General features: G+C 61.3%; 100 protein-coding genes and 1 riboswitch (1 of these 101 only partly in view). Of the genes, 49 read left to right on the top strand and 51 right to left on the bottom strand.

The genetic code is table 11. The features are described 5' to 3' along the window. On the bottom strand, positions 1 to 315 hold the start of the coding sequence (locus FCL40_RS02875) for a peptidoglycan DD-metalloendopeptidase family protein (protein ID WP_136851146.1). It extends 1,011 nt beyond the left edge of the window; the window shows 315 of its 1,326 coding nt (coding positions 1-315); its start codon is at positions 313 to 315; the stop codon falls past the left edge of the window. Positions 316 to 451: 136 nt separating this feature from the next. Here FCL40_RS02875 and tyrS point away from each other — a divergent pair, with 136 nt between their 5' ends. After that, on the top strand, positions 452 to 1,639 hold the full coding sequence (gene tyrS / locus FCL40_RS02880; RefSeq protein ID WP_136851148.1) for a tyrosine--tRNA ligase: 1,188 nt from the start codon (positions 452 to 454) through the stop codon (positions 1,637 to 1,639). A gap of 116 nt (positions 1,640 to 1,755) precedes the next feature. Beyond that, positions 1,756 to 2,139, top strand: a complete 384-nt coding sequence (locus tag FCL40_RS02885; RefSeq protein WP_136851150.1) for a hypothetical protein — start codon at positions 1,756 to 1,758, stop codon at positions 2,137 to 2,139. On the opposite strand, the gene FCL40_RS02890 is transcribed toward FCL40_RS02885, so the two are convergent. From FCL40_RS02890 to gltB, 6 genes are all read right to left on the bottom strand, one after another. Next, positions 2,140 to 2,667 (bottom strand): nuclear transport factor 2 family protein, encoded by a 528-nt coding sequence (locus tag FCL40_RS02890; RefSeq protein WP_229360256.1) that lies wholly within the window; start codon positions 2,665 to 2,667, stop codon positions 2,140 to 2,142. It lies immediately after the preceding gene. Further along, the gene (locus FCL40_RS02895; RefSeq protein ID WP_136851152.1) at positions 2,667 to 3,299 is read right to left on the bottom strand and encodes a trimeric intracellular cation channel family protein; all 633 of its coding nucleotides are present in this window, start codon (positions 3,297 to 3,299) and stop codon (positions 2,667 to 2,669) included. Before FCL40_RS02895 ends, FCL40_RS02890 begins: the two co-directional genes overlap by 1 nt. A 22-nt stretch (positions 3,300 to 3,321) precedes the next feature. Next, entirely contained in the window at positions 3,322 to 4,284 is a 963-nt protein-coding gene (locus tag FCL40_RS02900; RefSeq protein ID WP_136851154.1) for a cobalamin biosynthesis protein CobD/CbiB, read from the bottom strand. Continuing rightward, a complete protein-coding gene (mtnN, locus tag FCL40_RS02905; RefSeq protein WP_136851156.1) occupies positions 4,284 to 4,982 on the bottom strand; it encodes a 5'-methylthioadenosine/S-adenosylhomocysteine nucleosidase in 699 nt (232 codons plus the stop codon). The genes FCL40_RS02900 and mtnN overlap by 1 nt, the downstream gene beginning before the upstream one ends. Before the next feature lie 138 nt (positions 4,983 to 5,120). Next, a complete protein-coding gene (locus tag FCL40_RS02910) occupies positions 5,121 to 6,536 on the bottom strand; it encodes an FAD-dependent oxidoreductase (protein ID WP_136851158.1) in 1,416 nt (471 codons plus the stop codon). Between the two features lie 9 nt (positions 6,537 to 6,545). Then, positions 6,546 to 10,997: a glutamate synthase large subunit gene (gene gltB / locus FCL40_RS02915; RefSeq protein ID WP_136851160.1), complete on the bottom strand. Its 4,452-nt coding sequence runs from the start codon at positions 10,995 to 10,997 to the stop codon at positions 6,546 to 6,548. A 414-nt stretch (positions 10,998 to 11,411) separates the two neighbouring features. Here gltB and FCL40_RS02920 point away from each other — a divergent pair, with 414 nt between their 5' ends. Continuing rightward, positions 11,412 to 12,314 carry a TIGR01212 family radical SAM protein gene (locus tag FCL40_RS02920; protein WP_136851162.1) on the top strand — a complete coding sequence of 301 codons (903 nt, stop codon included), beginning with the start codon at positions 11,412 to 11,414 and terminating at the stop codon, positions 12,312 to 12,314. Between the two features lie 73 nt (positions 12,315 to 12,387). On the opposite strand, the gene folE2 is transcribed toward FCL40_RS02920, so the two are convergent. Next, complete coding sequence (folE2, locus tag FCL40_RS02925; protein ID WP_136851164.1) at positions 12,388 to 13,314, bottom strand: GTP cyclohydrolase FolE2; 927 nt, start codon at positions 13,312 to 13,314, stop codon at positions 12,388 to 12,390. Positions 13,315 to 13,682: 368 nt separating this feature from the next. Then, positions 13,683 to 13,931, bottom strand: coding sequence for a hypothetical protein (locus tag FCL40_RS02930; protein ID WP_169306981.1), 249 nt, complete (start codon positions 13,929 to 13,931; stop codon positions 13,683 to 13,685). A 236-nt stretch (positions 13,932 to 14,167) separates the two neighbouring features. Between FCL40_RS02930 and FCL40_RS02935 the strand changes: the two genes are divergently transcribed. Beyond that, positions 14,168 to 14,530, top strand: a complete 363-nt coding sequence (locus FCL40_RS02935; RefSeq protein WP_136851168.1) for an Hpt domain-containing protein — start codon at positions 14,168 to 14,170, stop codon at positions 14,528 to 14,530. A gap of 51 nt (positions 14,531 to 14,581) precedes the next feature. Here FCL40_RS02935 and arcA read toward each other — a convergent pair whose 3' ends face one another. Beyond that, a complete protein-coding gene (gene arcA / locus FCL40_RS02940) occupies positions 14,582 to 15,301 on the bottom strand; it encodes a two-component system response regulator ArcA (RefSeq protein ID WP_136851170.1) in 720 nt (239 codons plus the stop codon). A 517-nt stretch (positions 15,302 to 15,818) separates the two neighbouring features. Then, positions 15,819 to 15,995: riboswitch (Lysine riboswitch) on the top strand. Between the two features lie 62 nt (positions 15,996 to 16,057). Here arcA and lysC point away from each other — a divergent pair. Beyond that, positions 16,058 to 17,428 carry a lysine-sensitive aspartokinase 3 gene (lysC, locus tag FCL40_RS02945; protein ID WP_136851172.1) on the top strand — a complete coding sequence of 457 codons (1,371 nt, stop codon included), beginning with the start codon at positions 16,058 to 16,060 and terminating at the stop codon, positions 17,426 to 17,428. A gap of 73 nt (positions 17,429 to 17,501) precedes the next feature. On the opposite strand, the gene asnC is transcribed toward lysC, so the two are convergent. Next, entirely contained in the window at positions 17,502 to 17,963 is a 462-nt protein-coding gene (asnC, locus tag FCL40_RS02950) for a transcriptional regulator AsnC (protein WP_136851174.1), read from the bottom strand. A 153-nt stretch (positions 17,964 to 18,116) separates the two neighbouring features. On the opposite strand from asnC, the gene asnA reads away from it, so the two are divergent. Next, on the top strand, positions 18,117 to 19,094 hold the full coding sequence (asnA, locus tag FCL40_RS02955) for an aspartate--ammonia ligase (protein ID WP_136851176.1): 978 nt from the start codon (positions 18,117 to 18,119) through the stop codon (positions 19,092 to 19,094). A 52-nt stretch (positions 19,095 to 19,146) separates the two neighbouring features. On the opposite strand, the gene rluA is transcribed toward asnA, so the two are convergent. The 5 genes from rluA to FCL40_RS02980 form a co-directional block, all read right to left on the bottom strand. Further along, a complete protein-coding gene (rluA, locus tag FCL40_RS02960; RefSeq protein ID WP_136851178.1) occupies positions 19,147 to 19,806 on the bottom strand; it encodes a bifunctional tRNA pseudouridine(32) synthase/23S rRNA pseudouridine(746) synthase RluA in 660 nt (219 codons plus the stop codon). A 109-nt stretch (positions 19,807 to 19,915) separates the two neighbouring features. Continuing rightward, positions 19,916 to 21,364: a carbon starvation CstA family protein gene (locus FCL40_RS02965; RefSeq protein ID WP_136851180.1), complete on the bottom strand. Its 1,449-nt coding sequence runs from the start codon at positions 21,362 to 21,364 to the stop codon at positions 19,916 to 19,918. A 175-nt stretch (positions 21,365 to 21,539) separates the two neighbouring features. Next, the gene (locus FCL40_RS02970) at positions 21,540 to 21,833 is read right to left on the bottom strand and encodes an integration host factor subunit alpha (RefSeq protein ID WP_136851182.1); all 294 of its coding nucleotides are present in this window, start codon (positions 21,831 to 21,833) and stop codon (positions 21,540 to 21,542) included. Between the two features lie 92 nt (positions 21,834 to 21,925). Continuing rightward, the gene (btsR, locus tag FCL40_RS02975; RefSeq protein ID WP_136851184.1) at positions 21,926 to 22,639 is read right to left on the bottom strand and encodes a two-component system response regulator BtsR; all 714 of its coding nucleotides are present in this window, start codon (positions 22,637 to 22,639) and stop codon (positions 21,926 to 21,928) included. Continuing rightward, positions 22,617 to 24,311, bottom strand: coding sequence for a LytS/YhcK type 5TM receptor domain-containing protein (locus tag FCL40_RS02980; protein ID WP_169306985.1), 1,695 nt, complete (start codon positions 24,309 to 24,311; stop codon positions 22,617 to 22,619). The genes btsR and FCL40_RS02980 overlap by 23 nt, the downstream gene beginning before the upstream one ends. 111 nt (positions 24,312 to 24,422) lie before the next feature. Between FCL40_RS02980 and FCL40_RS02985 the strand changes: the two genes are divergently transcribed. Then, positions 24,423 to 24,665, top strand: a complete 243-nt coding sequence (locus tag FCL40_RS02985) for a YecH family metal-binding protein (RefSeq protein ID WP_136851188.1) — start codon at positions 24,423 to 24,425, stop codon at positions 24,663 to 24,665. A 49-nt stretch (positions 24,666 to 24,714) separates the two neighbouring features. On the opposite strand, the gene FCL40_RS02990 is transcribed toward FCL40_RS02985, so the two are convergent. Next, entirely contained in the window at positions 24,715 to 25,131 is a 417-nt protein-coding gene (locus FCL40_RS02990; RefSeq protein WP_407644132.1) for a phosphate-starvation-inducible protein PsiE, read from the bottom strand. Between the two features lie 161 nt (positions 25,132 to 25,292). Between FCL40_RS02990 and FCL40_RS02995 the strand changes: the two genes are divergently transcribed. Further along, positions 25,293 to 26,060: a hypothetical protein gene (locus FCL40_RS02995; protein WP_136851192.1), complete on the top strand. Its 768-nt coding sequence runs from the start codon at positions 25,293 to 25,295 to the stop codon at positions 26,058 to 26,060. A gap of 1 nt (position 26,061) precedes the next feature. Here FCL40_RS02995 and FCL40_RS03000 read toward each other — a convergent pair whose 3' ends face one another. Together FCL40_RS03000 and suhB are read right to left on the bottom strand one after the other, a co-directional pair. Continuing rightward, on the bottom strand, positions 26,062 to 26,406 hold the full coding sequence (locus FCL40_RS03000) for a metalloregulator ArsR/SmtB family transcription factor (RefSeq protein ID WP_229360257.1): 345 nt from the start codon (positions 26,404 to 26,406) through the stop codon (positions 26,062 to 26,064). A gap of 260 nt (positions 26,407 to 26,666) precedes the next feature. Further along, positions 26,667 to 27,470: an inositol-1-monophosphatase gene (gene suhB, locus FCL40_RS03005; protein ID WP_136851196.1), complete on the bottom strand. Its 804-nt coding sequence runs from the start codon at positions 27,468 to 27,470 to the stop codon at positions 26,667 to 26,669. A gap of 158 nt (positions 27,471 to 27,628) precedes the next feature. On the opposite strand from suhB, the gene trmJ reads away from it, so the two are divergent. From trmJ to ndk, 14 genes are all read left to right on the top strand, one after another. Beyond that, complete coding sequence (gene trmJ / locus FCL40_RS03010; RefSeq protein ID WP_136851198.1) at positions 27,629 to 28,354, top strand: tRNA (cytosine(32)/uridine(32)-2'-O)-methyltransferase TrmJ; 726 nt, start codon at positions 27,629 to 27,631, stop codon at positions 28,352 to 28,354. A gap of 8 nt (positions 28,355 to 28,362) precedes the next feature. After that, positions 28,363 to 29,178 (top strand): serine O-acetyltransferase, encoded by an 816-nt coding sequence (cysE, locus tag FCL40_RS03015; protein WP_136851199.1) that lies wholly within the window; start codon positions 28,363 to 28,365, stop codon positions 29,176 to 29,178. Positions 29,179 to 29,331: 153 nt separating this feature from the next. Continuing rightward, entirely contained in the window at positions 29,332 to 29,790 is a 459-nt protein-coding gene (iscR, locus tag FCL40_RS03020; RefSeq protein ID WP_136851201.1) for a Fe-S cluster assembly transcriptional regulator IscR, read from the top strand. A 75-nt stretch (positions 29,791 to 29,865) separates the two neighbouring features. Further along, positions 29,866 to 31,080: an IscS subfamily cysteine desulfurase gene (locus FCL40_RS03025; protein WP_136851203.1), complete on the top strand. Its 1,215-nt coding sequence runs from the start codon at positions 29,866 to 29,868 to the stop codon at positions 31,078 to 31,080. 66 nt (positions 31,081 to 31,146) lie between these two features. Further along, on the top strand, positions 31,147 to 31,533 hold the full coding sequence (gene iscU / locus FCL40_RS03030) for a Fe-S cluster assembly scaffold IscU (RefSeq protein ID WP_136851205.1): 387 nt from the start codon (positions 31,147 to 31,149) through the stop codon (positions 31,531 to 31,533). An 11-nt stretch (positions 31,534 to 31,544) separates the two neighbouring features. Then, on the top strand, positions 31,545 to 31,868 hold the full coding sequence (gene iscA / locus FCL40_RS03035; protein ID WP_136851208.1) for an iron-sulfur cluster assembly protein IscA: 324 nt from the start codon (positions 31,545 to 31,547) through the stop codon (positions 31,866 to 31,868). A 46-nt stretch (positions 31,869 to 31,914) separates the two neighbouring features. Further along, on the top strand, positions 31,915 to 32,430 hold the full coding sequence (gene hscB / locus FCL40_RS03040) for a co-chaperone HscB (RefSeq protein ID WP_136851210.1): 516 nt from the start codon (positions 31,915 to 31,917) through the stop codon (positions 32,428 to 32,430). 18 nt (positions 32,431 to 32,448) lie between these two features. Continuing rightward, positions 32,449 to 34,299 (top strand): Fe-S protein assembly chaperone HscA, encoded by a 1,851-nt coding sequence (gene hscA / locus FCL40_RS03045; RefSeq protein WP_136851212.1) that lies wholly within the window; start codon positions 32,449 to 32,451, stop codon positions 34,297 to 34,299. Positions 34,300 to 34,307: 8 nt separating this feature from the next. Beyond that, the gene (gene fdx, locus FCL40_RS03050) at positions 34,308 to 34,646 is read left to right on the top strand and encodes an ISC system 2Fe-2S type ferredoxin (RefSeq protein WP_136851214.1); all 339 of its coding nucleotides are present in this window, start codon (positions 34,308 to 34,310) and stop codon (positions 34,644 to 34,646) included. A gap of 20 nt (positions 34,647 to 34,666) precedes the next feature. Next, positions 34,667 to 34,867 carry a Fe-S cluster assembly protein IscX gene (gene iscX, locus FCL40_RS03055; protein WP_136851216.1) on the top strand — a complete coding sequence of 67 codons (201 nt, stop codon included), beginning with the start codon at positions 34,667 to 34,669 and terminating at the stop codon, positions 34,865 to 34,867. Between the two features lie 215 nt (positions 34,868 to 35,082). Further along, positions 35,083 to 35,424 (top strand): hydrogenase maturation nickel metallochaperone HypA, encoded by a 342-nt coding sequence (hypA, locus tag FCL40_RS03060; protein ID WP_136851218.1) that lies wholly within the window; start codon positions 35,083 to 35,085, stop codon positions 35,422 to 35,424. A gap of 2 nt (positions 35,425 to 35,426) precedes the next feature. Then, a complete protein-coding gene (hypB, locus tag FCL40_RS03065) occupies positions 35,427 to 36,503 on the top strand; it encodes a hydrogenase nickel incorporation protein HypB (protein WP_136851220.1) in 1,077 nt (358 codons plus the stop codon). A 237-nt stretch (positions 36,504 to 36,740) separates the two neighbouring features. Continuing rightward, positions 36,741 to 37,295, top strand: a complete 555-nt coding sequence (locus FCL40_RS03070) for a hypothetical protein (RefSeq protein WP_136851222.1) — start codon at positions 36,741 to 36,743, stop codon at positions 37,293 to 37,295. 117 nt (positions 37,296 to 37,412) lie between these two features. Continuing rightward, positions 37,413 to 37,844, top strand: coding sequence for a nucleoside-diphosphate kinase (gene ndk / locus FCL40_RS03075; protein ID WP_136851224.1), 432 nt, complete (start codon positions 37,413 to 37,415; stop codon positions 37,842 to 37,844). Positions 37,845 to 37,896: 52 nt separating this feature from the next. Here the strand turns inward: ndk and FCL40_RS03080 are convergent, their stop codons facing one another. Continuing rightward, positions 37,897 to 38,952: a CNNM domain-containing protein gene (locus tag FCL40_RS03080; RefSeq protein WP_136851226.1), complete on the bottom strand. Its 1,056-nt coding sequence runs from the start codon at positions 38,950 to 38,952 to the stop codon at positions 37,897 to 37,899. 153 nt (positions 38,953 to 39,105) lie between these two features. On the opposite strand from FCL40_RS03080, the gene FCL40_RS03085 reads away from it, so the two are divergent. The 8 genes from FCL40_RS03085 (at position 39,106) to der (ending at position 47,846) form a co-directional block, all read left to right on the top strand. Beyond that, the gene (locus tag FCL40_RS03085) at positions 39,106 to 40,224 is read left to right on the top strand and encodes a bifunctional tRNA (adenosine(37)-C2)-methyltransferase TrmG/ribosomal RNA large subunit methyltransferase RlmN (protein WP_136851228.1); all 1,119 of its coding nucleotides are present in this window, start codon (positions 39,106 to 39,108) and stop codon (positions 40,222 to 40,224) included. A gap of 29 nt (positions 40,225 to 40,253) precedes the next feature. Beyond that, entirely contained in the window at positions 40,254 to 41,027 is a 774-nt protein-coding gene (gene pilW / locus FCL40_RS03090) for a type IV pilus biogenesis/stability protein PilW (protein ID WP_136851229.1), read from the top strand. Further along, positions 41,024 to 41,977: a RodZ domain-containing protein gene (locus FCL40_RS03095; RefSeq protein WP_136851231.1), complete on the top strand. Its 954-nt coding sequence runs from the start codon at positions 41,024 to 41,026 to the stop codon at positions 41,975 to 41,977. The genes pilW and FCL40_RS03095 overlap by 4 nt, the downstream gene beginning before the upstream one ends. A gap of 8 nt (positions 41,978 to 41,985) precedes the next feature. Beyond that, entirely contained in the window at positions 41,986 to 43,101 is a 1,116-nt protein-coding gene (gene ispG, locus FCL40_RS03100) for a flavodoxin-dependent (E)-4-hydroxy-3-methylbut-2-enyl-diphosphate synthase (protein ID WP_136851233.1), read from the top strand. Positions 43,102 to 43,187: 86 nt separating this feature from the next. After that, entirely contained in the window at positions 43,188 to 44,465 is a 1,278-nt protein-coding gene (hisS, locus tag FCL40_RS03105) for a histidine--tRNA ligase (RefSeq protein WP_136851235.1), read from the top strand. 13 nt (positions 44,466 to 44,478) lie between these two features. Further along, positions 44,479 to 45,087: a YfgM family protein gene (locus FCL40_RS03110; RefSeq protein ID WP_136851237.1), complete on the top strand. Its 609-nt coding sequence runs from the start codon at positions 44,479 to 44,481 to the stop codon at positions 45,085 to 45,087. An 11-nt stretch (positions 45,088 to 45,098) separates the two neighbouring features. Further along, positions 45,099 to 46,286 (top strand): outer membrane protein assembly factor BamB, encoded by a 1,188-nt coding sequence (bamB, locus tag FCL40_RS03115; RefSeq protein WP_136851239.1) that lies wholly within the window; start codon positions 45,099 to 45,101, stop codon positions 46,284 to 46,286. A 63-nt stretch (positions 46,287 to 46,349) separates the two neighbouring features. Beyond that, a complete protein-coding gene (der, locus tag FCL40_RS03120; RefSeq protein ID WP_136851241.1) occupies positions 46,350 to 47,846 on the top strand; it encodes a ribosome biogenesis GTPase Der in 1,497 nt (498 codons plus the stop codon). Positions 47,847 to 47,916: 70 nt separating this feature from the next. On the opposite strand, the gene xseA is transcribed toward der, so the two are convergent. Continuing rightward, entirely contained in the window at positions 47,917 to 49,257 is a 1,341-nt protein-coding gene (gene xseA, locus FCL40_RS03125) for an exodeoxyribonuclease VII large subunit (protein ID WP_136851243.1), read from the bottom strand. A gap of 130 nt (positions 49,258 to 49,387) precedes the next feature. On the opposite strand from xseA, the gene guaB reads away from it, so the two are divergent. Beyond that, positions 49,388 to 50,851, top strand: coding sequence for an IMP dehydrogenase (gene guaB, locus FCL40_RS03130; protein ID WP_136851245.1), 1,464 nt, complete (start codon positions 49,388 to 49,390; stop codon positions 50,849 to 50,851). Positions 50,852 to 50,928: 77 nt separating this feature from the next. Next, positions 50,929 to 52,503 (top strand): glutamine-hydrolyzing GMP synthase, encoded by a 1,575-nt coding sequence (guaA, locus tag FCL40_RS03135; RefSeq protein ID WP_136851246.1) that lies wholly within the window; start codon positions 50,929 to 50,931, stop codon positions 52,501 to 52,503. Between the two features lie 153 nt (positions 52,504 to 52,656). On the opposite strand, the gene FCL40_RS03140 is transcribed toward guaA, so the two are convergent. The 15 genes from FCL40_RS03140 to FCL40_RS03210 all read right to left on the bottom strand — a co-directional run bounded on the left by FCL40_RS03140 (position 52,657) and on the right by FCL40_RS03210 (position 69,078). Beyond that, complete coding sequence (locus tag FCL40_RS03140) at positions 52,657 to 53,334, bottom strand: hypothetical protein (protein ID WP_136851248.1); 678 nt, start codon at positions 53,332 to 53,334, stop codon at positions 52,657 to 52,659. Between the two features lie 48 nt (positions 53,335 to 53,382). Further along, positions 53,383 to 53,841 carry a hypothetical protein gene (locus FCL40_RS03145; RefSeq protein WP_136851250.1) on the bottom strand — a complete coding sequence of 153 codons (459 nt, stop codon included), beginning with the start codon at positions 53,839 to 53,841 and terminating at the stop codon, positions 53,383 to 53,385. A gap of 180 nt (positions 53,842 to 54,021) precedes the next feature. After that, entirely contained in the window at positions 54,022 to 54,708 is a 687-nt protein-coding gene (locus FCL40_RS03150; protein ID WP_136851252.1) for a hypothetical protein, read from the bottom strand. 133 nt (positions 54,709 to 54,841) lie between these two features. Next, entirely contained in the window at positions 54,842 to 55,294 is a 453-nt protein-coding gene (locus FCL40_RS03155; RefSeq protein ID WP_136851254.1) for a hypothetical protein, read from the bottom strand. A gap of 295 nt (positions 55,295 to 55,589) precedes the next feature. Then, positions 55,590 to 56,183 carry a PhnA domain-containing protein gene (locus FCL40_RS03160; protein WP_136851255.1) on the bottom strand — a complete coding sequence of 198 codons (594 nt, stop codon included), beginning with the start codon at positions 56,181 to 56,183 and terminating at the stop codon, positions 55,590 to 55,592. A gap of 114 nt (positions 56,184 to 56,297) precedes the next feature. Next, entirely contained in the window at positions 56,298 to 57,305 is a 1,008-nt protein-coding gene (hypE, locus tag FCL40_RS03165) for a hydrogenase expression/formation protein HypE (RefSeq protein WP_136851257.1), read from the bottom strand. Further along, on the bottom strand, positions 57,302 to 58,429 hold the full coding sequence (hypD, locus tag FCL40_RS03170; protein WP_136851259.1) for a hydrogenase formation protein HypD: 1,128 nt from the start codon (positions 58,427 to 58,429) through the stop codon (positions 57,302 to 57,304). Before hypD ends, hypE begins: the two co-directional genes overlap by 4 nt. Next, positions 58,422 to 58,664 carry a HypC/HybG/HupF family hydrogenase formation chaperone gene (locus tag FCL40_RS03175; protein ID WP_136851261.1) on the bottom strand — a complete coding sequence of 81 codons (243 nt, stop codon included), beginning with the start codon at positions 58,662 to 58,664 and terminating at the stop codon, positions 58,422 to 58,424. The genes hypD and FCL40_RS03175 overlap by 8 nt, the downstream gene beginning before the upstream one ends. A gap of 149 nt (positions 58,665 to 58,813) precedes the next feature. Beyond that, positions 58,814 to 61,090, bottom strand: coding sequence for a carbamoyltransferase HypF (gene hypF / locus FCL40_RS03180; RefSeq protein ID WP_136851263.1), 2,277 nt, complete (start codon positions 61,088 to 61,090; stop codon positions 58,814 to 58,816). Then, positions 61,087 to 62,763, bottom strand: coding sequence for an LSm family protein (locus FCL40_RS03185; protein WP_136851265.1), 1,677 nt, complete (start codon positions 62,761 to 62,763; stop codon positions 61,087 to 61,089). The genes hypF and FCL40_RS03185 overlap by 4 nt, the downstream gene beginning before the upstream one ends. Before the next feature lie 10 nt (positions 62,764 to 62,773). Continuing rightward, positions 62,774 to 63,310 carry a HyaD/HybD family hydrogenase maturation endopeptidase gene (locus tag FCL40_RS03190; protein WP_136851267.1) on the bottom strand — a complete coding sequence of 179 codons (537 nt, stop codon included), beginning with the start codon at positions 63,308 to 63,310 and terminating at the stop codon, positions 62,774 to 62,776. A gap of 5 nt (positions 63,311 to 63,315) precedes the next feature. Continuing rightward, the gene (gene cybH / locus FCL40_RS03195) at positions 63,316 to 63,987 is read right to left on the bottom strand and encodes a Ni/Fe-hydrogenase, b-type cytochrome subunit (RefSeq protein ID WP_136851269.1); all 672 of its coding nucleotides are present in this window, start codon (positions 63,985 to 63,987) and stop codon (positions 63,316 to 63,318) included. A gap of 9 nt (positions 63,988 to 63,996) precedes the next feature. Next, entirely contained in the window at positions 63,997 to 65,700 is a 1,704-nt protein-coding gene (locus tag FCL40_RS03200) for a nickel-dependent hydrogenase large subunit (RefSeq protein WP_136851271.1), read from the bottom strand. Beyond that, complete coding sequence (locus FCL40_RS03205; protein ID WP_136851272.1) at positions 65,700 to 66,839, bottom strand: hydrogenase small subunit; 1,140 nt, start codon at positions 66,837 to 66,839, stop codon at positions 65,700 to 65,702. Before FCL40_RS03205 ends, FCL40_RS03200 begins: the two co-directional genes overlap by 1 nt. Positions 66,840 to 67,290: 451 nt before the next feature. Next, a complete protein-coding gene (locus tag FCL40_RS03210; RefSeq protein WP_136851275.1) occupies positions 67,291 to 69,078 on the bottom strand; it encodes a M14 family metallopeptidase in 1,788 nt (595 codons plus the stop codon). A 246-nt stretch (positions 69,079 to 69,324) separates the two neighbouring features. On the opposite strand from FCL40_RS03210, the gene hcp reads away from it, so the two are divergent. The 8 genes from hcp (at position 69,325) to FCL40_RS03250 (ending at position 78,020) form a co-directional block, all read left to right on the top strand. Next, positions 69,325 to 70,986 (top strand): hydroxylamine reductase, encoded by a 1,662-nt coding sequence (gene hcp / locus FCL40_RS03215; protein WP_136851277.1) that lies wholly within the window; start codon positions 69,325 to 69,327, stop codon positions 70,984 to 70,986. A gap of 61 nt (positions 70,987 to 71,047) precedes the next feature. Then, a complete protein-coding gene (locus FCL40_RS03220) occupies positions 71,048 to 72,037 on the top strand; it encodes a hybrid-cluster NAD(P)-dependent oxidoreductase (RefSeq protein WP_136851278.1) in 990 nt (329 codons plus the stop codon). A gap of 569 nt (positions 72,038 to 72,606) precedes the next feature. Beyond that, the gene (locus FCL40_RS03225; RefSeq protein ID WP_136851280.1) at positions 72,607 to 73,353 is read left to right on the top strand and encodes a (Fe-S)-binding protein; all 747 of its coding nucleotides are present in this window, start codon (positions 72,607 to 72,609) and stop codon (positions 73,351 to 73,353) included. A gap of 12 nt (positions 73,354 to 73,365) precedes the next feature. Then, positions 73,366 to 74,751: a lactate utilization protein B gene (locus tag FCL40_RS03230; RefSeq protein ID WP_136851282.1), complete on the top strand. Its 1,386-nt coding sequence runs from the start codon at positions 73,366 to 73,368 to the stop codon at positions 74,749 to 74,751. After that, positions 74,751 to 75,323 carry a LutC/YkgG family protein gene (locus FCL40_RS03235; protein ID WP_136851284.1) on the top strand — a complete coding sequence of 191 codons (573 nt, stop codon included), beginning with the start codon at positions 74,751 to 74,753 and terminating at the stop codon, positions 75,321 to 75,323. Before FCL40_RS03230 ends, FCL40_RS03235 begins: the two co-directional genes overlap by 1 nt. 355 nt (positions 75,324 to 75,678) lie before the next feature. Next, positions 75,679 to 76,584, top strand: a complete 906-nt coding sequence (locus FCL40_RS03240) for an ABC transporter ATP-binding protein (protein ID WP_136851286.1) — start codon at positions 75,679 to 75,681, stop codon at positions 76,582 to 76,584. A gap of 2 nt (positions 76,585 to 76,586) precedes the next feature. After that, positions 76,587 to 77,570 (top strand): ABC transporter permease, encoded by a 984-nt coding sequence (locus tag FCL40_RS03245; RefSeq protein ID WP_136851288.1) that lies wholly within the window; start codon positions 76,587 to 76,589, stop codon positions 77,568 to 77,570. Positions 77,571 to 77,654: 84 nt separating this feature from the next. Beyond that, entirely contained in the window at positions 77,655 to 78,020 is a 366-nt protein-coding gene (locus FCL40_RS03250; RefSeq protein WP_136851290.1) for a VOC family protein, read from the top strand. Between the two features lie 16 nt (positions 78,021 to 78,036). Here FCL40_RS03250 and FCL40_RS03255 read toward each other — a convergent pair whose 3' ends face one another. From FCL40_RS03255 to FCL40_RS03275, 5 genes are read right to left on the bottom strand one after another with little or no spacing between them, the layout of a single operon-like run. Further along, the gene (locus tag FCL40_RS03255) at positions 78,037 to 79,335 is read right to left on the bottom strand and encodes a transglycosylase SLT domain-containing protein (RefSeq protein ID WP_136851292.1); all 1,299 of its coding nucleotides are present in this window, start codon (positions 79,333 to 79,335) and stop codon (positions 78,037 to 78,039) included. Between the two features lie 17 nt (positions 79,336 to 79,352). Continuing rightward, positions 79,353 to 79,925 (bottom strand): LPP20 family lipoprotein, encoded by a 573-nt coding sequence (locus FCL40_RS03260; protein ID WP_136851294.1) that lies wholly within the window; start codon positions 79,923 to 79,925, stop codon positions 79,353 to 79,355. A 12-nt stretch (positions 79,926 to 79,937) separates the two neighbouring features. Further along, positions 79,938 to 80,963, bottom strand: coding sequence for a hypothetical protein (locus tag FCL40_RS03265; protein ID WP_136851296.1), 1,026 nt, complete (start codon positions 80,961 to 80,963; stop codon positions 79,938 to 79,940). Between the two features lie 26 nt (positions 80,964 to 80,989). Next, complete coding sequence (locus FCL40_RS03270) at positions 80,990 to 81,898, bottom strand: LPP20 family lipoprotein (RefSeq protein WP_169306982.1); 909 nt, start codon at positions 81,896 to 81,898, stop codon at positions 80,990 to 80,992. 37 nt (positions 81,899 to 81,935) lie between these two features. Next, complete coding sequence (locus FCL40_RS03275; protein ID WP_136851300.1) at positions 81,936 to 82,742, bottom strand: ETEC_3214 domain-containing protein; 807 nt, start codon at positions 82,740 to 82,742, stop codon at positions 81,936 to 81,938. A gap of 222 nt (positions 82,743 to 82,964) precedes the next feature. On the opposite strand from FCL40_RS03275, the gene tadA reads away from it, so the two are divergent. Beyond that, positions 82,965 to 83,498: a tRNA adenosine(34) deaminase TadA gene (gene tadA, locus FCL40_RS03280; protein WP_136851302.1), complete on the top strand. Its 534-nt coding sequence runs from the start codon at positions 82,965 to 82,967 to the stop codon at positions 83,496 to 83,498. Positions 83,499 to 83,899: 401 nt separating this feature from the next. On the opposite strand, the gene mltF is transcribed toward tadA, so the two are convergent. Then, positions 83,900 to 85,288, bottom strand: a complete 1,389-nt coding sequence (gene mltF, locus FCL40_RS03285) for a membrane-bound lytic murein transglycosylase MltF (protein WP_136851304.1) — start codon at positions 85,286 to 85,288, stop codon at positions 83,900 to 83,902. 172 nt (positions 85,289 to 85,460) lie between these two features. On the opposite strand from mltF, the gene purL reads away from it, so the two are divergent. The 4 genes from purL (at position 85,461) to cydX (ending at position 93,437) form a co-directional block, all read left to right on the top strand. Next, positions 85,461 to 89,351 (top strand): phosphoribosylformylglycinamidine synthase, encoded by a 3,891-nt coding sequence (gene purL / locus FCL40_RS03290; RefSeq protein WP_136851384.1) that lies wholly within the window; start codon positions 85,461 to 85,463, stop codon positions 89,349 to 89,351. Positions 89,352 to 90,532: 1,181 nt separating this feature from the next. Beyond that, entirely contained in the window at positions 90,533 to 92,173 is a 1,641-nt protein-coding gene (locus FCL40_RS03295) for a cytochrome ubiquinol oxidase subunit I (RefSeq protein WP_136851305.1), read from the top strand. Continuing rightward, positions 92,166 to 93,305: a cytochrome d ubiquinol oxidase subunit II gene (gene cydB, locus FCL40_RS03300; protein ID WP_136851307.1), complete on the top strand. Its 1,140-nt coding sequence runs from the start codon at positions 92,166 to 92,168 to the stop codon at positions 93,303 to 93,305. The genes FCL40_RS03295 and cydB overlap by 8 nt, the downstream gene beginning before the upstream one ends. 12 nt (positions 93,306 to 93,317) lie before the next feature. Then, complete coding sequence (cydX, locus tag FCL40_RS03305) at positions 93,318 to 93,437, top strand: cytochrome bd-I oxidase subunit CydX (protein WP_028110896.1); 120 nt, start codon at positions 93,318 to 93,320, stop codon at positions 93,435 to 93,437. Positions 93,438 to 93,809: 372 nt separating this feature from the next. Here the strand turns inward: cydX and FCL40_RS03310 are convergent, their stop codons facing one another. Further along, a complete protein-coding gene (locus FCL40_RS03310) occupies positions 93,810 to 95,819 on the bottom strand; it encodes a methyl-accepting chemotaxis protein (protein WP_136851309.1) in 2,010 nt (669 codons plus the stop codon). Between the two features lie 144 nt (positions 95,820 to 95,963). Between FCL40_RS03310 and FCL40_RS03315 the strand changes: the two genes are divergently transcribed. Then, positions 95,964 to 96,260, top strand: a complete 297-nt coding sequence (locus FCL40_RS03315; protein ID WP_229360258.1) for a DUF3862 domain-containing protein — start codon at positions 95,964 to 95,966, stop codon at positions 96,258 to 96,260. A 21-nt stretch (positions 96,261 to 96,281) separates the two neighbouring features. Here the strand turns inward: FCL40_RS03315 and FCL40_RS03320 are convergent, their stop codons facing one another. Both FCL40_RS03320 and FCL40_RS03325 read right to left on the bottom strand, forming a co-directional pair. Beyond that, positions 96,282 to 97,604, bottom strand: a complete 1,323-nt coding sequence (locus tag FCL40_RS03320; RefSeq protein WP_136851311.1) for a sigma-54-dependent transcriptional regulator — start codon at positions 97,602 to 97,604, stop codon at positions 96,282 to 96,284. Further along, the gene (locus FCL40_RS03325; RefSeq protein ID WP_136851313.1) at positions 97,601 to 99,253 is read right to left on the bottom strand and encodes a sensor histidine kinase; all 1,653 of its coding nucleotides are present in this window, start codon (positions 99,251 to 99,253) and stop codon (positions 97,601 to 97,603) included. The genes FCL40_RS03320 and FCL40_RS03325 overlap by 4 nt, the downstream gene beginning before the upstream one ends. A gap of 251 nt (positions 99,254 to 99,504) precedes the next feature. Between FCL40_RS03325 and FCL40_RS03330 the strand changes: the two genes are divergently transcribed. Beyond that, positions 99,505 to 100,038, top strand: coding sequence for a hypothetical protein (locus FCL40_RS03330; RefSeq protein WP_136851315.1), 534 nt, complete (start codon positions 99,505 to 99,507; stop codon positions 100,036 to 100,038). Between the two features lie 141 nt (positions 100,039 to 100,179). Continuing rightward, positions 100,180 to 100,425, top strand: coding sequence for a YdcH family protein (locus tag FCL40_RS03335; protein ID WP_136851317.1), 246 nt, complete (start codon positions 100,180 to 100,182; stop codon positions 100,423 to 100,425). Here the strand turns inward: FCL40_RS03335 and FCL40_RS03340 are convergent. Beyond that, complete coding sequence (locus FCL40_RS03340) at positions 100,422 to 103,502, bottom strand: efflux RND transporter permease subunit (RefSeq protein WP_136851319.1); 3,081 nt, start codon at positions 103,500 to 103,502, stop codon at positions 100,422 to 100,424. The two genes, FCL40_RS03335 and FCL40_RS03340, sit on opposite strands and share 4 nt — an antisense overlap. Further along, complete coding sequence (locus tag FCL40_RS03345) at positions 103,499 to 104,614, bottom strand: efflux RND transporter periplasmic adaptor subunit (protein ID WP_136851321.1); 1,116 nt, start codon at positions 104,612 to 104,614, stop codon at positions 103,499 to 103,501. Before FCL40_RS03345 ends, FCL40_RS03340 begins: the two co-directional genes overlap by 4 nt. Before the next feature lie 102 nt (positions 104,615 to 104,716). On the opposite strand from FCL40_RS03345, the gene FCL40_RS03350 reads away from it, so the two are divergent. After that, positions 104,717 to 105,328: a TetR/AcrR family transcriptional regulator gene (locus FCL40_RS03350; RefSeq protein WP_136851323.1), complete on the top strand. Its 612-nt coding sequence runs from the start codon at positions 104,717 to 104,719 to the stop codon at positions 105,326 to 105,328. 58 nt (positions 105,329 to 105,386) lie between these two features. On the opposite strand, the gene FCL40_RS03355 is transcribed toward FCL40_RS03350, so the two are convergent. The 4 genes from FCL40_RS03355 to FCL40_RS03370 all read right to left on the bottom strand — a co-directional run. Further along, positions 105,387 to 105,641, bottom strand: a complete 255-nt coding sequence (locus tag FCL40_RS03355; protein ID WP_136851325.1) for a VF530 family protein — start codon at positions 105,639 to 105,641, stop codon at positions 105,387 to 105,389. A 119-nt stretch (positions 105,642 to 105,760) separates the two neighbouring features. Beyond that, the gene (locus FCL40_RS03360) at positions 105,761 to 106,324 is read right to left on the bottom strand and encodes a chalcone isomerase family protein (protein WP_169306983.1); all 564 of its coding nucleotides are present in this window, start codon (positions 106,322 to 106,324) and stop codon (positions 105,761 to 105,763) included. 51 nt (positions 106,325 to 106,375) lie between these two features. Further along, positions 106,376 to 106,780 (bottom strand): EamA family transporter, encoded by a 405-nt coding sequence (locus FCL40_RS03365; protein ID WP_136851329.1) that lies wholly within the window; start codon positions 106,778 to 106,780, stop codon positions 106,376 to 106,378. Positions 106,781 to 106,797: 17 nt separating this feature from the next. After that, positions 106,798 to 106,906, bottom strand: a 109-nt coding sequence (locus FCL40_RS03370) for an IS3 family transposase (RefSeq protein WP_136850104.1), incomplete at its 5' end; no start/stop codon positions are given.

Consider the following 106,906-nt stretch of genomic DNA (forward strand, 5'->3'; position numbering starts at 1 on the left):
GAGGCCGGCGCGGTCGAACAGCTTTGCCAGGCTGTCCCCCGGCTGAACGGTGAAACTGCGCCACTCCAGGGAGGCGCCCCCTTCGCTGCCGTTCTGGGAGGGGGGCAGTTCCAGGGGAAGCGGCAGGCGCTGGTGGATGGGAAGCGGAGTGTGGAAGTCGGCGGCCAGGTCGCTGCCGGAGGGGAGCAGCAAGCTCACCAGCATCAGCAGCAGGGCAGATGTCAAACCGATCCTGTGGGGGCGCGGCAGCACCTTCAGGGTGCCGACAACGCCGGTAAGTAGCCTGGAATTACGGCGCTTTTTCTCTCTGATCATCTCTTTGTGAAGGTCATTCCCCAAAAACAATGGGGATTTGGCCGGAACCGCCTAGTCTACACCCTTTCCTTTATTCTGCCTAACCAGTAACATTGACCTCTTTGTTGAAAGTTGAAACACCGTCGGAGTGGCCTTGATGAGTGAGTTGGAACGGGCACTGGCAGAGATTCGCCGTGGTACCGAAGAGATCCTTGTAGAAGAGGAACTGGTTGAGAAGCTGAAGCAGGGTAAGCCCCTGAAGGTGAAACTGGGCGCGGATCCCACGGCTCCGGATATCCACCTGGGTCACACGGTGATCCTCAACAAGCTGCGTCAGTTCCAGGAGCTGGGTCACGAGGTGATCTTCCTGATTGGGGACTTCACCGGCATGGTCGGCGATCCCTCCGGCAAGAACAGCACCCGCCCGCCGCTCACCGAGGACCAGGTGCTGGCCAACGCCGAGACCTACAAGGAGCAGGTGTTCAAGATCCTGGATCCGGCCAAGACCCGCATCGAGTTTAACTCAAGATGGTTGGGGGATATGGGCGCCGCCGGCATGCTGAAACTGGCCTCCAAGCAGACCGTGGCCCGGATGCTGGAGCGTGACGATTTCAAGAAGCGCTATGCCAGCGGCCAGTCCATCGCCATCCATGAGTTCATGTATCCGCTGCTGCAGGGCTGGGATTCCGTGGCCCTGGAGGCCGACGTGGAGCTGGGCGGTACCGATCAGAAGTTCAACCTGCTGATGGGCCGTGAGCTGCAGAAGGAGGAGGGGCAGCGCCCGCAGACGGTGATCACCATGCCTCTGCTGGTGGGACTGGATGGGGTCAAGAAGATGTCCAAGTCCGCCAATAACTACATCGGCGTCTCCGAACCCGCCAACGAGATGTTCGGCAAGATCATGTCCATCTCCGATGATCTGATGTGGAACTACTACGAACTGCTCTCCTTCCGTCCCCTGGAGGAGATCGCGGGGCTCAAGAGCGAAATGGCGGCCGGCGCCAACCCCCGTGACATCAAGATTGCCCTGGCCAAGGAGATCATCGCCCGCTTCCACGATGAGGCGGCGGCGGAAGCGGCCCACCAGGATTTCATCCAGCGTTTCCAGAAAAACGCCATCCCCGATGAGATGCCTGAGGTGAGTCTGCAGGCCGGTGTGGGCATCGCCAACCTGCTTAAAGACGCCAACCTGGTGGGATCCACCAGTGACGCCATGCGGATGATTCGCCAGGGTGCGGTGAAGATCGACGGTGAAAAGGTCGAGGACACCAAGCTGGTGCCCGAAACCGGCACCGCCGTCTACCAGGTGGGCAAGCGCAAGTTTGCCCGGGTTACCCTGGCGTAAGGCTTCGCCGACACTGAGCCGCCCGCCCGGGCGGCTTTTTTGTGTCCGTTCGGCGGATGAGCCACTTTCACCCGACTCGGGTATGATCGGGCTAGGGCGGCAACTGGGGAGGCAGTGTGTGGCAGAGTAACTGGCAAACGGCGATGATGGGGGCCCTGGTCGGTCTGAGCGCGGTGGCGCTCTCCCTGCCGATGTTGGCGCTGACCCAGGAGCTCGGGGCGCTGTTGCCCGTGCCCCACTGCTATGCCGTGTCGGTGATCGCTGATGCCCTGCTGGCCTACGCGCCCATGTGGCTGCTGCTGGCCTGGTTCAGCTATCGCCTGGTCACCCTGGAGGCGGGCGCGTGGATGCTGGTGGGGTCTGCGGCGGCCGCCTATCTGGCACTGCCGCTGCTGGTGGGCAGTCATTGGTATCTGGCCAGCTGGATCTGGTCCCAGCCCTCCGCCCTGATGGCCCAGCTGCTGGGGGTCTCTCTGGGGCAGTGGCTGGCCCGGCGCTGATCACTGGCTGGCCAGCTGGTCCCTCATGGCGTCGTAATCCAGCAAATCCAGGTGCTTCTTGATCCGCTTCTCCTCCATATCCAGCTCCAGGGTGGTGACCCCGGGGATGGTCAGCTCGATGGTCTGTCCCGGTTTGCCAAACAGGTCGCCCCGACTGCGGTAACGGTAGGTGCCGATCAGCACCACCAGGGAGCCGGAGTGGAAGATGTGGTCCGGCTCGAAACTGTAGGCAAGGGTGTAGACATGGATGCGCCTGAGGAAGGTGAGGATGTCGGTGGCGCCGTTGACCTTCTTACCTGCGGTCTTGTCCTCGAACTCGGTCTCCCTGCTGTAGAAGCGATTGAGGGTGTTGTAGTTGCGTTCGGTCAGGGCCTGGATGTACTCCCGGGCCAGTCGGATCGCTTCCGGCACCTGGGGCTCGGCGGCCTCATCACTCTGCGGTTCATCGGGAACGATGTCGGCGCCGGCGGCCTGGGCCGTCAGCGGCAACAGCAGGACTAGAACAATTCCGAAGACCAACGCTGGCACTACTCCTCCTTGGACGGTTCGTTAAGTTCGAAGGCGGGCAGAGACAGGTGCCAGTAGATGGCGGAGACCCGGATCACCAGGGCGCCGGCCATGGCGATCACCATCGCCGGGATCTGCGCCATACCCATTTGAATGGAGAGTGTATACAAAATTCCGCCTGCGATGGAAGCGGTGGCGTAGATCTCCTTGCGCAGCACCAGTGGTACCTCTCGGCAGAGCAGATCGCGGATCATTCCACCCACCACGCCAGTCATCACCCCCATCATCACCGCGATCAGCGGAGAGGCGCCAAAACTCAGCGCCTTCTGGGCACCGATGACGGTGAACAAGGCCAGCCCGAAGGCGTCGGCCAGCTGAAACCACATGCCGGACAGGCGCCTGGGACAGCGCACCAGGGTCATCACCAGCAGGGCGGTGACCAGCACCACCCAGATGTAGTTGGTGTCATGGATCCAGAATACCGGGGTGGCGCCGAGGATGGTGTCGCGGACGGTGCCACCCCCGATGGCGGTGACCGCCGCCAGCACGGAGACCCCGAAGGGATCCATCCTCAGCCGACCGGCGGCCAGGGCTCCGGAGACGGCGAACACGGCGGTGCCAAACAGGTCGGCATAGTAGACGAAATGGGTCACGGTTCAGTTCCCTAGATGGAGATTAGAGAGGACCACTGAGGGCCATGGCCAGCGCGCCGCCGCCCAGGAGCAACAGGGTGAGCCACAGCCATCGAGCCAACTGCAGCAGCTTGTCGGCCCGCAGCAGATGGTGCGCCCCCGGAGGGCGATCCGGCCCCAGTCTCGGACGCGGCAGGCGCCGCTCCTCCAACATCCAGGGGCCCCCCAGTTGGGCACCGAGATGATGGGCCATGGCGATCTGGGGCCAGTGGACACCGCCAGGCTGGGGCTCCTTGAGTTCCTGGAGCTCCCGCCAGCCCGCCAGGGGACGGCCATAGAGGCTCAGGGTCAGGGCCAACAGGGCATTGACCGGCAACTGCAGCCAGTGACTGATCCTGGCGATCCCCTGGCCGAAGAAGCGGGTGCGCCCTTTCAGCGGTGTCCACTGCCGGGCCAGCTGCAGTATCAGCCAGACGGCCAAGGCCGGAACCAGTCCCAGCAGGGGGTAGAACAGCAGCCAGCTGAAGGTGGTGCCGGCTTCATGAACCAGGCGGCTCTCGATGCCCGCCTTGACCAGGCCCACTTCGCTGAGGTTGTCGGTACGCCTCAGGGTAAAGGGGGCCAGGGTCTGCCTGGCCCGACCCTTGTGGCCGGCCTGAAGCTGGTGGACCAGGGCGCGATGCTCCAGCTGCTGGGTGCGCCCGGGCAGGCACAGGGCGATTAGCAGGATATGGAACGGCTCGGGATAGGCCGCCAGGCTCACCAGGGCCCACGACAGGCCGACGGCGGGCACCAGGATGATCATCAGGGAGAGGATACCCGCCAGCCGCTGCTGGGCACCATCCCGGTAGGGGTGGATCACCTTGTCGGCGATGGCATCCGCCAGCGTGGCCAACCGGTGGCTCAGCAGCCAGCGATCCGGCAGCTGCTGGTTGACCAGCACGGCGATCCCCAGTATCAGCGGGGGGGCCAGCCAGGGGTAGAGGGGGCCCAGCAGCGTCTGCATCAGCGGTTGAGCTTATCCAGCATGGCGATCACCACCTTGGCGGAGTGCTCACCGGCCTTGACGATAAAACTGTCGAAATCCACCGCGGAATCGTCGTTGGCGTTATCGGAGATGGCCCGAATTACCACGAAGGGCAGGTCGAACTGCTGACAGGTCTGGGCGATGGAGGCGGCCTCCATCTCACAGGCGGCCATGGCCGGGAAGTGGGAGAGCATCACCTTGGTGCGCTCGGGATCGGCGATGAAGCTGTCGCCGGTGCAGATCAGGCCCTGGATCGCCTTCACCTCACCCACCTCGGCGATGGCGGCCTTGGCGGCGTCCACCAGATCCTGAGCGGGGAGGAAGGCGGCGGGCTGGCTGGGCAGTTGACCCATCTCGTAGCCAAAGGCGGTGACGTCCACATCGTGGTAGCGCACCTCGCTGGAGATCACCACGTCACCGATGGCCAGATTGTGGGCGAAGCCGCCGGCGGAGCCGGTGTTGATCACCGCATCGGGGGCGAAACGCTCCACCAGCAGGGTGGTGGCGATGGCGGCGGTGACCTTGCCGATGCCGGAGCGGGTCACTACCACCTCGGTCCCATTGAGGGTACCGGAGTAGAACTCGATATTGGCGATGGTGGTGACGGTCAGGTCGTCGATGTGGCTGCGCAGCAGGGCAACTTCCTGCTCCATGGCGCCGATAATTCCGATCTTCATCTTGGGCTTATCTGTATCCGGGGAAAAGTGTGGCGGGCAGTGTAGCATAAGCGCACCGGAAATTAGCCCCTTTTGGAGGGCCGGACGGCCAAACAAAAGGGGCGGCCATGGCCGCCCCTCGCAGTAGGGATCCCAGGATTATCCCAGGTCGTCCAGCATATCCAGGATTCCGGTGGCGCCGTGGCGGCCCTCGTCGATGGCGGTCACCACCAGGTCGGAGCCGCGCACCATGTCGCCGCCGGCGAACACCTTGGGGTGACTGGTCTGGAAGGCATACTTGCCCTGGCTGGGGGCGCTGACCCGGCCCCAGTCGTCGGTGAGGATGCCGAACTCGCCGAACCAGGGCGCCGGACTGGGCTGGAAGCCGAAGGCGATCAGCACCGCGTCCGCCTCCAGAACATGCTCCGAGCCCTCCACCGGCTGGGGGCGGCGGCGGCCCTGCTCATCGGGATCACCCAGCTCGGTGCGGCAGCAGCGCACGCCGGTCACCCTGCCTTCGGCATCGGTGTCGATGGCCAGGGGCATGCGGTTGAACAGGAAGGTCACCCCCTCCTCGCGGGCGTTGGTTACCTCCCGGCGGGAACCGGGCATGTTGGCTTCGTCCCGGCGATAGGCGCAACTGACCTGGGCGGCCCCCTGGCGCACGGCGGTGCGCACACAGTCCATGGCGGTGTCACCGCCACCGAGCACCACCACCCGCTTGCCGGCCAGGTCCACAAAGGGGTGCTCACAGGGGTAGTTCTCCACCGCACTGGTGTTGGCGATCAGGTAGGGCAGCGCCTGGTAGACGCCGTCGGCATCCTCACCGGCCAAGCCGGCCTCCATCGCCGTGTAGGTCCCCATCCCCAGATAGACGGCGTCGTATTGGTCCAGCAGATCCTGGAAGGCCAGATCCCGGCCGATCTCGACACCGAGACGGAACTCGATCCCCATCCCCTCCAGCAGGGTGCGGCGGCGGCGAACCACCTCCTTCTCCAGCTTGAAACTGGGGATGCCGAAGGTGAGCAGGCCGCCGATTTCCGGCTGGCGGTCGTAGACCACCGCCTTGACACCGTTGCGGGTCAGCACGTCGGCACAGGCGAGGCCGGCGGGACCGGCGCCCACCACCGCCACCCTTTCCGGGCGGGCCTCCACCTCGGACAGGTCCGGTTTCCAGCCCATGGCGATGGCGGTGTCGGTGATGTACTTCTCCACGTTACCGATGGTGACGGCGCCGAACTCGTCGTTGAGGGTACAGGCGCCCTCGCACAGGCGATCCTGCGGGCAGACCCGGCCGCACATCTCCGGCAGGGTGTTGGTCTGGTGGGACAGCTCTGCCGCTTCCAGGATGCGCCCCTGCCTGGCCAGTTTCAGCCAGTCGGGGATGTAGTTGTGTACCGGGCACTTCCACTCACAGTAGGGGTTGCCGCAATCCAGGCAGCGATCCGACTGCTCGGTGACCCGCTCCTGTTCGAAGGGGTGGTAGATCTCGACAAACTCCTGCTTGCGGGTCGTGAGCGGAGCCTTCTCGGGGTCGTGGCGATCCACCTCAAGAAACTGAAATACGTTGCTCATCTTCACTCCTTAACTTGCCTTGACCTGCAACTGCTGGCTCTGCTCCAGCGCCATCAACTCGCCCAACTGACTCGCCCTGGGTTTGACGATACGGAACCTGGGCAGCCAGTTGGTGAAGTCTTCGAGTATCTCGGCGGCACGCTCGGAACCGGTGGTCTCCAGGTGCTCCTCCAGTAGGCGTTTGAGGTGCAGCTGCACCATCGGCTCCACCACAGGCAGCGCCTCGACCAGCTCCTTGTTGAGACGGCGATCCAGATAGTTTTTCTGGTCGAAGACGTAGGCAAAACCACCGGTCATGCCGGCACCGAAGTTCACCCCGGTGCGGCCCAGCACCATCACTACGCCGCCGGTCATATATTCACAGCCGTTGTCGCCACAGCCCTCGATAACCGCCACCGCGCCGGAGTTGCGCACCCCGAAGCGCTCTCCGGCGGTGCCGGCGGCAAACAGCTTGCCTCCGGTGGCGCCGTAGAGACAGGTGTTGCCGATGATGGCGGACTGGTGGCTGCGGTAGGCCACCCCGGGCGGCGGGGTGATCACCAGCCGCCCGCCGGTCATCCCCTTGCCCACGTAATCGTTGGCGTCACCGGCCAGGGTCAGGTGCATCCCCTCGACGTTCCACACGCCGAAACTCTGGCCGGCGGAGCCGTTGAAGCGGATGTCCAGCGGCGACTCCCGCAGCCCCTGGTTGCCCCACTTGGCGGCAATGTAGCCGGAGAGGGAGGCGCCGACACTGCGATCGGTGTTCTGCAGGGTCAGCTGCCAGCCGGCGCTCTGACGGGCGTCTACCGCCTGCTTGGCCAGCTCCAGCAACTGCTGGTTCTTCAGGCCCTTGTCATCCGGGTGGTTGCGCTCGGTGCAGAACAGTTCGGTATCGCTGCCTGCGGGCTGACTGGCCAGCACCGGGGAGAGATCCAGCTTCGACTGGCGAGGGGTGTCGCCGGGCAGCTGGGTCATCAGATCGGTGCGACCGATGAGCTGGTTGAACTCGGTCACCCCCAGTTGGGCCATGTAACGGCGCAGATCCTCGGCGACGAAGCGGAAGAAGTTCTCTACCTTCTCCGGGGTACCGTTGTAGTGGTTGCCGCGCAGATCCTCCCGCTGGGTGGCCACGCCGGTGGCGCAGTTGTTCAGGTGGCAGATACGCAGGTATTTGCACCCCAAGGCAATCATCGGCGCGGTACCGAAGCCGAAGCTTTCGGCCCCCAGCAGGGCGGCCTTGACCACATCCAGGCCGGTCTTGAGGCCGCCGTCCACCTGCAGGCGCACCTTGTGGCGCAGGCCGTTGGCCACCAGCGCCTGCTGCACCTCGGCCAGGCCCAGCTCCCAGGGGGAGCCGGCGTAGTGGATGGAGGTGATCGGGCTGGCGCCGGTGCCGCCGTCGTAGCCGGAGACGGTGATCATGTCGGCGTTGGCCTTGGCCACGCCACAGGCGATGGTGCCGATGCCGGGTTCGGACACCAGCTTCACCGAGACGCGCGCCTTGGGATTCACCTGCTTGAGATCGAAGATAAGCTGAGCCAGATCCTCGATGGAGTAGATGTCGTGGTGCGGCGGCGGGGAGATCAGGGTCACGCCGGGGCGCGAGTAGCGCAGGGTGGCGATCTCGGTGCTCACCTTGTTGCCGGGCAGCTGGCCACCCTCGCCGGGCTTTGCTCCCTGGGCGACCTTGATCTGGATGACGTCGGCGCTCATCAGGTAGGCGGCGGTGACACCGAAACGGCCTGAGGCCACCTGCTTGATGCGGCTGTTGCCCGGGCCGTTGAAGCGGCGGGGATCCTCGCCGCCCTCTCCGGAGTTGGAGTGGCCGCCGAGGCGGTTCATAGCGATGGCCAGGGCTTCGTGCGCCTCTGGCGACAGGGCGCCGATACTCATGGCGGCCGTGTCGAAACGCCAGAACAGCTTGTCGGCACCCTCCACCTGCTCCAGCGCCAGCCCCTGCTCGGGCGGGCTCAGCGTCAGCAGATCCCTCAGGGTGGCGACGGGACGGTTGTCCACCAGCTGACAGTAGTGGTCGTAATCCTTCTGGTTGCCGCTGGCCACCGCTTTCTGCAGCGCCTGGACTACGTCGGGGTTGAAGCAGTGGTATTCACCGCCGTGGACAAACTTGAGCAAGCCGCCGTGGCCCAGGGGCTGGCGTGCCTTGAAGGCGGCCTGGTGCAGCCGCTTCTGATCCTGCTCCAGATCGTCGAAGTCGGCACCCTGGATTCGGGCGGTGACGCCGTGGAAGCAGAGGTCGATCACCTCGCTGCCGAGGCCGACGGCCTCGAACAGGCGACTGCAGCGGTAGCTGGCGATGGTGCTGATCCCCATCTTGGAGAGGATCTTCTGCAACCCCTTGTCGATGCCGGCTCGGTAGCCCAGCAGAAGGTCGCGCAGCTCCGCTTCCTCACCCTGCTGGCGGGCCAGGGCGTCGATGGACTCATAGGCCAGGTAGGGGTAGATGGCGGTGGCACCGAAACCCAGAAGCACGGCGAAATGGTGGGGATCGCGGGCGGAGCCGGTCTCCACCAGGATGTTGGTATCGCAGCGCAGGTTGGTATCCACCAGGCGCTTTTGGACCGCGCCGACGGCCATGGCGGCAGGCACCACCAGCTTGTCCTTGGCCAGTTTGCGATCGGACAGCACCACCATGGTGGCGCCTTCGCGGGCGGCGGTCTCCGCCTCGGTACACAGGCGGCAGAGCGCCTGCTTCAGCCCCTCGCTCTCATCGTAGTTGAGATCCAGGGAGACCGAGCGGTAGTGGTCATTGTCCAGGGCCATCAACTGAGCAAAGTCGGAGTAGAGCAGCACCGGCGAGTCGAAGATCACCCGGTTGGCATGGCCGGTGGTCTCGTTGAACAGGTTCTGCTCCTTGCCGATGCAGGTGGCCAGGCTCATCACATGCTTCTCCCGCAGTGGGTCGATGGCCGGGTTGGTCACCTGGGCAAACTGCTGACGGAAGTAGTCGCAGATGTGGCGCACCTGCTCGGAGAGCACGGCGATGGGGGTGTCGTCGCCCATGGATCCGATCGCCTCCTGGGCACCGGAAGCCAGCGGCCAGAGGATCTCCAGCAGTTCCTCTCGCGACAGGTTGAACGCCTTCTGGTACTGGGCCAACTGGGCGCTGGAGAGGTCGCCGCAGCCCAGGGCGCTGGCATCCAGCTGCTGGGGCGGGATCAGCCGCTTGGAGTTGACCCGCATCCACTCGGCGTAGGGGTGGCGCTGCTTCAGATCCTCGTCGATCTCGAACGAGCGCATCAGGCTGCCGGTGAAGGTGTCCAGCACCAGCAGTTCACCGGGACCGACTCGGCCCTTCTCCACCACCTCATCGGGCTGGTAATCCCAGATCCCCACCTCGGAGGCCAGGGTGAGGATGCGATCCTTGGTGATCACATAGCGGGAGGGGCGCAGGCCGTTGCGATCCACGGCGCAGGCGGCGTGGCGGCCATTGGTCAGAACCACGCCGGCCGGGCCATCCCAGGGCTCCATGTGCATGGAGTTGAAGTCGTAGAACGCCTTGAGCTCTTCGTCCATTTCCGGATTGGATTGCCAGGCGGGCGGAATCAGCAGACGCATCGCCCGCTTGATGTCCATGCCGCCGGCCAGCAGCAGTTCCAGCATGTTGTCCAGGCTGGAGGAGTCGGAGCCAGTTTCGTTGACGAAGGGGGCGGCGTCGTGCAGATCCGGCAACAGTGGCGAGTTGAACTTGTAGGCTCGGGCCCGGGCCCACTGACGGTTGCCGGCGATGGTGTTGATCTCGCCGTTGTGGGCCAGGTAGCGGAACGGCTGGGCCAGGGGCCACCTGGGCTGGGTGTTGGTAGAGAAGCGCTGGTGAAACAGGCAGATGGCACTTTCCATCCGCAGATCCGCCAGGTCGGGGAAGACGTTGGGCAGATCCGCCGGCAACATCAGCCCCTTGTAGACCACCACCTGGCCGGAGAGGCTGGCGATATAGAAGTCGGCGTCATCCTGCAACTGCTTCTCGATGCGGCGCCGGGCCATATAGAGGCGCCGCTCCAGATCCCGGGCACGCCAGCCGGCCGGGGCGTTGATGAAGATCTGGGCAAAGGCGGGGACGCAGGAGGCGGCAATGCTGCCCAGCACCGATTCATTGACCGGCACTTCACGCCAGCCGAGGACCGACAGGGTCTCACGGCCCAACTCCTGTTCGATCAGGCTACGGGCGTGCTGGGCCCGGACCGGGTCCTTGCTCATCATCAGCATGCCCACGGCATACTTGTTGGACAGGCGCCACCCCTGCTCCTGGGCCAGGTGGCGGAAGAAGCCGTCCGGCTTCTTCATCAGCAGCCCGCAGCCGTCGCCGGTCTTGCCGTCGGCGCCGACGGCGCCGCGGTGTTTCAGGCGATCCAGAGCCTGGATTGCGGTACGGACAATACGGTGACTGGGCTCGCCATCCATGTGGGCTATGAGCCCGAAACCACAATTTTCACGCTCAAAATCAGGCTGGTACAACGACATTCCCTCTCCTCCGCGTCGTGCAAAACTGACTACTTTTAACAACATATTTATGCAGGTGAACGATTCAAAGTACCTAGGCTGGGTACAAAGGTCAATCGATGCACCATTCTGGTAAGTTGGACGAGAATGGAAACATTGACAACCTATATCATCGCCATATTCGGAGTTTGCCGGGCAAAGATTCTGTTTGGGCTGTCAGAAAACTGTGAACCGGCGCAGAAACCCCTTTCTCTATCCGATCCCGATCCTGTTAACCGGCGCAGGGGTGGAGTTGGATCACACCCCTCTCCTGGCGGGGGGCTTGGGTTGTCGATGAATAATCATTCGGGATATTGTGCAAAGCTGTGATCCGGATCCTGCGGTTGGCCTCTGCGCTTTAGGTACAATGGCGCGTTTTCGACTTCTGGAGCTGTCATGGGGCTGGATCAGTACGTTCATACCCTGGGTAACCATATGAAGGCGCGCTACGGTCAGAAGATCCACAAGCTGACCATCGACGCCAGTTTCACCTGCCCTAACCGGGACGGCAGCCTGGGGCGAGGGGGCTGCACTTTCTGCAACGTCACCTCCTTCAGCGCCGAAGCGGGCCAGGGCAAGAGCGTGGCGCTGCAGCTGGCGGAGGGGAAGGCCCGTCGCGGCGACAGCAAGCGCTACATGGCCTATTTTCAGGCCTACACCTCTACCTATGATGAGTACCGGGTGCTGAAGCGGCGCTACGAGGAGGCGCTGGCGGTGTCCGACATCGTTGGGCTGTGTGTGGGAACCCGGCCCGACTGTGTGCCGGACTCGGTACTGGATCTGATGGCCGGCTACCGGGCACAGGGGATGGAGTTGTGGCTGGAGCTGGGGCTGCAGTCTGCCCACGATGACACCCTGAAACGGATCAACCGCGGCCACGGTTTCGGGGCCTACCGGGATGCGCTGACCCGTGCCCGTGCCCTGGGGATCCAGGTGTGCACCCACCTGATCATGGGATTGCCCGGTGAAGGGCCAGACCACGCCTTCGAAACCCTGGATCGGGTACTGGAACTGGGCGTGGACGGACTGAAGCTGCATCCGTTGCACGTGGTGCAAAATAGCACCATGGCCAAACAGTATCAGGCGGGACGCCTGCCGCTGATGGACGCGGACATCTACATGGATACCGCCGCCGAGATGATCCGTCGTACCCCGCCATCGGTGGTGTTTCACCGGATCAGTGCCTATGCCCGGCCGCCGGAGCTGATTGCACCGGATTGGTGCTCAGACAAGTGGCTGGCCCTCAATGGCATCCTCGACCGCCTGAAGCGGGATGGGGGGCAGGGTAGCGCCCTTTAGGGGCCGCTGGCCTGGGACACGACGATCAAGAAAGGCCGCAGTTGCGGCCTTTTCTTTCGGGGATCGGGCAGCTTTACGGCTGGTAGCCGTTCTCCACACCCTTGCAGGTGACCGACACCGCGTCATGGGCATGCAGACTTTCCAGGTGGTTCACCCGCAGCCAGAAGTCGTGGAAGCGGCTCTCCTCGTTGAGCGCGGTCTTCAGCCGACGGGCGGCGTCCTCGACGAACATCAGGTTCTGCCCGTTGAGGCGGGCAAACTCTTGCTCATCTTCCCGCTTCACCGCCGCCTGCACCGGGGTGGCCAGGGCCCCCTCGATGCGGTCCACCAGGTTCACCAGAGGCAGCTGCTCCAGGGTGTCATCCATCTTGACCCACACCTGGGCCAGGCTGCGCTGGCTGTGGGGAGTGGCGACCACCCCCTGGGTGGTACCCAGCCACTGGTGCACCTCTTCGGCGGTCATCGTCTGGCGGTCGGCAAACTGGTTGTTGAACGCTTCCTGGATCAGCTGCCGGGCCAGGGCGGCGGAGCAGGGGCAGGTGGAGGAGTAGGCCACCTCCACGCTCATCTCCAGGGTCAGTTTGCCCTGGTTGAGGCTGCCCACCAGGGTCACCGGATAGGCGCGCCAGCCGCTGTTGTCGGACAGCAGCGAGCCGCGGCGCAGGTGGTAGTCGAAGCTGATCTTAACCTTGGCCTGGTCGGACAGTGCCTCATGGCTGGAGATAAAGCCATCCAGCAGGGACTTGAGGCTGGCCAGGGTCAGTTCGCCGTTGAGGGACAGCTGGTCCAGAGCCAGGTAGAGGCGCGACATATGGATCCCCTTGGCCTGGGGATTCGGCAGGTTTACAAAGGCCTCCACCTTTGCGGACACCGGGCGGGTCTGGCCGTCGTCGGCCTTCACCGTCAGTGGAAGTTCGATGTTGCTCATGCCCACCCAGTCCAGGGTGCCACCCACCTGGGCTTTGGCACTGCTCGCTACATCGGGCATTGTTGTCGCCATGGACACAGACTCCGTCAATTCTCTAACCCTCAAACTGCTTAAGGGCGGGATTGTAACATGTGGAGCGATGTTCTCAGCGAAAAACTTTGGCGCACCACTCGATTGTCCCAAGCGGCTTTTTCGGCCAGCGGCACCTGGCGAAGGCGGGCGCCGGCAGGGGGAGCCGCGGGAGCTGGGCAGGCAATTTACCTCAGTGAGCCGATGCTCCTCAACCATGGGTTTTGTGAGGGTTTTGGCAGTTCAGCCGGTGTCCTGGCGGCCCCGCTGCGGTCGGCGAAGCTGCCCCACAGTACCTGGTACCAGCCGTTGCTGAAGTGGAGATGGTCATCCTCTCCCAGCCCCAGCCGACGGCGCTGCCGTCGTCGAGTTCACGGACCGCTTCGGCAAATCTGGTGCTTGAACTCGTAGGAGTGCAGGGCCAGATCCTCCTGGCTGAACAGGTAGTCCTGGGTCAGAAAATCCTCACCGGCGAGGTCCGCCTCCCCCTGGAGATGGAGCAGCCTCGGGTTGTAGTACCGGTAGTCGTGGGGATGTTGAGGGTCGAAGCTGGTCTGGGTCAGGTCGGTCTGCCGGTTGGGATCCGAGGTCACCTGGTTCAGGGTGAGCCTTTGATCCACCGCCGGCAGGGGAATCTCTTCGGAATGGGCACCAGGGCTGCAACAACACAGCAACCCTGACAGGGCAAGGGTAACAACTCGCATCAAAGCGACTAGGATCGGGATAAAACTGCCAAGGGTGGTATCACTGTTCATGCAGTTTCATGGGTGAAAAACCAATAATTTACAATGGTGAAATTGTCCCTCTGTGATAATCTGTCTCTCTTGGGATGTGACGAGTAAGATGGAGTGTAAGCATGACGGAGGCAAACAGCGCTTCGCTGGATCTGCAGACCCTGGATGCCTATTGCGCCGCCATTGGGGCCGCCACCCTGCTTAAGAGTGTGGTGGTGTTTGAACAGATGGCGCCCGAGTATCTGCAAACCATGGCTGCGGCCATGCAGAGCAAGGATAAGCCTCTGTTATGCAGTGAGGCCCACAAGTTGAAGGGCGCCGCCGGTTCCGTGGGACTGAAACGCATCCAGGAGCTGTCTCAGCAACTGCAGTGTGGTGATCTGCCCCAGTGGCAGGAGGGGCACCAGCAGTGGTATCAGCAGATTGAACGACACCTGGAAGAGGATGTCGCCAGCCTGAAGCAGTATCTCAGCCAACGCAGCTGAGACAGACACAAAAAAAGCCGCTGTTCAGCGGCTTTTTTTATGACCCGGGTTTTACTGGTTTTCCAGCTGGCCGCAGAAGCGGTACCCTTCGCCGTGGATGGTGGCGATGATCTCCGGGGTTTCCGGATGGCTTTCGAAATGTTTGCGGATGCGACGGATGGTCACGTCCACGGTACGGTCATGGGGCTTGAGCTCACGGCCGGTCATCTTCATCAGCAGATCCGCCCGGGAGAGGATCTTACCCGGGTTCTCCACGAAGTGCAGCATGGCACGGAACTCGCTGCGAGGCAGCTTGAAGGGCTCGCCGCTGGGGCTGACCAGGGAGCGACTGTTGATCTCCAGGGACCAGCCGTTGAACAGGTAGTGTTCGACCTGGGGCTTCTCTTCCGGCTGCTTGCTGGAGCTGACGATGCGGTTCAGCAGGTTGCGGGCACGGATGGTCAGCTCACGGGGGTTGAACGGCTTGGTGATGTAATCATCGGCACCGATCTCCAGGCCGAGGATCTTGTCGACCTCGTTATCACGACCGGTGAGGAACATCAGGGCGATGTTGTTGTTCTCACGCAGTTCGCGAGCCAGCAGCAGGCCATTCTTGCCTGGCAGGTTGATGTCCATGATCACCAGGTTGACCTTGTGCGTCTTGAGCACGTCGTGCATCTCGTCGCCATCGACGGCCTCGGATACCAGGTATCCCTCGGCTTCAAAAATACTCTTCAGTGTGTTTCGAGTGACGGCTTCGTCCTCGACAATCAGGATATGTGGATTTTGCATGATTCAGCTACCTAAAGCTCTCGCCATATTAAACTAACCGCCCCGGACCGTTCGGACTTCATCCGGAGCAAGAATGCCTATGCAAATTCCTTTTCGGCGTGTAAAAGCCCGATGCGCTAGCATTGGGGGGAGCAGGACGAGTTTGGAGTCGTTCTGTTCATTTGAAGCGTTCAAAATACCGTATTTGGGCTCAATTGTTATCCACAAATGTTAACAGAATCCAATTTCTGCCGTTTGTGTCACACTTTGTGAAACTCACGGGTGGTTATTTGTGTCGGTCTGTTAGCTCTAACGCCTTAAGGTGTTTGTAATGATAGACGAATTACAGTGCGGTGCCCCGAGTCGGGCTCCTCAGCCGCAGGGAGAGCCGATTGAAACCGTGACCCCGCCCTCGTGAGAGGGGCGTGCGCGGTACATTACTTACTCAATCGTTTGACATTAAATCTGCATTAAGGTTTAGTGTCTGCAACCCTACGGGCTCAGTTTTAACCAGATACCCTGTCTGGAAGCTGAACCCAGGGCCAGAAGAGGTGCACTGCCCAGGCAGTTTCGGCGAGAGGATCGGTCCTCATCGACCCGGAATCAGGGGGAGCAGTGCCGAGAGGGGGCCGGCGGCCGATCGCCCTTCCCTCGGTCGATGGGGCTGAATCCCCATGACTGTCACCGAGAGATGTGGTGGAGAGCTTCTGGTCGCTTGCGCTGTCCCCTGCGTGTTGTCGAGCCAGACTCTTCGAACAGTGATACAGGTTCGAAGTCATGAATGAACGTTTGTCTACCCTTAGCGTCGCCAAGTTCGGCGGCACCTCAGTGGCCGATCTGCCGGCGCTGAACCATTGTGCCGACATCATAGTGTCGGATCCCTCCGTGCGCCTGGTGGTGGTCAGCGCCGCCGCCGGTGTCACCAACCGCCTCGTTGAGCTGGCGTCCGGCACCCTGGATGAGACCCGTCGGCAGCTGCTGCTGCGAGAAGTGGCGGCCATCGAGTACGCCATGCTGGACCGGCTGGACAACCCCTCCGCCATCGCCGCCGAACTGGACGGCTACCTGGCGGAGATGGACAGGCTCTCCCAGTTCCTGTCGCAGCACCCGGGCGAGGTGGAGTCCATGGACCGGTTGCTCTCCATGGGGGAGCGCTGCTCTTCGCTGCTGATGACCCAGGTGCTGCTTCAGCGAAAGATGGCGGCGGTCAACTTCGATGCCTGCCTGGTGGTGCGCACCGATGATCATTTTGGCCGGGCCACCCCGGAGATCGGCGCCATAGGCCGTCTGGCCAGGGAGCAACTGGCCCCCCTGGTCGCCCACCAGGTGGTGGTGACCCAGGGGTTCATCGGCAGCGACAACCGGGGCCGGGTGACCACCCTGGGCCGGGGCGGCTCCGATTTCAGTGCGGCACTGTTGGCCGAGGGCCTGGGGGCCGACAACCTGGCGATCTGGACCGATGTGGATGGCATCTACAGCTGTGATCCCCGGGTGGTATCCCGCGCCAGGCCGATCCAGGAGCTCAGTTTCAACGAGGCGGCGGAGATGGCCACCTTTGGTTCCAAGGTGCTGCACCCGGCCACCATACTGCCGGCGGTGCGCAGCGGCACCTCGGTGTTCGTTGGTTCCACCCGGGAACCGGAGAAGGGGGGAACCTGGATCCGTAACCGCTGTGACAGCAAGCCGGTGTTTCGGGCCCTGAGCCTGAGACGCCACCAGACCCTGCTGACCTGTCACAGCCTGAACATGCTCCATGCCCAGGGGTTCCTGGCAGAGCTGTTTGCCATCCTGGCACGCCACCGCATCTCGGTGGACTTGATCACCACCTCGGAGGTGTCCGTGGCGCTGACTTTGGACCAGACAGGGTCCGACTCCAGCGGCCGGGCGCTGATCTCCGAGGCGCTGCTGGAGGAGCTGTCGCCCCTGTGCCGGGTCGAGGTGGAGCAGGATCTGGCGCTTGTGGCAGTGATCGGTAATCACATCGCCCACACCGCCGGCATCGGCCTCAAGGTGCTGGAGGCGATGGCCGGCAGCAATGTCCGGATGATCTGTCAGGGGGCCAGCGCCCACAACCTCTGTTTCCTGGTCGGTGAGGAGGAGGGGGAGAGCGTGGTGCGGCGCCTGCACGACAGCCTGTTACCCGAGTAACCCCCCATTGGGAGCCTGAGGGCTCCCTTTTTTATGGCGGTTCGCCCGGGGAGGGAGCGTGTCGGCGTCGGAGCTAGGGGGCGATCTGCCGATGGATGGGCTGCTGCAGCGACAGCAGGGTCTCCGTCGACTGAATCTGCTCAATACTCTGGATCTCATGAACCAGCAGCGCATGGAGGGCATCGATATTGTGGGTCAGGATCTTGGTGAAGATGCTGTAGTGACCGGTCGTATAGTAGGCCTCCACCACCTGGGGCAGGGCCTGCAACTTCTCCAGCACCGCCGGGTAGTCGCCCGCCGCCTTCAGGTTGATGCCGATAAAGCAGCACACCTGATATCCCAGCTTCTTGGGGTCGACCACCACCTGGGCCGAGGTGATGATACCGGCCTGCTTCATCTTCTCCACCCGAACATGGATGGTGCCGGGACTGACCCCGTTGCGCTTGGCCAACTCGGCATAGGGGGTGCGGGCATCTGCCTGCAGAGCGGTGAGGATCGATCTGTCCAGATTATCGATTCGATAGTCGTCGTGCACTTTTTTGCCTCCTGATTAGCGAATTCTCAATATATTTCCTTTTTATTGAGCAATCAAAGTTGTTGTCGGTTTATTTGTTGATGAATATTGAATCTTGGTGGCGATGTATTGAAAAATCCTCTTCCAGACAAGCCAATGATTGAGGATTGAACCATGAAACACAGCTACATCGAGACCCAGCAGCAGATCGCTTTCGTTAAAGAGACCTTTGGCCAACAGCTGTGTCGTCGCCTCAATCTGCTGGAAATTCAGGCCCCGCTGTTGTCTGAAGTGGGCAGTGGTCTTCAGGATGGGTTGTCCGGTCAGGAGAAGGCGGTACAGGTCAAGGTGAAGGCGCTGCCGGAGCGCGGTTTCGAGGTGGTGCACTCCCTGGCCAAGTGGAAGCGGGCCACCCTGGGGCGCTATGGTTTCGATGCCGGCGAGGGGGTCGTCGCCCAGATGAAGGCACTGCGTCCGGATGAGGATGCCCTGGGCCCCAAGCATTCGGTCTTTGTGGATCAGTGGGACTGGGAGCAGGTGCTGGGAGGGGGGGAACGAACCCTGGAGGGGCTTACCGCCCGGGTCGAGGCGATCTATCAGGCGCTGCGGGATACCGAAGCCGCGGTGGCCGTCCGGTTTGGTTTGCCCGCCATCCTGCCGGAGTCCATCAGCTTCGTTCATGCGGAGTCGCTGCGCCAGGCCTATCCCGAGTTGAGTGCCAAGGAGCGGGAGAGCAGAATCTGCCGGGAGAAGGGGGCGGTGTTCCTGATCGGCATCGGTGCCGAGCTGGGTGACGGTCAGGCCCATGACTGCCGAGCTCCCGACTATGATGACTGGAGCAGTGAGTCCGAGCTGGGTAAGGGGCTCAACGGCGATATCCTGGTGTGGAACCCGGTGCTGGAGGACGCCTTTGAGCTCTCCTCCATGGGGATCCGGGTGGATGCCGAGACGCTGGCCCGGCAGATGCAGCTGGCGGGCAAGGCCCAGGAGCTGGAGCAACCCTGGCACAAGGCGTTGCTGGCCGGCGAGTTGCCACAGACCATCGGCGGCGGCATTGGCCAGTCTCGCCTGGCGATGTTCATGCTGGGAATGAGCCACATCGGCCAGGTGCAGTGCGGGGTGTGGCAGGAGTCCTGCCCAAGCCGGCTGTAACGCGCAACCGCTCAGAGTCAGGGGTCCCTCGGGGCCCTTTTTCGTGGCTAGCTCAACGGAAGGGCAGCGGTGCCTCGAAGGTCATCGGCGCCTTGCTGTAGGGGTGGCTGAAGGCCAGGCGGCTGGCATGCAGCTGCAGGCGGCTGGCGGCGGCCAGGGCTTCCCCCTCGGCGTAGAAGCGGTCACCACAGATGGGATGGCCCAGGGCCAGCATATGCACCCTTAGCTGGTGGGAGCGGCCGGTGATGGGCGTCAGTTCCACTAGGGCACTCTCCGGCCCCTGCTCCACCACCCGGTAGAGGGTGCGGGAGGGCTTGCCCTGCTGGTGACACACCATCTGTTTGGGACGGTTGGGCCAGTCGCAGATCAGCGGCAGGTCCACCTCGCCCTCGGCGGGAAGGACTTGGCCCCACACCCTGGCGTGGTAGGTCTTGGCGGTCTCCCGCTCCCGGAACTGGCGCTTGAGCTCCCGTTCGGCCTCCTTGTTCAGGGCAAACACCATCACTCCGGAGGTGTCCATATCCAGCCGGTGGACCACCTGGGCTTCGGGATGCAGGCTCAGCACCCGGGCATAGCTGGAGTCATGGTGGGCTGGATCCCGCCCCGGAACCGACAGCAGGCCACTGGGCTTGTCCACCACCAGGATATCCCGGTCCTGGTGCAGGGTGACCAGGAAGGGATCGGTTGGGGGATGATAGGCCATGGGTTTCATTGTGCTGCTCCTCGTGTCCGGGGCGCTCACCATACTGTCAGATGGGCGGTGATGCAAGCCCACAAAAAAGGGCCCCTCGGGGCCCTTGAACTTAGAATCGGCGTGTGTCTCAGGCAGATTCCAGAGACTCGATGTCGGCAGGCAGCGGCTTCTTGCCAATGATGCCTACCACCAGGCCAGCAATCACCAGGGCCAGTACCACACCTGCGGCGGTGGAGACGGTCATTGAGAGACCGAAGCCCAGGGTGGGGTTGTTCAGGATGAAGGTGATTACCACGGTAGTCATAAAGGTGGCCGGTACGGTGCAGATCCAGTGCAGGCGGTTGGCTCGGGCCAGGTAGGCCGCCGCGGTCCACAGCATGATGACGGCGGTAGACTGGTTGGCGAAGCCGAAGTAGCGCCAGATGACCCCGAAGTCTACCTGAGTCAGGATGGCACCGATGGCGAACAGGGGCACGGCAATCATCAGACGCTTAGGCAGCTGTTTTTGAGGCAGCTTGATGAACTCAGCCAGAATCAGACGGGCAGAGCGGAACGCGGTGTCACCAGAGGTGATGGGCAGAACCACCACACCCAGGATAGCCAGCACGCCACCCAACGCACCCAGCAGACCGGTAGAGGCTTCGAATACCACGTTGGAGGGACCACCGTTAGCCAGGGCAGCCTGCAGGCCTTCAACACCGTGGAAGAAGGAGAGGGCCAGGGCACACCAGATCAGGGCGATGATACCTTCACCAATCATGGCGCCGTAGAAGACAAAGCGACCGTTCTTCTCGTTCTCCATGCAGCGGGCCATCAGGGGAGACTGAGTGGCGTGGAAGCCGGAGATGGCGCCACAGGCGATGGTGATGAACAGGGCGGGCCACAGGGGCTTGTCCGCAGGGTTCAGGTTGGTCAGCAGGTCGCCGGCGGTAACACCAGGCAGCATGGAGTAGTCGGCGGACACCATGATGGCGATGGTCAGGCCCACGGACATGAACAGCAGCAGGGCGCCGAAGAAGGGGTAGAGGCGGCCGATGATCTTGTCAACGGGTACCAGGGTGGCGATCAGGTAGTAACCGAAGATGATGGTCAACAGCAGGGTCTTGTCCCAGCCGCTCAGCTTCACCAGCAGGCCCGCAGGAGCAGAAACGAACACCACCCCGACCAGTACCAGCAGCACCAGGGCGAAGATGTTCATAAAGTGTTTGGCGTTGTTGCCCAGGTAGCGACCGGCCAGGTTGGGTACGGAGGCACCGCCGTTCCGCACGGAGAGCATGCCGGAGAAATAGTCGTGTACCGCACCGGCGAAGATACAGCCGATCACGATCCACACCATGGCCGCAGGGCCGTACATGGCGCCGAGAATCGGGCCGAAGATGGGGCCGACACCGGCGATGTTCAGCAGTTGAACCAGATAGACCTTACGCTTGGACATGGGAACATAGTCCACGCCATCGGTCAGGGTGTGGGCAGGAGTGGTGCGTTCGGGCTTGATGCCGAACACCTTTTCGACGAATGTGCCGTAGATAAAGTAGCCGCCTATGAGCAGGCCAACAGCTAGCAGGAACCAAGTCATGTTTTCATCCCCTCTTTTTGAGTGGTTCCATTCTACTGAACTGAATTTCTACTCGGTGGGGGGATTGAGTAAGCGGTCGTCTGCGCCGTTAAGCGGTCACTATGGCCGGTCAGCGGAGCCGGGAGGTAATGGAGATGTAATTAAACTGTGACCGACATCATGGGTCGGGGGGAGATTACTCCGCCTTCAGGGTGGCCACCCGTCCCTTGAGCTTGCCGCCGGCGGCGAAGGTGACCACCCGCCGGCCGGAGATCTCATGCTCCTCACCGGTCTTGGGGTTGCGTCCCGGGCGAGGACTCTTGTCTCTCAGGTGGAAGACGCCGAAGCCGCTCAGTTTCACCTCTTCACCGTTTTCCAGGCAGGCGCGAATCTCCTCGAAGAAGGCGTCCACCAGGTTCTTGGCGTCGTTGGTGGACAGGTTCAGGTTGGTGATCAGGTTCTGCGTCAGCTCGGCTTTGGTCAGGGACATGGGAGACACCTCGTTTTGCCAGTCAGTCGTGCCGTGTCGGCGGCTAAACTAAGTGTAGTGACTGATTTGCAAAGGTGCCTAATAAATCACAATTATTGAAAGCCTAGGGTCTGCTTCAGCGCCTTGAGATAGCGCCTGCTCACCGGCAGCGTCGCCCCCCCCTGGGTGTGGATTTCGCCGTTGCCCCCCTCCTGGAGTTCGATCTCGGCGATGGCCGCCGGGTGGATCAGGTACTGGCGATGGCATCGCAGCAGCGGGGTGCGGCTCTCCAGCACCTTGAGGGTCAGCTGGGTGTGGATCACCTCGTCGGCACTGGCCACATGGACCCCGCCCAGATCGGAGTAGGCGTACTCCACATTCTCCACCTTGAGTACCTTGAGCAGGGTACCGCTGTAGCAGGGGATCAGCGACAGCTGTTCCGGCACCATGGGGCTGAGATCCTGGGGGCCCTGGGCACGGCGTACCCGCTCCAGGCACTTCTCCAGCCGTTCGGTCTCTATGGGCTTGAGCAGATAGTCGAAGGCGTTGTTCTCAAAGGCCTTGACCGCATACTCGTCGTAGGCGGTGACAAACACCACCTTGGGCAGATTATCCGGGTCCAGCATCGCCAGCATCTCCATGCCGCTGATCTTGGGCATGGAGATGTCCAGGAACACCAGGTCCGGCTTGTGCTGGTGGATGGCGGCGATCCCCTCTACCGCGTTGGCGCATTGTGCCAACACCCGGATGTCCGGGTAGTGGGTCAGCAGGCTGGCCAGCTCTTGCCGGGCCAGGGGTTCATCATCAATCAGCAGGGTGGTAATCATCACTGTGTTCCACGGCAGGCAGGGTCACGGTCACTTTAGTATAGTGCTGGGGGTGACAGTGGACGCTGATGCCAAATTGTTGTCCATATTGTGCTTTTATTCGTTTATCCACCAGGTTCATCCCCAGGCCGCTGCTGTTGGGGTTCTCCTTGTAGGCGCCGGCATTGTCCTCCACCGTCAGGATCAACTGGTCGCCGTCCCGGTGGGCGCCGATGTCGATTTTACCCGGTTCGAACAGATTGGCGATACCGTGTTTGACGGCGTTTTCCACCAGGGGCTGCAGGGTAAAGGTGGGCATCCTCAGGTGAAGGACGTTGTGCTCTATCTGACGGCTGATGGAGAGGCGGTCACCGAACCGAGCCTTCTCCACTTCCAGATAGGCATCGATGTGCTCCAGTTCGTCCTTGAGGGTGACCACCCCGGCGCCCCGCTTCAGGTTGCCGCGCAGGAAGGTGGCCAGGTGTTGAATCAGCTCCCGGGCACGGTTGGAGTCGCTGCGAGTCACCGCCGCCACCGTATTGAGGGCATTGAACAGGAAGTGGGGATTCACCTGGGCCTGCAGCAACTTCAGTTCCGCCTGGGTCAGCAGGTTGCTCTGGTGCTGGTAGCGGCCGTGCAGTATCTGGTTGGAGAGCAGCTTGGCAATTCCCTCGCCCAGGGTGCGGTTGATGTTAAGAAACAGCTTGTTCTTGGCCTCATACAGCTTGATGGTGCCGATAACCTCATTCTCCCCGCGCAGGGGAATCACCAGGCTGGATCCCAGGGGACAGTTCTTGGACACCGAGCAGTGGTACTTTAGCTGCAGGCCGTCGGCGTACATCACCCGATCATTGCGGATCGCCTCCATGGTGATCTCCGAGGAGATGGGGGTGTTGGGCAGGTGGTGATCCGACCCCATGCCGATGAAGGCCAGCAGTTTCTCGCGGTCGGTAATGGCCACCGCGCCAACCTGGGTCTCCTCGTAGACGATGCGAGCCACCTGCTTGGTGGTGGTGGCGTTGAACCCCTGGCTGAGGATCCCCACGGTACGTTCGGCGATCTTCAGAGCCTTGGCGGAGAACACCGACGACATCTTCTCCACCATCACCCGCTGATCCCTCAGCATGCTCATAAACATGGCGGCGCCGATGCTGTTGACCAGCAGCATCGGCGGGGCGATCACCTGCACCAGTTGCCAGGCGTCTGCGAAGGGGCGGGCCACCAGCAGGATGATGATCATCTGCAACACCTCAGCCCACAGGGCGACCAGGGCCACCAGGGCGGGACGGAAAAGCTGCTCCAGTTTGCCTTTGCGGATCAGGTAGGCGTGCACCAGTCCGGCGGACAGGCCCTCGAGGGTGGTGGAGATGGCGCAGGCGAGATCGGTGAAGCCGCCGAGGCTGTAGCGGTGCAGCCCTCCGGTGAGTCCCACGGCAAACCCGGTGATCGGCCCCCCCAGCAGGCCGGAGAGCACGGCGCCCATGGCGCGGGTATTGGCGATGGCGCCGTTGGTCTGCTCGCCGAAGTAGGTGCCCAGGATGCAGAAGCAGCTGAACACCCCGTACAGCATCAGCCGGTGGGGCACCCGGTGGGAGAGGGTGACCAGGGGTTTGAACACCGGCGTCTTGGTGAAGATGTAGGCGATCACCAGATAGAGGGACATCTGCTGAGTCAGGTTCAGGATCAGTTGCAGGGCCTCGATGGAGATCATCGGCCGCTCCAATTGCCGGAAACCGGATTCAGATCAAAGATAGCATTTAAAAGGTGCATATAATTTGAATCTTCTGAAATCTGGAGAACCATTATGACCGAGTCTATCCATGCCCACGAACTTCTCAACCTTATCGGCCAGCAGAGCGAGCCGCTGACCCTGGATCAGATCAAGGCCCTGGCCGCGGAACGGTTCGGTAGCGACGCCCGGTTCTTCACCTGCCGCCTGGACGATCAGAGCATCGAGCAGATCGTCACCTTCTTCGTCAAGATGGAGAAAGTGGCACCCATGGGCGAGGGCTATGTGCTCAACCGCGGTAACCTGTGCAGCCACTGATTCTACGATGACGGTTCGCAAAAAAAGGAGGCCATCGCCTCCTTTTTTTCTATCTGGCTGAGCGGCCGTTGTCCGACTCGGTGCTGAAGTAACTCTGTCCCACCTTGATCACCACCACGGTGGCGGCCAGCAGCAGGGCTGAGGCGGAGACCGCCAGTACCCGCCAGTCGTCCATCGCCTTCATATCCAGAATCAGGTAACGGGCCAGGGCGACGATGCCAATGTAGATGGGCATCCGTACCGGCAGCTGCCCCTCGGCGGCATACACCGCCACCATCGCCAGTACCTCCAGGTAGATGAACAGCAGCAGCAGGTCCGCCAGGGCCACGTGGCGGTTGGAGATCATCAGCCACACCTCCTGGCCGATGGCCACCAGGGTGGCCAGGGTGATGATGATCAGGATCAGGTGCTCGAACAGGCCGATCACCGGCAGTCCGAACTTGGTATACAGTCTGTGCATGGGCACTCTCCGAAGGGCGTTCTAATACCAAGGGCATTATCCCTACAGTCTATAGTTCCAAAAATAAAACTGCATTGTTATCAATGTGATCTGTTTCACAACTGCTTCTTGGCATTTCTATCTGGTCTGCTATTCTGACGCCCTCTTTTACCGATTTCCCGATTCCTATGTTGTTATTAGTTGCCAAGATAATGGCGGCAGTGGTTGCCGTGGTGGGCCTGGCGTGGATCGCCGAGCGCAGTGGCCCCAGGCTGGCGGGGGTCCTCTCCGGTTACCCCTTGGGGACCGCCATCGTGCTGTTTTTCTATGGTATTGAGCACGGGCCCGAGTTTGCCGCCCAGGCTGCCCTCTATGGTCAACTGGGGCTGGCGGCGACCACCGGCTATTGCCTGGTTTACACTCTGAGTGCCCAGGGGGCCGAGCCCAAGGCCTGGCGTCCGATGGCGGTGGCGGTGATGGCGCTGGTGCTGTTTGCCTTGGTGGCTCAGTCGCTGCCGCCCATGGGCGCGGCCGGGGCCCTGCTGGCGGCGGCGGTGGCGCTGCTTTCGATCCGCATCACCCGGCGCGTCCCCGAACCGGAGTTTGTAGCGGTCAAGGCAGGGCCGATGATGGTGTGGGGCAGGGCGCTGCTGGCGGCGGCGATCGTGGTGGTGATCACCGCCCTGGCCCACTGGCTGCCGGAGAGCCTGGCGGGAGTGATGGCGGCGTTTCCGGTGACACTGTTTCCGCTGATGCTGTTGCTGCAACTGGAGTATGGCAACCGGCCGGTGGCGGTGCTGGCCAAGCACTACCCATTCGGGGTCGGCAGCCTCATCGTCTATGGCCTGTCGGTGTGGGCGAGCTACCCGGCACTGGGGGTCGGGATGGGGACCCTGGCCTCCTTCGGTGCGGCCACCCTCTACCTGATGCTGTTCCTTAAGATTCGGGGGCGCTGAGTCAGTTGCCGCAGCGGCCGGGTCGGTAGTTCATCGCCTGCAGCCGATCGATGTCCGCCTGGTAGAGCGTTGCCAGTTGCTCGGCGTTGCCCAGCTCGGTCAGGATGGGGACGAGCCACTGGGGCTGCGCCTCGGCCAGGGAGTAGTACACCCACTGCCCCTGGCGGCGATCCTTCAGCAGCCCCTGGCTGCGCAGGCTGGCCAGATGGCGGGAGATCTTCGGCTGACTCTCGTTCAGCGCTTCCACCAGTTCACACACGCACAGCTCTCCCCGGCGCACCAGCAGCAGTACACAGCGCAGCCGGGTTTCGTCGCTGAGCAGCTTGAAAAACAGATGTGGATTCACGGGTACCTCAACAGTAGGGTGGGGCCAATGGGGAGTTCGCCCATATTGGACCAGATTAGGGTGGTAAATATCGCTGAGTCTCATCAGCTTTTCCTAAGGATTTCCATAGGTAAATCAACAGAAACGGCGTATTTAGCGCCATTTGAACTCATTTGTGAAACAAAAGGCGTTCAGATCGGAAGAAAATGTCGATCGGATCTCAAAAAGGATAACAAAAAGGGGAAGCCGGCGGCTTCCCCTTTCCCATTTCGGCCAATGGATTAGCGCTTCAGGGCTTCATTCAGATGGGGGCGCATGGCGGACAGCAGACCGGCGGTCACCTTGGGGGCGCCGGCGACGATGTTGCCGCTCTTCAGCTGGTTGTGGCCACCGACAAAGTCGGTGACGATGCCGCCAGCCTCTTTCACCAACAGTTCACCGGCGGCGATGTCCCAGGGCTTGAGGCCGATCTCGAAGAAGCCGTCGACGCGGCCGGAGGCCACGTAGGCCAGGTCCAGGGCCGCGGAGCCGGTCCGGCGGAAGTCGGCGGCCTCCTCCCAGATGCCGGCCAGCATCTTCAGGTAGCTTTCGCTGTGCTGGCGGCTCTTGAAGGGGAAGCCGGTGGCGATAACGGTGCCGGTCAGGCTGCGGGCGCCGTTGTTTCTGATGCGGTAGCCGTTCAACTGGGCGCCGGCACCACGGGTTGCGGTGAACAGCTCATTGCGGATGGGATCGAACACCACGGCGTGCTCGACCTTGCCTTTGATCTGCAGGGCAATGGAGACGGCAAAGTGGGGCAGCCCCTTGACGAAGTTGGTGGTGCCATCCAGGGGGTCGATGATCCATTGGAACTCGGCGTGTTCACCTTCTATGGTGCCACACTCTTCGCCGATGATGGTGTGTTTCGGATAGGACTTCTGAATGGTGGCCACCACGGCCGCCTCGGCGTCACGGTCAACCTTGGTGACGTAGTCGTTTACGCCCTTCAGTTCGGCCTCTACCTTGTCCTGCTCAGAAAACGCGCGTGCAATAACCTGTCCGCCGGCGCGCGCGGCGCGGACGGCGATATTCAGCATCGGATGCATATCGATACCCCTGGATGTAAAAGAACGGAAACCCTATGGTTTGGGGCGCGGATCTTAGCAGAGTTGATCTATATATAAAAGCAGCAAATGTTTCTGAAGGCGAACATTAGGCTGTGTTAGCATAATGACCCTCTTTGTTTAGCTAAGTTATCAACCGGATGCTAGAGAATATCCGCATAATCCTGGTGGGCACCTCCCACCCGGGCAACATAGGCTCCGCTGCCAGGGCGATGAAGACCATGGGGCTCTCCCAACTGATGCTGGTGGCGCCGCGGGTGGAGCCGGACGGAAAATCGGTGGCGCTGGCGGCCGGTGCCGTGGATGTCCTGAAAAACATCAAAACGGTGCCGACCCTGGAGGCGGCGATCGCCGACTGTGCCCTGGTCATCGGTACCTCGGCGCGGCGGCGTGGGCTGGACTGGCCCCAGTTGGATGCCCGCGAGGCAGGGGAGAAGCTGGCCCTGGAGGGGAGGGGAGGGCCTGTGGCGCTGGTGTTTGGCCGTGAGAACCATGGTCTGACCAACGAGGAGCTGCAGTTGTGCCACTTCCACGTCAACATTCCGGCCAACCCGGAATACTCCAGTCTCAACCTGGCCCAGGCGGTGCAGCTGCTCTGTTATGAGGTGCGGATGAAGCACCTGAGCCTGCTGGCCAGGCCCGAGCCGGAGGAGGCCTATCCTAACGGCGAGCAGTTGGAGGGGTTCTACCGCCACCTGGAGTCGGCGCTGAGCCACACCGGGTTTATCCGCAAGAACCATCCGGGCCAGGTGATGGCCAAGCTGCGTCGGCTGTTCAACCGGGCACGACCCGAGGCCCAGGAGTTGAATATCCTGCGAGGCATCCTCACCTCTATTGAGAAAACTGACACTTCCAACAAAGAGTAATGGCAACCATGGGTATACGTGCGCGTCTAAAGGAAGACATCGCTTCCATCTACCACCGGGATCCGGCGGCCAACAGCGCCTTTGAGATCCTGACCAACTACCCAGGCATGCATGCGATCTGGCTTCACCGTATCTCCCACAAACTCTGGTGCCGCAAATGGAAGCTGACCGCCCGCCTGCTTTCCACCTTCTCCCGCTGGGCCACCGGTGTGGAGATCCATCCCGGCGCCCGCATCGGCCGTCGTTTCTTTATCGACCACGGCATGGGAGTGGTGATCGGTGAGACCGCCGAGATTGGCGATGATGTGACCCTGTACCACGGGGTCACCCTGGGGGGCACCAGCTGGAACGCCGGCAAACGTCACCCCACCCTGCACGACAACGTGGTGGTGGGGGCGGGGGCCAAGATCCTCGGCCCACTGGATATCGGAGAGGGAGCCAGGGTGGGCTCCAACTCGGTGGTGATTAAGGATGTGGAGCCCGGCACCACCATGATCGGCATTCCGGCCAGAGCCGTGCTCAGTAAGGCGGAGCGGGAGAAGGAGCACCGCCGCAGCCACCTGGCGCGCAAGTATGGTTTCGATGCCTACGCGGTCTCCCCGGACAACCCGGATCCAGTCGCCAGCGCCATCGGCTCCATGCTTGACCACATGCACCTGATGGACGCCAGGATGATGGAGGTCTGCCAGGTGCTCAAGGAGCAGGGCTGTACCATCGAAACCAAGGAGCTCCCGCAGCTTAACGTGAGCGCTTTTGTAGAAGCGGAGCAGGAAGCGGCCGATACCCGCCGAAAAGAGCACGAAAGATTTGATCCAGGTATTTGAATCCGACTTGCGAATAGGGTTAAATGCCCCAGCTGGGTGCTGGGGTATTCCTCTCAGTTAATCGAAAATCCCGGTTAGAATCGCCAGAATAATACTTGAGTATTTTGCTCGGGTATATGGTATAGTGGTGGTGTTGCAAGAAAGGGACAGGTTATGAGATTGACATCCAAAGGCCGTTACGCGGTCACCGCCATACTCGATGTGGCCCTGCACTCCGCCGATGGGCCGGTGCCGCTTGCCGACATCTCCGAGCGACAAGGGATCTCTCTGTCGTATCTGGAGCAGTTGTTCGCCAAGCTGCGTAAAAACGGCCTGGTCAGCAGTGTCCGTGGCCCAGGTGGCGGTTACCTGCTGGGGCAGGATCCCGCCGACATCGCCGTGGGTATGGTGGTTCATGCGGTCGATGAGTCCGTAGACGCCACCCGTTGCCACGGCAAGAGCAACTGCCAGAGCGGTGCCCGCTGCCTGACCCACTCCCTGTGGGGGGACCTGAGCGATCGCATTGCAGGATTTCTTAACGGCATCAGCCTGGCTGATCTGATGTCGAACCATGACGTCAAGGTGGTGTCCGTGCGTCAGGAAACACAACAAGCCAAAGTTCACGCACAGTAAAGGTTTTGGCGCGTGCGCCATGATGTAACTAACCGCCGGCACCATGTTTTTGGCCGGCTCAAGTCGGAGAAGGTAATGAAGCTTCCGATCTATTTTGATTACTCTGCCACTACCCCGGTCGATCCCCGTGTCGCCGAGAAGATGGTGCAATGCTTGACCCTGGACGGTATGTTCGGTAACCCCGCCTCCCGCTCTCACAAGTTCGGCTGGCAGGCCGAAGAAGCGGTGGACATTGCCCGTAACCAGGTGGCGGAATTGATCAACGCCGACCCCCGCGAGATCGTCTTTACCTCAGGCGCCACCGAGTCCGACAACCTGGCCATCAAGGGTGTGGCGCACTTCTACAGCAAGAAGGGTAAGCACATCATCACCAGTAAGACCGAACACAAGGCGGTGCTGGACACCTGTCGTCAGCTGGAACGCGAGGGGTTCGAGGTTACCTACCTGGAGCCGGACAGCAACGGCATCATCCCCCTGAGCCGCTTCGAAGAGGCGATGCGCGACGACACCATCCTGGTGTCCATCATGCACGTCAACAATGAGATCGGCGTGATTCACGACGTCGCCGCCATCGGCGAGCTGTGCCGCAGCAAGGGTATCCTGCTGCACGTGGACGCCGCCCAGAGTGCTGGCAAGCTGCCCATCGATGTCAAGGCGATGAAGGTGGACCTGATCTCCATCTCCGCTCACAAGATGTACGGCCCCAAGGGTGTTGGTGCCCTGTACGTGCGTCGCAAGCCCCGCGTACGCCTGGAAGCCCAGATGCACGGTGGCGGACACGAGCGTGGCATGCGCTCCGGTACCTTGGCGACCCACCAGCTGGTGGGCTTTGGTGAAGCCTGTCGCCTCGCTAGGGAGGAGATGGGAGCCGAGACCGAACGCCTGCGCGCCCTGCGCGATCGCCTGCTCAATGGCATCAGGGATATTGATGAAGTGTACATCAACGGCGATCTGGATCAGCGTCTGGTGTCCAACCTGAACATCAGCTTCAATTTCGTTGAGGGCGAATCCCTGATGATGGCCCTGAGCGATCTGGCGGTCTCCTCCGGTTCCGCCTGTACCTCCGCCAGCCTGGAGCCCAGCTACGTGTTGCGGGCCCTGGGGATGAGTGACGAGCTGGCCCACAGCTCCATCCGTTTCTCCATCGGTCGCTTCACCACCGAGGAGGAGATCGATTACGCAATCGAGAAGATCCGTGGCGCCATCGGTAAGCTGCGCGAGATGTCTCCCCTGTGGGAGATGCACAAAGAGGGTATCGACCTGTCCACCGTAGAGTGGGCGGCTCACTGATAGAGACACAACGAGGGACCGGCGCCGACCGGTCCCCGACGAGAGTTAGGAATTTGGAGCGTAACCATGGCATACAGTGAAAAGGTCATTGACCACTACGAAAACCCCCGCAACGTGGGTTCCTTCGACAAGAACGACCCCAATGTGGCCACCGGTATGGTGGGCGCGCCGGCGTGCGGTGATGTAATGAAACTGCAACTTAAGGTGGATGAAGAGGGCGTCATCGAGGATGCCAAGTTCAAGACCTATGGCTGCGGCAGCGCCATCGCCTCCTCCTCCCTGGTGACCGAGTGGGTCAAGGGCAAGACTCTGGAGGAAGCGGCATCCATCAAGAACACCGAGATTGCCGAAGAGCTGGCGTTGCCTCCCGTGAAGATCCACTGTTCCATTCTGGCTGAGGACGCCATCAAGGCGGCCATTGCCGACTACAACAGCAAGCACGGCAAAGAGTAACGGGAGTTTCTATGGCCATCTCCATGACCGACGCCGCCGCCGACCGGGTGAAGCAGTTTCTGGCCAACCGCGGGCGGGGCATCGGCCTGCGCCTGGGCCTGAAAACCTCCGGCTGCTCCGGACTGGCCTACGTTATCGAGTTCGTTGATGAGCTCAATCCAGACGATGAAGTGTTCGAAGACAAGGGAGTCAACGTCATCATCGATGCCAAGAGCCTGATCCACTTGGATGGGGTGGAGCTGGATTTCGTCAAGGAGGGCCTGAACGAAGGCTTTAAGTTCAATAACCCCAACGCCCAGGGAGAGTGCGGCTGCGGAGAGAGCTTTACTGTTTGATGCCTGGGGCCCCTTCGGGCCCGTCTGCCAGGTACAGGGGATATTGATGAACTACTTCGAGTTGTTCGACCTGCCGGTGGCGTTCCAGGTGGATGCCGCCCTGCTAAGCGGCCGCTACCGCGAACTTCAGCGTGCCGTTCACCCGGATAACTTTGCCGACGCCTCCGAGCGGGATCGCCTGATGGCGGTGCAGAAAGCGGCAGAGATCAACGACGCCGTCCAGACCCTGAAAGATCCGGTCAGCCGGGCCCAGTACATGCTGAAGCTGGCCGGCATCGAACTGCAGGGGGAAACCCAGACCATTCGCGATACCGGCTTCCTGATGGAGCAGATGATGCTGCGCGAAACCCTGGAAGAGGTGGAGGAGGCCGCCGACGCAGGGGCCGCCGCCATGGATTTCGCCGAGGATCTGTCCCGCCGCACCCGAGCCCTGATGCAGCAGCTGGAGTCCCAACTGGGCGAACAGCAGTGGCCGGAGGCCGCCGATTCGGTCCGCAAACTAAAATTTATGAAGAAGCTGGAGGAGGAGCTGGCGCAGCTGGAAGACCGGTTGCTCGCCTGATGCTTCACATCACTGACTATGGCGCTACTGCAAATTGCTGAACCCGGCCAGATGGCCGCCCCTCACCAGCACAAGCTGGCGGTGGGAATCGATCTTGGAACCACGAACTCCCTGGTGGCTGCGGTACGCAGCGGCCAGGCCGAAACCCTGCCTGACCATCAGGGACGTCACCGCATGCCATCGGTGGTCCGTTACCTGGATGAGGGGGTGGAAACCGGAGAGGTGGCCAAGTCCAGGGCCAGTGAGGATCCGCAAAACACCATCATCTCGGTCAAGCGCTTTATGGGTCGTTCCCTGGAGGACATCCAGGGACGCTATCCCAAACTGCCCTACCAGCTGGAAGCCTCGGACAACGGCCTGCCGCTGTTCGTCACCCGCTGCGGTCGGGTCAACCCGGTGCAGGTCTCCTCTGAAGTGCTTAAGCCCTTGATTAAAAGGGCAGAAGAGACCCTGGGCGGCGAGATGTCCGGCGCGGTGATCACCGTGCCCGCCTATTTCGACGATGCCCAGCGCCAGGGCACCAAGGATGCCGCCGAACTGGTGGGGATCAAGGTGTTGCGGCTGCTGAACGAGCCCACCGCCGCCGCCATCGCCTACGGCCTGGACTCCGGCCAGGAGGGGGTGATTGCGGTGTACGACCTGGGAGGCGGGACCTTCGATATCTCCATCCTGCGCCTCAATCAGGGGGTGTTCGAGGTGCTGGCCACCGGCGGCGATTCCGCCCTGGGGGGGGATGACTTTGATCACCTGCTGGCGGACCACCTGGCTGAGTTGGCGGGACTCACCGATGCCGACGCCAGCCTGCGCCGTCAACTGCAGAGTGAGGCCTGCCGGATCAAGGAAGCCCTTACCGACGCGGACAGCGTCACCGCCGCCATCGGCGACTGGCAGGGCGAGATCAGCCGTGGCCAGTTTGATCAGCTGATCGCCCCTCTGGTGAAGCGCACCCTGATGGCCTGTCGCCGCGGTCTGCGCGATGCCGGCCTGGAGCGGGACGAGGTACTGGAAGTGGTGATGGTCGGAGGCTCCACCCGGGTTCCCCTGGTGCGGGAGCAGGTGGGCGAGTTCTTTGGCCGTCGCCCGCTGACCAGCATCGACCCCGACCGGGTGGTGGCCATCGGCGCCGCTATTCAGGCGGACATCCTGGTGGGTAACAAGCCCGACTCCGATATGTTGCTGCTGGATGTGGCGCCCCTGTCACTGGGGCTGGAGACCATGGGAGGCCTGACCGAGAAGGTGATCCCCCGCAACACCACCATCCCGGTCGCCAGGGCCCAGGAGTTCACCACCTTCAAGGATGGGCAGACCGCCATGGCGATCCATGTGGTCCAGGGGGAGCGGGAGATGGTGGCGGATTGCCGCTCCCTGGCCCGCTTCGTCCTCAAGGGGATCCCTCCCATGGCCGCCGGCACCGCGGTGATTCGGGTGACCTTCCAGGTGGACGCCGATGGTCTGCTGTCGGTCACCGCCCAGGAGAAAACCTCCGGGGTGCAGACCTCCATCCAGGTGAAACCCTCGTTTGGCCTGAGCGAGGGTGAGATCACCCGCATGCTCACCGAGTCGATGACCCACGCCAAGGAGGATATCGCCAAGCGGATGCTCACCGAGCAGCGCATCGAGGCCCAGCGGGTGATCGAGAGCCTGAGCTCCGCCTTGGATGCCGACGGTGACGAGCTGTTGCGCCCAGAGCAGCAGCAGGCTCTGCGTGACCAGATGGTGGCGCTGAAACAGTTGTGTGAAGGCAGCGATGGTCAGGTCATCAAGGACGCCATCGAGGCCCTGGATAAGGCCAGTGCCGAGTTTGCCGCACGGCGGATGGATCTCTCTATCCGTCGGGCGCTGTCGGGACAATCGGTCGATAACGTATAAGGTTAACTATGCCAAAGATTATTTTTCTGCCCAGTGAAGAGCACTGCCCCGAGGGATTGGAAGCCCAGGCCGAGAAGGGAGAAACCATCCTGGACGTGGCCCTGCGCAACGGCATCGAGATTGAACACGCCTGTGAGAAATCCTGTGCCTGTACCACCTGCCATGTGGTGGTCCGCGAGGGGTTTGACTCTCTGGAGGAGAGTGACGAGCTGGAGGATGACATGCTGGACAAGGCCTGGGGCCTGGAGCCGGAATCCCGCCTCTCCTGCCAGGCCAGGGTTGAGGATGAAGATCTGGTGGTGGATATCCCCAAGTACACCATCAACCAGGTCAGTGAGAACCACTAAACCGCGCCAAGGAGATCCCCATGGAACTGAAGTGGGTAGACGTACAGGATATCGCCATTGAGCTCAGTGAGCTGAAGCCCGAGGTGGATCCGACGCAGCTGCGCTTTACCGAGCTGCGTCAGTGGGTGATGGATCTGCCGGGGTTTAACGATGACCCCGACCACTGCAATGAGCGTATTCTGGAAGCGATTCAGCAGGCCTGGATCGACGAGATCCAGTAGTCCAGCCTGAACGAAGAAGCGGAGCCGTGGCTCCGCTTTTTTATGGGCCGAGCCCGTCCCGGCGGGTAGCGGCGATGTTATGACCTTTTTTTAAATTTTATGACTGAGAACAAAGTTTCGACCCTGGCTCCATGAGTAACATGTGGGGACGGGGTTGCCAGCGGGGCAACCGTCAACCAGCATCAGGCCGACCAGGCCGAAGACGGGAAGGCAGAATGCACGAGATGTCACTGGCCGAAGGGATAGTGCAGATCCTGGAGAGCGAGGCTCAGAAACAGCAGTTCACCCGGGTGAAAGAGGTGTGCCTGGAGGTGGGGGACCTGGCCGGGGTGGAGCTCGATGCCCTGGAGTTCAGCTTCGATGTGGTGACCCGGCAGACCCTGGCCGAAGGGTGCAGCCTTGCCATCGAGTCGGTGCCCGGCAGCGCCTATTGTTTCGACTGCGCCGTGGAGGTTCCCCTGGCGCGGCGCGGGCAGCCCTGCCCCAAGTGCGCCGGTTATTCGCTGCAGGTCGTGGGGGGCACCCAGATGCGAGTCAAATCATTAGAGGTAGAGTAACCATGTGTACCGTATGCGGCTGTGCCGAAGGCAACGTCAAGATCGAGCAGGGTCATAGCCATGACCACGGTCATCACCATCATCACGACCACGACCATGGCCACCATCATCACCACGAGCATGGGCATGCTCACGACCATGGTCATCACCACGCCCATGACCATGACCACCCTCATTCCGCCGTCGAGGCCACAGTGGTGCACCACCACTACCACCATCAGGGCAACGTCGAGCATCACTACCACTACCACATTCATGGCGGGAACCCGGCCAACCAGGGCCATCACTCCCACGGCCACGACCATGGCCACCAGCATCATCATGATCATCACCCGGATGGCTCAGCGAAGGCCGAGCAGTTCAGCCCAGAGCACCAGGGCGACAACCTGCACTACGGTCAGGGGCCAGCCCATGCCCATGCCCCGGGCATGTCCCAGGCACGAATGGTCCAGATTGAGCAGGATATCCTGGGCAAGAACGACGCGATTGCCGCCGAGAACCGCAAGCGCTTCCATCAGGCCAACCAGCTGGTGGTCAACCTGGTGTCCAGCCCGGGTTCCGGCAAGACCACCCTGCTGACCGAGACCTGTCGCCGCCTGGCCAACGACAGGGTGGTGGTGATCGAGGGAGACCAGGAGACCGCCAATGATGCCGACCGCATCCGCGAGACCGGAGTGCGTGCCATCCAGGTCAACACCGGCAAAGGGTGTCATCTGGATGCGGCGATGATCGGATCCGCCTGTGATCGACTGGATCTGGATCAGGGGGAGCTGGTGATCATCGAGAACGTGGGTAACCTGGTGTGCCCCGCCGGCTTTGACCTGGGCGAGCGCCACAAGGTGGCGATCCTGTCGGTCACCGAGGGCGAGGACAAGCCGTTGAAGTATCCAGATATGTTTGCCGCATCCAACCTGATGCTGGTCAACAAGGTGGATCTGCTGCCCCACCTGAATTTCGACGTCCAGGCCTGCATCGATAACGCCCGCAAGGTCAACCCGGAGATTCAGGTGATCTGCACCTCGGCCACCAGCGGCGAGGGGATGGATGAGTGGATCGACTGGCTGCAGAAGCAGCGTTGATCCCGCTGATAGAGCCGGCCCCTGGGGCCGGCTTTTTGCTTTTTTGAGAGTTTGTACCGGAAAATGGTTCCAGTTCATTTAACAACTCAGGTAAAACTGCCGCTATGTCTCACTGAGGGCAAAAAAAGGTTGTTTTTTTAGCCAGCAAGGAAGTATGTTGTGTAATCGTTGTACAGGCTGTCGGGGCGGTGCGGCGAGTATTTGCTCAAACCAAAAATAATTGGGGCGGAAATAACAATGCAACAAGAAGTCCGCAAAACCCACTCTTTTGATTGTCATTCAGAGGTTTCGAGTGACGCCTTTCCTGAGTGGAAGTACAAATTTATTCTAAGGAAACTGGCACTGAAGCGCGGTGAGCGGGTGCTGGTGATCTCTCCCTGTGACGAGCGATTCGTACGGATCCTGGCACAGCAGGTGGGGGAGCGGGGCTCCATCGACATCCTCACCGACCATGTGATGAACTCTGCCATTCTCAAGCAGCAATATGCTGATCTTTCTTGTGTTTCCGTTCAAGTTCGAGGGCCAGCAATCAAGCGTGTCGACTACCAGGCCGTGATCTGGCTCGGCGCCATGACCGAGTCGGGCAGTGATCTGGCCCGGGAGATCCAGTTCTCCTGGCGGCTGCTCGACAAGTGCGGACGGTTGCTCCTCGCCCTTCCCCAATCCCTCCCGGAGTCCAGCAACTTTCTCGACGAGGCGATCGACATCGGCAATGGCCTGGGCTTTGTCAGCCGCATGAAGCGCCGCTGCGACGAGCACTGCATGTGGATCGGTGTCAAATATTTGCGCTGAGCGTGATCTTTGCCAGGTTTGGGTTGGTCCTGAACGTGATTTAAGTGGGGATCTTTGGGCGGTTTTGCCTTATAATCCGCGCCAAACTACACACCGACCCTAAATATGGAGAGAAAAATGGCGATTGAACGCACTTTTTCCATCGTTAAGCCTGACGCCGTTGCCAAGAACCTGATCGGCGCCATCTACAGCCGTTTCGAAAACGCTGGCCTGAAGATCGTGGCTTCCAAGATGGTTCACCTGAGCCGTGCGCAAGCGGAAGGTTTCTACGCTGAGCACAAAGAGCGTCCCTTCTTCGGTGCCCTGGTGGATTTTATGACCTCCGGTCCGATCATGGTGCAGGTTCTGGAAGGTGAAAATGCCGTTCTGGCCAACCGCGAAATCATGGGTGCCACCAACCCTGCCGAAGCGGCCCGCGGTACTATCCGCAGCGACTTCGCCAACTCCATCGACGAGAACGCCGTACACGGTTCCGATGCCGTGGCGTCCGCCGAGCGTGAAATTGCCTACTTCTTCACCGAGGAAGAGCTCTGCCCCCGCACTCGCTAAGAGTCCGGCAGAAAAAAAGCGCCCCATGGGCGCTTTTTTTGTTCCTCCAAGGCTAGGCGGAATCGTTGTCACTCAGGGTAATGCCGCGCTGCTTCAAACGCTGTTCCCACAGCTTTCGGGCCACATCCTGCATGTCGGCGGCGGGATCGCTGAACTCGACAATCTCCAGCCCCAGCAGGGACTCGATGATGTCCTCCATGGTGACCAGCCCCAACACGCTGCCGTACTCATCCACGACGATGGCGATCTGCACCCGGCGCTTGAGCAACTGCTCGAACACTGCCATCAGTCTGGTGCCTTCGGGCAGGGCCAGGATTGGGCGCTTGAGGGTGCGCAGGGCCTTGTCGGGGTTGCTGCGTTCCGCCAACATCACCTCATTGCGGTGGACATAGCCGACAATGTCTTCCCGCTCCTCGTCATGCACCGGGATCCGGGTAAACCTCACCTCCTGCTCCTGGCGGACGAAATCCGATAGGGTCATGTGCTGGCTGACGGAGTGGATCACCGTCCTCGGGGTCATCACCGAGGTGACCGGCACCTCCCTGGCGTTGAGCAGTTGCTTGAGGATGTTGGACTCCTTTTCGTCCAGCTCTCCAGACTGGTGGCCGACATCGGCCATGGCGGACATCTCGGCGCGGATGTACTGTCCCTGCTCCCCCTTGCCCAGCAGCCGGGTGACCTTGAGGGAGAGCCATACCAGGGGCTTGGTCAGGGTCACCATCCAGTTCAAAGCCAGGGACACCGACGGTGCCAGGGTGCGCCAGTAGTTGGCCCCCAGGGTCTTGGGAATGATCTCGGAGAAGAACAGGATCGCCAGGGTCAGTACCGCAGAGAACAGCCCCAGCAAATCGTCGCCGAACACCTTGGCCGCCTGGGCGCCGGCGCCGGCAGCACCGGCGGTATGGGCTATGGTATTGAGAGTGAGGATCGCCACCAGGGGCGCTTCCACGTCCTCCTTCTGCTTCTCCAGGCGGTCGGCGGCCTTCGGATTGCTCTGCTTCAGGTTGGCGATGTAGCTGGGGGTCACGCTCAGCAGCGCCGCTTCGAAGACGCTACAGACGAAGGAGACGCCGATGGCGGCGAGAATATAGGTAACTAGCAGTATCATTGAGTCAGGTTAGAATCGGTGCGATGACCCAGTGTACCATGAGTTGGCTGGATGCTGGCTGAACTTGCCGAGACCGCGTCATAGTGGACTTTCTGGGGAGTTAGCCTGTACAATTGCGCGCCATTTTCCGGGCTGGAGTCGAGGAGCCGTGAGATGACTGACAAGGTCAACCTATTAAACCTGAATCGTCAGGCGATGCGTGAGTTTTTTGCCGAGCTGGGCGAAAAGCCGTTTCGTGCCGATCAGTTGATGAAGTGGATCTATCACTTCGGCCAGGATAATTTTGACGAGATGACCAACCTCAACAAGGCCTTGCGGGCCAAGTTGAAGGAGGTGGCAGTGATTGAGGCACCCCAGATCGCCGACAGCCAGCACTCCTCCGACGGCACCATCAAGTTTGCCATCGATGTGGGCAACGGCCAGGAGGTTGAGACCGTATACATCCCGGAGGAGGATCGCGCCACCCTGTGTGTCTCCTCCCAGGTGGGGTGTGCCCTGGAGTGCAGCTTCTGCTCCACCGCCCAGCAGGGATTCAACCGCAATCTGAGTGTGGCGGAGATCATCGGCCAGGTGTGGCGGGTGGCCACCTACCTGGGGCTGTCCGGCAAGAGTGAGGAGCGCCCCATCTCCAACGTGGTGATGATGGGCATGGGTGAGCCCCTGCTCAACCTCTCCAACGTGGTGCCAGCCATGGACATCATGCTGGACGACTATGGCTTCGGCCTCTCCAAGCGCCGGGTCACCCTCTCCACCTCAGGAGTGGTACCTGCCCTGGACAAGCTGGGGGACATGATCGATGTGGCCCTGGCCATCAGCCTGCACGCTCCCAACGATTCGTTGCGGGATGAACTGGTGCCGGTGAACAGGAAGTACAACATCGCTACCTTCCTGGAGTCGGTGCGCGGCTACCTGGGCAAATCCTTTGCCAACAAGGGCAGGGTGACCATCGAGTATGTGATGCTGGATCATATCAATGACTCCATGGAGCAGGCCCAGGAGTTGGCGGCGCTGCTGAAGGATACCCCGTGTAAGATCAACCTGATCCCCTTCAACCCCTTCCCGGGAAGTCCCTACGGCAAGAGCTCCAACTCCCGCATCGACCGTTTTTCCAAGGTGTTGATGGAGAAGGGGTATACCGTTATTGTACGTAAGACCCGTGGCGACGACATCGATGCGGCCTGCGGCCAGTTGGTGGGGGATGTCCGGGATCGCACCAAGCGGCTGCTGAAAAAACGCATGCATGGTGAACAAATTTCGGTAAAAATGAGCTAATACACGACTCGAGCTGACAAGGTGTTGGCATGAAGGCATGGATCGCCCTGGGGTGTGTTGCCCTGTTAGTCGCCTGCGTCACCCAGACCACCCTGGACGGCCGCGAGGTCGCCACCGGTGATCCTATCCTGGATGCGCAGGAGGCAGCCCGTGAACGGGTCGCCCTGGCGGTGGGCTATCTGAAGCGAGGCGACATGGAAGCGGCCAGGCGCAACCTGGAGCGGGCCCTGGAACACGATGGGGACTCGGAGCAGGGGCACCTGACCCTGGCGTACTACTATGAGCAGGTCGGGGATCTCTCCGCGGCTCGGCAGATCTATGAAGGTCTGCTCAAGTTGTATCCCGGCAGTGCCGATGTGCACAATAACTACGGGGTATTTCTCTGCCGACGGTCTGAGTTTGATCGCTCGCAGGAGCAGCTGCTGGCGGCCATTGCGACGCCTGGGTACGCCCAACAGGGAAGCAGCTATGAAAACCTGGCACGGTGTGCCCTGAAAGTGGGCCGTCAAACCCTTGCGGTTCAATACTTTCATTCGGCATTAAAGTATGATCCTGGTCGTATCGACTTATGGCTGGAACTGGCAGAATTGTCGTTTCGCCTGCAGGATTATCCCCAAGCCAGGAGTGCCCTGTCCCACTATCACGGGGCGGCGGCCGCCACGGCACCCTCCCTGTGGCTGGGAGTGGAGATTGAGAGCCGGGCGCAGCAGTGGCAGGCGGCCAGGCAATTTGGCGCCCAGCTGCTGGTGAAATACCCAGATTCGGAACAAGCTAAGGCATACCGGGCAAAGAATTATCAATGAGTGACAATCAACAGCACCAAGAACAACAACAAGAAACCAAGGTGATCACCCCAGGCCCCCTGTTGCGGGCCGCCAGGGAGGCCAGCGGTCTGACCACCCAACAGGTGGCGCAGCGTCTCAGCCTGCGCCGCTCTGTGGTGGAGGGGCTCGAACAGGACGACTACGAGTCCGGTACCACCACCACCTATCTTCGCGGTTATGTCCGCAACTACGCCCGCCTGGTGGGCGTCAGCGAAAAGCAGATCGCCCTGGCGCTGGCGGCGTTGCCCCATACCCAGGCCGAAACCAACATGCAGAGTTTCTCTCGCCGCACCACCAAGCAGCAGCGTGACAGCCGCTGGATGCTGATCACCTGGGTCATCGTGTTGGCCCTGGTGGGATTGTTGGTGTGGTGGTGGGTGTCCAAGCCCCAGTCGCCGCTGGAAACCAGTCGCGAGCTCACGGTGCCCGCCGTCGTCAGTGATGAGCCCCAGCGCCGCAGTGCCGCCGAGCTGGTGTCGGCGCCGCAAGACCTGGCGGACAACGGCACCCTGGTTGAGACCCTGGAGGCCGCCCCTCAGCGGCCCGATGAGCCCACTGAAACCGGGGGGCGAGTCGTCGCCGAGGCGGACGCCGAATCCCAGCAGAGGGTGACCAAGCCTGAACTGGCGGCACAGGAGCCCACCTTGACCGCCGAGTCGTCGGCCGCTCCCGCCGAGCCCCAGGTGGTACTCGACAAGGTCTCCCTGACCCTCGAAGGGGACTGTTGGATGCTGCTGAAGGACGCCGACGACAATACCCTGCTGGAGGGGCTGAAGCGCGCCGGTTACCGGGTTGAGATGGAGGGTAAGGCCCCCATGAAGCTGCGCGTCGGCGCCCCCGAGGTGGTCTCTCTCAGCTTTAACGGCAACCCTGTCGACATGTCTGCCTACCGTCCAGGACGGGTGGCAGTCATCACCCTGGCCAACTAAGGTGTCCCATGCAACACGAATCTCCCATTAAACGTCGTCCCACCCGCCAGGTCATGGTGGGGAGTGTGCCCGTGGGGGGCGGCGCGCCCATCTCGGTGCAGTCGATGACCAACACCCGCACCACGGACGTGGACGCCACAGTGGCCCAGATTCAGGCCATCGAGCGCGCCGGCGCTGACATCGTTCGGGTCTCGGTTCCCACCATGGAGGCGGCGGAGGCGTTTAAGCTGATCAAGCAGCAGACCCGAATCCCCCTGGTGGCGGACATCCACTTCGACTACCGCATCGCCCTGAAGGTGGCGGAGTACGGTGCCGACTGTCTGCGCATCAATCCGGGTAACATCGGCAATGAGGAGCGGATCCGGGCGGTGGTGGACGCCGCCCGTGAGCGCAACATCCCCATCCGCATCGGCGTCAATGCCGGCTCCCTGGAGCGGGACATTCAGGAGAAGTATGGCGAGCCCACCCCGGCGGCCCTGGTGGAGTCGGCCATGCGCCATGTGAAGATCCTGCAGGATCTGGATTTCCATAACTTTAAGGTCAGCGTCAAGGCGTCCGACGTCTTCCTGGCGGTGGACGCCTACCGTCTGCTGTCCGACGCCATCGACCAGCCGATCCACCTGGGGATCACCGAGGCGGGTGGGCAGCGCGCCGGCGCGGTCAAGTCCGCCATCGGTCTGGGCCTGCTGCTCAGCGAAGGGATTGGCGATACCCTGAGGGTCTCCCTGGCCGCGGACCCGGTCGAGGAGGTGAAGGTGGGGTTCGACATCCTCAAGAGCCTGCGCATCCGCTCCCGGGGGATCAACTTCATCGCCTGTCCCTCCTGCTCCCGCCAGGAGTTCGACGTGATCGGCACGGTCAACGCCCTGGAGCAGCGACTGGAGGATGTGACCACCGCCATGGACGTCTCCATCATCGGTTGTGTGGTCAACGGCCCGGGTGAAGCCCTGGTATCGGACCTGGGCCTGGCGGGCAGCAACCGCAAGAGCGGCTTCTATCTCGGCGGCGAACGCCAGAAAGAGCGCCTGGACAACGATCGGCTGGTGGAGCTGCTGGAGGAGCGGATCCGCAAGCAGGCTGCCATCAAGGAGCAGCAGATCGCGGTCAAGGAAGTGAAAGAGTAATCACCCCTGTGTGACCCGCAGGGCACCCCGGGAACGGGGGCGCCCAAGGGGACGCGGGGTCTTTTTATATCCAGAAAGAGAGCAACGTGAGTAAACAGATTCAAGCCATTCGCGGTATGAACGACTGCCTTCCTGGCGAAACCGCCAAGTGGCAATGGCTGGAGCAGGCCCTGCGCGATACCGTCGCCAGCTATGGCTACCAGGAGATCCGCACGCCCATCGTCGAGATGACCGGGCTGTTCAAGCGCGCCATCGGTGAAGTGACCGACATCGTCGAGAAGGAGATGTACACCTTCGAGGACCGCAACGGCGACTCCCTGACCCTGCGCCCTGAGGGGACCGCCTCTACCGTGCGCGCCGGCAACCAGCATGGGCTGCTCTACAACCAGGAGCAGCGCCTGTGGTACATGGGGCCCATGTTCCGTCACGAGCGCCCCCAGAAGGGACGCTACCGCCAGTTCCACCAGTTTGGTGTCGAGGTGTATGGCATCGGCAGCGCCGACGCCGACGCCGAGGTGCTGATGATGTCTGCCCGTCTGTGGCAGCGCCTGGGGATCGCCGACACCGTCCGCCTGGAGATCAACACCCTGGGCACCAGTGAGGAGCGGGCCGCCTACCGGGAGGCCCTGGTCGCCTTCCTCGAGCAGCACAAGGCGCGCCTGGACGAGGACAGCCAGCGGCGGATGTACACCAACCCGCTGCGGGTGCTGGACAGCAAGAATGCCGATGTTCAGGCGTTGCTGGCCGACGCCCCGGCACTGATGGACTATCTGGGCGAGGAGTCCAAGGCACATTTTTCACTTTTGCGTGAACTGCTGGACGGCGCCGGCATCCAATACAGGGTGAACCCGCGCCTGGTGCGCGGACTGGACTACTACAACCACACGGTGTTCGAGTGGATCACCGACAGTCTCGGCGCCCAGGGCACGGTACTGGCCGGTGGCCGCTACGACGGCTTGGTGGATCAGCTGGGCGGCAAGGACACCCCTGCCGTCGGCTTTGCCTCCGGCATCGAGCGCCTGGTGCTGTTGCTGGAAACCCTGGGCAAGTTCGACACCCTGCCGGCTCCGGTCGAGGTGTATGTCTGCGCCATGGGCGCCGGCACCCTGGGCAGTGCCATGACCCTGGCCGATGAGCTGCGTCGGGAGACCGAGCTGGCGGTGATGATGCACTGCGGTGGTGGCAACTTTAAGAAACAGATGAAACGCGCCGACAAGAGTGGTGCCGCAGTGGCACTGATCATCGGTGAAGATGAATTGCAACAGGGCGTGGTGACGGTGAAACCGCTTCGCGCCGGGGGCGAACAGCGTCAGGTCAGCCGGGAAGAGCTGGCCGGTCTGTTGCCCTCTTTGGTGAACGCTTAAGGGGACTGACCAAGTGGAAATCTACAGCACCGAAGAACAACAGGTAGAGGCGATCAAGTCGTTTTGGAAGGAGTACGGTAACTCCATTATCGGAGGTGCCGCCATCGGCCTGGCCGCTCTGTTCGGTTGGAACACCTTCCAGGAGTACCGCATCGGTCAGCAGGAGGCGGCATCCGAAGCCTTCGATGCCACCGTGCAGAAGGCGGGCGAGCGTGATGCCCTGGCGGCGGCGGTGGACGAGCTGAGGCTGAGCCACGGCGACAGCGCCTACGCAGACCTGGCCACCCTGATGCTGGCCAAGGCCGCCGCCGATGCCGGCGACCTGACTCAGGCGGAGCAGCGCCTGAGCGACGTGGCCGCCAGCATCGATGCGGATCTCAAGCCCCTGGTCGATCTGCGCCTGGCCCGCATTCAGCTGGCCCTGGGCAAGAGTGACCAAGCCCTGGCGACCCTGAACCTGATTACGCCCGACTCTTTCGCCGCCCAGCGCGACGAACTCAAGGGCGACCTGCTGAAACAGAAGGGTGACCTCCAGGGGGCTCGCGAGGCCTACCAGGCGGCACTGAATGCAGGCAGCCGCAGCCCGGCGCTGCAGATGAAGCTCGACGACCTGGCAAACTGAGGATGGCGCGGATGGTGAAGGCAGGAAAAGGATGGCTGGCCGGATTGATGGTGCTGGCCCTGATGGGCTGCGCGTCCAGCGATGACGAGGCTAAGTTGGAGATCTCGCCGCTGCCGGAGCTGGACTCCAGCGTGGCCACCACCCTGGTGTGGGACACCGACGTCGGCGACGGCATCGGTGAGTACTGGTCCAGCCTCTCCCCGGAAGTGGCCTACGGCAAGGTGTTCGTCGCCGAGCGTTTCGGCCTGGTCAGCGCGTTCGATCAGGAGAGTGGGAAGGAGCTGTGGCAGCAGAACCTGCGCCGGGTCTTCGCCACCGGGGTCCTTAAGAAGAACAACGGCGCCCGCCTCTCCGCAGGACTGAGCTCAGGCTTCGATAAGGTGTTCGTTGGCAGCGAGAACGGCGTCCTGTTTGCCCTGGACCAGAACAGCGGTGAGGTGCTGTGGCAGGCCCAGACCCGCGGCGAACTGCTGTCCGATCCGTCGGTGATCGACGCCAAGGTGGTGGTCAACACCGGTGCCGGCAAGGTACAGGCCTTCGATGTGGAGAGCGGTGAAGAGCTGTGGACCTACGAACTGACCCTGCCCTCACTGGTGCTGCGTGGCACCAGCGCCGCCTCCACCACCCAGGGCGCGGCCTTCGTCGGCACTGCCGATGGCAAGCTGGCGGCGATCTTCGCTCAGCAGGGGGCCCCCATCTGGGAGGCCAAGCTGGCGGAGGCGTCAGGCACCAACGAGCTGGAGCGGATGGTGGATTCCGACGCCAAGCCCCTGGTGCTGGGTACCACCCTGTACGCCAGTGCCTTCAACGGCAACCTGGCGGCGGTTGAGGTACGCAGCGGTCAGGTGAAGTGGAAGCGTCAGTACTCCAGCTACACCCCCATGGATCTCGAGGGCAATGATCTCTACCTGACCGATAGCGATGGCACCGTCTACTCGGTGAACCGCCTCAACGGCCTGGAGACCTGGGCCAACTCGGAGTTGACCGGCCGCCTGGTGACCGGCCCGGCGGTGCTGGGCGAGTACCTGCTGGTGGGGGACTTCGAGGGTTACCTGCACATCTTCGACCGCGCCAGTGGCAAGTTGGTGGGCCGGCGCCAGATCGATGGCTCCGGGCTCTACAGCCAGCCCAAGGTCGTGGGTGACCAGGTGTTCCTGCAGACCCGCAGCGGCCGCATCGCTGTGGTGACAATAGGCTAAGGCACTGCTAGAATATTGCGCCCCCGATCCTGGGGGCGTTTTTTGTTTGAGAGGTTGTTCACCATGATGCCAGTGGTCGCCCTGGTCGGCCGTCCCAATGTGGGCAAATCGACCCTGTTTAACCGCCTGACCCGTACCCGGGATGCCCTGGTGGCGGACTTCCCCGGTCTCACCCGGGACCGCAAGTATGGCCGCTCCAAGGTGGGTGAGCACGAGTTCATCGTCGTGGACACCGGCGGTATCGATGGTACCGAAGAGGGGATAGAAACCAAGATGGCGGAGCAGTCCCTGGCCGCCATCGACGAAGCGGACGTGGTGCTGTTCCTGGTGGACGCCCGCGCCGGACTGACCGTCGCCGACGAGGCCATTGCCCAGCACCTGCGCAGCAACGAGAAACCGGTGTTCCTGGTGGCCAACAAGACCGACGGCATCGATGCCGATTCCGCCTGTGGAGAGTTCTACGCATTGGGGCTGGGGGAGATCCACCAGATCGCCGCCGCCCAGAACCGCGGCATCAGCGCCCTGATCTATCGGGCCCTGGAACCCTTCGTCGAGCAGTTCGCCGATCAGCACGCCGGCAGCGATGAGGCGGAGGAGGATGAGGCGTTGTTCGAGGCCGTCGACGCCCAGGAGGAGCAGACCTTCACCGAGGAGGATGCCGAGGCTCAGGCCAAGCGCCTGCAGGATCAGCCGATCAAGCTGGCCATCGTCGGCCGCCCCAATGTGGGCAAGTCCACCCTGACTAACCGTATCCTGGGTGAAGAGCGGGTGGTGGTGTACGACATGCCCGGCACCACCCGGGACTCGGTGTTTATCCCGATGGAGCGTGACGGCCGAGACTATGTGCTGATCGACACCGCCGGGGTGCGCCGTCGCGGCAAGGTGCACGAGACGGTGGAGAAGTTCTCCGTCATCAAGACCCTAAAAGCCATCGAAGAGGCCAACGTGGTGCTGCTGACCATTGACGCCCGCGAGGGGATCTCCGATCAGGATCTCTCCCTGCTTGGCTTCGTGCTCAACGCCGGCCGGGCGCTGGTGCTGGCGGTCAACAAGTGGGACGGCCTCTCCAACGATGTCAAGGAGGAGATCAAGCGCGAGCTGGATCGTCGCCTGGGCTTCATCGACTTTGCCCGGGTACACTTCATCTCCGCCCTGCACGGCACCGGTGTCGGCCACCTGTTCGAGTCGGTACAGGAGGCGTACGCCAGTGCCACCCAGCGTCACAGCACCTCGCTGCTGACCAAGGTGATGAAGATGGCGGTGGACGACCACCAGCCGCCCATGTCACACGGCCGTCGCATCAAGCTGAAGTACGCCCACCCTGGGGGCTACAACCCGCCGATCGTGGTGGTTCACGGCAACCAGGTGAAGAACCTGCCGGACTCCTACAAGCGTTATCTGATGAACTACTATCGTAAGTCTCTGAAGATCATGGGTAGTCCCATCCGCATCCAGTTCCAGGAGGGGGAGAACCCCTTCGACAACCGGCGTAAGCGCCTGGCTGGCGACGAGTTGAAGCAGCGCCGGCGGGTGCTGGGTCACCTGAAAAACCGCCGCTGAAGGCATACAAAAAAGGCTCCCGCAGGGAGCCTTTTTTGTTGCGGCGACCGTCGCCGGAGTGCCAGGGCGGTCACTCCCGGTCGGGATGGGTGGCGGCGACCGTCAGGGTCAGGCCTCCGTGGTGGAGCCGGGCGCGGAGTCGCTCGCCGACGGCCACCTGGCCGGCATCGGTCAGGGCCCGCCCCGAGTCGTCCTGGAGGATGGCGTAGCCCCGCCCCAGCACCGCCAGCGGACTGATGGCGTTCAGCGCCTGGGCCTGAGCCGCCAGCTGTTGACTCTTGCGCTCAGTCACGGCGTCGATGCTGCGCTGCAGTCGCTGTGACAGGCCGGCCAGCTGCTGCTGGCGCTGGCGCACCTGCCGCCGAGGTTGCCAGGCGGTCAGCCGGGTGGCCAGGTTGTCCAACTGTCGGCTGTCCTGATTCAGTCTCTGGCTCATGGCGCGATGCAGCCTGAGCTGCTGCTCATCCAGTCGCTGGCTGAGGGTCGCCAGCTGGCGGTTGGGGTGGGCGGCCGCCAGCCGGGAATCCAGCAGGGTGAGCCGGTTGCGCTGCTGTTGCAGCGTCCTGTCGATGGCGTGGTGCAGCCGGTGGTTGAGGTTGGCGATCGCCTGGCGCTGATGGCGCTGATCGCCGGAGAGCATCTCTGCCGCCGACGACGGGGTCGGGGCGCGCAGATCCGCCACGAAGTCGGCGATGGTGATATCCACCTCGTGACCCACGGCGGAGACGACGGGCAGCCTGGAGGCGAACACCGCCCGGGCCACCGCCTCCTCGTTGAAGCACCAGAGATCCTCCAGGGAGCCGCCGCCACGGGTCAGCAGCAGGCAGTCCACCTCGTCACGGCCGTTGGCGGTCTCGATCGCCCGGCACAGGCTGGCGATCGCCTCGCGTCCCTGCACCTGGCTGGGGTAGAGAATCACCTTCAGGGCCGGGTTGCGCCGCTTCAGTACCGTCAGCACGTCGTGAATGGCGGCGCCGCTGGCGCTGGTGATGATCCCCAGGGTGGTGATGGGATCCGGCAGAGGTTGCTTGGCGGCGGAGGCGAACAGCCCCTCGGCGGCCAGGCGCAGCTTTAGCTCCTCGAACTGCTGCTGCAGCAGGCCGTCGCCGGCGGGCTGCATGCTATCCACCAGCAGCTGCATGTCGCCCCTGGGCTCATACAGGGTGACCTGGGCCCGCACCAGCACCTGCATGCCGTCCCGGGGGCGGAAGGTGACCCGGCTGTTGCGACCGCGGAACATGGCGCAGCGAAGCTGGCTGCGCTCATCCTTGAGGGTGAAATACCAGTGGCCGGAGGAGGGGGTGGCCAGGTTGGAGATCTCGCCGGTGAGCCAGACGCGTCCCCACTGTTGCTCCAGGACGGCTTTCAGCTGACGGTTGAGGGCGGAGACGGTAAGGACCTGATTTGACAAGGGTAGAACCGGGGTTCATGAATTGATCTGAAATTAGTAACAAGAAATGATTGAAGTGGCAAGCCCGGATCCCTATAATTCCCCGGCAATATTTTACTACACCCATAAACCCTACCGGTGAAATGTTGCCATGCTAAGAATTAAACAAGAAGCGCTTACCTTTGACGACGTTCTGCTCGTCCCTGCCCACTCTACTGTTCTGCCGAACACCGCTGAGCTTGGCACCCAACTGACCAAAACCATCAAGCTGAATATCCCCATGGTGACTGCCGCCATGGACACCGTGACCGAAGGCCGTCTGGCGATCGCCATGGCCCAGGAGGGCGGTATCGGCTTTATCCACAAGAATATGAGCATCGAGCAGCAGGCGGCTCAGGTTCGCATGGTGAAGAAGTACGAGGCCGGCATCGTCGCCGACCCGGTGACCGTCACCCCCGAACTGACCATCGCCCAGCTGAAGCAGATCACCGAAGAGAACGGCTTTGCCGGTTACCCGGTGGTGACCGAGGGCAACGAGCTGGTGGGCATCATCACCGGCCGTGATGTTCGTTTCGTCAAGGACCTGTCCAAGAAGGTCGCCGACGTGATGACCACCAAATCTCGCCTGGTGACCGTGGTTGAGGGCACGCCCCTCGAGCAGGCCCAGCAGGTGATGCAGAAGCACCGCATCGAGAAGGTGCTGGTGGTCACCCCTGAGTTCCGCCTCACCGGCCTGATCACCGTCAAGGATTTCGAGAAGGCGGAGCGCAAGCCCAATGCCTGTAAGGATGACAAGGGCAGTCTGCGCGTTGGCGCCGCCGTCGGTGCCGGAGAAGGCAACGAAGATCGGGTGGCCGCGCTGGTGGAAGCCGGTGTGGACGTGCTGCTGATCGACTCCTCCCACGGTCACTCCGAAGGGGTGCTGCAGCGCATTCGCGCCACCCGCGCCGCCTTCCCCGATGTGCAGATCATCGGCGGCAACGTGGCCACCGCCGAAGGTGCCCGTGCCTTGATCGAAGCCGGTGTCGACGCCGTCAAGGTGGGCATCGGCCCAGGCTCCATCTGTACCACCCGCATCGTCACCGGCGTGGGCGTGCCGCAGATCACCGCCGTGGCGGAGGCCGCCTCCGTGGCCAACGAGTATGGCATCCCGGTGATTGCCGACGGTGGCATCCGCTTCTCCGGTGACATCGCCAAGGCGATCGCCGCCGGCGCCAGCCTGATCATGGCCGGTTCCCTGTTTGCCGGTACCGAAGAGGCCCCCGGCGAGATCGAGCTGTACCAGGGGCGTGCCTTCAAGTCCTACCGTGGCATGGGCTCCCTGGGCGCCATGACCAAGGGCTCCTCCGACCGCTACTTCCAGAGCGACAACGCCGCCGACAAGCTGGTGCCCGAGGGCATCGAAGGGCGCATCCCCTACAAGGGCAAACTCAAGGAGATCATCCACCAGCAGTTGGGCGGCCTGCGCTCCTGCATGGGGCTGACCGGTTGCGCCACCATCGAAGAGCTGCGCACCAAGGCCGAGTTCGTCCGCATCAGCGGCGCCGGCATCAAGGAGAGCCACGTTCACGACGTGACCATCACCAAAGAAGCGCCCAACTACCGCATGGGTTAAAAGGTCAGGGGGCAGTCATCTGCCCCCTTTTATCTACCCCTGGCAGCCGATTATCACAATAACGAGACCCTAATAAGATGAGCAATATCCACGACCATCGTATCCTGATCCTGGATTTTGGTTCCCAGTACACCCAGCTGATCGCCCGCCGCATCCGTGAGATCGGCGTCTACTGCGAGCTGTGGGGCTGGGATGTCCCCGAAGAGAAGATCCGCGAATTCAACCCCACCGGTATCATCCTCTCCGGCGGTCCCGAGTCCGTGGCCGCCGACAACTCTCCCCGTGCCCCGCAGTATGTGTTCAACGCCGGCGTACCTGTGCTGGGTGTCTGCTACGGCATGCAGACCATGGCCGAGCAGCTGGGCGGCAAGGTGTCCTGCTCCGACAAGCGCGAGTTCGGCTACGCCCAGGTGAAGGTGGTGGAAGCCACCGCCCTGTTCGAGAACATCGAAGACGCCATCGACGCCGACGGCAAGGCGCTGCTGGATGTGTGGATGAGCCACGGTGACAAGGTGACCGCCATCCCCGAAGGCTTCACCAAGGTGGCCGAGACCGAGACCTGCCCCTTCGCCGCCATGGCCGACGAGTCTCGCCGCTTCTACGGCGTCCAGTTCCATCCCGAGGTGACCCACTCCAAGCAGGGCAAGCGGATGCTGGAGCACTTCGTGCTGACCATCTGTGGCTGCGAGGCCAAGTGGACCTCCGCCGCCATCATCGATGACGCCATCGAGCGCATCAAGGCCAAGGTGGGCGGCGACAAGGTGATCCTGGGTCTGTCCGGCGGGGTGGACTCCTCGGTGGTGGCCATGCTGTTGCACCGCGCCATCGGCGACCAGCTGACCTGTGTCTTCGTCGACAACGGCCTGCTGCGTCTGGACGAGGGCGACCAGGTGATGGAGATGTTCGGCGACCACTTCGGCCTCAACATCGTCCGCGTCGACGCCGAGCAGCGGTTCCTGGACGCCCTGGAGGGGGAAGCGGATCCTGAGGCCAAGCGTAAGATCATCGGCCACACCTTCGTCGAACTGTTCGACGAGGAAGCGGCCAAGATCCAGGACGTGAAATGGCTGGCCCAGGGCACCATCTACCCCGACGTCATCGAGTCCGCCGGTGCCGCCACCGGCAAGGCCCATGTGATCAAGTCCCATCACAACGTGGGCGGCCTGCCCGAGGATATGGAGCTGGGTCTGGTGGAGCCGCTGACCGAGCTGTTCAAGGATGAGGTGCGCAAAATCGGCCTGGAGCTGGGCCTGCCCTACAACATGCTCTACCGCCACCCCTTCCCCGGCCCTGGCCTGGGCGTGCGGGTGCTGGGTGAGGTGAAGAAGGAGTACTGCGACCTGCTGCGCCGCGCCGACGCCATCTTCATCGAGGAGCTGCACAAGGCGGAGCTGTACGACAAGGTGTCCCAGGCGTTCACCGTGTTCCTGCCGGTGCGCTCCGTGGGGGTGATGGGCGACGGCCGCAAGTACGACTGGGTGGTGTCCCTGCGTGCGGTGGAGACCATCGACTTTATGACCGCCCACTGGGCCCACCTGCCTTACGACTTCTTGGGCAAGGTGTCCAACCGCATCATCAACGAGATCGACGGCATCTCCCGGGTGGTGTACGACATCTCCGGCAAGCCGCCGGCGACCATCGAGTGGGAATAATGTCTCACCGACAGGCGTTTGGCCCTAACCGCCGTTAACTAACATCTAAGTCCGCGTCATAGCGGACTTTTTTTGCGTCGATATTGGCCATGGCCGGCAACGCCAAGCCCGGCTTTCCCTTGCTGTCTGGCTCCTGCCACCAGGCCATTGGGCTTACAGGAAATGCTCTTTGATCAGCAGGCCCGTTACCGCCACCAGGGCGACTAGGGGGAAGGCCACAAACAGGCTGCGGGCGACGATGGAGAGTGGCGGGCGCCGCTTGTGCAGGGTGAGTGGATAATCGAAGTAGACCAGCAAATAGAGCAGTGGTTTGATGGGAAAGTAGATGCCTTTTAACCGGATGGATCGCCCTGATTGCAGGATGATCGACAACTCGCTGACATCATAGCTGGTGCGCAGATCGCGCGTGCTCGGCCAAAAGTACACGTCTATCCGCTTGATGGCGTGTCGCTCAAGGGGGATCGGGCCAGCCTGGGCACCGACAAGGCGACTTCCCGGAATGATGAGGCGCCGATGGCTGATTTGGCAAACATGGCTGTCGGCGTTGCCATAACTGCCGTTGATGGACAGCTTCCTCAGCAACAGGTAGCCCAAGATGGCGCCGAGATTCAGCGCGATCCAAGCCTCGGACCTCATCGGGTTGGCGCTGATGAAGGGCAGGACGGCAAGCGCCAGTGGAACGATGAACAACAACAGCTCTAGCGGCAGGGGCAGGGGGTAGAGCAGCCGCGACGATCTCAGGCTGATATCGCTGGCCGGGGAGAGCTGGTTTCTTCCTTTGAAATCTGTGGTACCAAACCAGGGGCCCTGGTTAACGGTCAGCTTTTCCATGCTTGCAAGACTCCTCTGGATTCTGATGGACAAAGGGGCTCATTTGGGCTACTTGAGCAAATTAATCATGTACCAGGTGTCGTTGAGCAGGGCAAACTGACAGAATCCCCCCTTGGTGGCCGGTGCATTGGTGGTGCGGTTGGTGGAGTGAAAGGAGTAATAGACCCAGACTTCGGTATCATGTCCCCAGCGCTGTGCCGAGCCCCGAATATAATCGTTGTCCGAGGTCTTGGCATGTTCGAAGATTTTCACACCTTTGGTGGTGAACTCATTGATGCCACTGTAGTCTTTGACGAAGGCCCAGTCGTGGATCTCCTGGATAAAGGCCCGGTACTGGGCGTCGCTGGCCTCAATAGGCATATAGATCTGCTTCATGAGCGTGAGATCCTTATTGGCGACAATGTCGACCGCCTTGAGACAATGCTCCTTGGGAATGGTCACGTCAATCTGGGCGAACCCCTGAGGGGAAGCGAGCAGGAAGGTCAGTATGGCGAGTGGTTTCAACATGGATTCTCCTTAATCCAACAGGGGCCCCGGAGGGCGACTCTGTTCCTTGTTGGTTGGCTTTGGGCTACTCAGTCGGCCTTAGTTTTGTATCACCCTGTTATTAAATAAAAATTTATACATATTATCTTAAGGTTACCATTGTGGGCGGCACTCTGTGGCAGTTGTGTTCATACTATTTGGCTATGGACTGATAACCACCATAAACAGATTGAGCAGCAAGACGGTCACCCCCAGCCCAAGGGCAAACACACCGAGTCGCTCCCTGGGGGGCGGATTTTCCTGCATGATGATCGGATAGTCGAAGAAGATGGCGAGATAGAGCAGGCTTCTGAGGGGGTAGGCCATGCCGGATAACCTGTACTGCTGTCCCTGCTTGAGCTTGATGAGGAGCCCATGGGCGCGCTTACGCTCGATCTGATGGCTGTTCTGGTAGCTGTGCCAGTCGAACTGCAGATGCGCTATCTCATCCCGGGCCATGGCCGTTGACCTACCGGTCAGGAATTTGGGCAGGGTGATGCCCGAGTGGCTGACAACGATGTGGCGGTTGGCGTTGTCATCGACCCGAATCCCCAAGTGAGCCTTGACCTGCCGCTTACGGATAAGGGCGTAAACCAGCAGCCCCAGTGCGGTGAGTATCGGCAAGCGCCACAGATCCAGTTTGGGGTCGACAGGGGGGAGGGTCAGGGCGAGTAGGAGGAAGGGCACCAGGGCCAACGCCAATAGCAGCTCCTTTTTGAAAGGCAGGGCGAAGCCGTGAATGGAGATGGGCAGTGTTATCTCGCTGCCCCTATCCAGGCCGTAATACCGGCTCAGGAAGGTGATATCGAACCATTTCAGATTCTCCAGCAGCTGTTTGAGTGATGTCATCGAGATTGAAGGTCCCTTTTCTACGATGGGTTTCTGGGGCCACGGCGTTCCAGCCGTTTAAGATGATAAAAAGGGCAATGACATTGCCCTCGATGGTACGGGAAGACCCCCGGTCACAGCGGTTAATTTAAGGCTATATCCTGAGTGAGCGGAAATACCAGCGGTCGCCGATAAGAAGATATTTACAAGCCGTAAGATGGCCGCCGCCAACATTATTGCTCATATACATTTCAACTTCTTTGGCCTCGGTAGCGCCAAGGCGTTCCTGTTCGAGTTTGGCGACATCGGCCGACTCTACTGATCGTATCTTGATGGTGTCGGGCCTGTCTTGTTGATAGGTTTCCACATAACCCTGATGTCTTTCCGACAGAATTTTTCGCAGGGTTTTTTCGCCGAAGATACCCAGCCAGGGCTCCGGAAACTCTGCAATATAGGCGTCAAAGTCTTCAGCGGCATAGATGTCCAGCATCTTCATGCAGCGCTGAACCAGCGGCTCATTGCTGAAATCCTCATCGGTAGATGCCTGGAGGCGCGGTGACACCAAGCACGCCAATAACACGCCTGCCATCCATGGTTTATTCATCATGCAATATCCTTATTGAAGTTGGCGGGTCCGATCCCAAAATGGGCGATCCGCCGATAACGGTAACACACTACCCATTGGGTTTGTTTTGGGCTGACAAAAATACTTTGTAGGCCGCATTCCCGTTATCGCCACTACGGCGAAGCCATCAAACAGGCCGCGAGCGACGAGGGTGAATGGGGGCGACGCTTTTTCAGGGTGAGCGGATGATCGGAGTAGACCAGCGCAGAGTGGGGTGGCTAACGTGTTCGAACTGAAAAAGGCGCCCCTGGGCGCCTCTTTTGTCCTTGGCAGCGGGTTACTCGCCCTGTTTGGATTTCTTCACATACTGGGTGAGGATCACGATGCGCTGACCGTTGACCCGGCCCTCGATGTGTTCGGGGTTGTTGGTCAGGCCGATGTTGCGCACCGGGGTGCCGCGCTTGGCGGTGAAGTTGCCGCCCTTGACCACCAGATCCTTGATCAGGTGGACGGTGTCGCCCGCCAGCAGCACGTCGCCGTTGCTGTCCTTGTGGACGATGGCGTCGGGATCGGCTTCTTCAGGCAGGCCGGCGTCGGCCCAGGCTTTCACCTCCTCCTCCATGTAGATCATGTCCAGCAGATCCTGAGCCCAGGTCTCGCCCTGCTTGGTCAGGCGGTGCAGCATGCGGTAGGCCACCACCTGGACGGCGGGCACCTGGCTCCACATGGCGTCGTTTAGGCAGCGCCAGTGGTTGGCATCCAGCTGGGCATCGTCGGCCAGCTCGCCCTTACACTTGATGCAGGCCAGCACCGCCTTGTCCTCGGTGCTCTTCTCCACCGGTGGCACGTCATAGACGCTCAGCTGATCGTTACTGCCACACAGCTCACACTTGGAGTCGCCACGCTGCATCAGGGTGTTTTCAATGCTCATTGAGATATGTCCTTCAGGAGAGTTAAGGCGGAATTATATCAGCGCGAAAGCGGGTCTGTCAGGGGGGCGGGCAGCAAAAAGGGGCGCCGTGGCGCCCCTTGAGCCTGCATCGCCTCAGCAGATGCGCGGCAGCAGTTCCCCTTTGGGCAGCTCCAGGTAGCGCTGGCTGCCCCAGGGTGAGCTGAGCACCACCTTGCCCAGGTGCTGCTCCACCACGGTGCCGATGATGGCGGCGCTCTGCTGCCCCTGTCGAAGCAGGGCCAGGGCCTGATCCGCCTGGTCGGCGGGGACACCGAGGACGAAGGTGCCCTCGTTGGCCAGCTCCATGGGCTCAAAGCCGAACAGTTCGCACAGGCCCTGCACCTCGTCGGCGATGGGCACCTGATCCTGCTGCACCTGAATCCCCAGTTCGCGGCTGGCGGCCCACTCGTTGAGCACCGCCGCCAGGCCGCCGCGGGTGGCATCACGCATGGCCCGCACCTCGATGCCGGCGTCCAGCAGCCGCTTGACGTCGTCCCACAGGGTGGCACAGTCGGAGGCCAGGTCGCCCTCCAGGACCATCCCTTCGCGGCTGGCCAGGATGCAGGCACCGTGGCGGCCGACGTCGCGGGAAACCAGGATGCGGTCGCCCACCTCCAGTTGCTTCCAGGAGGGGCTGGCGATGCACTGGCCCACGCCCGAGGTGTTGATGAAGATGCCGTCGGCAGCGCCCTTGGGCACCACCTTGGTGTCGCCGCAGACGATGCGGGCACCGCTCTTCTCCAGCTCCTCAGCCATGGATTTCACCAGGGATTCCAGCTCGGCGAAGGTCAGACCCTCCTCGATGATGAAGCCACAGCTCAGGTACTGGGGAATGGCACCCGCCATCGCCAGGTCGTTGACGGTACCGGCCACGGCGATCTTACCCAGGTCGCCCCCTTTGAACTGGCGGGGGCTGACGGTGAAGCTGTCGGTGGTGAAGGCCAGGGGGCCCTGCAGATCCAGTCGGGCGGCGTCTTCGTCACGAATCAGGATCTCGTTGCTGAAGTACTTGAAGAACAGCTTGCGGATCAGTTCGTTCATCTCGACGCCACCGCCACCATGGCTCAGTTGGATGCGGCGCTTGTTGTCGGTGGCGGTCATAGAATCACTTCTCCGTACTTATAGTGGGCGTGGCAGGCGCCCTCTGAGCTGACCATGCAGCTGCCCATGGGGGTCTGTGGGGTGCAGCCTCGGCCGAACACCTTGCAGTCGGTGGGCTTGGCCAGACCCTTGAGGATGTTGCCGCACAGGCAGGCCTTGTGGTCATCCAGCTCCTCGGTGGGCAGCAGATCCTTGAATTTGATCTCGGCGTTGAGATGGGGATAGTCGGGAGACATCCCCAGGGAGGAGTCCGGGATGTAACCCAGACCGCGCCAGCGGAACTGGGATCGCACCGCCAGGTACTTGTCCACCAGGGCCTGGGCGCCGGTGTTGCCCTCCAGGGTGACGGCGCGGCTGTACTGGATCTCCAGTTCGGCCCTGCCCGCCAGCTTCTGCTCAACCAGCATTAGTACGCTTTCCAGCACATCCACAGGTTCGAAGCCGGAGACCACAACCGGGGTCTGGTAGGCGTCGACGATGGGCTGGTAGATCTTGGCCCCGGTGATCACGCTGACGTGGGAGGGACCGATGAAGGCGTTGACCCTGGCCTGGCCGTCGGCCATCACCGCGTGCACCGCCGGTGGCACCAGGACGTGGTTGACATGCAGCAGCAGGTTGGTCAGCCCCAGTTGCTCCGCCATCTGCACCAGCACCGCGGTCATCGGGCTGGTGGTTTCGAAGCCGATGGCGAAGTAGATTACCGTCTTGTCCGGGTGTTCCTGGGCCAGCTTTACCGCATCCATGGGGTCATACAGCGGGCGCACATCGGCGCCCTGGGCACGGGCCTGGGCCAGGCTGGACTTGGATCCGGGTACCCGGATCATGTCGCCCAGGGTGGCCAGGATGACGTCAGGCATCTGTGCCAGGGCGATCGCCTGGTCGATGCGCTCCTTGGGCATCACGCACACAGGGCAGCCCGGGCCATGGATGAATTCGATGTTGTCCGGCAGCGCCTGGTGGATGCCGTATTTCATGATGCTGTGGGTGTGACCGCCGCACACCTCCATGATTCTCAGGGGTTCTGTCAGCCCCGGGGCCCGGTCGGCGATCTGCTTCAGCAGTGCCTTGATGGTCTCCGGGTCCCGGAATCCCTGGTAGAGATCCTTCAGGGCCAGATCAGACATCTTCAGCCTCCATCTTTTCGACAATCTCCTTGTAGAGTTCGAGGCTCTCCTTGGCCGCCTCCTCGTCGATCTTGTTCATGGCGAAGCCAACGTGGATCAGCACGTAGTCGCCCACGTTCAGTGGTTCGCTGATCAGGTGAGTGCTCACCCGGCGGGTGACGCCCATGGTGTCGACGGTAGCGGTGGTGTCTTCAGGGTGCAGTTCTACCACCTGAGAGGGAATGGATAAACACATGGTCTGAATGGTCCCTTGTTTACATTTCGAACATTATTCGACAACACCCCCATGACTTTCGTGACCTGGGTCATGTAAGTGGTATTTATTCTGTGGTGGGTGTCGTAGTTTTGGATACTGGTGGCGCCGAGCCAGGCGCCACGGGGGAGTTACTCCTGGTTGAGGGCATACCAAAGCTGTCCCTGGGCGATGCTGCCGTCGTTGACGGCGGTGCGCTCGGGCCACAGCCAGCGGGCCTGGTGCTCGCCCATGGTGGCCTGCAGCCGCTCCAGCAGGCAGCGGTTCATCATCACCCCGCCGCTGAGCACCACAGGGTAGTCCGGGTAGCGGGCCATCAGGCTCACCATCATCTGCGCCACGGCGTTGACGAAGGCTCGGGCCCAGGTGGCGGTGTCCAGCTTACTGTGCCCCAGGGTCATCATCTGATGCACCAGCGGCGCGGTGTCGATGATGGGACCGATGCTGGCGGGCAGGCTCAGCAGGTTGACCTCGCGGTCCGGGCACTGCTCGGCGGCGGCTTCCAGCAGCATCCCCGCCTGGCCGTCGAAGTCGGTCTCTCGGCACAGCTGCAGGAAACAGGCCATGGCATCGAACAGCCGGCCCATGGAGCTGGAGTAGGGGGCATTGATCCCCCGCTGCCACATCAGGTGCATGTTCTTCAGGGCCATATCCTTGATGCCGAACTTCTGTGGCCAGCCGCTGGCCTGTACCTCCTCCAGAGAGTAGTGCTGGAACATCAGCGACAGGGCCACCCGCACCGGGTGCTTGATCGCCTGTTCGCCGCCGATGAGGCGGAAGGGCTTGAGGTAGTGCAGTCGGGTGTAGCCCCGGGTGTCTGCCAGCATCACTTCGCCGCCCCACATCTGACCGTCGTCTCCGAGGCCGGTGCCGTCGAAGGCGAAGCCCAGCACCTTGTTGGTGTACTGGTGCTCCGCCATCACCGCCAGGATATGGGCGTGGTGGTGCTGCACCTGCAACAGGGGCAGCTCCCGGCGCCGAGCCAGGTTCTGGGCCCACTGGCTGGAGCCGTAGCCCGGATGAAGGTCGGTGACCAGGCGCTCCACCTTGAGGTCATAGATCCGTTGCAGCTGCGACAGGGTGTGTTCGAAATAGCCCTCAGTGGCCAGGTTGTCCAGGTCGCCGATGTGGGGGCTGGTGATCGCCCTCTGACCGAAGGCCAGGGCCAGCCGGTTCTTCTGCTGGGCCCCCACCGCCAGGGTGGTGCACCCGGCTTGGGTGGCCAGGCGCTCGGTCTGGGGGGCGACCCCCCGGGCCAGTCGCCACCACTGGGGACGGCCGCCCACCACCTGCACCACCGAATCGTCACAGGCGTTGAGTATGGGTCTGTCGTGATCCAGGATGCCGTCCACCACGTGACCCAGCTTGTCCACCAGCTGGCTCAGTTCGGTGATCACCGGCTCACCGGAGAGGTTGGCACTGGTGGCCACCAGTGGCCGTTCCAGCCGCTCCAGCAGCAGCTGGTGGATGGGGGTGTAGGGCAGAAACAGTCCCAGGCGATCGATACCCGGTGCCACCGATGGAGCCAGCGCGCCGCTGTCCAGGGTACGCATCAGGGTGATGGGGCGCTCCTGGGAGCAGAGCATGGCCCACTCCTCAGGGGTTCCCTTGACCAGTCCCTCTGCGCTGGCCCGGTCCTTGACCATCACCGCCAGTGGCTTGGAGGGACGGCGTTTGCGCCGCCGCAAGGTGTCGACCGCCAGGTCGCTGGTGGCATCGCACATCAGGTGGTAGCCCCCCAGTCCCTTGATGGCGATGATCTTGCCCTTGGCCAACTGGGTACAGCAGTGCAGAAGGGGATCGGTGACCGCTATCGGCTGGCCATTGGACTTGCGCCAGCTCAGTTGGGGGCCGCAGTGGGGACAGCTCACCGGTTGGGCGTGGTAGCGCCGGTTCAGCGGATCCTTGTACTCCCGGGCACACTCCGGGCACATCCGGAATCCCGCCATGGCGGTGTTGGGCCGGTCGTAGGGCAGGTCACGGATGATGGTGTAGCGAGGGCCGCAGTTGGTGCAGTTGGTAAAGGGGTAGTTGAAGTAGCGGCTGTCGGGGTTGCGGATGTCGTTCAGGCAGTCGTCGCAACTGGCCTTGTCGGTGGCCAGGGCCACCTGGGCATCCTGCTTGCCGCTGCTCTCCAGAATAGTGAACTGCGCCTCATCCCGGTTGACAGGGTGTTCCTCGATGGAGAGGTGGTCCACCTTGGCCAGGGGCGGCAGTTGGTTGCGCATGGCGTCCTCGAAGGCGGCCAACTGCCCAGGGGTACCCTGAACCTCGATGGCCACACCGTTGGCGTCGTTGAGGACGTTGCCGGTCAGGGCATTCTCCGTGGCATGGCGGTAGACAAAGGGTCGGAAACCGACCCCCTGTACCGTACCGAGGATCCGGTAGTGCTGGCGCCTCAGACTCATGCACGCTTCCTGCGCTTGAGGAACAGGCCGCCGGCGGCCAGGTTGGAGCCGTCGAAGTCCAGGGCCTCGGGCCACATCAGGTGAAAGTTGTTGCCCAGGCGGCGATGGATGCGGTCCATCAGCGCCGGTGAGGCGAACTCATCCCCGGCCAGGGCCAGCTGGTCGATGCCCACATCGGCGTCCAGTTGCTCCACCCAGTTGGCCACGAAGTCGGCGAAGGAGTCCACCAGGCCGTAGCAAGTGGCCTGGATGCTGTTCTCGTCCGCCATGGCGTAGCTCAGGGCCGCCTGCAGCGCCTTGTGGGGTTGCACCGTCAGCACCTCCTCCTCGTCCCGCTTCAGCTTGAAGTCGATGCGGGGGCTGTTCTTGCCGTCGTGGCCCAGGGCCAGGGCGGTAAACTTACGGGCGGCGGTGAGGCGATCGTCGCCGGGCTCGGCCACCTGCAGCAGCCAGGCCACCAGCGCCATCAGGCTGGACAGGTTGCCGCTGATGGGGGTGGTGCTCATGGCGTCCAGCTTGGCGGCGCATTCAGGATGCAGTTCGCGGAAGCGGGCGACCAGGCGTTCGCCGGTGTCGGCACCCTCGGCGATGGTCTGCAGGGTCTGGCTGGGGGCGATCCACTGTTCCGGCAGTTTCACCAGCCACTGATACTCACCCCGATCGTCCTGGTAGATCAGCCCGGAGGGGCGGTGGCCACTCAGATAGAGGGTGGCGGTGGTGCTGCCCTTAGGGGCAAACAGCTCGGCGCCGTGCAGGGCACAGGCAGCGGCCCAGCGGTCGTTGATGTTCTGGCGGCCGTCTTCGCTGAGGCTGAGCCTGCCCTCGTGCACTTCGGCGCGGTAGCCACCGATGACGGCATCGTCCCACAGCGGCTCGGAGGGGCAGGGCAGATCGCCGGGCTGGCGGCGGTGGCTCAGGGCCAGGGGCTTCTCCTCCAGGAAGGTGAGTACCAGCTTGGGTGCCGGTTCCACCTCCTCGATGGCCACCAGCTCGACGCCGGCATCCGCCAGGGCCTGGGCCAGTCGCAGGGTGATGCGATCGTCGGCCAGATGGCACAGGTAGGTGACGTGATCCAGGCCATGGGCCTTGGCAAACTCCGCCTTGGGCAGCAGCTGCAGCATCGGTTTTTCCAGGCTGCTCAGCAGGCGTACCCCCTGGTTGGAAAGGTGCAGGGCGCCGTTGAGGGCCTCGGTGCGGCAGAACAGCAACTGACTGGGTTGGAAGCCACCCAGGCGGCGGAAGCGGCGCAGGCCGCTGCCGGTGGCCAGGGTGCACTGTCCCTTCTCCAGGAAGGTGCTGACCGCCTGCTGCAACTGCCCGTTGTTGAGGCCGGGCTGGGCCTCGCTACCGCAGTTGTGGCAGGCCTCCAGGTGATCCCGACACTGGCCGCAATAGGGGTTGTGAACCGGGCCATGGGCCAGGGCGTGGTCGTTGCCCTCGAGCTCCTCCACCGGCAGCAGTTCACTGCGCTCCAGCCAGCAGGAGAGAGACCACTCCTGTCCCACCTGCTCGGCCAGTTCCGACAGCTGCTCCTGATCGCCCTCGGCAATGAAGAAGTAGCTGTTGTCGTTGTTGCCTGTGGTGAGTACCTGGGGGTGGGTCAGTAGCTGGTTGCAGCGATGAGCGTAATAGGGGACCGGACGGTCGCAGTGGAAGTTAAACTTCAGCTTCATGGCTGGGTCCTTAGGTGTCGCAGGAATGGTAGGCCAGGGCCTGGATGTCGAGATCCTTTACCTTGGTGGCGCGGATTCCCAGGGTCTCCAGGTGACCAACCAGGGCTTTCTCCATGGTGGGCACGGCGCCTTTGACCTGGTCGGTCAGCTCGAAGCTCATCGATTCCAGGACGGTGGGGACCACACCCAGGACATGGGTCTTGGGCCGGTCGCCCACCATGTCCATCATGTTCAGGGTTTGCAGCATCTCCACTTCGTGGGCACTGCCTTGCCAGTCCACCTCGGCGGGGGCCTGGTCAAAATCGAAGAAGAAGACGTCGCCGTAGTTGGCATTGGCGGCGTTGATGGTGTCGACCACCACCAGGTGGTCATAAGGGGCAATCAGAGGAATCAGTGCGTTGGCCAGGGTGCCGCCGTCCATGAACTCCAGCTGAGGTTGCCCCTCGAACTCGTACGCTTTCTGGAAGTAGTTGGCAAAATGTACGCCGATGCCTTCATCGGCGTACAGAACATTGCCAATCCCCAGAATGAGGATTTTTTCTGGCATATCGATTACTTGTGCTTCATTGGGTGGTAGTCATAACCGGACACAATGGAATCCACAGAGTTGTGCTTGAAGCGGATGCCACTGAATACAGCCATATATACATGGATAACCATGAAGATGACAAATACCCAGGTCAGGAAGTGGTGCAGCTCACGCACGAAGGCCAGGGTTCCGAACATCGGAATCAGGGCTTCGGCGATGGGCATAAAGGCACCACCCAATCCTTCGTGATACACATGGGCGTGCAGGATCAGGCCGGTTACACACATCACCACAATAACCAGGGTCAGTGCGAAGTAGGTCATGTACTGCAGCGGTCCGTAGACACCGGACTTGTGCATGTTGCCCATGTAACCGTATGCCAACAGGTTCTCAATCCATTTCTTGGGACTGATCACATCACGGAATGAACGCCGCTCGATATCACTCTTACTGAAGAAGTAAAGATAGGCGCGGATGATGGTGATCGCCACAAGCAGGAAACCTGCTACCAGGTGGCCGAAGCGCACCCAGCCTTGCATCAGGTTGTCGGGTCCACCGTACTGGACCAAAAAGGGCCAGGAGATGTAGAACCCGGAGATTACCAGCAACACGATGGAGAGTGCACGCAGCCAATGGCAGATGCGGATCACCGGCGTGAAGATGTAATCCCTTGAATGTGGAACCTTGTTAGACATAGCTCCTCCTTAGCAGGCGTTGGGTGCTACTTGGAACTGCCCCAGATCCTGGCCCTTGTAATCCATCACGTGTACGGCACAGGCCATACATGGGTCGAAAGAGTGGATGACGCGGATGATCTCCAGAGGCTTGGTGGGATCTTCCAGCTTCATGCCAACCAGGGACTGCTCGAAGGGGCCGACTTTGCCGTTGGCGTCCACAGGACCGGAGTTCCAGGTGGTGGGTACCACGGCCTGGTAGTTCTCGATCTTGCCACCCTTGATGCGGATCCAGTGGCTGAGCAGGCCGCGAGGCGCTTCAATCACACCCACACCCTTGTACTCTTTGTCGGGATCGATTACCGGTTCGATGTAGGTGGCTTCATCGACAACGATGTTGTTCACCAGGGCATCGAAGGTCTTCAGGCTGTTCTCGGCAACCAGCATGGTCTGTACCAGACGGGACGCGGTACGGCCCAGGGTGGTGAACAGAGCTTCAACCGGCAGGCCGGTGGCTTTCAGCAGGCCGTTAACGGCGTTGACCACCTGCTCATTGCCGCGGGCGTAGGCCACCAGCAGGCTGGACAGCGGACCCACTTCCACAGGCTCACCGGCATAGCGGGGAGACTTAACCCAGGAGTACTTGCCTTCGTTGTCGAAGGTGGGAAGCTTGCCGTAGACGGTGTCGCGCTCGATCAGGCCGGTGTAGTTGGGCTCGGTCACGCCATCATAGGGGTGACGGGCCGCGCCGTCCTGATACCAGGAGTGGGTCACGTCCTCTTCGATCAGGGTCAGGTCGACGTCCTGAACCGCGGACAGGTCGCCATTCATGATGACACCCTGCTGGAACAGGAACTCGCCGTTGCCCAGGTAGAAGTCTTCGGCGGCCATGAAGTTCTTCACGCCAACGCCACCCAGTACGGAGGGCTCGCCCTTATAGGCTTCGGCGGCCATCAGCACGTCAGGCAGGTAGGCGCGGTTGATGAAGTCGTTCACCTCGGCGTGCTTCTGCTTCCACTCCTGCAGACGGGCGGGAGACAGCATGTCGCGTACACAGCTTACGCCACCAACCACCAGGGATTGTGGGTGAGGCTGCTTACCGCCGAAGATGGCCAGCATCTCAGCCGCCTTGCGCTGTACTTCCAGGGCCTTCAGGTAGTGGGATACGGCGATCAGGTTCTGCTCGGGAGTGAACTTGTAGGTGCCGTTGCCCCAGTAGGCGTTGGCGAAGGGACCCAGCTTGCCGGTGTTCACCAGACCCTGTACCCGCTCCTGTACGGCGCGCAGTTCACCTTCGCCGGCGGCGATGGGGGTGGCGCTGTACTGCATGGCAACCTTGGCGGCCTTGGCGGGATCGGCGCTCAGGGCGGAGACGATATCAACCCAGTCCAGGGCATGCAGGTGGTAGAAGTGCACCACGTGGTCATGCATGTACAGGGAGGACTGCATCAGGCTGCGCAGCAGCTTGGCGTTCTCGGGAATCTTCAGATCCAGGGCGTCCTCTACCGCTTCGATACTGGCGCGGTAGTGGGAGTAGGTGCACACACCACAGATACGCTGAACCAGCAGGCCGGCATCCATGGGGCTACGGCCCTTGAGGATGGTTTCGATGCCGCGCCACAGGGTGGAGCCGGACCAGGCCTTGGTGATGACATTATTTTCATCGACCTCAACCTCGACACGAAGATGACCTTCAATCCGGGTGATTGGATCGACTACAACACGTTTGCTCATCACTTATCCTCCACATCTTTGGCAAACACACCGGCTACGGCGTGGGCACCGAGACCGACTACCGACAGGCCGAGGATGGCGGTGCCGATAAAGTCAGCGGTTTTATCCAGGCTGTGGATATCGCGGCGACCCAGGGGTTTCTCGAAATCGGCCATGGCGTCCCAGAAGTTGGGCTCGGAACAACCGATGCAGCCGTGACCGGCCAGCACGGGCCAGCTGGTGTGGTGGTTGAAGCGCTCGGTGGGGCAGTTGTTGTAGGTGTAAGGACCCTTACAGCCTACCTTGTACAGACAGTAACCCTGTTTGGCACCTTCGTCACCGAACTGCTCGACGAACTCACCGGCGTCGAAGCGACCGCGACGCTCACAGTTGTCGTGAACACGTGCGCCGTAGGCCCACTTGGGACGACCGTACATGTCCATTGGCGGCAGTTTGCCGAACATGACGAAGTACATCAGGGTCCCGACGATGTTCTTCTCGCTGGGGGGACAGCCACCCAGGTTCACAACGGGCTTGTGAACAACCTGGTCAACGCCCTTGGCTTCGGTTGGGTTCGGCGCAGCGGCCTGAACACCACCGAAGGCGGCACAGGTACCCACAGAAACGATGGCGGCAGCGCCCTCGGCAGCGTGGTGGATGATCTCGGTACCGGTGTGGCCTTTACAGCCCACGGTCAGGTAGTGACCGTTGTCTGCGGTGGGGATGGCACCCTCGACAGCCAGCACATAGCCGCCTTTGTAGGCTTCCAGCGCGTGCTCCAGGTTCTCTTCCGCCTGCCAGCCGGCAGCGGCCATCAGGGTCTCATGGTACTCCACAGAGATGTGGTCGAAGAGGACACTGTCGATGGAGGGGGTGTCACAACGAATCAGGGATTCGGAGCAACCGGTACATTCGGCCATGTGCAGCCAGATAAGCGGCACACGATCGGCGACCTCTGCCGCTTCGGCCACCAGGGGGCTGAAGGAGAGTGGCAGAGAAAGCATTGCGGTGACCTGTGCGGACCAGGTCATGAACTCCCGACGGGAGATGCCCTGGCTCTCGAGGCGTTGCATCAGCGGAGTGGACTTAACCGCGTTGAGTTTCTTCAACTCGGAAAGTCGCTTTTTTCCCCGCGAAAATAGAGCGTCGTACTGTCCCATATTTTTTAATCCTTGCATTGGGTACACGGGATTGCCATGCAAAGTGTATGGGATCCGATGTTGGACATAATGACCGAGATCAATATTGGGGAGATATCTTCACAGGCCCTGCTGTTAACAGGCTGTTGTCGTGACCCGGATCATGGTTTTTTAGATATTTAGCCATGAATCCTATTTTTTGTCGTGTTTTTGGGGTTGAAAGTGAAAGAAGTTTGTTAGAGGCCCATGGTCAAAATGTGTCTTGCCACATCTGAAATTGGCTGTTTCGTGGATCAATATATGGGACATTTTGTCTGTGATCCTTGTCACCATGGGTCACTTTTGGAGACTTTTATCCTTTTTTGATTTTTCTCAATCTTTTTGAGACTCACGTTTTTTATTTCTTTGAAATCTGGAAAAAAGAGCCAATTAAAATATTTCATTGGCTCCCGAAAAAGATTATCACGAAGTATTACGGATTAGTTTTTCGTAATACTGGATAGTGTTGATAGTTGCTGTCGTAATAGGAACTATTCTCATAGAACCAGCGGAGCCTGGCCTGAGGGTTATTTGCAAAATTGGGATCCGCCGCCAATTTCTGACCAAAGGCTTTTTTCAGAGCCGGATCACTCTCCAGCATTTTTTGTGCCATGGGTTCCACTGCGTACTGCTCGATGTACTCGGTGCGAGTAAAGATGGGGTTGAAGAAGCCCCACTGCAGCAGGGAGTCGGTGGCCTCCGGCTCCAGCAGCTGGATCGCCAGATCGCCCAGCGGCTGGTCGGTGCCGATTCGCCAGGTGCCCGCCTCCAGGGTGTGGCGTTCGTAGTGCTCGGTGGCGGTCACCGCCACCCGCTGGCGGCCCTCGTAATCTTGGTCGGCAAACTGGTGCTGCAGGGTGTAGGAGCTCAGCTCCAAGGTTTGAGGCTGCTCCAGGCGGCTCATCTGGATGCCGTGCAGCCGCAGCCGCGCCAGCACCTGCTGCCACTGCGGGGGGATGTAGTAAGCTTCTGGCCTGGCCCGTTGGAGCCCCGGCTTGGTGCGCCCGGTGACCGGCAAGTCGGGATAGAGCTGGGGCTGGCCGTTCCAGCGGATCACCGGTGCGCCGCTGATGTCGCTGATCTCCTTGGTGTAGCCGATCCCCTTGAAGTCCCACCCCTGGGGCTGCAGTTCGCTCTCCCAGGTGAGGATGACGGGATCCGGACGACGGGCCCGATCCTGCTCGACGGCCCGGCGCAACTCCTCCCCCTTGTCAGCCAGCAACTCCAGGGTGTGCTCCAGCATCACGTAGGTGCCCAAGACCCGCTGGCGGAAGGACTTAAGGCTGTGGTTCTCGATGAGGATGGTGGGCAGATGGCGAACGTCGCCGTAGCCGTTGGAGTAACGGGGGGAGGGGTTCCACAGGCTCAGCCCCTGGCTCAGGTCGGTGTTGTCCAGGGCGAACACCAGCGGGCCGGGGGTATGGCCCGCACGGGTCAGCGCCCGGTCCACCGAGGGGCGGTAGGTGTCTTCCAACCACCGGTAGGTGGCCGGGCTGTGGCCTACCGCCAGGTTGTAACCGTAGGTGACGTCATACTGGTAGTCGATGCCGTCGGTGGCATGCACATCTATATAAAGCAGGGGATCCCACAGGTTGATGGCGGTGAGCATCGCCTGCATCTCCGGCGTGTCGGCCTTGGCGTAGTCCCGGTTGAGGTTGCTGGCGGTGGTACGCCATCCCATCACCTCAGGTCCCCTTTGGTTTACCCTGTTGTAGAGCCCCCGGCGCTCGTGGCCATCCACATTGAAGATGGGCACGAACAGCAGGTTTGCCCTGTCCAGCAGCGCGCCTTTGCCGCCGGCCACCATGTCCCGCAGCAGCATCATGCCGGCGTCCTTGCCGTCGATCTCGCCGGCGTGAATGCCCGCCTGAACCAACACCGTGGGGCGTCCGTTGGCGTGCAGCCGGGCAGGATCGGCGGTGCCCTCTTTACTGGCCACCACCATCCAGATCTCCCGTCCCTGGGGCGAGGTGCCCAGGCTAACTCGATGGAGCTTGTCGGACGCGGCCACCAGGGCATCCAGCCACAGCCGGGTCTCCCGGTAGTCGGGATTCCGGCTGAGGCCGCTGCGTTCGGCCGGGGTGGCTCGGGGATCATCGACACTGAGCTGCAGCCGCTCACTGGCGCCCTGCCACTGGGGCAGGGGAGGGAGAATGGGGTCGTTGAGGTATTGGGCGATGGCCGCCATGGGCAGCAGGGCGGCGGTGAGCAGGTGCTTCATGTTCTTCCTTGGTGTTTTTTAAGCCATCCATCTTAAGGGCTAATCGATCGGATGCAATGACCCAGAACCTTGTCCCAGACATTGCTGAAAAATCAGAAATACGAGTACCCAGACAGGGAAGGAAATTTGATCCCAGTCAAGGCAATGTATAGTTGCATCAAAAATGCCTTTATTGAGCTTCGGGGATATTTTAAGCTGGCGCCATTAAAACATGCATAACATATATAACTTTAAAGGAGCGCCACCGTGTTTTGTATTCAATGTGAGCAAACCATGCAGACCCCCGTGGGCAACGGCTGTCAGTACGCCATGGGCATGTGCGGCAAGACCGCAGAGATCTCCGATCTCCAGGATGTGCTGGTGTACATGCTGCAGGGCGTCAGCGCCTACGCCAATGCCGCCCGCGAAGTGGGTGTGGTGGATGCCGATGCAGACGCGTACATTCCCCAGGCTTTCTTCTCTACCCTGACCAACGTGAATTTCGACGAGACCCGCCTGATCGAGTACACCGCCAAGGCGATCGAGACCAAGGTCCGCCTGAAGGCCGCCTACGAGGCCGCCTGTACCCTTCAGGGGGTCGAGCCCAGGGTGCTGGCCGGTGCCGGTCAGTTTGAGATCTCTGCCGAAAAGGCGGCCATGCTCAGTCAGGCCCCAGCCACCGCGGTAAACCGTGGCCTGAGCGACGTGGGTGAAGACATCGTCGGTCTGCGTCTGCTGGTGCTCTACGGCCTGAAAGGGGTGGCGGCCTACATGGAGCATGCTCGTATTCTGAAGAAGCAGGATGAGGCGGTCTACGCCGAGTTCCACCGCATCATGGCCCGCCTGGGCGAGGATCCCAGCGATCTGAACGAACTGCTGGAGCTGGCCATGGCCTGTGGTCACCTGAACTTCAAGGTGATGGAGATGCTGGACGCCGGTGAAACCGAGGCGTTCGGCCATCCGGTGCCCACCAAGGTGAACATGAAGCCGGTCGCCGGCAAGGCGATCCTGGTTTCCGGTCATGATCTGATCGACCTGCAGCACATCCTGGAACAGACCAAGGACAAGGGGATCAACGTCTACACCCACGGCGAGATGCTGCCCGCCCACGCCTACCCAGAGCTGGGGGGCAAATACCCGCACCTGGTGGGCAACTACGGCTCCGCCTGGCAGAACCAGCAGAAGGAGTTCGCCAACTTCCCCGGCGCCATCGTGATGACCTCGAACTGTCTGATCGATCCCAACCCGGGCGCCTACGCCGATCGTCTGTTCACCCGCAACATCGTCGGTTGGCCCGGCGTGACCCATCACACCGGCCAGGACTACGCCGAGGTGATCGCCAAGGCGCTGGAGTGTGACGGCTTCAAGTACGACGAGATCCCTCACTACACCATGACCGGCTTTGCCCGCAATGCCCTGATGGCCGCCGCTCCAGCCGTGGTCGAGCAGGTGAAGGCCGGCAACATCCGCCACTTCTTCCTGGTGGGCGGCTGTGACGGCGACAAGCAGGAGCGCAACTACTACACCGAGTTCACCAAGGCGGCGCCTCAGGACACCCTGTTGCTGACCCTGGCCTGCGGCAAGTTCAAGTTCAACGATCTGGAGTTCGGTGACATCAACGGTATCCCGCGGCTGCTGGATGTGGGCCAGTGTAACGATGCCTACTCCGCCATCCAACTGGCCCTGGCCCTGGCCGAGACCTTCGACTGCGGCGTCAACGACCTGCCTCTGTCGTTGATCCTCTCCTGGTTCGAGCAGAAGGCGATCGCCATCCTGCTGACCCTGCTGGCCCTGGGGATCAAGGATATCCGCGTCGGTCCTACCGTACCCGGCTTCCTGACTCCCAACCTGATCAACCACCTGCACGAGCAGACCGGCCTGCGCCTGACCACCACCGTGGAGCAGGATCTGGCCGACATCCTGGGTTAAGCCCCGACCGCTAAGGCCAAGGGGAGCGTAGCTCCCCTTTCTTTCTACAGGAGAGGTACCGATGCAGCTGACCTGCACTGAGATCCGGGCGGAAACCCACGACGTGAACACCTACCTGTTCGAGTCGGACCAGCCCATCGAGTTTATCCCTGGCCAGTTCCTGCCGCTTCAGGTGGAGATCGACGGCCAGAACTACAGCCGCTGTTACAGCCTGGCCTCCATCCCCGGGGATCGCCGCTACGCCCTGACCATCAAGCGGGTCAGTGGTGGGCTGATCTCCAACCACTTGGCGGATAACGCCAAGGTGGGGGATCGTTTCCGGAGCCTGGCGGCCGGGGGAGAGTTCCACTTCCAGCACGCCCGTGAGGGCAAGCTGCTGATGCTCAGCGCCGGCTGCGGCATCACCCCGGTTTACTCCATGCTCAGGGCCCGGCTGCTGGCGGATCCCGAGGCGGACATCATCTTTGTCCACAGCGCCCGCACCCCGGCGGATCGCATCTTCCCGGGCCAGCTGGAGCAGCTGGCCCGGGACCACAGCAACCTCAAGCTGTGCTGGGTGGTGTCGGAAGACGCCGAATCCGGCCAGCATGAAGGCCTGCTGGATGCGCGCATGCTGCTCTCCCTGGCCACCGATCTGCGGGAGCGCACCATCCTGATGTGTGGGCCACAGGGCTACATGGATGCGGCCCATGGATGGTTCGCTGCCCTGGGAGTGGATCCCGCTCGGGTGTTTCACGAGGCCTTTGCCCCCCTCTCGGGCGATAATGGTGCTGTACCCGCCTCAGAGGGCGCCGGGCACACCCTGTCGGTCGGTGACAAGTCTGTCAGCATCGATGGCGCACAGACGGTTCTGGAGGCGCTGGAGGCGCAGGGTCTGCCCATCTTCGCTGCCTGCCGGGCCGGTGTCTGCGGCAGCTGCAAGTGCAAAGGAGAGGATGACAAGCTGGAGCGGACCGCCGTTGGCCCGCTGACGCCCCAAGAGCTGGCTCAGGGCTATTTCCTGGCCTGTGCCTCCAAGGTGACCGGCGACATGCAACTGACTCTGCCCTGAGGCCGGGTCCCCTCCTGCCAGAGGCCTCCCATCGGGAGGCCTTGTTCGTTGCGACCCTGCCGCCCTCTGTCCGTCCGTGGCGCCAACTTCTGGCGATCTTCCCGGCGAATTGCCGTGATCTTGCCGATGGTAACCGGTGCCGATTGCCGGCGCAGAAACGTGCCTCGAACCCCTTTTGGGACAAATTGACCCGATAAAAATCCGCGTCAAATCCGCTTCGGTAAAGCCAGTCGTTCATCTGCTATTATTGTGTGATCCTGATCGCACTATTGGCCGAAAAATGGCCGCCTGGATGTTGATCAGTTGTTGATGAGAGGTTGGGTTTGGGTGAAATCGGCCGGGCGCTTGGTCAAACCAATTTCCCTGGTGTTAAGGTCGTGTGAATTCGTACTCCTTCAAATGATCCGCAAATGTAATTTTTTGTGGTTTCTTTCTTAAATGTGACGCGGATTTTACATTGTGTTAACCGGGGTCAGCCCGCCGATAAGTGATACCTGGGTCACAGTCTGTCCAGGGGGCCACCTTTAGACTCCGCCAAAACTGCCGACACACACACAGCGGAGAATATAATGAAAATCGCCTTGTTCATCCCTTGCCTGGTGAACCACATGACACCCAATGTGGGCATCGCCACGGTAGAGCTTCTTGAGAAGCTGGGGCATCAGGTCATCCTCCCCGAGGGGCAGACCTGCTGCGGTCAACCTATGACCAACTCCGGTTGCTTCGAGGATGCGAAAAAAACCACGCTGAAACTGTTGAACGCCTTCAAAGGCATCGACTGTGACTACATCGTCTGTCCTGCCGCTTCCTGCATGATCGCCGCCAAGGAAAACTTCCACGAGTTCGACTGCAGCCCGGAAGCCACCGCTGTGATCGGCAAACTGAAGGAGCTGACCGAGTTCCTGCACGACATTCACGGTCTGGAGCGCTTCAACAAGCCCTTTAACCACAAGATCAGCCTGCAGATGTCCTGCCACGGTATCCGCATGCTGGACCTGGCCACCCCCTCCGAGATTAAGGGCAGCGGCCGTTACAACAAGGTGGAAGCCCTGCTGTCCCGTATCGAAGGGATCGATATCGTCTATCCCGATCGCCAGGACGAATGTTGTGGCTTCGGCGGCACCTTTGCCCTGGACGAGGGGGCAGTGTCCGGGAAAATGGGTAAAGACAAGGCCCAGGCGCACGCCAACACCGGCGCTCGCTACGTGGTGGGCTTCGACCCATCCTGTCTTTTGCACCTGGACGGCGTTATCCGTCGCGAGGGGCACCCCGTGGAAACTCTGCACATCGCAGAACTGCTCAACCAGGCACTGTAAGGAGCGACGATCATGGCATTGATTGGTGGAATCGAGTCTCACGCCAGTGCGGCTGAGAAGTTTAACCGCGACGTCGAGCGCGTTAATTGGCACGACAAGGCACTGTGGAACCTGCGTCACAAGCGTGACCTGGCGGCAGAATCCCAGCCCGAGTGGGAGGAGCTCAAGCAACTGGGTTCCGAGTACAAGCTGCACACTCTGGCGAACCTCAAGCACTACCTGACCGAGTTTGAGGCCAACTGTAAGAAGAACGGCATCGTGGTGCACTGGGCGAAAGACGCCAAGGAGCACAACGAGATCGTGCATGGCATCCTGTCCAAGCACAATGTAAAGAACCTGGTGAAGTCCAAGTCGATGTTGACTGAGGAGTGTCACCTGAACCCCTACCTGATCGAGCGCGGCATCGACGTGATCGACACCGACCTGGGTGAGCGCATCATCCAGCTGAACGAGCAGCCGCCCAGCCACATCGTGGTGCCGGCCATCCACCTGAAGAAGGAGGAGGTTGGCGAGCTGTTCCACCGCAAGATCGGGTCCGAGAAGGGCGCTTCCTGCCCGACCTACCTGACCAAACAGGCCCGTGCGCACCTGCGTCAGAAGTTCCTGGAAGCGGACGCCGGCCTGACCGGGGTGAACATGGCGATCGCCAGCGAGGGCGCCGTCGCCATCGCCACTAACGAAGGCAACGCCGACATGGGTGTGAACCTGCCTAAGGTTCAGATCCACTGCATGGGCATCGACAAGATCGTACCCAACATGGACGCGGCCAGCGTGCTGTCCCGTACCCTGGCCCGTAACGCCACCGGCCAGCCCATCACCTCCTACACCACCCTCTACAAGGGCCCCAAGCAGGGCGGCGAGATGCACGTGGTGCTGGTGGACAACGGTCGCACCAAGCTGTTCCAGGATGAGTTGTTGGCGGAAGCCTACAAGTGTATTCGTTGCGGCGGCTGCCTGAACACCTGCCCCGTATACCGTCGCTCCAGTGGCTTCAGCTACAACGCCCTGATTCCCGGTCCTATCGGTATCGCAGTCAGTGCCGGTGACGACGAGACCCACTCCCTGGCCTGGGCCTGCTCCCTGTGCGGTTCCTGTACTCAGGTTTGCCCCACCAAGGTGCCTCTGGACAAGATCATCTTCAAATGGCGTCGCATCCACGCCGATCAGGGCAAGCTGCCCTACGGCAAGAGCGGCTACATGCCTTGGGTTGGTAAGTTCATGGCCAGCGAGACCATGCTCAACCTGGGTATGGCCAGTGCCCGTACCGCCCTGCGGATCCTGCCCGATGCACTGATGAAGCCCTTCGGCATGGATTGGACCAAACACCGTGAACTGCCTAAAGCACCTAAGACCGGCTCCTTCGAAGCGTGGTTCAAGAAAAACCGGGAGAACAAGTAATGTCTAGCCGTGACGCAATCTTCGCCGCATTGGATAAGTGCAACCTGCCCGATGCGCCTATGCCTTCGATCACCATCGAGCCCAACAACGAAGACCTGATGGGCCAGTATGAAGCCAACCTGGCCAAGGTGGGCGGAACCCTGGTTCGTGTTAAGGACCTGAGTGAAGTGCAGGCGCAGCTGGACAAGGCGATGGCCGACAACCAGAAGGTGATCTGCCGTGTCGAGGGCCTGACCGGCAACCGCGAACTGGACGCCGATCCCCACGATCTGCACGACCTGGACCTGGCGCTGATCGACGCCGAGGCCGCCGTGGCCGAGAATGGCGCGGTGTTTGTTCGCGAAACCGCCAGTGGCCACCGCGTACTGCCCTACATCACCGAGAATCTGGCGGTGGTGGTCAAGGCGGACACCCTGGTTGCCAACATGCATGAAGTGGTTAAGCGGGTAAAACTGGAGTCTGGTCAGCATGGTGCCTTTATCGCCGGTCCCTCCAAGACCGCCGATATCGAACAGGCCCTGGTGATCGGCGCCCACGGTGCCTGCTCCATGACCGTATACATGCTCGACTAAGGGGCAGTTGACCGGGTCCGAATGACGTGCCGGTGCAAAGACGCACCGGGCGGCGGCCACAGCCCCCGCCTCCCGATACAGAGTCTCCATCCCTGGCTCTGTGGGACGCCTCCCCTGCACACAAGGGGGAGACCCGGTCATCCATCTTCTCGTGTAGTTAGCACACACGTTTGGCTCACTTCGGTGAGCCTCTTTTCTTTATCACACCGGCCAAGCCGGTTTAGCACACAGGTTTGGCCCACTGCGGCCCGCTTTTGGTGCTCCTGCCCACCACGCCCTGAAACCGGGTCCATTGCAAGCCGGCCGTTTTTCTGCATTTAATGCCTTTGGGAAAAAGGAAGTCAAGGAGCGGCTTGTGCAGGAGAGAGGCAGGGTACAAAATCCGGCAATAGTGCTGCAGGCGCAAAACTTGGTGAAGCGCTTTGGTGATCTGGTCGCGGTAGATCAGCTGAGCCTGGCCCTGGAGGAGGGGGAGTGCTTCGGGTTGCTGGGGCCAAATGGCGCCGGAAAGTCCACCACACTGGAGATGCTGGAGGGTATTTTGCCGCCCACATCCGGCGAGATTCTATTCGATGGCGAGCCCCTTAAGGGGGACTACCGCCAGCAGATCGGCATTCAGTTTCAGGCCACCGCCCTGCCTGAGTACCTGTCGGTCAACGACTGCCTGACCCTGTTTTCCAGCCTCTATCGTCACACCATGGACAGCGCTGAGCTGGTGCGGATCTGTCGCCTGGAGGCGCTGTTGCCACAGCGTCACAGTACCCTATCAGGGGGACAGCGGCAGCGGCTGCTGCTGGCGCTGGCGTTGCTCAACCGGCCCAGGTTGCTGTTTCTCGATGAGCCCACCACCGGCCTGGATCCCCAGGCCAGGCACAACTTCTGGCAACTGATCCGTGACATCCGCAGCACTGGCACCACCATCCTGCTGACCACTCACTACATGGATGAGGCGGAGCAGCTGTGTGACCGCATCGCCATCATGGATCATGGCCGGGTACTGCGCCAGGACACGCCGGCGCGGTTGATCGAGCAGGAGTTCCGCGCCCGCCTGGTCAGCCTGCCCGCCGACCTGTCCCTGGGGGGGCAGTGGACCCGCCCCTGGGTGGTGCGCAACGGCCGCCAGGAGTACCACACCGACGACGTCAACCAGGTGCTGACCGAGCTGCAGCGGCGCCGGGTGGATCTGACCGGGCTCAACGTCCGCCGCCCCAATCTGGAGGATCTGTTCCTGAAACTTACCGGCCATCAACTGAGGAGCTGACCATGAGGAGCCTGCTGGCACTGATCCACGCCCGGAACCTGGAGTTTGTCCGGGATCGTTCCGCCCTGGGCTGGAGCCTGATGTTTCCCCTGATGCTGATCGTCGGCTTTGGCATCGCCTTCTCCGACACCGACAAACCCGAGTACAAGCTTGGGGTGGTCGGGGAGCCAGTCTACCTGGAGGCGCTGAGGCAGACCCGCTACCTGCAGCTGATTGGCTACGAGGATGAGCGGTTGGCGCGGATCAAGGTTGGGCGGCACCAGCTGGACCTGTTGCTGACCGAACAGGGTTATGTGGTCAACCCCGACTCCATGAAGGGCTACCTGGCGGAGCGTATCCTCAAGGCGGAGGTGGGGCCGCTGCCCGCCACCCAGGTTCAGGGGGAAGCGGTGCGCTACATCGACTGGCTGATGCCCGGGGTGATCGGCATGAATATGATGTTCTCCGGCCTCTACGGTGTGGGTTATGTCATCGTCAGATATAGAAAAAACGGCGTGCTCAAACGCTACCAGGCCACCCCGATGAAGCCCTGGATCTTCATCCTGTCCCAGATCTGCAGCAGGATGATCCTGATGATGGCCACCGCTACCCTGGTGTTCGCCGCCTGTACCCTGATGTTCTCCATTCCCATCAACGGCAGCCTGCTGCTGCTGTTGGTGACGGCGCTGCTGGGGGCGCTCTCCCTGGTGAGCGTCGGCCTGCTGGTGGCGTGCCGGACCCGCTCTGAGGAGTTCGGCAACGGGGTGTTGAACCTGATCGCCTGGCCGATGATGTTCCTCTCCGGCGTCTGGTTCTCCCTGGAGGGCACCGCCCCCTGGATCCGGGGACTGGCCAACCTGTTGCCGCTGTCCCACCTCAACGCCGCCAGCCGTGCCATTATTATTGACGGTGCCGGGGTCGCTGAGCTGTTGCCCCACTGGCTGGCCCTGGTCTCCATCTCCGCCGTGGCGATCTTCATCGGGGCCAGATGGTTTCGTTGGAATTAGCGGCGGCCGATCGGCGGTGCTCAGCCACTCGTTCTATGGTGATGCGCCTTAACCGCCTACGATCGACAGCCACCGGGAGGGCCTATGGCCAAGGTATTGGGAGTGGGGGGCATCTTCTTCAAGAGCCAGAACCCGAAATTGCTGGGGCAGTGGTATCGAGATCACCTGGGGATGGAGGTGGGCGAGTACGGCGCCGATTTCTCCCCCGGCGCCATGCCGGAAAATGGCCTGACCGTCTGGTGTCCGTTCGCCGAGGAGAGCGAGTACTTCCAGCCCTCGGCCCGGTCCTATATGTTCAACCTGGTGGTGGATGACCTGGCCGGGGCGCTGTGTCAGGTGGAGGCGGGTGGTGGCGAACTGGTGGGGGAGATCGTCAAGGAGTCCTATGGTCAGTTTGGCTGGTTTATCGACCCCGAAGGCAACAAGGTGGAGCTGTGGCAGCCCGCCTGAGGTGGGCTGCCCCCAGTTATAAGATCTCCCCCTTAAGCGTGGCAAACTCTTCGTGGTAGCCGACGACCCTGTCCAGGTAAACCTTTGTTTCATCATAGGGTAGGAAGCCCTGTAGCCGGTCGAACACCTCCACTGGCGACAACTGGTTGATGATTGGTGCAGCTTTGAGGATGTTTCTGCTCCTATCTGGGTTGAAAGCCCTGGCCACGTTGCCCGGACCGGTATTATAAGCGGCTATGGTGCAGTATAACCTGGCCCTAGGGTCCTCGATTCTCGCAAGGTATTTGTCGTACAGCAGGTGCAGATAGGCGGTGCCATATCGAATGTTCTCCGAGGGTTGGAACAACTGATATTCACTGGGCTTGCCGTGGCGATTCAACAACTTGTCATTGACATCCTTTCCCGCACTCGACGGTACGATCTGCATCAGTCCAAAAGCAGGAATATGAGATTTCGCTCTAGGGTTAAAGCTGCTCTCCGCTTTTATGATGGCGAAGATAAGCTCTGGTGCAACTTGCCACTGCTCAGACTCTGATTTGACTGCGGCCAGGTAGGGCTCGGCCCGGCTGGCTATCCGCTTATTGGGGAGGGTGACCTTGTAGGTGGTGACTACCTTGGCGCTTGGGTCGTGGCGCATCTGCTGGCTGTACTGTGCTTTGAGCTGGGCCAGACGATCCACTTCATGGGCTTTGACCTTTTTCTTCTCCCTGTCCAGTTGCAACTCCACCTTGGTTTCGTCCGAACCATTCATAATGGCGAGGTCTGCCCTCTTTTCCAGAGCTATCAGCGCTTGCTGATGCTGCTGGCTGATGAGCTTCTCCTGTTCCTCCTCAGCCTGAATACTGTAGGAGACAGGTGTTTTTTCTGGAGCACCCTGCCTCAGCAACTCTTCTGCTGAAACTGACAACTGCACCAGCGGAGCCTTTGTTTGTATTGCCGCCGTGTCTTCGGGTTGAGAGATTTTCTGGAGCTGGGCGATCGCCTGTTCCAGTGTGTTTGTAGAACCCAGTTCATGGATGACACTGATCTCGATGGTATCATTGGCAAAATCTACCACAGTGCGTTTTGTGAGATCGTCGCTGTAGTCGACGTAGGTATCGGCATCGCTTTGCAACGGCCGACCCCAGAGTTTCATCAACTCCTGACGCCGTCGATCAAACTGATCAAGATAGTCAGACTTATATTGTTCAAACTCAGATATAGTCTGTTGCTTGAAGGCCTCAAACTCCGCCAGCTCCTGAGAGGCTGGCGCCGGACCCACAAGCAACACTGCTGCCAGCAGGGTGCTGCCGGCAGCCGCGTTGCTTCTTTTCATGAGCTTCTCCTGAGCAGTTAGAGTGCGGTGGTGTTCACCAGCAGGGCACTGAGCACCTTATCTGCCTTCTCCTCCTTGAACCTTTGCCATAGCTCGGAATCGCGATCCTTACTGGCTTCCAGAGCGGTTCGCATGGTCCGTTGATAGTCCGCATTGCTCATACCAACAAGAACATAGAGAGCGCCGCTAGGGCTGGTCCGGGACTTAATGATGCGGGCCCCTGACAGGGTCTGCTTAGTGATGCTGGAAGCCGCCTTTTCAATCAGCTGCTTGATCTCACCACTGGCATCGACGTTATTGGCGACAACGGCATCATTAAGCTTGGCTGAGATGTTTGACTGGAAGGTCTTGGCCAACTGAACCCGGGCTTCGGAACTGGCGACATCCTTCATGAAGCCGATGCCTGCGGCAGATTTCGTGGCGTAACCCACGGCCGTCAGGGCGTAGTTGTCTATGCCCTCATCACAAACCCAACTGGGGGCCTCCACCTCCGGTGAGTCGGGGAAGGTGCAGGCCATGGTAATAGGTTCCGGTGTGGATGAGCAGCCCGTTACCAGAGCAATCGCGAGTATAGGTAAAAATTTCTTCATAGTTTCGCTCTCTTAGAGGTTAAACATTTCACGCAGATCTTTGGTGCTCTTGTCGGCCATCTCAAATATGTTGTCTTCGTGCTTGAGCTTGACCAGGTCTCCACGACGGATAGTCTCCAGTTTTTCCTTTTTATTGAGCACGATCCAGGAAAACATTGGCTCGATAGCGCCAGTGAATTTGCCGAAAGCAATGGTTTCGAATTCAGTAATGGTTTCCCCATTACCCAGCTCGGTGATCTTTTTGCGCTTGATCTCGACTGAGTCGCCTTCTTTCGCTCCCCTGGCGGCCCCAAGAGAGACACGGAAGACGTTGTCGTTTTTATTACCACGGCGCTCGATAACATAACCCATTGGGGCCAGAGAATTACGAATTTCCGTCTGTGCGTGTTCTACCGCGTCGCCTGAGGCATTGGAGAGGAGTGCGCTGTGCTTGGACTTGGTCAAAGAACAATGACCATAAAAGGCCTCGACACTGGAATCGGTGCCCTTCATTTCTGCTGTGTTTACCTGGTTTAACTCCGGAATGGACAGGATGCGAAGCTGGCCTGAGACTTTGCTGTTGTAAACACATTTCGGGCCGGTCTCTTTGCCGGTGAGCAGATCCGTACCGCCATCGGTCTGTTTGGTACTGATGCTGGCCGTCGTGACAGTGCTGAAGATGGCGAAATCTGCAACATGGGGCCCATCGTAGTTGAGTTTTCCTGTGGTCTCGGCCAGCAGTAACTCTTCTTTTAGGGTTTTGGCCGACTCCCGATCCACGGCATAGATTCCGGCGCCAGCCAGGGCATTCTCGATTTGACCCTGGATCTGGCTCTGAATGGCCGCCTGGTTCACTCCGGTTGCCGAAACTTTGGTGGGCATGACAATGACTTTCTTTTGGCTGGAATCCAGAAGTTTTGCTGGCATATATTCAGTGTCCTGGATGGGGATATTGGGAAGTGAAGTGATCTCCTCCCTTTTGGGGCCAGTTGAAACACAGCCTGTCATTATCAATGCACCAATTACGGCGATGGTGAGGTTTGGTTTCCTGCAGGTCATAATAACTTTCCTTGTATCATCATCATTTATATTGAAAGTAAAAGCTTCCAGATATCTTCTTTGGCGATCTGGTTAAGCATTTGCTGCTCCGCAACCGCTTTCGCCTGCTCACCGCTAAGTGAGGAGACTCCGGTTGCAGACAGCCGTTTTACATTCAGAACCCTTCCCTGTTCTTCAACGATAAATTTGCCTTTCAGACTGACGTGGAACTGCCCAAAGATCTCTCGAGCAGGCTGGGGTTGTATGGTGAACTTAAGGGTGGCCAAGGGTGATGGGCCAGAGCTCTGAAACCCGGCGTCGCCGAGCCATTGGCTTAGAAACTCTTGGGTCTGCTCACTGGTTTGCTCCAGCTTGAGCGCTATCACCCTGTGTTTTTTAGAGTCCGACAGGCGTTGCTCAAACCAATGGAGGTCTTCCAAAGAGGGAAGATTCTGTTGCTGTTGCTGCAGTATGGCAATCAGGCTTCGGGCCGATTCTGCATCTTGTTGACGGGTAAACAATTCTCGCAGTTCAACGAGGGGAGAGGCTTGCTGAGTTCGGAGGCGGTTAAACTCTTGAAGTAGCAGAGCGAGCTGCTGGCCCAGCCCCTTGAGTAAGGCGGTACGTTGCACCCTAATTAGCTGGTAGTGAGTCCCGTCTCTGTGCGCCGAATCATGCAGCTCATAGTTCGTCAGGGTTACTCCTGTACTTTCACTTCGTACTAGCTGATTGGCTTTGGTGGCTACTACATCATCGGTGACGCTGGTCTGGGTCTGCAGGCTTCCCTGAACCTTGACTTGAAGACGGCTGGTAACATCCATCAGTGCCTGATGCCGAGCATTCTCTAGGTTTATTCCTGCTCCGACACCGTAAAGGTATTCGTCAGAATCTGACGGTGGTTCCAGGTACCAGGATGGGGGGGCGGCCCGGCAGGCGGTGGCGGTCAGGATCAGCAATAGGGCGGCTATCCTTATAGACATTGGTGTGCTCCAGCTAAAAGTAGGTGTTGTATTCGTACCGGGTAAGCAGGGCTTCTGCCATCAACTCGCCCTTGTCGCTGCCGATCCCATACATATTGGGCTTCAACCTGTCCCTGAGGAGGGTGAGCTCTTCGTTGGTTTGGTCGCCTAGAGTTTGCTTTTTGGCGACCTCTCGTACCAGATCGCTCAGGTCGCCGGGGTTAACGCCATACTCTACGGTGCCCAGGTAGAGGGTTGCATACATCCCTTTAGCCCCAAGGGGGTAAGGCTCCATGTAGTAGACGAGGTTGAAGTCATCCAACTGATATTTTTCTGCTGCGGGGCTCGATTGGGAATAGGTGCCCAGGTTGAGTTGTTTATCGCTAAAGGGAATGACTGGAGAGAAAGCCGACAACTGGCTGTACAGCCCCTGATAGTCCAGTGTCTGTACCAGATATCCGCTGATCCTGCCTGTCTCGACTATCAGGGTGAGCAGGAACTTGTTTTTCTTGTAGTAGCGAAACTCCAGTCCCTTTTCGACCCTGGAGCGTTTAACTACCTGTGGAAAGCCTAGATCCTGCTCCACATAGGCCAGGTAGTTCCCCACATCAATTCGATCCAGAAGCTGTTCTTCCACATGATGAGTGAAATTGGCTTGAATTCCCTGATAGATGGAGTAAGACAGCTCTTTTGTATCGTTCCAGTTGCCAAAACCGATCATCATGGCGATAAGGTACAGAAATCCGGATTTGGCCTTTTGCCAATGGGTGGAAAGAGGGGAGCTCAGCGCTTCAATAACCACTGAGGAGGTGGTGGCATCCTCTGGCTCTGTGGGGGACATAATCCATTAGCCCTTTATTGTTAAGTTTTTCCTAAATTAACAACTGATGATATGTCTTAAGATTTGCTAATATCAAGTTAAATTTGTGGTGTGTAAGTGTTTGTTTTGATTCGTTATTGAAAAACGTGAATCTGTTAATAGTTTGCGGTGAACAAGTTGAAATGCTTTCCTGATTACGCCATTGGAAATGCGGTAGTAAAGAGAAGGGGTGATAAGTAAACTATGCGGTCACTTGCGAATGGAGGGAGGGGGAAATTGGATCAACATCAACACTGGATGCGCCGGGCCATGGCGCTGGCGGCCGAGGCGGAAGCCCTGGGCGAAGTGCCTGTGGGGGCGGTGCTGGTGAAGGATGGTGAGGTGCTGGCTGAGGGGTACAACCGCAGCATCGTCGATCATGATCCCAGTGCTCACGCCGAGATGCAGTGTCTGCGCCAGGCGGGAGCCAGGTTGGAAAACTACCGCCAGTTAGACACCACCCTCTACGTCACCTTGGAGCCTTGTCCCATGTGTGCCGGGGCCCTGGTGCACGCCCGCGTCGGAACCCTGGTGTATGGGGCGTCCGATCCCAAGACCGGAGCCGCCGGCAGCGTGATGGACCTGCTACGCCACCCGGCGCTGAATCACCAGATCGAGGTGATTGAAGGGGTGCTGGCTGAGCCCTGCGCACAACAGCTGAGTGATTTTTTCAAGCGGCGCAGGGCAGAGAAGAAAGCCCTGAAACAGGCTCAGAGGACTTCCGGGGACGCTTCCTGAAGGAAGGCTTTGGAGCGGTGCAATATCTTCATATGGTCGCGTTTTCTCAGTGCCCGCCTGCGCTCCGACAGGCTGCTCAGGGCTTTGCGGCGACGTGCTGGAGTTCTTAACATTATTTTCTCCTCCTATTTTTCTCTAGTTGGACCCTACCCTCATCTGTTTGCAGTTCGATGACATCGGCTTTGAGTGTGTGTGGCGACTTTGGCTCCATTAGGGCGACCAAAGCCGTCACGTTTTGAATCGAAAGTGAGCCATTGGAGCGAGTTGAATGACGCTCTCAATGGCAACCTTCTGATTTACAGGTTGATATAAGAGATAGCTACGACTTCGGGCAAATTCAACCCCAGGGGCCCGTAAAATCTGGATGGGTAACGGAGATCTTCTGGGAAGTTGGCGCAAGATCACTCTCGGCTCTTGGCCAGATCCAGTGGGGCACCCGTGGTGGGGGGAAGGTGGGTCTCCAGCAGCACCAGGGTATCGTAGTAGCGCTTGATGTTATCCACGTAGTGGGCGGCCACGCCCCCCTGGGCGAATCCGTAGCGGGTACTCTGGTAGTAGCGTTTCTGGGTGAGTCTGGGCAGCATCGATTTGACGTCTGCCCAGCTGCTTGGGTTGAGGCCCTGGCGTTGGGCGATCACCCTGGCATCCTCCACATGGCCCAGGCCGATGTTGTAGGCCGCCAGGGCAAACCACAACCGCTCCGGTTGCGGGATGGAGGCGGGCAGTCGCTTGAGTAGGTCGTGCAGATAGTCGCTGCCGCCGCGGATGCTTTGCTCCGGATTGAGCCGGTCGGTGACGCCGACCCGGCGCGCGGTGGACTGGGTCAGCATCATCAGGCCTCGGACCCCGGTCGGAGAGCGGGCTTTGGGATTCCAGTGAGACTCCTGATAAGCCACCGCAGCCAGCTGGCGCCAATCCAGCTCTCCGGCATGTTCGCGGAACCAGGACTCGTATTTGGGCAACTTGGTTTCCACCGCCCGGATAAAGGCTCGGGTGTCTACATAGTCGAAGCGCTTCACATGGCCGAAGTATTTCTCCTCCAACTGCTTCAGGGTGCCTGCCTGCTTCAGCGTGTTCCAGTAGTCCAGCAGTTCACTGAGCAGCCTGTGACTGCCGACTTCGGGTAGGGCCCAGCCCACCTCCTGCTCTGTGCCCAGGGAGAAGGCTACGGCCAGTTCCGGGTGCAGGCGCCGGCTGGCGGCCAGGGTCTTGTCGTCGGAGAGGGTATAGGCCAACTCTCCCGAGGCGACCATGGAGAGCAGCTCGTGGGCGGCGTAATTCGTGGTCTCCTCCCAACTGAGGACGGGCAGGGTTCGCCGCTCCGTCGCCAACATCTCCGCATGATTGGAGCCGGCCATCACCATCAGCGGTTCGGTGAGTTGGGCCAGAGAATCGGGCTTGGGGTGGCCCCGGCGGTAGACCAGTTGCACCCGGGTGCGGTAGATGGGGGGGCCAAAACGCCAGAAACTGCGGTTGAGGTGGGTATCGGTCAGGCTGGAGGCGATCAGATCCAGTTTGCCCTGGCTCATGTCGTCGAACAGCTCAGGCAAGGAGGCGTAGGGGGTAACCTCCAGCTCGCGCCCCAGGTGCAGGGCAAAACCCAGGGCCAGCTCGTAGTCCAGCCCCTGGGCACCGGCGGCGCCCACCACATAGGTGGTCGGCCCGTACAGAGTCCCCACCCGCAGCGGGCGGCTGGTCTCCGATTCAGGCTCGGTGCGCTGTGGCTGCTGATACTCCAGCGGAAGGCACCCGGCCAGGGTCAGCAGCAGAATCGCCAGTAAACCCCTCATGGTTATGCATCCATCTGAATTGTTCGTCATCTTCCGCTCATTGTAGACTGTTTTGCGACCGTCCTTTCCACTATAATGTCGCCACCTTTGATGCCGGGAATTGTGATCCGGTTCGGATTTCGCTCCCGGTATTGAGCCCTACACAAAACTATATAAGGTAAAAAATACCGTGATTAAGATCCTCCGCGGCGCGCCGGCGCTGTCCGCGTTTCGGGTCCACAAGCTGCTATCGGCTTGCCAGAACGCGAATCTACCCGTGTCCGATCTCTATGCGGAATACTGCCACTTTGCCCACCTCGCTTCGCCGCTCAATCCTGAGCAAGCTCAACACCTTGAACAGATTCTAACCTATGGCCCCCGGCTGGAACAGCACGAGCCACAAGGGCGCTTGTTCCTGGTGGTTCCCCGCCCCGGCACCATCTCACCCTGGTCCTCCAAGGCCACCGACATCGCCCACAACTGCGGCCTGGATGCGGTTAAACGCCTGGAGCGCGGCGTTGCCTGGTACCTGACCCTGGAGGGGGAGCTGGACGGCGAGCAGCAGAAGCAGCTGCTGAACCTGATCCACGACCGCATGGTGGAGGCGGTGCTGGATGGCTTCGAGGCCGCCGAGGCGCTGTTTGTCACCGCCGAACCCGCCGCAGTGAAGTCCGTGGACGTTCTGGGTGGTGGCAGAGACGCCCTGGCACAGGCCAACGTCAGCATGGGGCTGGCCCTGGCCGAGGATGAAATCGATTACCTGGTGGAGAACTTCACCCGCCTGGGGCGCAACCCCAATGACATCGAGCTCTACATGTTTGCCCAGGCAAACTCCGAGCACTGCCGGCACAAGATCTTCAACGCCGACTGGACCATCGACGGCGAGGCTCAGCCCAAGTCTCTGTTCAAGATGATCAAGAACACCTTCGAGCAAACTCCGGAAAACGTCCTTTCCGCCTATAAGGACAACGCCGCGGTGATGGTGGGCTCGGAAGCGGGTCGCTTCTTCCCTGATGACGCCGGCAGCTACCGCTATCACCAGGAGCCGGTGCACATCCTGATGAAGGTGGAGACTCACAACCACCCCACCGCCATCAGTCCCTACCCTGGGGCTGCCACCGGCTCCGGCGGTGAGATCCGCGACGAGGGTGCCACCGGTCGGGGCTCCAAGCCCAAGGCGGGTCTCACCGGCTTCACCGTGTCCAACCTGAACATTCCCGGTTTCGAACAGCCCTGGGAGCAGCCCTATGGCAAGCCGGACCGCATCGTCACCCCGCTGGAGATCATGCTCGAGGGACCACTGGGCGGCGCCGCCTTCAACAACGAGTTTGGCCGTCCCGCCCTGTTGGGCTACTTCCGTACCTATGAGCAGGAGGTGACCAGCTTCAATGGCACCGAGGTGCGCGGCTACCACAAGCCAATCATGCTGGCCGGTGGCCTGGGCAACATTCGCGAGGATCACGTGCAGAAGGGCGAGATCCCCGTCGGCGCCAAGTTGATCGTCCTGGGTGGCCCCGCCATGAACATTGGCCTGGGGGGGGGCGCCGCCTCCTCCATGGCCTCCGGTCAGTCCTCCGAGGATCTGGATTTTGCCTCGGTACAGCGGGAGAACCCGGAGATCGAGCGTCGCTGCCAGGAGGTGATCGATCGCTGCTGGCAACTGGGTGACGCCAACCCCATCGCCTTTATTCACGACGTCGGCGCCGGAGGCCTGTCCAACGCCATGCCTGAGCTGGTGGATGACGGCGGCCGTGGCGGCCGTTTCCGTCTGCGGGATGTGCCCAACGACGAGCCCGGCATGTCGCCCCTGGAGATCTGGTGCAACGAGTCTCAGGAGCGTTATGTGATGGCGGTGGCCGCCGAAGATCTGGACAGATTCGACGCCATCTGCCGTCGTGAGCGCGCGCCCTACGCGGTGATCGGTGAGGCCACCGAGGAGATGCAGCTGGTCCTGGAAGACAGCCACTTCGACAACACCCCCATCGACATGCCGATGGAGGTGTTGCTGGGCAAGGCGCCCAAGATGCACCGAGAGGTGAGCTCCTCCCAGTGCGCCTCCCCGGCGCTGGACACCAGTTCCGTGGAGATCAAGGAGGCGGTACGCCGGGTGCTGCGCCTGCCTGCGGTGGCGGAGAAGACCTTCCTGATTACCATCGGTGACCGCTCGGTGACCGGCCTGGTGGCCCGGGATCAGATGGTGGGTCCCTGGCAGGTGCCGGTGGCCGACTGCGCGGTGACCGCCGCCGCCCTGGACAGCTACCACGGTGAGGCGATGTCCATGGGCGAGCGCACCCCCCTGGCCCTGATCAACTACGGCGCCTCCGCCCGTATGGCGGTGGGTGAGTCCCTGACCAACATCGCCTGTGCCCATATCGGCTCCCTGGCCCACATCAAGCTGTCCGCCAACTGGATGGCGGCCGCCGGTCACCCCGGTGAGGACGCCGGCCTCTACGAGGCGGTCAAGGCGGTGGGCGAGGAGCTGTGTCCCGCCCTGGGCCTGACCATCCCAGTGGGCAAAGACTCCATGTCCATGAGGACCGCCTGGGAGGACCAGGGCCAACAGAAGAGCGTCACCTCGCCCTTGTCGCTGGTGATCACCGCCTTTGGCCGGGTGGAGGATATCCGTCATACCCTGACGCCGCAGCTGCGCCTGGACAAGGGTGACAGCACACTGCTCTACATCGATCTGGGCAACGGCCGGCAGCGCCTGGGCGGGTCAGCCCTCGCCCAGGTCTACAACCAGCTGGGCAACCAGGCGCCGGATGTGGACCAGCCTGAACTGCTCAAGGGGTTCTTCAACGCCATCCAGGCCCTGATCGCCGACCGGGCTCTGCTGGCCTACCATGACAAGGGGGACGGCGGCCTGTTTGTCACCCTGGCGGAGATGGCCTTTGCCGGCAAGGCGGGCCTGGAGGTGGATCTTTCCGCCCTGGCCGGAGACGATCTGGCGGTGCTGTTCAACGAGGAACTGGGTGCGGTGGTCCAGGTGGCCGACGATCGCCTGGCCCAGGTCCGCGCTGTGCTGGAAGATCATGGCCTGGCGGCCTGCAGCCATGTAATTGGCTCAGTTCACCAGGGCGAGCGCCTCACCTTCCGCCGTAACGGTGAGCCGGTAGTGGATGAGAGCCGCACCGAGCTGCGCGGTGTCTGGGCCGAGACCACCTTCCGCATGCAGTCGATGCGGGACAATCCCCAGTGTGCCGAAGAGGAGCACCAGGCCAAGCTCAATGCCGAGGACCCCGGACTGTCGGTGGCTCTGAGCTTCGATCCCGCCGAGGACGTGGCGGCGCCCCATATTCTCAAGGGGGTCGCCCCCAAGATGGCCATCCTGCGCGAGCAGGGGGTGAACTCCCATGTTGAGATGGCCGCCGCCTTCGATCGTGCCGGTTTCGATGCGGTGGATGTGCACATGAGCGACATCCTCGAGGGCCGACTGAGCCTGGAGCAGTTCCAGGGCCTGGTGGCCTGTGGCGGCTTCTCCTACGGCGACGTGCTGGGAGCCGGAGAGGGGTGGGCCAAATCCATCCTGTTCAACGCCCGCGCCCGGGAGCAGTTCCAGGGTTTCTTCGAGCGGGCTGACAGCCTGGCCCTGGGGGTATGTAACGGTTGCCAGATGCTCTCCAACCTGAAGAGCATCATCCCCGGCTCCGAACACTGGCCCCACTTTGTTCGAAACCGCTCTGAGCGGTTCGAGGCGCGCTTCTCCCTGGTCGAGGTCCAGCAGAGCCCCAGCCTGTTCTTCCAGGGGATGGCCGGTTCCCGCATGCCCATCGCCGTTTCCCACGGAGAGGGACGGGCGGAGTTTGCCAGTCAGCAGGCGTTCCACGGAGCCGATACCTCGGGTACGGTGGCGCTGCGTTACCTGAACCATCAGGGACAGATCGCCACCGCCTATCCTGCCAACCCCAACGGCTCGCCCGCCGGCATCACCGGCCTGACCACCACGGATGGCCGGGTGACCATCATGATGCCGCACCCTGAGCGGGTGTTCCGCACCGTAGCCAACTCCTGGCATCCGGATGAGTGGGGTGAGGACAGCCCCTGGATGCGGATGTTCCGCAATGCCAGGGTGGCCCTGGGCTAACCTCGGCGACAGGTTCTCCAAGCCCGGCCCTGCGCCGGGCTTTTTTCTGCCGAACCCCCTGGTGAATGGGCTTATCCGGCTTTGTTGTCTGGGATCAAGGAGGCGGGCCGGGCAGGGAGCCACTCTAGGGTGGCGTCGAGCTTTCGGGTCTTGGGCCGCACCTAACTTGGGCGGATCCCTGCTCGGCTCCGGTCGGGCAACAACTGTGGCCGACCGCCAGGGATCCGGTGTCCCGTCATCCAGTCATAAAAAAAGGCCGCCCGGAGGGGCGGCCAAGCTATGCAATCTAGCTAATGCAAAGAAGGGTGATGCTTAGGCCGCTGTGGAAACAGCCGCCAGGGTGATCACATGACCCGCAGTTGATAGAGCTCAACGAAGCTACGTTGATAGAGCTTAGTCATGCGCTTCAGGAGCAGACTCATGTGTACCTCCGAAAAACTGAGATTTGGGACAATTTCATATTTAAAACGCCATATTTCCGATATTTGGAATGCCGTTTCGGTGACTATATTAGGCGGTGGGGTGATGTTCGACAAGCGAGAAAAACTCTCTCCCTGCATTAGTTAATCTAATATATTGTTTGGTGGGGGCTCAGCGGGGTTTTGAGGTGATCCAGGTCTTAGTCGTTGTATATAAAGAACTTTATTAAATGAAATATTTTCTGGCTCATGATATTGCAATACAAATAATATAAATACTTCGAGCGTTGTTAGCGCTCCCCTCCCGACTGGTTAATATTGAATTTAAATCACTCCATCCTTTTTAACATTTAGTTGTTCTGCAAGCCTTTTTTATTAAGTCTCAATAATTGTGAGTCAGCTCCCAAAAGTGATCAGGAGATTCTGGCAGGGATTGAGGGTTGCTCTGGGTGAATGATATAAAATTAGCAGAAATACCAGCGCAATCTCTCTTTGTTGTCCGGTGCGGGGGAATAAATGGAGGTTCGCTAATAGAAAGTGCTGAGTTAACGAAATGTTGTGTATGCCCGGCGGAGCCGGGCCGGCCGGATGACCAAACGGGGTGACTGAGAGTAAGCCCTGGCATCAACGGCCCGCAATGTCCCTGGGCAGCCGTGTCCCTTGGGTAAGCCGAACTCAGCACTTTTGTTGTACTGCTCCCAATAATTTTTTCCTGAATCACGTTGCCAGCAATGGCGGCACGGCGGGCGTAAGGAGACACCAATGATTGTCGATGAAGTTGTCGATCTATCGCGATTGCAGTTTGCACTCACCGCGATGTATCACTTCCTGTTTGTACCCCTCACCCTGGGCATGGCGTTCCTGCTTGCGATCATGGAATCACTCTATGTGATGACCGATAAGCAGGTATACAAGGATATGACCAAGTTCTGGGGTAAGCTCTTTGCCATTAACTTCGCCCTGGGTGTTACTACGGGTATCACCATGGAGTTCCAGTTCGGAACCAACTGGGCCTACTACTCCCACTACGTCGGGGACATCTTCGGGGCGCCGCTGGCCATCGAAGCCCTGATGGCGTTCTTCCTTGAATCGACTCTGATTGGCCTGTTCTTCTTCGGCTGGGATCGCCTGTCCAAGCGTCAGCACCTGGCGGTAACCTGGCTGGTGGCCCTGGGCTCCAACATGTCCGCCCTGTGGATCCTGGTGGCCAACGGCTGGATGCAGAACCCGGTAGGTGCGGAGTTCAACTACGTCACCATGCGTATGGAGATGGCCAGCTTTGCCGATGTGCTGTTCAATCCCGTCGCCCAGGTGAAGTTCGTCCACACCGTGGCGTCCGGTTACGTAACCGGTTCGGTATTCGTGCTGGCCATCAGCGCCTACTACCTGCTCAAGGGCCGAGACATCGCCTTCGCCAAGCGCTCCTTCTACGTGGCCTCCGCCTTCGGTATGGCCTCCATCCTGTCCGTTATCGTCCTGGGTGACGAGTCCGGCTATGAGATGGGTGACGTGCAGAAGGTGAAGCTGGCGGCGGTGGAAGCCGAGTGGGATACCCATCCGGCACCCGCCTCCTTTACCGCCTTCGGTATCCCAGACAGCGACAACATGGAAACCAACTTTGCGGTCAAGATCCCCTACGTGATGGGCATCATCGCTACCCGCTCCCTGGATGAGCAGGTGATGGGCATCAAGGACATCAAGGCTGAGCACGAAGCGCGTATCCGCAACGGCATGGTGGCCTACACCTTGTTGCAGAAGGTGCGTGACGGTTCTGCCAACGATGAGGAGATCGCCGAGTTCCAGCAGCGCAAGGTTGACCTGGGCTATGGCTTCCTGCTGAAGCGTTATCTGAATGAGATCGATCAGGCCAGCGAAGCCCAGATCAAGGCGGCCGTCGAGGACTCCATCCCCAATGTGGGCCCGCTGTTCTGGACCTTCCGGGTGATGGTGGGTCTGGGTATGGTGATGCTGATCGTCATCGGTCTCTCCTTCATCCAGAGTGCCAAGCAACAGGTGATGGACAAGCCCTGGTTGCTGAAGGCGGCGGTGCTGATCCTGCCCTTCCCCTGGATCGCCATTCAGTGTGGCTGGTTCGTGGCCGAATATGGCCGTCAGCCCTGGACCATTGCGGAGATTCTGCCTACCGCCATGTCCACCTCCAGCCTGAGTGCCGGTGATCTGATCTTCTCCATCATCGCCATCTGTGGCTTCTATACCGTGGCCCTGGTGGTGGAGATGTTCCTGATGTTCCGCTTTGCCCGCCTGGGCCCCAGCAGCATGAAGACCGGCCGCTACCACTTCGAGTCCGCCGAAAACGCTGCCGAAGACGCCCGTCTGCTGGCAAAACTGTCCAAGGCCCGAGAGGCCCGCGCACAAGCCAAGGAGGCTGCAAGCCATGCTTGATTACGAAACTCTACGCGCTATCTGGTGGCTGCTGGTTGTCGTGCTGATGATCGGTTTTGCGGTGACCGATGGATTTGACATGGGGGTTGGTGCCCTGCTGACCTTCGTAGGCAAGAGCGACAGCGAACGCCGGGTGATGATCAACTCCATCGCCCCCCACTGGGACGGCAACCAGGTGTGGCTGCTGACCGCCGGCGGCGCCCTGTTTGCTGCCTGGCCCCTGGTGTATGCGGCGGCCTTCTCCGGCTTCTACATCGCCATGGTGCTGGTGCTGTTCGCCCTGTTCTTCCGCCCCATCGGGTTTGACTACCGCTCCAAGATCGAAGACCCGCGCTGGCGCAACACCTGGGACTGGTGTCTGTTCATCGGCGGTGTGGTTCCGCCGCTGATCATCGGTGTGGCCTTCGGTAACCTGCTTCAGGGGGTGCCTTTCGAGTACGACGAGTACCTGCGCGTTTTCTATCGTGGCAGCTTCTTCGGCCTGCTCAACCCCTTCGCCCTGGTGGTGGGCCTGCTGTGCGTGACCGCCTTCATCCTGCAGGGATGCACCTGGCTGGGGATGAAGACCGAGGGTGAGCTGTACCAGCGGGTACGCAAGGTGACCCAACTGGTGGCTGTACTCTGTGCCGCGCTGTTCGTGGTCGCCGGTACCTGGCTCTATGCCGGCATCGACGGCTATGTGGTGACCTCCGCGCTGGATCACAGCGGTCCCTCCAACCCCACCCTGAAGAGCGTTGAGGTGGCGTCCGGTGCCTGGTTCAACAACTACAACGCCATGCCGGTGCTGTACCTGCTGCCTCTGTTGGCTGTGCTGATGCCGCTGGCGACCGCAGCGATGACCCTGGCCAACCGTAACGGGCTGGCCTTTGTCACCAGCTCGCTGAACCAGGTGGCCATCATCGCGACCGCGGCGGTGTCCCTGTTCCCGTTCGTGATGCCGTCCTCTCTGAACCCGAGCCACTCCCTCACCATGTGGGATGCCACCAGTTCCGAGATGACCCTGACCATCATGTTCGCCGTGGCCTGCATCTTTGTGCCGCTGATTCTGGGTTACACCACCTGGAGTTACATCAAGATGTTCGGTCGCCTGAACGGCGAATTCATTGAGAGCAACAAGCACTCTCTGTACTAAGGAGCCGACACTATGTGGTATTTTACCTGGATTCTCGGAGTGCTGCTGGCCTGTGCATTCGGCATCATCAATGCCCTGTGGTACGAGCACTCTGAAGAGATGGCCGCCAAGGCCGAGCGCGAGCAGAAATAGGCTTGCCATAGGGCTTTCCATGGAAAGCCCTAGCTGAAGAAAGAGGCGCATCGGCGCCTCTTTTTTTGTGAGCCGCGTAGGGCCCTGTTGCGCCTGCCAAGCGGCTCTTGCCTGGAACGCGAACCCTGTCAATGGTCATCCTGGGGAAAGCCAGTCTCTGCGCGTCCCTCCTTGGGGTCCGGGTATAACGGCGCTGAAGGTCGCGCACTTGCCAGGCCTGGTACCGCTGGGGATGGCAAGTCCGAGGAGGGGAGACAGCCTGTGGGGGTCGGTGAGTCTGAACTCTCGCTGCCGTTCCCAAGGCGGGGAGCTGCAGTCAAGGGCATGAAAAAGGGTGCCATTGGCACCCTTTTTTTCTCGTTGGCGAGTCCCTTAGGACTTGAAGTGGGCCAGGTGGCCGCGGATGTCCCCGGCTAGGGCGGTGAGGCGCTCGGCGGCGTCCACGGTCTGTCCGGCGGTCTGCTCAGATTCCCGGGCCAGCTCGGTAATCCCACTGATGTTACGGGCAATCTCGGCGGCGACCGAGCCCTGTTGTTCGGTGGCGGTGGCGATGGAGGTGGCGTTCTGGGACAGGTCGGTCACGCTGTGGGAGATGTCGGTCAGGGCGTCGCCGGCCTGAACGCTGAGGGAGGAAGAGGCCTCACCCAGCTTCTTGCTCTGCTGCATCTGGTTGACCGCATCCTGGGTGCGCTGCTGCAGTTGCTCGATGGTCCCGGTGATCTCGCTGATGGAGTTCTGGGTGCGCTGGGCCAGGGTCCGCACCTCGTCGGCGACCACCGCGAAGCCGCGGCCCTGCTCCCCGGCACGGGCAGCCTCGATGGCGGCGTTGAGGGCCAGCAGGTTGGTCTGCTCGGCGATCTCGTTGATCACCTGGATCACCCGGGTGATGGCATGGCTGCCCTCCTCAACCCGATGGATCGCCTCGTTGCCGCTTTCCAGGGCATCACCGAGGGCGCGCATCTGGGCGATCACGTCATCCACCTGTCGGTCCCCGTCCTTGGCGGCACTGTCCACCGCTTCCGCCTGTTCGGCGGAGCCGGTGGCATGCTGGGCCACCTCCTGCACCGAGGTGGTCAGCTCCTCTACGGCGGCGGCGATCTGGTCGGTTTGCTGCATCATCTGGGCGGCACCACTGCCGTTGACCTCGGCGACGGTCTGCATCTCACCGGCGGCCTGCTCCAACTGGGAGGTGGAACCCTGCAGGGTGGCGATCAGTTGTTTGAGGCTGTGGGTCATCTCAGAGACGCTGTCGGTGATGCGGTGCACCTCGTTCTGGCTGTTGCCCCCGGAGGTGACCAGCCTGGCGGTCAGATCACCGTGGCCGATCGCTTCCACCTGGGTGCACAGGGCGGTCAGCGGCTTCAGGCGCTGGTTCAGCATCACCCACAGCAGTACGGTGATCACCAGGATTCCCAGGATGGAGAGGCCGATGTTGGTGCGGGCCAGAGGCTTGAGGGCATGGCTGAGCTCCTCCTCCGGCACCTGCAGGGCCACCATCCAGCCTGCGCTGGGCACCGGCAGGGTCATGGAGACCCACAGCTTGCCGTTCAGCACAAACTTGCTCTGGTGTCTGGCCTGGTCGGCCAGGGCACCGGCGTAGACGGGCTGGCCCTCGTCATCGGTGAAGTTGGCCGCCTTGTCGCCGGTGAGTCGGGGGTGATAGAGGAAGACGCCATCCTCATAGCGCAGCAGCGAGACATAGCCGGTTTCGCCCAGTTGGATGTTGGCCAGGGCCTTGCCCATGGCCTGCATCATCTCACTGACGTCCTGACCTATGTAGAGGATGCCGATCACCCGGTTCTGTTGATCCTTGATGGGGCGGTAGCTGGTGATGTACCGCTTGCCGAACAGGTTGGCGTACCCCTCGTAGGTCTGGCCGGCCATGATCATGGAGTAGGCGGGATGGCTCTGGCCGAGGTGGGTGCCGGTGGCCCGGTCTCCGTTCTCCTTGCGCAGGGAGGAGGAGATGCGGGTAAAGTCATCACCATCCTTGACGAAGACGGTGGCGGTGCCGCCGGTCATGTTGGCAAAGCGATCCACCTGGGCAATGGCGCTGTTCAGCAGGCGGCGGCCGTTCTTCAGACCCGGCGCGTTGGCGCCGGCGATGTTGACCCGCTTCTCCATCAGGGTGAAGTCGGTGGAGAACATCTTGTTAAACAGTTCGGCGTTGGTCCGCACCTGTTTGATCAGTAACTGGTATTGCAGATCCAGGGTGTCGGCCAGGGTGTCGGCCATGACGGATTCTGATTCCTGAAGGGTTTCGGTAAGACTGTCGGCGGCGACCCGGTAGCCGAAGAAGCCGGTGATGGAGTAGGTAAGGATGCTCAGAAGCAGGGCTGACACACCAATCTGGCGGCCCAGGGTCCAGTTACGGAAGTCCATGTGTTCCCCTGTAAATTGTTTTTTTAAGGATTGTTTAAGCCCTATCGGCCAGTTGGCCCAGATTATACAAAACTCTCTTCGAAATAGTTGAGCTGGGTCACGAAGAGTGGGGGCGAAAAGGTGATTCATCGGGCGGATTTCGGATTGAAATCTGGCGTTAACTCCTGGTTTACTTTCTGTAACAACCAAGGGCGGGATGATGGCCTGGGTAAGGCTGTTGTTGCGGGTGTTGCTGCTGGCCGGTGCAGCAGGGTCAGTCGCGAGAGCTATGACCAGCTGGCGTTGGCGATGTCCAGGGCCGAGGTGGAAGCGGTGCTGGGGCGGGCGGACAGCTGCAGCGGCTCCCTGGGGATCGCAACCTGCATCTGGGGCGACGACACCCACATCAAGGTGGGGTTCACCGCCGACCGGGTCATGCTGTTTACCCATAAGGAGCTGTGAGTTTCCCGATGCCCCTGCGGGTCACAGCCCATGCTTCTCCGAACGGTAGAGAAACGCCTTGTATCCCAGTCCCAGTAACCGGGCCGCTTCGGTGCGGTTGCCCCCGGCCCGTTCCAGGGCCGCCTGCAGATACTCTCTCTCCACCTGTTCCCAGTTCAGGCCCGCCTCCGGAAGGATGATCCCTCCCTGGCAACTGATGGGTTGCAGATCCAGCTCCTGCAGCAGCACAAATCGCTCCATGCAGTTGGACAGCTCCCGGACATTCCCTGGCCAACTGTGGCTGCGCAGCGCGTTCATCTCGGCCACCGCCAGTTTGGGGGTGGGCAACCGGTACTTGGTGCTGAAGTGGCGGATGAAGTGCTCCGCCAGGGCGGGGATATCTTCGCTGCGATCCTTGAGGGCGGGGGTTGTTACCGGAATGACGTTGAGCCGGTAGTAGAGATCCTGACGGAAGCGTCCCGCGTCCACCTCCTGGAGCAGATCGCGGTTGGTGGCGGCCACCACCCGGATATCCAGGTCGATCTCCTTGTGGCTGCCGATGCGGGTCACCTTGCCCTCCTGCAGGACCCGCAGCAGCCGGGTCTGCAGGTTCAAGGGCAGCTCACCGATCTCATCCAGCAACAGGGTGCCACCCTGGGCGGCTTCCAGTTTTCCGGCCCGGGCGCTGTGGGCACCGGTGAAGGCGCCCTTCTCGTGACCAAAGAGTTCGGATTCCGCCAGGGCGTCGGGAATGGCGCCGCAGTTGAGGGCGATGAAGGGACCGTCGCGACCGGACAGGCGGTGAATCCGCTGGGCCACCAGCTCCTTTCCGGTGCCGCTCTCCCCCTGGATCAACACCGTGGTGTTGATGGCGCTGATTCGCTCCACCCGGTCGAACAGTGAGCGCATCGCCGCACTGGAGCCCACCATGTCGATCAGGGCGCCCTGCTGCTGAATCTGATCGCTGAGGCGGCGGTTGTCCTCCTTCAACTGGTGGGCCCGGGCGGCTTTGTCGATGGCCAGCAGCATGGTTTGCTTCTGGAACGGCTTGGGCAGGTAGTCGTCTGCGCCCATCTTCATCGCCTCTACAGCATGGTCGATCGATCCGTAGGCGGTGGCGACGATGATCCCCAGGGTAGGGATCCGGGCCCTGGCACTGCGGATCACCTCGCTGGCGTCCCCCAGGGCCAACTTCCAGTCGCTGAACAGGATCTGCCAGTGGTGGTTGTTCAGCTGCACCAGTGCGGTGTGGGCGTCTCCCACCGCTTTCACCCGGTGACCGGCGTCGCTCATCATCTTGGTCAGCAGTTCGCGCTGGGTGGGATCGTCCTCCAGCAGTAGGATCTGAAATCCATCTCGGCTCATAGTGCTCGCTCCTGGGGCAGCACCAGTCCGGCGCGTACCCCCTTATCGTATTCTTGAATCACTATCTCCCCCTGGTACCAGAGGCGGGCGATACGGCGGGCGATATAGAGCCCCATGCCTGCCCCCTCCGGTTTGGTGGTTTGGTGGGGTTCGAACAGGCGGTCGCGGATGGCGTCACTGAGTCCGCCGCCCTGATCCTCCACCCACAGGGTGTACCCAGTCGCGGCCTGCTCTAGGTAGAGGCGCACCACCTGGCCGGGCTCGCTGGCCTGTTGGGCGTTGTTCATCAGGGTATGCAGTATGGCCCTAAGCTCGGCTTCGGCGCCGGTCAGGGTCAGATCCTCGGGCAGCTCACTGACAAAGCGAACGCCCCCTTCGGCCTGGCTGAGTTCCATCTGAATCCCCTCGATCACCGGCAGGATCGGCACCGGGGAATCCCGGTCCAACCCCTGGCTGGCCAGGGTCAGCAGGCTGCTGAGACTGTCATCCATATGGGCCAGCTTGGCACGGATCTGCCCCTGCAGCCGCGCCTGCTCCGGCGCCATCCCCTCCAGCAACAGGCCGATGGTGTGGATGGGGTTGCGCAGGGCATGGGCGATGCCCCGGGTGATCTCCCCCAGCTCCGCCAGGTGGCGTTGTTGCTGAAACTGGCGTTGTTGCGCCTGGCTGGCCTTGAGGTCGCTACTCATGCGGTTAAAGGTGTCGATGGCCCGGCGGGTCTCCCGGGTGCCGCTGCGGGACAGCTGCAGTCCCAGCTCCCCCGTGGAGAGCCGGCGGCAGCCCTCATCCAGGGATTCCAGCGGCCGGGCCAGTTTGCGGGCGATCAGGTACACCCCCACCAGGCTCAGCAGCGCACCGGCCAACAGTACCAACGCCACCCGTTCGGCAAACTGGGTAATCACCTTCTGCTGGGGACCGCTGGAGAGGGGCACCGCCAGGCTGGCTCCCAGTCCCTCGATCACCAGTTGGTCCTCCTCGCTGGGGATAAAGACCCGGATCTCCCTGGCCTGTCGCTGCAACTGCTCCCTGGCCTGTTCGACCGCCTGATGAATGCGGGCCATCTCCTCCTCGCCGATAACCCCGCGCTGCTCCTCCAGCACCTCCAGGGTGGACTCTGCCTCCAGCAGCTCCAGGGAGGTCTCCGCTTCCAGAGCCCGTTGCAGCTCCTTCTGCAGGGCCTGGTGTTTCAGGTTGAGTTCGACCACCGCCTGCCAGTTTTCCTGCTTGGCTTCGATGTGTGCCTCGATGGCGTCGAGCTTCTCCTCGAAGGCCTGGATCCGTTGTTGCTCCGCCTGGCGCTGCCGTTGCAGCGACGCCTGGTTGGCTTGTTGTTGGGCCCGGAGCTGTTCCATCCGCCGCTGTTCCCGCTCCAGCTCCCGCTGGGCCTGTTTGCTGTGGCGCTCGGCCATGGCCAGCATCCGCTGGCGCTCCTCCTCGGTGGGCAAGACCCGCACTACCGGCTTGGGGGAGAGTGGCGGCAGCAGGGTTTCGATGGTGACCGAGGCAACCTCCTGGGCCACCGCCTCGGAGTCTTCGGCCAGCTGCTGACGAAAGTCACTGGAGAGCTGCTGCACCAGCAGCCACTGCAGCAGGGTGAACAGCAGAATCAGCGAGCCAAAGGCGATCATCAGGTAGCGTTTCAGGGACATCGTTTCCTCCTTGGGATGATCTCCCTACATAAAGCGTGCCAGTTGAGCTGAAGTTACCACGGCGTGCGGTGGCCTGCTAGCCTCCTCCCGGGCTGACGCCCGCCGATCCCCATATGGGCAGCCGCCGCGCCCATATGGGGAAATCGCTTGCCACCAGTCGCCGCCAAACCCGCTCATTTCGTCCCAGGACAGGCCTGGCACGTTTCTTTCTAGGTGAGGGGGGACCAAGCCACTTTGAGAAGGAGACGACCATGAGAACGGTATTGGCGGCGGTGATGATGTTGGTAACCCTGGCAGCCTCGGCGGCCACCCTGAAGGCCAGTCAGGACAGGGGGGCGCCCATAGAGCTGAGTTACCTGGAACGGGGTGAGAGGGTGCAGTTGACCCTGGATGGGGACAGCCCCGACTGGAGTTCGGTAGAGACACTGCTTGGCGAGGTGGAGGAGCCGCTGCGGCGTCGCTGGCTTGACAGGGTCAAGACCCTGGCCGGGCTGGGCAGTGACTGGAGCCTGGTGCTCTCCGATGGCCATCAGCAGGTCATTGAGCTGGGATCGGAACCGGAGGTGATCGTGGAGATCCATGAGCGGATGGCCGAAGAGGGCGCCCGGCTGGCGGAGGAGGCGGAGCGGATGGTGGCTCAGCTGGAGCGGCAGGGGGTGATGGACTTCAAGCGCTTTCACCTGGATCGGACTGAGACGGTGGAACGGATGATCGCCGACGGAGATTGGACGCCGCAGCAGATAGAGCGTTTGCGCCAGGCGTTGGATGCGCACTCGATGAAGTGAGCCAACTCCAGTGGCATCAGGGCCTGTGGTGGAGAAGGTGGGGAATCTGGACTAGGTTTTAGGTAAGCCATCCGGCTGCGCCGGCGCCTGCTGTGGCCTAGTGCAGCCTTTCTCTCACCTGATAACTCACAGGAGCTCGCGATGCTTGGAGAGAGTCATGCCCTCGCCGACGATTTTCCCGACTACAAGGACAGGATCCACAGCCTGAAACATCTGGATGTGGAGTTCGCCAGCATGGCCAGGGAGTATCACAGTTTGGATCATCAGATACGGGGGCTGGAGATGAACGATGTGCCCACCAGTGATGAGGAGTTCAGTCGCTTGAAGATGAGGCGGGTAGAGCTGAAAGACCAGCTCTACAACCGCATCATCAACAGTGACCGCTAGGCGGTTACGCTCTTAGCGAGACGGGCTCCTTCGGGAGCCCGAATCATGATGTAGCAGGCGGGAACAAACACGAACGAGAGGAAGGTGGTCAGCAGGGTCCCGCCGGCGATGGCGACCGCAAACGGGGGCCAGAATCCGCCTCCCGCCAGGATCAGCGGCAGGAACCCGCCAAAGGTGGTGATGGTGGTGGAGCCGATGTGACGCCCACAACCGACCACGGTATCGATGATGGCGGCGATGTTGCCGCGGCCCGCCTCCGGGTTCTCCTCCAGTTCCGCCAGGATGACAATGGCGGCATTGATGGCCAGTCCCGCCAGTCCCATCAGGGCGGTGATCACATTGAAACCGAAGGGGTAGCCCATCAGGAAGACCGACAGCAGGCCGAGCCCGGCCGACTGGACGGCACTGGCCAGGATCACCGTGGTCAGGCGGAAGGAGTTGAAGCTCAGTACCACCACGCCCACCAGCAGCACGCTGATGATGGTCACCGAGGACATCAGCTTGGCCACCGCCTGGTCGCGTTTGGCGCTCTCGCCACCGATCTCCAGCCGGTATCCGGAGGGGAGGCGAGCTTCAAACTCCGCCAGTTGCGGTGCCATGGCACTCAGCACCCTGGAGGGCAGCACCCCGGCGTCCAGGTAGCCCTCTATGGTGTTGATCCGTTCGCCGTTGCGCCTGGGAATGGTGGCCCGTCCCGATTCGATGCTGAGCTGGGCCAGGGCCGACAGCGGCAGCATGGTCGGCTGCCCCCTGCCTCCCACCAGTTGCACTGCCCCCAGGTCCGCCGCCTGGTTGCGATCCCGGGCGTTGAGCCGCACCCGTACCGGCAGGTTCTCCACCCCCTCCAGGACACTGCCCCCCACCACGCCGTCCATGGACGCACGAAGTTGCCCGGCCAGCTGGGCCAGGGTCAGGCCGCCGGCCAGGCTGGCCTCCTCGTCGATCGCCAGCCTCACCCTGGCGGCCCCGGCGGCCAGGGTGGCCCGGGTCTGGATGATGTGGGCCTGGCGCTCCAGCATCAGCCGCAGCTGATCGCCGATCTCGGTGAGCCTGTCCAGCTCCGGGCCGTAGAGGCGCAGTTCGATGGGGGCATTGAAGGGGGGCCCCTGTTCCAGCTTGCGCACCAGGATCTGCATCTGCGGGTAGCGCCGGTCCAACTGCCGCTGCAGCCTGGGGATCAGCTCATTGGCGACCTCGAAGTCGGTGGCGGTGATCATCCCCTGGGCATAATTGGCCGCCCCCTGTCGCCGCTGCAACAGGTTGTAGTAGAAGGAGGGGGTGTTGCGGCCGAAGGTCCACACCGTCTGTTCGATGCCCGCCTGCGCTCTCAGCCAGGCGTCCAGTTGCCGCACCCCGTCCACGGTGGCCGGCAGGCTGGCCTGTTGAGGCATAAACACCTCGATATGGAACATGTCCCGGTCTGCCGCAGGGAAAAACTGTTCGGTCATCTGTCCCGCGGCCCAGAATCCGGTGGCCGGTGTCAGCAACATCAGAACCAGGGTGCTCTTGGGCCACACCAGGGCGATGGCCAGGGTTCGTCGCAGCAGGGCGCCCAGCCAGGGTAGGGTGATCCCCTGCTGCCACCAGTGATTGCCCTCCCTGGGTCTGATGACGCGGCCGCCGAGACCGGCTACCAGGGTCAGCGAGATCAGGTAGGAGCCCACCAGGGCGAAGCTCACCGCCAGGGCGATGCCGCCGACGAACTCCCCGGCGGGTCCCGGCATCAGGAAGATGGGGGCGAAGGCCAGTACCGTGGTCAGGGTGGAGCTGAGCAGGGGCAGCCAGAACTGGCGCAGGGTGGCGCCGACCGCCTCGACCGGGGTCATGCCGCGGCTGCGGCGTTGGCCAATGGCGTCCACCACCACGATGGCGTTGTCCACCATGATCCCCAGGGCCACCACCAGGCCGGTGACCGACATCTGATGGATGGGCAGTCCGTAGAGCTGCATGCAGAACAGGGTGAACAGCACGGTCAGTGGCAGGGCGAAGGCCACCAGCAGGGCGCTGCGCCACCCCAGGGTCACCAGCAGTACCCCCATCACCAGCACAAAGCCCAGTCCCAGGTTGCCGGTGAGTTCCGACAGCCGCACCTCGGTGTACCCCTGCTGATTGAACTGGGTGTCGAGCCGAACATTGGCGGCGATCAGTGGCCGCAACCCCGCCAGGGTGGTTTCCACCTGGCCATTCCAGCGGTCGATGCGGGTATCCGGCAACATGCGCACCGCCACCAGCACCCCCTGCTGTCCCTGACTGAGTACATAGTCATCCGGTGGCCAGCGCAGCGAGCGGCTGACGCTGGCCACATCCATCACCCTCAGGGTCTGCAGTTGGTTGTCCGGACGCAGCGGCACCTGGCGGATGCGATTGAGAGAGACCAACTCCCCCGAGACCTCCAACTGGGCACGGATCGACCGCCCCTCCAGGCTGCCGGAGGCGGTTTTGCTGTCGGCGGCGCGGATCTGCCTGGCCAGGTCATCGACGGAAAGACCCAGGGCGAACAGTTCGGCGTCGTCGATGGAGACCAGGATCTCCTCCTCGGGGGCCCCCACCACCTTGACGAAATCGGTGCCGGGGAGCAGCCTCAGCCGGCTGGCCAACTCTTCGGCATAGCGCCCCAGCACCGTGGGATCGGCCTGGCCGCTGCCTTGCCAGGTCAGGGAGAAGATGCGGGTGAAGGCGTAGGCCAGCTGGTCGTCCAGGGTCGGGGTGCCGCTGCCCTGGGGCAGGCTGGGGCCCAGGTCGCCGATCAGATCCCTGGCCCGGGACCAGATGGGATCGGCATCGGTGATCCGGTCCTGCAGTTCGATGGTGACCACCGAGATCCCCGGCCTGGAGTTGGAGGTCAGGGTCTTGATCTCATCCAGCTGCCGCAGCCTGGATTCGATGGGCTCGGTAACCAGGGCCTCCACCCGCTCGGCGGTGGCACCCGGGTAGGGGGTGATCACCGCCGCCACCCGGTTGGTGAGGCTGGGATCTTCGGTTCTGGGCAGGTTGGCCAGGGCGCTGAGGCCACTGACCAGCAGCAGGGCGGTGAGCAGGGCGGTGACCCTGGGGTTTTCAACCAGGGCGCGGATCATTTCGGATCACTCCGGTTGGCGGTGATGCTGGGGTCGGAGGCCAGCACCACCCGCTGTCCAGCCACCAGTCGCTGCAGCCCGGTGGAGACCAGGCGGTCGCCGTCGTCGATGGCGCCGGAGATCCAGGCATGGGTCTGATCGGCGTGCAGCACCCGGATGTCCCGACGGGCGATCTGGTAGCTGCCGTCGCCCAGGGCCTCGAGGATGTAGAGGTTCCACAGGCCCCGGACGCCGGCGGTCAGGGCGGTCAGGGGCACCCGGGCGGTTTCGGCGGCGATCCGTTCCTCCACCTCCAAGTAGAGCAGTTGGCCGTTGAGCAGGGGGCGCTCCTGGGGCAGGGCGAACCTCAGGGCCACGGTGCGGGTGGCCGGGTCGACCTGGGCGCTGCGCCCCAGCAGGGTGACCGGTACCACCCTGCCATCGAGGCTGGCCTGCCACCGCTGACTGGTCTGGAGCCGTTCCAACAGCCGTACCGGCAGACCGACCCGGGCTTCGGCCGCCCCATTGGGGACCAGAGTGAACGCCACCTGGCCGTTGCCGGTCACCTGGTCCTGGGTCAGCTGCCGCCGGGTGACGGTACCGGAGTAGGGGGCTTTGAGGATGCTCTTCTGCAGGCGGATGCTGACCGATTCCAGGCTGGCCTCCAGTTGCCGTTGGCGCGCCTGCAACTGGGCCTGGCGGCTGCGCAGCTCATCCAGCAGCTGCTCGGACTGGTAGCCCTGCCTGGAAAGGGCCAGCTGTCGTTTGAGGGTGGTCCGGGTCAGATTCAGATCGGCGCGGTTCTGCGCCAGGGCGGCGTCCAACTGCTGCACCTCGCTGCGCAGCAGACGAGTGTCCAGGGTAGCCAGCACCTGGCCGGCACTCACCTGCTGGCCGATCTCCACCTCGATGGTGGCGACGGTGCCAGGGGACTCGAAGCCGATGTCGCTGGTCTGGGGATGATACACCCTCCCCACGAACCTGTGGGTCAGCGGATAGCTCTGCTGCAACTGAAGTTGTTGGGCGTGCACCTCCAGCGGAGGCTTGACCGGCGCGTCGCCGTCCTGCTGACTGCAGCCGGTGAGGATGAGGAGCAGGCCGCAGAGCGGGCCGAGAATCTGATACGCTGACATAACATTCGAATTACAATTAGACTGGATGGTCTAGTTTGGTAGAATCAAACTAGACTGTCCAGTCTAGCAGGTGAAGAATTTGTAAATAGTTTGTGGGGTTCTATGGGTGTTGTAGCTAACGACCGGAAAAGTAAGAAGCGTTGCCAGATCCTGGAGGCGGCCACCGAGCTGTTCATGCAGAAAGGGCTGGAGAACACCTCCATGGACGAGGTGGCGGTTCGGGCCGGGGTGTCGAAGCAGACGGTCTACAGCCACTTCGGCAGCAAGAACGATCTCTTCGTCCACTGCATCGAGGCGCGCTGTGTCAGTGCTCAGATGACCGAGGAGAGCTTCGACATGGACGCCGATCCCGGCCAGGTGATTCTCCAGTTTGCCCGCCGTTTCCTAGAGATGATCCTCAGCCCCGAAGTGCGTCACGTCTACTGCTCCTGCATCCGCTGCGTCGACAGCCATCCGGAGCTGTCCCAGCTCTATTACGATGCGGGGCCGAAACGGATGATGGCGTTGGTGAGCGGCTACCTGGAGAGGCTGAGCGAGGCGGGAGTGCTGGCGGTGCCCAATCCGGTGTTCGCCGGCCAGCAACTGTTGCTGATGCTGCACACCGTGGACAAGATGCGGGGCGAACTGGGGCTGGGGATGAAGATGGACGAGGAGCAGAGAGAGGCCTACGTGGAGCAGACGGTGACGATGTTCCTCAAAGGCTATCGTCCCTGAGTGGGCAAACCGGCGCCGCGTATCGCGCCAGTCTCTCCCTGGTTTGGCGGGGGCCTCCTCAGGCGTGATCGCCCGAATGCTGCCGCCACTCCTGAATCTCCTCGATGGAGTCCAGGTAGAGCTGCTCCACCTTCTCCCTGGCCCAGGGGGTGCGCCGCAAAAACTTGAGGCTGGATTTCACCGAGGGGTTGGCGTTGAAACAGTTGATGGGGATGCGCCGTCCCAGCTCTCTCCAGCCATAGTACTCGGCCAGTTGCTCCACAATCTGCTGAAGTTTCACCCCGTGCAAGGGGTTGTTGGGTTGATGATCCATGGGACGCTCTATCTGGGGACTGGGGTACAGGGGCGGCAGTGTAGCACCACCCAGCGCTTTGGCAGAGCAATAAAGGGGAAAGGCGCGGATAACCGCGCCTTCTTTCTTGTCTGGGAGGCTTACCCGCCCAGCATCGCTTCCTTGAGATCGTCGTCGGCGGGTTTGTCCCCCAGCCAGATCCCCAGCAGGGCCTGGCGGAAGGCTTCTCCCTCGATGAGGGTCAGCAGTTGGCCATTCTTATAGGCTTCCACACCCACGCCTGGCAGCGACAGCAGGGTGAACTGATCCCCCTCGACGATCTGATCGCTGAATACGGCGATGAAGGCGTCGATCTTGGGTTTCAACTGGCCATAGTGCTTGCCTGCGCTGCCCTGAAAGCCCTCCTCGATGGAGTCGATCATCTTATCCGAGGTGATCAGCCCGGAGACGATGTTCAGGCGGATGGCGCTGGTCTGGTTGCCCTCGATGGCCTGTTGGTCATCCAAGCCTGGCTCGCTGCTGTAGAGGCTGCCCACATAGAGGTCCATAAAGAACTTGGAGCGGATCCCGGCGCCACTGAGGGTCAGGGGCTTGCCCTGGAGTTCGATGGTGTCGGTGACCGCCACTCCGGCGATCTCGGTGGCGGCCTGGGCCGGAAGCAGCAGGCTGGCCAGCAGGGTAGCGGTTAGAGTCAGTTTGTTCATCGTCTGCATCTTGATGGTGAGTGTTGGCCGCAGTGTTGCAGGAGTTACTTTTCAGCACAAGTCTTGTCGGGTGCCTGTTAGTTCCGATTGGCTTGATATCGCTAGTGGTCTGCTTGCTCTAGGTTTGGCTGTGGAAAGGAAGATCGCCGAAACAATGGCTAATCCGCCGACAAGTTGCATTTTGGATAGTGCCTGATTGAGTACAAAGAAACCCAGGAGGCAGGCTGAGAGGCTGGTCAGGAAACCGAGGAACGAGGTGGTGATGACAGGCAGTTTCTCGATGCCGCGAAACCAGAGGAGATAGCACAATGCGGTTCCGACAAGGGAGAGGTAGCCGTACCCCAGAAGGTGAGTCGTGGTTAGAGATTGAGGGAGTCCTTCACAAAATAGGGCTATTGGGGCGAGAAACAGACCTCCGAAGGTGAGTTGCCAACCGGTAAAGCTGAGGATACCCATGAATAGCCCCTATTTTCCTAGACACCCGATTGGTTAGAAAAATACTGGGCCTCGAACTCTACCGGTGACAAGCCATCATTGGAACCATGTCGGCGCTTCGAATTGTAAAACATCTCGATGTAGTCG

Origin of the sequence: Ferrimonas sediminicola, from assembly GCF_005116715.1 — a bacterium.
Lineage (GTDB): Bacteria > Pseudomonadota > Gammaproteobacteria > Enterobacterales > Shewanellaceae > Ferrimonas > Ferrimonas sediminicola.

What these genes read in the sequence shown, in the direction of transcription:
- FCL40_RS03205 (WP_136851272.1), bottom strand. Translation starts at nt 66,839, where the DNA reads ATGGGACAGTACGACGCTCTATTTTCGCGGGGAAAAAAGCGACTTTCC.
- FCL40_RS03320 (WP_136851311.1), bottom strand. Translation starts at nt 97,604, where the DNA reads ATGAGCCGAGATGGATTTCAGATCCTACTGCTGGAGGACGATCCCACC.
- FCL40_RS02920 (WP_136851162.1), top strand. Translation starts at nt 11,412, where the DNA reads ATGGGGCTGGATCAGTACGTTCATACCCTGGGTAACCATATGAAGGCG.
- iscU (WP_136851205.1), top strand. Translation starts at nt 31,147, where the DNA reads ATGGCATACAGTGAAAAGGTCATTGACCACTACGAAAACCCCCGCAAC.
- bamB (WP_136851239.1), top strand. Translation starts at nt 45,099, where the DNA reads ATGGTGAAGGCAGGAAAAGGATGGCTGGCCGGATTGATGGTGCTGGCC.
- FCL40_RS03340 (WP_136851319.1), bottom strand. Translation starts at nt 103,502, where the DNA reads ATGATCCGCGCCCTGGTTGAAAACCCCAGGGTCACCGCCCTGCTCACC.
- btsR (WP_136851184.1), bottom strand. Translation starts at nt 22,639, where the DNA reads ATGATTACCACCCTGCTGATTGATGATGAACCCCTGGCCCGGCAAGAG.
- FCL40_RS03070 (WP_136851222.1), top strand. Translation starts at nt 36,741, where the DNA reads ATGCAACAAGAAGTCCGCAAAACCCACTCTTTTGATTGTCATTCAGAG.
- FCL40_RS03235 (WP_136851284.1), top strand. Translation starts at nt 74,751, where the DNA reads ATGTCTAGCCGTGACGCAATCTTCGCCGCATTGGATAAGTGCAACCTG.
- FCL40_RS02970 (WP_136851182.1), bottom strand. Translation starts at nt 21,833, where the DNA reads ATGTCCCTGACCAAAGCCGAGCTGACGCAGAACCTGATCACCAACCTG.
- FCL40_RS03085 (WP_136851228.1), top strand. Translation starts at nt 39,106, where the DNA reads ATGACTGACAAGGTCAACCTATTAAACCTGAATCGTCAGGCGATGCGT.
- arcA (WP_136851170.1), bottom strand. Translation starts at nt 15,301, where the DNA reads ATGCAAAATCCACATATCCTGATTGTCGAGGACGAAGCCGTCACTCGA.
- FCL40_RS03230 (WP_136851282.1), top strand. Translation starts at nt 73,366, where the DNA reads ATGGCATTGATTGGTGGAATCGAGTCTCACGCCAGTGCGGCTGAGAAG.
- FCL40_RS03025 (WP_136851203.1), top strand. Translation starts at nt 29,866, where the DNA reads ATGAAGCTTCCGATCTATTTTGATTACTCTGCCACTACCCCGGTCGAT.
- der (WP_136851241.1), top strand. Translation starts at nt 46,350, where the DNA reads ATGATGCCAGTGGTCGCCCTGGTCGGCCGTCCCAATGTGGGCAAATCG.
- FCL40_RS03345 (WP_136851321.1), bottom strand. Translation starts at nt 104,614, where the DNA reads ATGTCAGCGTATCAGATTCTCGGCCCGCTCTGCGGCCTGCTCCTCATC.
- FCL40_RS03175 (WP_136851261.1), bottom strand. Translation starts at nt 58,664, where the DNA reads ATGTGTTTATCCATTCCCTCTCAGGTGGTAGAACTGCACCCTGAAGAC.
- fdx (WP_136851214.1), top strand. Translation starts at nt 34,308, where the DNA reads ATGCCAAAGATTATTTTTCTGCCCAGTGAAGAGCACTGCCCCGAGGGA.
- tadA (WP_136851302.1), top strand. Translation starts at nt 82,965, where the DNA reads ATGCGGTCACTTGCGAATGGAGGGAGGGGGAAATTGGATCAACATCAA.
- cydB (WP_136851307.1), top strand. Translation starts at nt 92,166, where the DNA reads ATGCTTGATTACGAAACTCTACGCGCTATCTGGTGGCTGCTGGTTGTC.
- trmJ (WP_136851198.1), top strand. Translation starts at nt 27,629, where the DNA reads ATGCTAGAGAATATCCGCATAATCCTGGTGGGCACCTCCCACCCGGGC.
- FCL40_RS03190 (WP_136851267.1), bottom strand. Translation starts at nt 63,310, where the DNA reads ATGCCAGAAAAAATCCTCATTCTGGGGATTGGCAATGTTCTGTACGCC.
- hypB (WP_136851220.1), top strand. Translation starts at nt 35,427, where the DNA reads ATGTGTACCGTATGCGGCTGTGCCGAAGGCAACGTCAAGATCGAGCAG.
- hypE (WP_136851257.1), bottom strand. Translation starts at nt 57,305, where the DNA reads ATGACCGCCACCGACAACAAGCGCCGCATCCAACTGAGCCATGGTGGC.
- FCL40_RS03145 (WP_136851250.1), bottom strand. Translation starts at nt 53,841, where the DNA reads ATGTTGAAACCACTCGCCATACTGACCTTCCTGCTCGCTTCCCCTCAG.
- cybH (WP_136851269.1), bottom strand. Translation starts at nt 63,987, where the DNA reads ATGTCTAACAAGGTTCCACATTCAAGGGATTACATCTTCACGCCGGTG.
- FCL40_RS03150 (WP_136851252.1), bottom strand. Translation starts at nt 54,708, where the DNA reads ATGACATCACTCAAACAGCTGCTGGAGAATCTGAAATGGTTCGATATC.
- guaB (WP_136851245.1), top strand. Translation starts at nt 49,388, where the DNA reads ATGCTAAGAATTAAACAAGAAGCGCTTACCTTTGACGACGTTCTGCTC.
- FCL40_RS03330 (WP_136851315.1), top strand. Translation starts at nt 99,505, where the DNA reads ATGAGAACGGTATTGGCGGCGGTGATGATGTTGGTAACCCTGGCAGCC.
- FCL40_RS03245 (WP_136851288.1), top strand. Translation starts at nt 76,587, where the DNA reads ATGAGGAGCCTGCTGGCACTGATCCACGCCCGGAACCTGGAGTTTGTC.
- FCL40_RS03325 (WP_136851313.1), bottom strand. Translation starts at nt 99,253, where the DNA reads ATGTCCCTGAAACGCTACCTGATGATCGCCTTTGGCTCGCTGATTCTG.
- iscA (WP_136851208.1), top strand. Translation starts at nt 31,545, where the DNA reads ATGGCCATCTCCATGACCGACGCCGCCGCCGACCGGGTGAAGCAGTTT.
- asnA (WP_136851176.1), top strand. Translation starts at nt 18,117, where the DNA reads ATGAAACACAGCTACATCGAGACCCAGCAGCAGATCGCTTTCGTTAAA.
- FCL40_RS03335 (WP_136851317.1), top strand. Translation starts at nt 100,180, where the DNA reads ATGCTTGGAGAGAGTCATGCCCTCGCCGACGATTTTCCCGACTACAAG.
- FCL40_RS03275 (WP_136851300.1), bottom strand. Translation starts at nt 82,742, where the DNA reads ATGTCCCCCACAGAGCCAGAGGATGCCACCACCTCCTCAGTGGTTATT.
- tyrS (WP_136851148.1), top strand. Translation starts at nt 452, where the DNA reads ATGAGTGAGTTGGAACGGGCACTGGCAGAGATTCGCCGTGGTACCGAA.
- FCL40_RS03220 (WP_136851278.1), top strand. Translation starts at nt 71,048, where the DNA reads ATGCAGCTGACCTGCACTGAGATCCGGGCGGAAACCCACGACGTGAAC.
- FCL40_RS03155 (WP_136851254.1), bottom strand. Translation starts at nt 55,294, where the DNA reads ATGATGAATAAACCATGGATGGCAGGCGTGTTATTGGCGTGCTTGGTG.
- FCL40_RS03095 (WP_136851231.1), top strand. Translation starts at nt 41,024, where the DNA reads ATGAGTGACAATCAACAGCACCAAGAACAACAACAAGAAACCAAGGTG.
- FCL40_RS03185 (WP_136851265.1), bottom strand. Translation starts at nt 62,763, where the DNA reads ATGAAGCTGAAGTTTAACTTCCACTGCGACCGTCCGGTCCCCTATTAC.
- FCL40_RS02935 (WP_136851168.1), top strand. Translation starts at nt 14,168, where the DNA reads ATGACGGAGGCAAACAGCGCTTCGCTGGATCTGCAGACCCTGGATGCC.
- FCL40_RS03355 (WP_136851325.1), bottom strand. Translation starts at nt 105,641, where the DNA reads ATGGATCATCAACCCAACAACCCCTTGCACGGGGTGAAACTTCAGCAG.
- FCL40_RS03360 (WP_169306983.1), bottom strand. Translation starts at nt 106,324, where the DNA reads ATGAACAAACTGACTCTAACCGCTACCCTGCTGGCCAGCCTGCTGCTT.
- FCL40_RS03200 (WP_136851271.1), bottom strand. Translation starts at nt 65,700, where the DNA reads ATGAGCAAACGTGTTGTAGTCGATCCAATCACCCGGATTGAAGGTCAT.
- FCL40_RS02995 (WP_136851192.1), top strand. Translation starts at nt 25,293, where the DNA reads ATGTTGTTATTAGTTGCCAAGATAATGGCGGCAGTGGTTGCCGTGGTG.
- folE2 (WP_136851164.1), bottom strand. Translation starts at nt 13,314, where the DNA reads ATGGCGACAACAATGCCCGATGTAGCGAGCAGTGCCAAAGCCCAGGTG.
- mtnN (WP_136851156.1), bottom strand. Translation starts at nt 4,982, where the DNA reads ATGAAGATCGGAATTATCGGCGCCATGGAGCAGGAAGTTGCCCTGCTG.
- FCL40_RS03080 (WP_136851226.1), bottom strand. Translation starts at nt 38,952, where the DNA reads ATGATACTGCTAGTTACCTATATTCTCGCCGCCATCGGCGTCTCCTTC.
- pilW (WP_136851229.1), top strand. Translation starts at nt 40,254, where the DNA reads ATGAAGGCATGGATCGCCCTGGGGTGTGTTGCCCTGTTAGTCGCCTGC.
- FCL40_RS03225 (WP_136851280.1), top strand. Translation starts at nt 72,607, where the DNA reads ATGAAAATCGCCTTGTTCATCCCTTGCCTGGTGAACCACATGACACCC.
- FCL40_RS02965 (WP_136851180.1), bottom strand. Translation starts at nt 21,364, where the DNA reads ATGACTTGGTTCCTGCTAGCTGTTGGCCTGCTCATAGGCGGCTACTTT.
- lysC (WP_136851172.1), top strand. Translation starts at nt 16,058, where the DNA reads ATGAATGAACGTTTGTCTACCCTTAGCGTCGCCAAGTTCGGCGGCACC.
- ispG (WP_136851233.1), top strand. Translation starts at nt 41,986, where the DNA reads ATGCAACACGAATCTCCCATTAAACGTCGTCCCACCCGCCAGGTCATG.
- iscX (WP_136851216.1), top strand. Translation starts at nt 34,667, where the DNA reads ATGGAACTGAAGTGGGTAGACGTACAGGATATCGCCATTGAGCTCAGT.
- FCL40_RS03260 (WP_136851294.1), bottom strand. Translation starts at nt 79,925, where the DNA reads ATGAAGAAATTTTTACCTATACTCGCGATTGCTCTGGTAACGGGCTGC.
- FCL40_RS03210 (WP_136851275.1), bottom strand. Translation starts at nt 69,078, where the DNA reads ATGAAGCACCTGCTCACCGCCGCCCTGCTGCCCATGGCGGCCATCGCC.
- FCL40_RS03140 (WP_136851248.1), bottom strand. Translation starts at nt 53,334, where the DNA reads ATGGAAAAGCTGACCGTTAACCAGGGCCCCTGGTTTGGTACCACAGAT.
- FCL40_RS02910 (WP_136851158.1), bottom strand. Translation starts at nt 6,536, where the DNA reads ATGAGCAACGTATTTCAGTTTCTTGAGGTGGATCGCCACGACCCCGAG.
- hypD (WP_136851259.1), bottom strand. Translation starts at nt 58,429, where the DNA reads ATGTCTGATCTGGCCCTGAAGGATCTCTACCAGGGATTCCGGGACCCG.
- FCL40_RS03350 (WP_136851323.1), top strand. Translation starts at nt 104,717, where the DNA reads ATGGGTGTTGTAGCTAACGACCGGAAAAGTAAGAAGCGTTGCCAGATC.
- FCL40_RS03265 (WP_136851296.1), bottom strand. Translation starts at nt 80,963, where the DNA reads ATGACCTGCAGGAAACCAAACCTCACCATCGCCGTAATTGGTGCATTG.
- FCL40_RS03295 (WP_136851305.1), top strand. Translation starts at nt 90,533, where the DNA reads ATGATTGTCGATGAAGTTGTCGATCTATCGCGATTGCAGTTTGCACTC.
- FCL40_RS03250 (WP_136851290.1), top strand. Translation starts at nt 77,655, where the DNA reads ATGGCCAAGGTATTGGGAGTGGGGGGCATCTTCTTCAAGAGCCAGAAC.
- mltF (WP_136851304.1), bottom strand. Translation starts at nt 85,288, where the DNA reads ATGAGGGGTTTACTGGCGATTCTGCTGCTGACCCTGGCCGGGTGCCTT.
- cydX (WP_028110896.1), top strand. Translation starts at nt 93,318, where the DNA reads ATGTGGTATTTTACCTGGATTCTCGGAGTGCTGCTGGCCTGTGCATTC.
- FCL40_RS02900 (WP_136851154.1), bottom strand. Translation starts at nt 4,284, where the DNA reads ATGCAGACGCTGCTGGGCCCCCTCTACCCCTGGCTGGCCCCCCCGCTG.
- gltB (WP_136851160.1), bottom strand. Translation starts at nt 10,997, where the DNA reads ATGTCGTTGTACCAGCCTGATTTTGAGCGTGAAAATTGTGGTTTCGGG.
- hypF (WP_136851263.1), bottom strand. Translation starts at nt 61,090, where the DNA reads ATGAGTCTGAGGCGCCAGCACTACCGGATCCTCGGTACGGTACAGGGG.
- hypA (WP_136851218.1), top strand. Translation starts at nt 35,083, where the DNA reads ATGCACGAGATGTCACTGGCCGAAGGGATAGTGCAGATCCTGGAGAGC.
- suhB (WP_136851196.1), bottom strand. Translation starts at nt 27,470, where the DNA reads ATGCATCCGATGCTGAATATCGCCGTCCGCGCCGCGCGCGCCGGCGGA.
- cysE (WP_136851199.1), top strand. Translation starts at nt 28,363, where the DNA reads ATGGGTATACGTGCGCGTCTAAAGGAAGACATCGCTTCCATCTACCAC.
- rluA (WP_136851178.1), bottom strand. Translation starts at nt 19,806, where the DNA reads ATGAAACCCATGGCCTATCATCCCCCAACCGATCCCTTCCTGGTCACC.
- FCL40_RS03255 (WP_136851292.1), bottom strand. Translation starts at nt 79,335, where the DNA reads ATGAAAAGAAGCAACGCGGCTGCCGGCAGCACCCTGCTGGCAGCAGTG.
- FCL40_RS03365 (WP_136851329.1), bottom strand. Translation starts at nt 106,780, where the DNA reads ATGGGTATCCTCAGCTTTACCGGTTGGCAACTCACCTTCGGAGGTCTG.
- hscA (WP_136851212.1), top strand. Translation starts at nt 32,449, where the DNA reads ATGGCGCTACTGCAAATTGCTGAACCCGGCCAGATGGCCGCCCCTCAC.
- ndk (WP_136851224.1), top strand. Translation starts at nt 37,413, where the DNA reads ATGGCGATTGAACGCACTTTTTCCATCGTTAAGCCTGACGCCGTTGCC.
- guaA (WP_136851246.1), top strand. Translation starts at nt 50,929, where the DNA reads ATGAGCAATATCCACGACCATCGTATCCTGATCCTGGATTTTGGTTCC.
- FCL40_RS03310 (WP_136851309.1), bottom strand. Translation starts at nt 95,819, where the DNA reads ATGGACTTCCGTAACTGGACCCTGGGCCGCCAGATTGGTGTGTCAGCC.
- iscR (WP_136851201.1), top strand. Translation starts at nt 29,332, where the DNA reads ATGAGATTGACATCCAAAGGCCGTTACGCGGTCACCGCCATACTCGAT.
- hscB (WP_136851210.1), top strand. Translation starts at nt 31,915, where the DNA reads ATGAACTACTTCGAGTTGTTCGACCTGCCGGTGGCGTTCCAGGTGGAT.
- FCL40_RS02985 (WP_136851188.1), top strand. Translation starts at nt 24,423, where the DNA reads ATGACCGAGTCTATCCATGCCCACGAACTTCTCAACCTTATCGGCCAG.
- FCL40_RS03160 (WP_136851255.1), bottom strand. Translation starts at nt 56,183, where the DNA reads ATGAGCATTGAAAACACCCTGATGCAGCGTGGCGACTCCAAGTGTGAG.